The following is a 112,879-nucleotide window of genomic DNA, read 5'->3' on the forward strand; positions in this document are numbered from 1 at the left end:
ATGGGTGATGACGTGTTGCGCGAGGTGTTGGGGGGAATTGGACCGAAGTGAGGCCAGGCTTGGAGCGGTAAAGTGAGTTGGTAGGTAATGTCTTGAATCCGGCTGCATTATTGTTTTGGGTAAATCTTGCGCATCAGACGACGATCATTTTGACTAAGTATCGTATTTTTTTGTACCGACCAATCGCCCGTCGTAAGTTCGTTGGATATGGGGTAGTGCATGATTGAAGTTGGATCGTAGACCGTCGTGCGGGTGAGTTTGTCTTCAAGTAATTTGAATAAGTTGTGATCGACCTCTTCTTTGCTCCACTGATAGGCGGATAAGTAAAAGTCATAGACGGCGGGTTTGTTCCATGGAATATCGGCTTTTGGATGTTGATGTTCATGTTGCATCCCCAGCGCATGGCCAAATTCATGTAGAACAGTGGCTTCGAATCCGGGGTGCTCTGGATCCGTGCCGATGTTCATTGTGTTTTCATCAGGACCGCGCAACATGGCATCAGTGCCAATGGCGGAGTAGTTAAGGGGGGGCTCCATGGTGATACGGATATCGCCCTCTGTGCCGTTGACAAAATCCAGTTTGAGATTGATGGAGGGTTGCCATACTTTGATGGCCTTTATCGCTGCCTCACGGTGTGCGCTGGATGGCGGGTTGAGGAAAGCAATTTTCAGCGTTCTGTGGCTAGCCCAGAACTTGGAATGAATGGCGACGCCGCGTTTGTTTCGACCACCTGGTGATGCGGTGGGGGCATTGCTGGGGTTTTCATTGATGGCCGTCTCGTATGAATCTTGCTCATTTAATGGGCCGATAATTTTGCAGGGCTGTTCATTCAGCATTGACTATCTCCTTGTCGATAACTTCCTAAGGTTAAAAAAACGCTTAGGTTCGGCGTGGAGATTAGTTTTTTGGTTATTCGAAGGTAAAGTTTCTGACTATTAGAGAGTGTTGCGCTAGTTGAAGGTCGCCCGCACTGCATTGCACAGTGCGGGTGGTTTTTGGATTATCGATTACGAGTGACAAAATCACGAATGCGCTCGGCAGCCTCGACACACTCCGCCAACGGCGCAACCAGCGCCATGCGCACGCGTCCGGCCCCCGGGTTGACGCCATCGACATCCCGCGACAGATAAGATCCCGGTACCACCGTCACGTGCTCCTCCTCGAACAGGTCGCGGCAGAACGCTGAGTCGTCACCGGCCACATTCGGCCACAGATAGAAGCTGCCATCCGGTCGCTGTACGTCCATGACCGGGCTGAGGATTTCCAGCACCGCATCGAACTTCTCGCGATACAGCGCCCGGTTGGCACGCACGTGCACTTCGTCATTCCATGCGGCAACGCTGGCCAGTTGGGTTTGAACCGGCATCGCGCAGCCGTGGTAGGTGCGGTAGAGCAGGAATCCCTTGAGGACGTCGGCATCACCGGCCACAAAGCCCGAACGCAGGCCTGGCAGGTTTGAACGCTTGGACAGGCTGTGGAACACCACGCAGCGTTTGAAGTCTTTGCGGCCTAATTCCGCGCAAGCGCTGAGCAGGCCTGGTGGTGGAGTCTGTTCGTCGAAATACAGTTCGCTGTAGCACTCGTCCGCGGCGATTACGAAATCGTGTTCATCGGCCAGGGCGATCAGTTTTTTCAGGGTGTCGACCGGGATCAAGGCGCCGGTCGGGTTGCCTGGCGAGCACAGGAACAGGATCTGGCAGCGCTTCCAGATGTCCGGCGACACGGCGTCGAAATCCGGGTTGAAGCCGTTTTCGTCCAGGCACGGCAGGTAATGCGGCTTGGCCCCGGCGAGGAACGCCGCGCCTTCGTAGATCTGGTAGAAGGGGTTCGGGCTGACTACCAGCGCGTCATCGCCACGGTTGACTACGGTCTGGGTGAAGGCAAACAAGGCCTCGCGGGTACCGTTGACCGGCAGCACGTTGCGCGCCGGGTCGATCCAGCCCTTGGGGACATCGAAGCGCCGCTCGCACCATGCCGCGATGGCTTCACGCAGCTCCGGGATACCGAGTGTGGTCGGGTACACGGCCATTTTTTCCAGATTGCTGGCCAAAGCCTCAGCGACAAAGCTTGGCGAACGGTGTTTCGGCTCGCCGATGGACAGCGCGATCGGACGCTTGTCCGGGTTTGGCGTCACGCTGCCGAGCAGGGCGCGGAGTTTCTCGAACGGGTAGGGCTGGAGCTGGGACAGAGCGTTGTTCATCGGGGGCCTCTTTCAATGTGGGAGCGAGCTTGTGGCGAGGGGGCTCCCACAGGGGAAATGTGTTGATTCAGATGCTGATGCGCGACAGTTTGATATCAGGTTCCTGGTTGACGCTCAGTTGTTCGACGATCGCATCCTGCAGGCGGCTGCACAGCAGCGGGTCGGACAGCGGCTGATTGTTGGCGTCGGTGATGAAGAACACGTCTTCCACGCGCTCGCCGAGGGTGGCGATCTTGGCGTTCTGCAACGACAGGTCGAACTCCAGGAAGATCGTGCCAATGCGCGCCAGCAGGCCCGGGCGGTCGGGCGCCGTGAGTTCCAGCACCGTCACCGGGCGCTGGGCGTCGTTGTGGATCGTCACCTGTGGCGCAAAGGCGAAATGCTTGAGCTGGCGCGGTACCCGGCGCTGGATGATGGTCGGGTAGTTGTCCGGGTTGCGCAGGGCTTCGGTCAGGCCCTCGCGGATCTGTTTGACCCGCGCCGGGTTATCGCCAATCGAGTCGCCGTCGGTGTCGAGCACGATATAGGTGTCGAGGGTGAACTGGCTGCTGGAGGTGATGACCCGGGCGTCGTGGATGTTCAGGTTGAGCTGGTCCATCGCGGCCACGGTCACGGCAAAGAAGTCGTGCTGGTCAGGGGCGTAGATGAAGATCTGCGTGCCACCTTCGAACTCGCGTTGGGTGGTTTCCTTGATCAGCACCAGTGGTCCGCCGTCGGCCGGTTGCTGGAGGATCGCGTCACTGTGCCAGGCGACGTCGCCGGCGGTGTGGCGCAGGAAATAGTCGTCACCCAGCTGCGCCCACAACTGCTCGACGTCGTCCGGGTCGGTGCCGCCGCGCACCAGGATATCCAGGGCGGCGCTCTGGGTCTGGCGGATCTGCTCTTCGCGATCCACCGGGTTCTCCAGGCCGCGACGCAGGGCGCGCTTGGTCTCGGTGTAGAGCTGGCGCAGCAGGCTGGCGCGCCAGGAGTTCCACAGGGTCGGGTTGGTGGCGTTGATGTCGGAGACGGTGAGCACATACAGGTAGTCGAGGCGGGTTTCGTCGCCGACGATCTGGGCGAAATCGTGGATCACCTGCGGGTCGGACAAGTCCTTGCGCTGGGCGGTGGTCGACATCACCAGGTGGTTTTGCACCAGCCACACGATCAGGCGGCTGTCCCACACTGGCAGCTGATGGCGCTGGCAAAACGCCTCGGCATCGACCGCTCCGATGTCCGAGTGGTCGCCATGTCGGCCTTTGCCGATGTCGTGGTACAGGCCGGCCATGTAGATCAGCTCGGGTTTGGGCAGTTTTCCCATGAGCTTGCTGGCCAGCGGGAATTTTTCCGACACCTGGGTGTACTGCAACTTACGCAGGTGCTTGATCAGGTTCAGGGTGTGGGCATCGACCGTATAGATGTGGAACAGGTCGTGTTGCATCTGCCCGACGATGAAACCGAATTCGGGCAGGTAACGCCCCAGGATGCCGTAACGATTCATGCGCCGCAGGTTGCGGTGGATGCCGATCTTGCATTTGAACAATTCGATAAACAGGCTGGTGTTGCGAATATCGTTGCGGAAGTCGTCGTCGATCAGGTGGCGGTGTTCCCGCAGCAGGCGAATGGTGTCGGCGCGCACGCCCTTGATTTCCGGCTGCTGGGCCATCAGCACGAAGATTTCGAGCATGGCGAACGGCGTGCGGCGGAAAACGTTGTCGTTGCGTGCCTCGATGTAGCCGTCATGCAACTGGAAACGCGAGTTGATCGGCTGCGGTGGTGATTCGTCTTCCGGTGCGAGGATGACTTCCTCGAAGTGCTGGATGATCAGGTCGCTGAGCTGGGCGATGCTCATGACCACCCGGTAATACTGCTGCATGAAGTTTTCGATGGCTTGCTTGGCGTCGTCGCCTTTGAAGCCCAGCAGCCCGGCAATGGTGCGCTGGTGATCGAACAGCAGGCGGTCTTCGGAGCGGCCAGCCAACATGTGCAGGGCATAGCGAACCTTCCACAGGAACTCCTGGGAGGAGGCGAGCAGGGCGTTTTCACTCTCCACCAGGAACCCTTCCCCAGCCAGTGCCCGCAGGTTCAGGGTGCCGTACTCGCGACGGGCTACCCACAGAATCGTCTGGATATCCCGCAGGCCGCCGGGTGAGCCTTTGACGTTGGGTTCCAGGTTGTATTCGGTGTCGTTGTACTTGTGGTGGCGAGCCTTTTGTTCGGCACGCTTGGCCAGGAAGAAGTCCTTGCTCGGCCACATGTGCCCGGTACCGGTGACGTCCAGCATGCGCTGGCGCAAATGCTCGGGGCCGGCGATGGTGCGGCTTTCCATCAGGTTGGTGACGACCGTCAGGTCGGCGCGGGCCTCGACGGCGCACTCGTCGACCGAACGAACGCTCTGACCGACTTCCAGGCCGATGTCCCACAACAGCGTCAGAAAACGCTCGATGGAATCGCGGAAAACCTCGTGGTCGGCGCTGTCCAGCAGGATCAGCAAATCGATGTCGGAATAGGGGTGCAATTCGCCACGGCCGTAGCCGCCGACCGCGACCAGTGCGATGTCGGCGTCCTCGCTCCAGCTGAACTGCTCCCAGGCCTTTTGCAGGATGTTGTCGACGAACCAGGCGCGATCCTCGATCAGCCGGCGAATGTCCCGGCCGTTGCGAAAGCGCGTGTCGAGCACTTCGCGGGCCTGGCGGATCGCCTTCTTGAAGGCCGAGATCGGGCTTGCCTTCAGGGCCAGTTCAGCCTGGAACTGGCCGCGGTCGAAGAGTTCGGGATCCACCTGCGGCATCGATTGGCTTTCCTTTCTATAGGCGATGTACGGTAACGGGATCAGGCCGAAACGCGAGGGATGGTGTCATCGCTGCGCAAGGTGAAGATCTCGTAACCGGTTTCGGTCACCAGCAGGGTGTGTTCCCACTGTGCCGAGAGCTTGCGGTCCTTGGTGATTGCGGTCCAGCCATCGCCCAGTACCTTGGTGTCGGCACGGCCCTGGTTGATCATCGGCTCGATGGTGAAAGTCATGCCAGCCTTGAGTTCCATTCCGGTGCCGGCTCGGCCGTAGTGCAGGATCTGCGGCTCTTCGTGGAACACCTTGCCGATACCATGGCCGCAGAATTCACGAACCACCGAGAAGCCGTTCTTTTCCGCGTGCTTCTGGATGATTTCGCCGATGTCGCCCAGGCGGCAGCCGGGCTTGACGATCTCGATCGCCTTGTACATGCATTCCTGGGTCACCTGGGACAGGCGCTCGGCCCAGACCGGCACGGTGCCGACGTGGAACATGCGGCTGGTATCGCCGTGGTAACCGTCCTTGATGACGGTGACGTCGATGTTCAGGGTGTCGCCATCCTTGAGCGGCTTGTCGTTCGGGATGCCATGGCAGACCACATGGTTGATCGACGTGCAGATCGACTTTGGATAGCCCTTGTAGTTGAGCGGGGCAGGGATGGCTTTCTGCTCATTGACGATGTAGTCGTGGCAGATCTGGTTCAGTTGGTCGGTGGTAACGCCCGGCTTGACGTATTCGGCAATCATTTCCAGCACATCGGCGGCCAGTTTGCCGGCGATACGCATTTTGGCGATATCCTCGGGGGTTTTGAGGGTGACGGTCATACAGGCTCTCTCTGCGCCAGGCGGCGCTTTCTAAACGGAAAGGGCATTGCGCGATCGAACTTCGCGGCCCTGAAAAATGCGATTCTACCAGACGAGCAGCGCAAATCTGCGCCTGTGTGCATCGCTTCTCTCTATAGAATGGTGCATTCTTGGCGGATTCCAAGGGATTGAGCAAAACGCTCGCCAGGATTTCAGAATCCGGGTTCCGTTTTGCCCTGCCTTATGGTATAAAATGCGCCGCTTTCCGGGGATGTCCCGTAAAGCCTAAATCCACACACGTGTCGACACGATGACCTGGGTGCCTTCAGCTGATGCTGCTGGTTGGTCATTGGGATACGTGGAGGCCAAACCCGACTTATTAAGGAACTATCATGTCCCAAGTCAACATGCGCGATATGCTGAAGGCCGGTGTGCACTTCGGTCACCAGACCCGTTACTGGAACCCGAAAATGGGCAAGTACATTTTCGGCGCGCGTAACAAGATCCACATCATCAACCTTGAAAAAACCCTGCCAATGTTCAACGAAGCTCTGACTTTCGTAGAGCGTCTGGCCCAGGGCAAAAACAAGATTCTGTTCGTCGGCACCAAGCGTTCCGCTGGCAAGATCGTTGCTGAAGAAGCAGCACGTTGCGGTTCGCCGTACGTCGATCACCGCTGGTTGGGCGGCATGCTGACCAACTTCAAGACCATCCGTGCTTCCATCAAGCGTCTGCGTGACCTTGAAGTTCAAGCCGAAGACGGTACTTTCGCCAAGCTGACCAAGAAAGAAGCGCTGATGCGCACTCGTGACCTGGAAAAGCTGGATCGTTCCCTGGGTGGTATCAAGGACATGGGCGGTCTGCCAGACGCTCTGTTCGTTATCGACGTTGATCACGAGCGCATCGCGATTACCGAAGCCAACAAGCTGGGCATCCCGGTTATCGGCGTAGTCGATACCAACAGCAGCCCGGAAGGCGTTGACTACATCATCCCAGGCAACGATGACGCAATCCGCGCTATCCAACTGTACATGGGTTCGATGGCTGACGCTGTCATCCGCGGTCGCAACAATGTTGCCGGCGGCACCGTTGAGTTCGCAGCTGAAGAAACTCAGGCTGCAGCTGAGTAATTGACGCCCTGGCGTTGACTCAGTAAGCAAAAAGGGGGCTTGGCCCCCTTTTTGCCACCTCGAAAACCATTTGTCGGCGCCCACTGCTCTATCTGTAACGTGCGGCAGCTAACAAGGGTGGTTCGGGAAGAATTGATCGCCCGTTCGATCGGGTGGAATGGTTGAAAACCTATCCAAGAGGATTTTGAAATGGCAGAGATTACTGCAGCGTTGGTCAAAGAACTGCGCGAGCGTACTGGCGAAGGCATGATGGACTGCAAAAAGGCCTTGACCAAGGCTGGCGGCGACATCGAGAAAGCCATTGATGACATGCGCGCTTCGGGCGCCATCAAGGCTGCCAAGAAAGCCGGCAACGTTGCCGCTGAAGGCGCTATCGCTCTGAAGGAAGACGGTAAATCCGCCGTTCTGCTGGAAGTGAACTCGCAGACCGACTTCCTGGCCCTGCAGGACGACTTCAAGGAATTTGTTGCAGCAAGCGTTGAAAAAGCGTTCGCCGACAAGCTGACTGATGTTGCTCCGCTGATCGAAGCTCAAGAAACTGCTCGCCTGGTACTGGTCGGCAAGGTTGGCGAAAACGTCAACATCCGTCGTCTGACACGCGTTGAAGGTGACGTTGTCGGTGGCTACCTGCACGGCAACAAGATCGGTGTTGCAGTTGTCCTGAAAGGCGGCAGTGTTGAGCTGGCCAAGGACATCGCTATGCACGTAGCGGCTACCAATCCTGAATTCCTGCTGCCATCGGAAGTTTCCGCTGAAGCGATCGAGCGCGAGAAAGGCGTGTTCCTGACGCTGAACGCTGACAAGATCGCCGGCAAGCCGGAAAACATCGTTGAAAACATGGTCAAAGGCCGTATCAGCAAGTTCCTGGCCGAAGCCAGCCTGGTTGAGCAGGCTTTCGTCAAGAACCCTGAAATCAAGGTCGGCGAACTGGCCAAGAAAGCCGGCGCTGAAATCGTTTCCTTCACTTACTTCAAAGTAGGCGAAGGCATCGAGAAGCCAGTGGACAACTTCGCAGAAGAAGTTGCTGCCCAGCTGGCTGCCGCCAAGCAATAAGACGGTTTTTTAACTGTCGCCCAGAAGAGGCTGCCCGCTCACGCGCGCAGCCTCTTTTCAGATGGGGTATCAATTTTTATTTGGTTTCCCTTTGGAACTGGCTTACAAAGCCATGTTCCGATGGCGCTGAAGCAGCGCCAAGCTAGATTGAACGCCAGCTGTAAACAGCTCGCAAAGAATTTTTAAAATACGCCGCAGGAGAGATTCGCAATGGCTCAGCAGGGCAGTGGTTATCAGGCTCGCTATAAACGCATTCTACTCAAGCTTAGCGGCGAGGCCCTGATGGGCTCGGAAGAGTTCGGGATCGATCCGAAAGTTCTGGATCGCATGGCATTGGAAGTTGGCCAGTTGGTCGGCATCGGTGTTCAGGTCGGTCTGGTTATCGGTGGTGGCAACCTGTTCCGCGGTGAAGCGCTGAGCAAGGCTGGCATGGACCGTGTCACCGGCGACCACATGGGCATGCTGGCCACTGTGATGAACGCCCTGGCCATGCGCGACGCTCTCGAGCGCGCCAACATCTCGGCCATCGTGATGTCCGCTATTTCCATGGTTGGCGTGACCGATCACTACGATCGTCGCAAGGCCATGCGCCACCTGAACTCCAAGGACGTGGTGATTTTCGCGGCCGGTACCGGCAACCCGTTCTTTACGACGGATTCGGCAGCCTGCCTGCGTGCAATCGAAATCGATGCCGACGTCGTGCTCAAGGCGACCAAGGTCGATGGCGTCTACACCGCTGACCCGTTCAAAGACCCGCATGCCGAGAAGTTCGATCATCTGACTTATGATGAAGTGCTGGATCGCAAGCTGGGTGTGATGGATCTGACGGCCATTTGCTTGTGCCGCGACCACAAGATGCCACTACGCGTATTTAACATGAACAAGCCCGGCGCCCTGCTGAATATCGTACACGGCGGCGCTGAAGGGACCCTGATCGAGGAAGGCGCACAATGATCAACGAAATCAAGAAAGACGCTCAAGAGCGCATGCAGAAATCCGTGGAATCGCTGGCGCACAACTTCGGCCGCATTCGTACCGGCCAGGCGCACCCGAGCATCCTGGAAGGCGTGATGGTGCCGTACTACGGCTCCGACACCCCGATCAAGCAAGTGGCCAACATCACCGTCAAGGACGCCCGTACCCTGCAAGTCGTTGCTTTCGAGCGCAACATGCTGGGTGCCGTCGACAAGGCGATCGGTAGCGCGGGTCTGAACCTGAACCCGACCAACCTCGGCGAACTGCTGCTGATCTCCATGCCTGCCCTGACCGAAGAAACCCGCAAGGGCTTCACCAAGCAGGCTCGTGACGTCGCTGAAGATGCCCGTGTTGCCGTGCGCAACATCCGTCGCGATGCCAACAGCCAGCTCAAGGATCTGGTCAAGGAAAAAGAGATCAGCGAAGACGAGGAGCGTCGTGCGACTGGCGAGATCGATGATCTGACCAAGAAGTTCGTGGCTAAAATCGACGCGGACCTGGCGCAGAAAGAAAAAGACCTGATGGCCGTATAAGGGTCGCGTTTTCATGGAAAAGACCAAGCAGTCTGCACCGTCCGCGGTGCCGCGCCATGTCGCGATCATCATGGATGGTAACAATCGCTGGGCGAAAAAACGCTTTATGCCGGGTGTCGCCGGGCATAAAGCGGGCGTGGATGCGGTGCGTGCCGTCATTGAAGTTTGTGCCGAGGCCAAGGTCGAAGTGCTGACCCTGTTCGCCTTTTCCAGCGAGAACTGGCAGCGTCCGGCCGATGAGGTCAGCGCTTTGATGGATCTGTTCTTCAAGGCGCTGCGTCGAGAGGCCAAGCGCCTCAACGACAACAACATCAGCCTGCGCATCATTGGCGATCGCTCGCGTTTTCATCCAGAGCTGCAGGCTGCCATGCGTGAAGCCGAGGCAATGACGGCCGGCGCCAATCGATTTGTCCTGCAGATAGCCGCCAATTACGGCGGTCAGTGGGATATCGCGCAAGCAGCGCAACGACTGGCGCGAGAGGTCCAGGCCGGACACCTGCGTCCGGAAGACATCACGCCCGATCTGCTGCAGACCTGCCTGGCCACGGGCGACCTGCCGCTGCCGGACCTGTGTATCCGTACCGGCGGCGAGCACCGCATCAGCAACTTCCTGCTCTGGCAGCTGGCCTATGCCGAGCTGTATTTCTCCGACCTGTTCTGGCCGGACTTCAAACACGATGCCATGCGCAATGCGCTGGCCGATTACGCTTCCCGCCAGCGCCGCTTCGGTAAAACGAGCGAGCAGGTCGAGGCTGGAGCCCGGGTTTAATGCTTAAACAACGAATCATCACCGCGCTGATCCTGCTACCGATTGCCCTGTGCGGGTTTTTCCTGCTTGAAGGTTCCGGTTTTGCACTGTTCATCGGGCTGGTCGTGACCCTTGGTGCCTGGGAATGGGCGCGTCTGGCGGGTTTTGCCGCTCAAGCGTTCCGCGTCGGCTATGCCGCTGTGGTCGCTTTGGCGCTGTTCCTCATGTACATCCTGCCCGGTCTTGCGCCTTGGGTATTGGGCGCTTCGGTGCTGTGGTGGGCAGTGGCGACGTATCTGGTGCTGACCTATCCGCGTTCGAGCGAGCATTGGTCCAATGCGGCGACCAAGTTGGTGATCGGCCTGCTGATTCTCCTGCCGGCCTGGCAAGGCCTGGTGCAGATCAAGCAATACCCGCTGGGTAACTGGCTGATCATGGCAGTGATGGTGTTGGTTTGGGGGGCCGATATTGGCGCCTACTTCTCCGGTCGTGCTTTCGGCAAGCGCAAGCTCGCACCGCAGGTCAGTCCGGGCAAAAGCTGGGAAGGCGTGTACGGTGGTCTGGCGTTGAGCCTGGTGATTACCACAATCGTTGCTTTGGTGCGCGACTGGACGGTGGCCGAACTGTTCAAGGGGTTGATCGGTGCCGCGCTGATCGTGTTCATTTCGGTGGTGGGTGATCTCACTGAAAGCATGTTCAAGCGTCAATCCGGGATCAAGGACAGCAGCAATCTGCTTCCGGGTCACGGCGGCGTGCTGGATCGTATCGATAGCCTGACGGCAGCGATTCCGCTGTTTGCGGTGCTGCTGTGGATGGCCGCCCCGTGAGCCGCCCGCAACAGATTACCGTTCTGGGCGCGACCGGCTCGATTGGCCTGAGTACGCTCGACGTCATCGCTCGTCACCCGGATCGATATCAGGTCTTTGCCTTGACTGGCTTCACCCGCTTGAGTGAGCTGCTGGCGCTTTGCGTGCGCCATGTCCCGCGATTTGCCGTGGTACCTGAAGTCGCAGCTGCCCGTACCCTGCAGGATGATTTGCGCGCGGCGGGTCTTTCGACCCGTGTCCTGGTGGGCGAGGAGGGTTTGTGCCAGGTCGCTTCCGATCCGGAAGTCGATACGGTCATGGCGGCCATCGTCGGCGCGGCGGGATTGCGTCCGACACTGGCGGCGGTCGAGGCTGGCAAGAAGATCCTCCTGGCTAATAAAGAAGCGCTGGTCATGTCCGGCGCGCTGTTCATGCAGGCCGTGCGCAAGAGCGGTTCGGTGTTGCTGCCGATCGATAGCGAGCACAACGCCATTTTCCAGTGCATGCCGCTGGATTATGCCCGTGGCCTTGAGTCGGTCGGTGTGCGCCGGATTTTGCTGACGGCTTCAGGCGGTCCGTTCCGGCAGACGCCAATGGCTGAGCTGGCGCATGTTTCTCCCGATCAGGCGTGTGCTCATCCGAACTGGTCCATGGGGCGAAAAATCTCCGTGGACTCGGCCAGCATGATGAACAAGGGGCTTGAGTTGATCGAAGCCTGCTGGCTGTTCGATGCCAGGCCATCCCAGGTCGAGGTGGTGATTCACCCACAAAGTGTGATCCATTCGCTGGTCGACTACGTCGATGGTTCCGTTCTGGCACAGCTGGGTAATCCGGACATGCGCACGCCCATCGCCAATGCCCTGGCCTGGCCGGAGCGGATCGATTCGGGTGTGGCGCCGCTGGATCTGTTTGCCATTGCGCGGCTGGACTTCCAGGCGCCCGATGAAGAGCGTTTCCCTTGCCTGCGTCTGGCCCGTCAGGCGGCCGAAGCGGGTAACAGCGCGCCGGCCATGCTCAATGCGGCGAACGAAGTGGCGGTGGCGGCATTTCTCGACGAACGGGTTCGTTACCCGGAAATCGCGAGTATCATCGAGGAAGTACTGAATCTGGAGCCCGTAGTGGCTGTGGATGATCTCGATGCAGTGTTCACGGCAGACGCGAAGGCGCGATTGCTGGCCGGACAATGGTTGAGCCGTCACGGGCGGTAAATGCTGTGGATAGTTGGCCCACGCAGCAGCGGATAGGAATGCGGAGAAAGTAGATGAGCGCGCTCTATATGATTGTCGGCACCCTGGTCGCTCTGGGTGTGCTGGTTACCTTCCACGAGTTCGGCCATTTTTGGGTCGCGCGTCGCTGTGGGGTCAAGGTGCTGCGCTTCTCCGTAGGTTTCGGCATGCCTTTGCTGCGCTGGCATGACAAGCAGGGCACCGAATTTGTCGTCGCCGCCATCCCGTTGGGTGGCTACGTCAAGATGCTCGACGAGCGCGAGGGTGAAGTGCCGCTCGACCAGATCGACCAGTCCTTCAATCGCAAATCCGTTCGTCAGCGCATAGCCATCGTAGCGGCGGGGCCGATAGCCAACTTCCTGTTGGCATTGGTGTTCTTCTGGGCGTTGGCGATGCTCGGCAGCGAGCAGGTGCGTCCGGTCATCGGCGCTGTCGAGTCCGGCAGTATTGCAGCCAAGGCGGGTTTGAGCCCCGGCCAGGAAATCGTGGCCATTGATGGCGAGGCGACTTCCGGCTGGGCGGCGGTGAATCTGCAACTGGTGCGTCGCCTGGGCGAGAGCGGTTCATTGCAGGTATTGGTGCGCGAACAAGGCTCCACGACCGATTCTCCTCGTGAACTTGCGCTGGACAAATGGCTCAAAGGGGCTGATGAGCCCGATCCTATCCATTCATTGGGGATTCGTCCGTGGCGTCCGGCATTGCCGCCTGTCCTGGCCGAATTCGATCCAAAGGGGCCGGCTCAGGCTGCCGGCCTGAAGACCGGTGATCGGTTGCTGGCGCTTGATGGCCGTGCTCTGGATGACTGGCAGCAGGTTGTCGATACCGTCCGTAAGCATCCCGATACCAAAATCATGCTGCGGGTTGAGCGCGACGGTGCTCAAATCGACGTCCCTGTGACGCTTGCCGCTCGCGGCGAGAGCAAATCGCCCAGCGGTTATTTGGGGGCAGGGGTGAAAGCGATCGACTGGCCGCCGGAGATGATCCGCGAGGTCAGCTACGGGCCATTGGCAGCAATTGGCGAAGGGGCACGACGCACCTGGACCATGAGCGTGCTGACCCTCGATTCACTGAAGAAAATGTTGTTCGGTGAGCTCTCGGTAAAAAACTTGAGTGGACCGATAACCATTGCTAAAGTGGCGGGCGCTTCGGCCCAGTCGGGTGTTGCTGATTTCCTGAATTTCCTTGCTTATCTGAGTATTAGCTTGGGCGTTCTGAATTTGTTGCCCATTCCGGTACTGGATGGGGGGCATTTGTTGTTTTATCTGATCGAGTGGGTGCGTGGTCGTCCCTTGTCAGATCGGGTGCAAGGTTGGGGGATACAGATCGGCATCAGTTTGGTGATTGGGGTGATGTTGCTTGCTCTTGTCAATGATCTGGGTCGACTGTAACGCTTCGCTGAATTGCGAATCTGCCGCATTTTGCGGCAGTTTGTTTATTGCCAGTTGGAATAAGAAAGGACTTCATGAAACGTCTGCTGCTAACTGCGGTTCTCACCGTATTGATGATCGCCGAAGTTCACGCCGAGTCCTTCACTATCTCTGATATTCGCGTCAATGGCCTCCAGCGGGTCTCCGCGGGTAGCGTCTTTGGTGCTTTGCCGTTGAACGTCGGTGAACAGGCGGATGATCGTCGCCTGGTGGAATCCACTCGTGCGTTGTTCAAAACCGGTTTCTTTCAAGATATCCAGCTGGGCCGCGATGGCAACGTCCTGGTCATCACGGTAGTCGAGCGTCCGTCAGTCGCCAGTATCGAGATCGAAGGTAACAAGGCGATCTCTACCGAAGACTTGATGAAAGGCCTCAAACAATCCGGTCTGGCCGAAGGCGAGATCTTCCAGCGTGCCACCCTTGAAGGTGTGCGTAACGAACTGCAACGCCAGTACGTCGCCCAGGGTCGCTACTCGGCTACCGTCGACACCGAAGTGGTGCCACAGCCGCGTAACCGCGTCGGCCTGAAGGTCAACATCAACGAAGGCACCGTTGCGGCTATCCAGCACATCAACGTTGTGGGCAACACGGTTTTCCCTGATGAAGACCTGATCGACCTGTTCGAACTCAAGACCACCAACTGGTTGTCGTTCTTCAAGAACGACGACAAGTACGCCCGTGAGAAACTGTCCGGTGACCTGGAGCGCCTGCGTTCCTACTACCTGGACCGTGGCTATATCAACATGGATATCGCTTCGACCCAGGTCTCCATTACGCCGGACAAGAAGCACGTCTACATCACCGTCAACGTCAACGAAGGCGACAAGTACACCGTTCGTGACGTCAAGCTCAGCGGTGACCTGAAAGTCCCTGAAGACCAGGTCAAGTCCCTGCTGCTGGTGCAAAAAGGCCAGGTGTTCTCGCGCAAGCTGATGACCACCACCTCCGAACTGATCACCCGTCGCCTGGGGAACGAGGGTTACACCTTCGCCAACGTCAACGGCGTGCCTCAACCGCACGAAGAAGATCACACCGTAGACATCCTGTTCGCGGTCGATCCGGGCAAGCGTGCCTACGTGAACCGCATCAACTTCCGTGGCAACACCAAGTCCGAAGACGAAGTGCTGCGTCGTGAAATGCGCCAGATGGAAGGCGGCTGGGCTTCGACCTACCTGATCGATCAGTCCAAGACCCGTCTGGAACGTCTGGGCTTCTTCAAGGAAGTCAACGTTGAGACTCCGGCCGTGCCGGGTGTCGATGACCAGGTGGACGTCAACTACAGCGTTGAAGAACAAGCCTCCGGTTCGATTACCGCCAGCGTCGGTTTCGCCCAGAGCGCCGGTTTGATCCTCGGTGGTTCGATCACCCAGAACAACTTCCTGGGTACCGGTAACAAGGTCAGCGTCGGCTTGACCAAAAGCGAATACCAGACCCGCTATAACTTCGGTTTTGTCGACCCCTACTGGACCGCCGACGGCGTGAGCCTGGGTTACAACGCGTTCTACCGCACCACTGACTATGACGAACTCGATACCGACGTCGCCAGCTACGCCGTGGACAGCCTGGGTGCCGGTGTGAGTGTCGGTTATCCAATCAGCGAGACTTCGCGTCTGACCTTCGGCCTGAATGCGCAACAGGACACGATCAAGACTGGCGTTTACACCGTCGACGAGATCTTCGACTTCGTTAACCAGGAAGGCGACAAGTACCTGAACTTCAAGGCTTCGGCCGGTTGGTCCGAGTCCACCCTGAACAAAGGCGTTTTGGCGACTCGTGGTCACTCCCAAAGCTTGACGGCGGAAGTCACTGTGCCGGGTAGTGACTTGTCGTTCTTCAAACTCGACTACCGTGGTCAGTTGTTCCAGCCGCTGAGTGAAAACTACACCATGCGCCTGCACACCGAATTGGGTTATGGCGACGGCTACGGTTCGACCGAAGGCTTGCCATTCTATGAAAACTACTATGCTGGTGGTTTCAACTCGGTTCGTGGCTTCAAGGACAGTACACTGGGGCCGCGTAGTACTCCGAGCCGCGGCGCACTCGAAACGGGCAACCCGGGTACTCTTGCTGACCCGGACCAGGATCCACTGCCGTTCGGTGGTAACGTCCTGATCCAGGGTGGTGCAGAGATTCTGTTCCCGCTGCCGTTCGTCAAGGATCAACGATCCCTGCGTACCTCGGTATTCTGGGATGTGGGTAACGTATTCGACTCCAAATGCGAGCAGACGACCAACACCAACCCTGCGTCGAAGTCCAATACGCAGTGTAACGATGTCAGTCTGAGCAACATGGCCAGTTCTGTCGGTGTGGGAGTGACCTGGGTCACCGCACTGGGGCCTCTGAGTTTCGCCCTGGCCATGCCAGTCAAGAAACCGGATGACGCTGAAACTCAAGTGTTCCAATTCTCTCTCGGCCAGACGTTCTAAGCGTCTGACCCAAGATAACGACAATGAATTTTGTAGGAGTGCATCGTGCGTAAGTTGACTCAATTGGTTCTCCTGGCCAGCGTACTGGTCGCTGGTCCGGCGTTCGCCGACATGAAAATTGCTGTTCTGAACTATCAGATGGCTCTGCTGGAGTCCGACGCGGCCAAGAAATACGCCGTGGATGCCGAGAAGAAGTTCGGTCCTCAACTGACCAAGCTCAAGTCGCTGGAAACCAGCGCCAAGGGCATTCAGGATCGTCTGATGGCCGGTGGCGACAAAATGCAGCAGGGCGAGCGTGAGCGTCTGGAGCTTGAATTCAAGCAAAAGGCCCGTGACTTCCAGTTCCAGTCCAAGGAGCTGAACGAAGCCAAAGCCGTTGCCGACCGTGAAATGCTGAAGCAGCTCAAGCCGAAACTGGACAGCGCTGTGGAAGAAGTCATCAAGAAAGGTGCTTTTGACCTGGTCTTCGAGCGTGGCGCAGTGATTGATGTCAAACCTCAGTACGACATCACTCGCCAGGTTATCGAGCGCATGAATCAGCTGAAGTAACCCATGACCGTGACCATTAAGCTCGGCCAACTGGCCGAGTTCCTCGGCGCCACGCTACGTGGCGACCCCGAGAAAGCAATTACTGGGCTAGCCACCTTGCAGGAGGCTGGCCCAGCTCAGTTGAGCTTTCTTGCAAACCCCCAATACCGCAAGTACCTGGCAGGCAGTCAGGCAGCAGCCCTGTTGCTCAAGGCCGCTGACGCCGAAGGTCATGGCGGGGATGTGCTGGTGGTGCCGGATCCGTATGCAGCCTACGCGCGTGTTTCTCACCTGTTCGATCCCAAGCCCAAGGCGGCGGCCGGGATTCATCCGACGGCGGTGATCGCGGCGGATGCGGTTGTCGACCCGGCGGCGAGTATCGGCGCTTTTGTGGTGATCGAAAGCGGTGCGCAGGTGGCAGCCGGTACGACTGTCGGCGCGCATTGCTTCATTGGCGCTCGCAGCGTGGTGGGCGAGGGTGGCTGGCTCGCGCCGCGAGTGACCTTGTATCACGACGTGCGCGTCGGCAAGCGTGTCGTCATTCAGTCCGGTGCGGTGCTCGGCGGCGAAGGCTTCGGTTTTGCCAATGAAAAAGGTATCTGGCAGAAAATCGCCCAGATCGGTGGTGTGCTGATCGGCGATGATGTTGAAATCGGCGTGAACACGGCTATAGATCGCGGTGCGTTGGCCGATACCGTCATCGGTAACGGCGTGAAGCTCGATAACCAGATTCAGATTGCCCACAACGTTCAGGTGGGCGATCACACCGCCATGGCGGCGTGCGTCGGGATCTCCGGCAGCACCAGAATCGGCAAGCATTGCATGCTCGCCGGTGGCGTAGGCCTGGTGGGACACATCGACATTTGCGACAACGTTTTCATTACCGGGATGACCATGGTGACCCACTCGATTACCGAGCCAGGCGCCTATTCTTCCGGTACGGCCATGCAGCCGGCAGCCGAGTGGCGCAAAAGCGCGGCACGTATCCGTCAGCTCGATGACATCGCGCGACGTCTGCGACAGCTGGAAAAGCAGGCAGGGGAAGTGACCCCTGACGGTAATGCTTCATCAGATGGCTGATACCATTTCCATATCAAGTGCGCGCAGCCGCTAGACTGCGTCCCTGATTTGCTAGTGGAGCGTGCGCCCGTCGCGCGCCCCCAATCTTTACATAGGCTTCCCCCCGAAATGATGGACATCAACGAGATTCGCGAATACCTGCCTCACCGTTACCCGTTCCTGCTGGTGGACCGGGTAGTGGAGCTGGATGTTGAAGGCAAGCGCATTCGTGCCTACAAGAATGTCAGCATCAACGAACCGTTCTTCAATGGTCACTTCCCTGCGCATCCAATCATGCCGGGCGTATTGATCATCGAGGCAATGGCTCAGGCTGCCGGAATCCTTGGTTTCAAAATGCTTGACGTGAAACCGGCCGACGGCACGCTCTATTACTTCGTCGGTTCCGACAAGCTGCGCTTCCGCCAGCCGGTATTGCCAGGTGATCAGCTGATCCTTGAAGCCAAGTTCATCAGCTGCAAGCGTCAGATCTGGAAGTTCGAATGCCAGGCTTCGGTCGATGGCAAGCCTGTCTGCTCGGCTGAGATCATCTGTGCGGAACGCAAGCTATGAGTTTGATTGACCCTCGTGCAATCATCGATCCGACAGCCGTTCTGGCTGACGGCGTCGAGGTCGGCCCGTGGTCGATCGTCGGCGCAGGTGTGGAAATCGGCGAGGGGACAGTCATCGGGCCGCACGTGATTCTCAAGGGCCCGACCCGAATCGGTAAGCACAATCGCATCTACCAGTTTTCCTCGGTGGGCGAAGATACACCTGACCTTAAGTACAAGGGCGAGGAAACCCGCCTGGTGATCGGTGATCACAACGTCATCCGTGAAGGCGTGACGATTCACCGTGGCACCATCCAGGACCGCTCGGAAACGACCCTGGGCGATCACAACCTGATCATGGCCTATGCCCACATCGGCCACGACAGCGTTATCGGCAACCACTGCATCCTGGTCAACAACACCGCACTGGCGGGCCATGTGCATGTGGAAGACTGGGCGATCCTCTCCGGTTTTACCCTGGTTCACCAGTATTGCCACATCGGCGCCCACAGCTTTTCAGGCATGGGTACGGCGATCGGCAAGGATGTTCCTGCCTATGTCACGGTGTTCGGCAACCCGGCTGAAGCCCGGAGCATGAACTTCGAGGGCATGCGCCGTCGGGGCTTCAGCGAAGATGCGATCCACGCGCTGCGTCGTGCCTACAAGATTGTCTACCGCCAGGGCCTGACCGTGGAGCAGGCGCTTGCCGAACTCGCCGAGCCTTCTGCGCAATTCCCGGAAGTAGCGGTGTTCCGCGACTCCATCCAGTCTTCGACTCGCGGCATCACTCGCTAACCATGGCCAATCTGCGTATTGCGCTGGTAGCGGGTGAAGCTTCCGGTGACATTCTGGGTGCGGGCCTCATGCGTGCGCTCAAGGCTCGTCACACTGCCGTCGAATTCATTGGTGTTGGCGGTCCGTTGATGCAGGCAGAAGGCCTGACCTCGTATTTTCCGATGGAACGTCTGTCCGTCATGGGCCTGGTGGAAGTGCTGGGCCGGTTGCGCGAGCTGCTTGCAAGGCGCAAGAAGCTGGTCGCCGACCTGATCGACGCGAAACCCGATGTGTTCATCGGTATCGACGCGCCCGACTTCAACCTCAATATCGAACTCAAGTTGCGCCAGGCCGGGATCAAGACCGTGCATTACGTCAGCCCGTCGGTCTGGGCCTGGCGGCAGAAACGCGTGCTGAAGATTCGCGAAGGCTGCGACCTGATGCTCACGCTGTTCCCGTTTGAAGCCAGATTCTACGAAGAGAAAGGCGTGCCGGTGCGGTTCGTCGGCCATACCCTGGCCGACGCCATTCCACTCCAGGCCGATCGCGCTGCTGCGCGATCCGAACTTGGCTTGCCCGACGGGCCGCTGGTGGCGTTGATGCCCGGCAGCCGCGGCGGTGAAGTTGGCCGGCTCGGTGCGTTGTTTCTCGATACGGCCCAGCGCTTGCGTGCGCTGCGCCCGGGGGTGCGGTTTGTCATGCCTTGCGCCAGTGCGCAACGTCGCGCACAGCTGGAAGAACTGTTGGCCGGTCGCGATCTGCCGCTGACCCTGCTCGATGGCCAGTCTCATCTGGCCCTGGCAGCGTGCGATGCGGTGTTGATTGCCTCCGGCACTGCAACGCTTGAAGCGCTGCTGTACAAGCGGCCGATGGTGGTCGCCTATCGCCTGGCGCCGCTGACGTTCTGGATTCTCAAGCGCATGGTGAAAAGCCCCTATATTTCGTTGCCGAACCTGTTGGCCCAGCGTCTGCTGGTGCCCGAGTTGTTGCAGGACGATGCCACGGTCGAAGCGCTGGCCCAGACCTTGTCGCCGCTGATCGAGGGTGGCGAAGAGCAGACCCGCGGTTTTGACGAGATACACCGGACCCTGCGTCTGGATGCCTCCAACCAGGCTGCGGACGCAGTGCTGAACCTGATCGGCCAAGTAAAATGAGTAAACCGAATATGCAGATGGGGCTGGATTTCACCTTGGTCGCTGAAATCGAAGAGTTGGTTGCCGGTGTCGATGAAGTGGGTCGCGGCCCGCTCTGTGGCGCGGTGGTGACGGCGGCAGTGATCCTTGATCCGAATCGCCCGATCCTTGGCCTGAACGACTCGAAGAAACTCACCGAAGCCCGTCGCGAAAAGCTCTACGACGAAATCTGCGAAAAAGCCCTGAGCTGGTGCATCGCTCGCGCCGAGGTCGAAGAAATCGATGAGCTGAATATCCTGCACGCCACCATGCTGGCCATGCAGCGCGCGGTCGCCGGGCTGCACGTTCAGCCGAAGCTGGCGATGATCGACGGCAACCGTTGCCCGAAACTGCCGATGCGTTCCGAAGCCGTGGTCAAGGGCGATAGCAAGGTCCCCGCTATCGCCGCCGCATCGATCCTGGCGAAGGTCAGCCGTGATCGTGAAATGGCCGCATTCGAATTGATCTACCCGGGCTACGGCATTGGTGGGCACAAAGGCTACCCGACCCCCGTTCATCTGGAAGCGCTGGCACGGCTCGGGCCGACCCCGATTCATCGGCGTTCGTTTGCCCCGGTGCGTCTGGCGTATGAGGCGCTAGAGAGCGTCGTAGAGAGTTAGTCGCAAGGCTGATTTTTTTTACCAAGGCCCGGTACAATCCGGGCCTTGTTGTCTTCATGTTTACAGACAGGATCACTATGCCGGCTTCATTCGTTCACCTACGCCTGCACACTGAATACTCCCTGGTCGACGGTCTGGTGCGGATCAAACCGCTGGTCAAGACCCTGGTTGGCATGAACATGCCTGCCGTAGCGGTCACCGACCAGAACAACATGTGTTCCCTGGTCAAATTCTATAAAAACGCCATGGGTGCCGGGATCAAGCCGATCTGCGGCGCTGACCTGTGGCTGTCGAACAAGGATCCGGACAACCCGCTGAGCCGGATCAGCCTGCTGGTGATGAACGCCGAAGGCTATCGCAACCTTACCGAGCTGATTTCCCGCGGTTTCATCGATGGTCAGCGCAATGGCGCGGTCATCATCGAGCGCGAATGGGTTGCTGAAGCCAACTCGGGCTTGATCATGCTGTCGGCGGCCAAAGAAGGCGAGATCGGCCAGGCCATGCTCAGCGGCAACCCCGCCGAGGCCGAAACCCTGGCGCGGGAATGGATGGAAGTGTTTCCGGATCGTTTCTATCTGGAAATCCAGCGCACCAATCGCCCCAACGATGAAGAGCAGCTGCACGGCGCCGTGGCCCTGGCCGAGAAGCTCGGTGCGCCGCTGGTGGCGACCAACGATGTGCGCTTCATCAAGCAGGAAGACTTCGCCGCCCACGAAACCCGTGTGTGCATCGGTGAGGGCCGTGCCCTGGACGACCCGCGGCGTTCGAAGAACTACAGCGATCAGCAGTACCTCAAAAGCGCCGAGGAAATGGCCGAGCTGTTCAGCGACATTCCCGAGGCGCTGGAAAACACCGTCGAGATCGCCAAGCGCTGCAACATCGAAGTGAAGCTGGGGACGCACTTCCTGCCCAACTTCCCGATCCCCGATGGCATGACCATCGACGAGTACTTCCGCAAGGTGTCCTTCGACGGCCTGGAAGAGCGCCTTAGTGTTCTGCTGCCCAAAGACACCACCGAAGACTACGAAGCCAAGCGTCAGGTCTATGTCGACCGACTGAATTTCGAACTGGATATCATCATCCAGATGGGGTTCCCCGGTTACTTCCTGATCGTGATGGACTTTATCCAGTGGGCCAAGAACAACGGCGTACCGGTAGGTCCTGGCCGGGGGTCGGGTGCCGGATCGCTGGTGGCCTACGTACAGAAGATCACCGACCTCGATCCGCTGGAATACGACCTGCTGTTCGAACGCTTCCTCAACCCGGAACGGGTATCGATGCCCGACTTCGACGTCGACTTCTGCATGGACGGTCGTGACCGGGTAATCGACTACGTAGCCGAGAAGTACGGCCGCAATGCCGTAAGCCAGATCATCACCTTCGGTTCCATGGCGGCGAAGGCTGTGGTCCGCGACGTGGCACGGGTGCAAGGCAAGTCCTATGGCCTGGCGGATCGTCTGTCGAAGATGATTCCGTTCGAAGTCGGCATGACCCTGGAAAAAGCCTATGAGCAGGAAGAGATCCTGCGCGACTTCATCAAGGTCGATGAAGAGGCCGCGGAAATCTGGGAGATGGCCCGCAAGCTCGAAGGCGTTGTGCGTAACGTCGGCAAGCACGCCGGTGGTGTGGTTATCGCGCCGACCAAGCTGACCGACTTCTCGCCGATCTATTGCGACGAAGCCGGTGACGGCCTGGTAACCCAGTTCGACAAGGATGACGTCGAGGCGGCTGGCCTGGTGAAGTTCGACTTCCTCGGCCTGCGAACGCTGACGATCATCGACTGGGCGCTGAAAACCATCAACCGCGACCGCGCCAAGGTCAACGAGCCGCCGCTCGACATCGCGTTCATCCCGCTGGACGACAAGCCGACTTACACACTGCTGCAAAAAGCCGAAACCACGGCGGTGTTCCAGCTTGAATCCCGGGGCATGAAGGAGCTGATCAAAAAGCTCAAGCCCGATTGCCTGGAAGACTTGATCGCACTGGTGGCGCTGTTCCGTCCGGGCCCGCTGCAATCGGGCATGGTGGACGACTTCATCAACCGTAAGCACGGTCGCGCCGAGTTGGCGTATCCGCACTCGGACTACCAGTACGAAGGCCTCAAGCCGGTACTGGCACCGACTTACGGCATCATCCTGTATCAAGAACAGGTGATGCAGATTGCCCAGGTCATGGCCGGTTACACCCTCGGTGGTGCGGACATGCTGCGTCGAGCCATGGGTAAGAAAAAACCCGAGGAAATGGCCAAGCAGCGCGGTGGCTTCATTGAAGGTTGCGCCACCAACAATATCGACGCGGACCTCGCCGGTAACATCTTCGACCTGGTGGAAAAGTTCGCCGGTTACGGCTTCAACAAATCCCACTCCGCCGCCTATGGCCTGGTGTCGTACCAGACCGCATGGCTGAAGGCGCACTACCCGGCGCCGTTCATGGCCGCGGTACTCTCGGCGGATATGCACAACACCGACAAGGTCGTGACCTTGATCGAAGAAGTGCGGACCATGAAGCTGCGTCTCGACGCGCCGGACGTGAACACGTCCGAATTCAAGTTCACGGTGAACGACGAAGGCCGGATCATTTACGGCCTGGGCGCCATCAAGGGCGTGGGTGAAGGCCCGGTCGAGGCGATCACCGAAGCGCGTCTGGCCGGTCCGTTCAAGGATCTGTTCGATTTCTGCGCACGGGTCGACCTCAAGCGTATCAACAAGCGCACCCTCGACGGTTTGATCCGCAGCGGTGCACTGGATCGCCTCGGGCCGTATTTCCACGACGAGCAGAAAGCCTACCAGGCCAACATCGACCGCAATCGGGCGGTGCTGCTGACCGCCATGGAAGAGGCGATCAAGGCGGCCGAACAGACCGCGCGTACGCAGGACAGCGGTCACTCCGACCTGTTTGGCGGTCTGTTTGTCGAAGAAGACGCCGACGTCTACGCGAACCACCGCAAGGCCAAGGAACTGACCCTCAAGGAGCGCCTGAAAGGGGAGAAAGATACCCTCGGCCTGTACCTGACCGGTCACCCGATCGACGAATACGAAGGTGAAATCCGTCGCTTCGCCCGCCAGCGCATCATCGACCTGAAACCGGCGCGTGATACCCAGACTGTTGCCGGGATGATCATCGCCTTGCGGGTGATGAAGAACAAAAAGGGCGACAAGATGGGGTTCATCACCCTCGACGACCGCTCCGGAAGGATCGAGGCCTCGCTGTTTTCCGAAGCGTTCCATTCCGCGCAGTCGCTGTTGCAGACCGACGCGATGGTGGTGGTCGAAGGCGAAGTCAGCAACGATGACTTCTCCGGTGGCCTGAAGTTGCGGGTCAAGCGGGTGATGAGCATGGAGGATGCGCGTACCAATCTGGCCGAAAGCTTGCGCCTGAAGTTGCATGCCAAGGACCTCAAGGGCGATCAGCTACGCTGGCTGGGTGAACTGTTGAAGCGTCACCGCGGCGCGTGCCCGGTCACCATGGACTACACCAGCCCCGATGCGAAGGCCATGTTGCAGTTCGGCGAAGGCTGGCGAATCGATCCGGCGGATGCGTTGATTCAAGCCCTGCGTGACCAGTTCGGGCGAGACAACGTCTTCCTCCAATACCGTTGACGGTCAGTGCTATCAGATTGCCCTGACCTCGACCTGAATTTTTAATCTCGACCTCAACGCGCCTGTCCCTTAAGGTAGGGCGCGAATAGACAACCGGCCGGCCCAAGAACCCTTGGGACTCGACCCAAGACGGACGCCTATGAACCCGAATTTTCTAGATTTCGAACAGCCGATCGCCGACCTGCAAGCCAAGATCGAAGAGTTGCGCTTGGTCGGTAATGACAATTCGCTGAATATCGGCGATGAGATCTCCCGCCTGCAGGACAAGAGCAAAACGCTGACCGAAGACATCTTCGGCAAGCTGACCAGCTGGCAGATCGCACGTCTGGCGCGTCACCCGAAACGTCCGTATACCCTGGACTACATCGAACACATCTTCACCGAGTTCGACGAACTGCACGGTGACCGTCACTTCTCGGACGACGCTGCCATCGTTGGCGGCATTGCCCGTCTGGACGACAAGCCGGTGATGATCATCGGCCACCAGAAAGGCCGTGAAGTGCGCGAGAAAGTTCGCCGCAACTTCGGCATGCCGCGTCCGGAAGGCTACCGCAAGGCGTGCCGCCTGATGGAAATGGCCGAACGTTTCAAAATGCCGATCCTGACCTTCATCGACACCCCGGGCGCTTACCCTGGCATCGACGCTGAAGAGCGCAACCAGAGCGAAGCGATTGCCTGGAACCTGCGTGTCATGGCTCGCCTGAAAACCCCAATCATCGCCACCGTGATCGGTGAGGGTGGTTCCGGTGGTGCACTGGCGATCGGTGTCTGCGACCAGCTGAACATGCTGCAATACTCGACCTACGCGGTGATCTCGCCGGAAGGTTGCGCTTCGATTCTGTGGAAAACCGCCGAGAAAGCGCCGGATGCCGCAGAAGCGATGGGCATTACCGCCGAGCGCCTCAAGGGCCTGGGCATCGTGGACAAGGTGATTGGCGAGCCATTGGGCGGCGCGCACCGTGACCCGGCTGCCGCAGCCGCATCGATCCGCGCCGAACTGAGCTCGCAACTGGCGATGCTCAAGAAGTTCGATAACAATGCGCTGTTGAAGCGTCGTTATGATCGACTGATGAGCTACGGTCTCTAAGCCGAACACGCAGTGCCCATGTGTGGGAGCGGGCTTGCTCGCGAAAGCGGTATGACAGTCAACGGGTACGTTGAATGTTGATCCGCCTTCGCGAGCAAGCCCGCTCCCACATTTGATTTGTGCAAGGTGATGGATATGAGTCGGTCCAATATTGATCTGCCTGCCAGACTCTTGTTGAATCTTGCCTCGTGGCGCAATGCTGCGACCTGGCGCATCGCCTTCTCCGGCGGCCTTGACTCCACTGTCCTGCTGCACCTTCTGGCAACTCTCTCCAAAACCGAATCCCTGCCGGCGCTGAGCGCCATCCATGTCCATCATGGCCTTCAAGCCGTGGCCGGTGCGTGGCCGGAACATTGTCGTGCCGTGTGCGCTGCGCTGGGTGTGCCGCTGCAAGTGGTTCGCGTGCAGGTGCAACCGGGTGCCAGCCTTGAACGTGCAGCCCGGGATGCGCGTTATCAGGCCTTCACTGAAACCGTTCAGGACAACGAAGTGCTACTGACGGCCCAGCACCGCGACGATCAGGCGGAAACCCTGCTGTTTCGCTTGTTGCGCGGAGCCGGGGTGCGCGGATTGTCCGGGATGCCGCGTCAGCGCCCGTTGGGCAAGGGGCATCTGCTGCGGCCATTGCTGGAAGTCACGCGGGCTGAACTGGAGGCTTATGCCAATGTGCATGGCTTGAGCTGGATCGAAGATCCCTCGAACCAGGATCGGCAGTACTCGCGCAATTACCTTAGGCATCAAGTCTTGCCCGTGCTGATCCAGCGCTGGCCGCAAGCGGTGGCGACCATGGCCCGCAGCGCGGCGCATTTGACTGAAGCGCAGGGGCTGCTCGAAGAACTGGCGGACTTGGATCTGCATAAGGCCAGTTCTGCCAGTGAGTTCGCTTGGCTGGGATTGCGATCCCTTGAACTGGCGCCCCTTGCGCAATTGTCTGATGCCCGGCAGCGCAACGCCTTGAGTCATTGGCTCGGACCGTTGAGCCGCTTGCCGGATACTGACCATTGGTCGGGTTGGGGGGATTTGCGCGATGCCACCGGCGATGCCTGCCCGGTGTGGCGGCTGGCCGATGGCGAACTGCATCGGTCGGGCGGGCGGATCTGGTGGCTGTCCGGCCACTGGCTGCGGCCTCTGCCCGTCGCCGGGGCGTGGCTGGATCCGGCGTCACCGCTGGCTATCCCGGGCAATGGATTGCTTTGGCTCACCGGCCAAATCCCCGATGGCCCGCTGCATATCCGCTATCGTGAAGGGGGAGAGATCATGGCATTGCCAGGCCGCGGCCATCGGGACTTGAAACGTTTGCTCAATGAAAGCGCTGTACCGTCCTTCGTACGCGGCAGATTGCCGCTGCTCTACAAAGACGGGCAACTGCTGGCGGTAGCGAACCTCAAGGGGCTCGATGGTGGTGCACTCGGCGACTGGCATTTGCATTGGCGGCCACTGAACGAAGATCAAGGTTTGAGCTGAAAGGGGCTTTCCGGTAGACTACGCTCCCTTCTTGATACAACTTCTGTGGATTCGCCTGAATTGCAGGAGTTGCCGATTACCAAGCAGTCTTTGCTGGGCGATTCCAAAAAATGTGTAGCGAGCAACGAACCGGTGTTTCATTTTCCGGTCTGTCCCAACGCGGCGGTTTTTTTGAAAGGTGCACTGTGATTAATGCAGGTGATCGGGGGCTTCGGCCTTCCTTCGCTTTCCCCGGCGGCTCGGACCGCTTTAACGCAGACTTCTAGGGTTTTTCATGACGCGCTACATATTCGTCACGGGCGGTGTTGTTTCTTCATTGGGGAAAGGCATTGCATCGGCATCATTGGCGGCCATCCTGGAGGCGCGGGGACTTAAGGTCACCATGCTGAAGCTGGACCCGTACATCAACGTCGACCCGGGCACCATGAGCCCGTTCCAGCACGGTGAAGTGTTCGTCACCCACGACGGCGCCGAGACCGACCTGGACCTGGGCCACTACGAGCGGTTCATCCGCACGACCATGACCCAGAACAACAACTTCACCACCGGCCGTGTCTACGAACACGTCCTGCGCAAGGAGCGCCGTGGTGACTACCTGGGCGCAACCATCCAGGTGATCCCGCACATCACCGACGAAATCAAGCGCCGCATCATCAAGGGCGCGGGCGATGCTGACGTGGCAATGGTCGAGATCGGTGGCACCGTGGGTGACATCGAGTCGCAACCGTTCCTCGAAGCCATCCGCCAGCTGCGTTTCGAAGTCGGCGCCAAGCGCGCGATGCTGATGCACCTGACTCTGGTGCCGTACATCGCCACTGCCGGCGAAACCAAGACCAAGCCTACCCAGCACTCGGTGAAGGAACTGCGTTCCATCGGTCTGCAGCCAGATGTGCTGGTGTGCCGCTCCGATCACCCGATCGATATTTCCTCGCGTCGCAAGATTGCGCAGTTCACCAACGTTGAAGAACGTGCGGTGATCGCGCTGGAAGACGCCGACACCATCTACAAGATCCCGGGCATCCTGCACTCCCAGGGCCTGGATGATTTCGTCGTCGAGCGTTTCGGCCTGCAATGCGGCGGTGCCGATCTGTCCGAGTGGGAAGCCGTGGTCGACGCCAAGCTCAACCCTGAGCACGAAGTCACCATCGCCATGGTCGGCAAGTACATGGAACTGCTGGACGCCTACAAGTCGCTGATCGAAGCGATGAGTCATGCCGGCATCAGCAACCGCACCAAGGTCAACCTGCGCTACATCGATTCCGAAGACATCGAAAACCAGGGCACCGCGCTGCTCGAAGGCGTCGACGCCATCCTGGTGCCGGGCGGCTTCGGTCTGCGTGGCGTTGAAGGCAAGATCACTGCCGTTCAATACGCTCGCGAAAACAAGGTTCCGTACCTGGGTATCTGCCTGGGCATGCAAGTGGCCGTTATCGAGTTCGCACGTAACGTGATGGGCTGGAAAGACGCCAACTCCACCGAGTTCGATCGTGCAAGCGGTCACCCGGTCGTGGGCCTGATCACCGAGTGGGAAGATGCCACCGGCGCTGTCGAAACCCGCACCGAAACCTCCGATCTGGGCGGCACCATGCGTCTGGGCGCGCAGGATTGCCTGCTGGAGCCGGGTTCCCTGGTCCACGGTTGCTACGGCAAGGACGTGATTGTCGAGCGTCATCGTCATCGCTATGAAGTGAACAACAACCTGCTGCCGCAAATCATGGAGGCTGGCTTGAAAATCTCCGGTCGTTCCGGTGATGGCGCACTGGTCGAAGTGGTTGAAGCACCGGATCATCCATGGTTCGTGGCTTGCCAGTTCCACCCTGAGTTCACCTCGACGCCACGCGACGGTCACCCGCTGTTCAGCGGTTTCGTCAAGGCAGCGTTGGCTCAACACCAGAAGAAGGCGTAACCCCGATGGCACAGAAGATCATCCGCGTCGGCGACATCGAGATTGCCAACGACAAGCCCATGGTGCTGTTCGGCGGCATGAACGTGCTGGAAAGCCGTGACATGGCCATGCAGGTTTGCGAAGAGTATGTGAAGGTCACCGAAAAGCTCGGTATCCCTTACGTGTTCAAGGCCAGTTTCGACAAGGCCAACCGGTCTTCTGTGACCTCCTATCGTGGTCCTGGCCTGGAAGAAGGCATGCGCATCTTCCAGGACATCAAGCAAGCCTTCGGCGTGCCGATCATCACCGACGTCCACGAACCGGACCAGGCCGCGGTCGTCGCTGAAGTCTGCGACATCATCCAGTTGCCGGCCTTCCTGTCGCGCCAGACCGACCTCGTGGTCGCGATGGCCAAGACCGGCGCTGTGATCAACATCAAGAAAGCCCAGTTCCTCGCGCCTCAGGAAATGAAACACATCCTGAACAAATGCGTGGAAGCGGGTAACGATCAGTTGATCCTCTGCGAGCGTGGTTCGAGCTTCGGCTACAACAACCTGGTCGTCGACATGCTTGGCTTTGGCATCATGAAGCAGTTCGAATACCCGGTGTTCTTCGACGTGACCCACGCGCTGCAAATGCCTGGTGGTCGCTCCGATTCGGCCGGCGGTCGTCGCGCCCAGGTCCTCGACCTGGCAAAAGCCGGTATGAGCCAGTCCCTGGCTGGCTTGTTCCTGGAAGCCCACCCGGATCCGGACAACGCCAAATGCGACGGTCCTTGCGCCTTGCGCCTGGACAAACTGGAGCCATTCCTGGCCCAGCTCAAGGCTTTGGACGAACTGGTGAAGAGTTTTCCGACGGTAGAAACCGCGTAATCTTCAATTCTCCGGTAAAGTACCGCACGATTTAATGCCCAGGCCCTCGGGCCTGAGCCTTGTCGTCTGCAAGACTGCCCGCTGCACCTCACTTGCCGACGATCAAAGATTTCCTACAGCTGCGTCGTTTTCGTCAACTTTGGAGTGTTTACAACAATGGCTAAAATCGTCGACATCAAAGGTCGTGAAGTTCTCGACTCCCGTGGCAATCCCACCGTGGAAGCGGACGTGCTTCTCGACAACGGCATCATCGGCAGTGCCTGCGCGCCGTCCGGTGCTTCCACTGGCTCGCGTGAAGCGCTCGAGCTGCGTGATGGCGACAAGAGCCGTTACCTGGGCAAGGGCGTTCTGAAGGCCGTAGCCAACATCAATGGTCCGATCCGCGACCTGTTGAAAGGCATGGATCCAAGCGACCAGAAAGCGCTCGATCTGGCAATGATCAAGCTCGACGGTACTGAAAACAAAGGTTCCCTGGGCGCCAACGCGATCCTCGCCGTTTCCCTGGCCGCGGCCAAGGCAGCAGCACAGGACCAGGACCTGCCGCTGTACGCTCACATCGCCAACCTGAACGGCACCCCGGGTGTCTACTCGATGCCGGTTCCGATGATGAACATCATCAACGGTGGCGAGCACGCCGATAACAACGTCGACATCCAGGAGTTCATGGTTCAGCCGGTTGGCGCCAAGTCTTTCTCGGAAGGCCTGCGCATGGGCACCGAGATTTTCCACCACCTCAAGGCTGTACTGAAGGCCCGTGGCCTGAGCACTGCCGTGGGTGACGAAGGTGGTTTCGCACCGAACCTGGCTTCCAACGAAGACGCTTTGAAAGTGATCTCCGAAGCCGTGGCCAACGCCGGTTACAAACTGGGCACCGACGTGACCCTGGCTCTGGACTGCGCAGCCAGCGAATTCTACGAAGACGGCAAGTACAACCTGTCCGGCGAAGGCCAGGTGTTCACCGCCGAAGGTTTCGCTGATTACCTGAAAGGTCTGACCGAGCGTTACCCGATCATCTCCATCGAAGATGGCCTGGACGAGTCCGACTGGGCTGGCTGGAAGATCCTCACCGACAAGATCGGCGAGAAGACCCAACTGGTAGGCGACGACCTGTTCGTCACCAACACCAAGATCCTGAAAGAAGGCATCGACAAAAAGATCGCCAACTCGATCCTGATCAAGTTCAACCAGATCGGTACCCTGACCGAAACCCTGGAAGCCATCCAGATGGCCAAGGCTGCCGGTTACACTGCCGTGATCTCGCACCGCTCCGGCGAAACCGAAGATTCGACCATTGCCGACCTGGCCGTGGGCACCTCGGCTGGCCAGATCAAGACCGGCTCCCTGTGCCGTTCCGACCGCGTTTCCAAGTACAACCAACTGCTGCGTATCGAAGAGCAGTTGAACGGCAAAGCCAAGTACAACGGTCGCAGCGAGTTCCGCGGCTGATTGTTAAATGGTAAATAGTCAGCGGATTGTGTCGAAAAAATCGCAACGGCGACGTTTTTTGCCACTAATCTGATGCCTTATATGCACAAGCCTGGTTCTTCCAGGCTTCGTGCTATCAGAAGCTTCACGTTTTGGCATGGCTGTCTTTTTTCACTGGATACCTGATATTCGATGCGCAGTCCCAATTGGTTGTTCCTCGTCTTGCTCCTGCTGCTGGCTGGCCTGCAGTACCGTCTGTGGGTGGGTAATGGCAGCCTGGCGCAAGTGGCCGAGTTGACTCAGCAGATTGCCGATCAGCAAGCTGAGAACCAGGCGTTGCTGGAGCGCAACCGGGTGATGGACGCCGAAGTCAGTGAGTTGAAAAAGGGCATGGAGACCGTCGAAGAGCGGGCTCGCCATGAGTTGGGCATGGTCAAGGATGGTGAAACCCTTTACCAGCTGGCCCAATGATTAATTCGTTACCGACCTTCTGGGCCGTGATTCCTGCCGCGGGCATCGGTGCCCGTATGGCCGCGGACCGTCCCAAGCAATACCTGCAACTGGGCGGGCGCACTATTCTCGAACACAGCCTTGGCTGTTTCCTTGATCACCCATGCCTGAAAGGTCTGGTGGTCAGTGTTGCTGTTGACGATCCTTATTGGCCGAACCTGGCGTGTGCGAATGATCCGCGTATTGCTCGGGTCGAGGGCGGCGCCGAACGTTCCGGCTCGGTGCTCAATGCCTTGCTGCATTTGCATGCGCAGGGTGCCGACGATGAGGATTGGGTACTGGTTCACGATGCCGCGCGGCCGAACCTCAGTCGTGACGATCTGGACAAATTGCTGGCTGAACTGGCTGATGATCCTGTGGGCGGGCTATTGGCGGTTCCGGCGCGGGATACGCTCAAGCGGGTCGACAAACACGGTCGTGTGGTCGAAACCGTGGACCGCAGCGTGATCTGGCAGGCGTACACGCCGCAGATGTTTCGCCTTGGGGCGTTGCATCGCGCACTGGCTGACAGTCTGGTGGCCGATGCCGTTATTACCGACGAAGCCTCGGCGATGGAGTGGGCAGGTTTGGCACCACGGCTGATCGAAGGGCGGTCCGATAACCTCAAGGTTACGCGTCCTGAGGATCTTGAATGGTTGAGACAGCGTTGGGCTAATCGTCGCTAGTAGATCGCAGCCTGCGGCAGTTCCTACAAAGATCGATTACGTATCACCTGAAGTCCTGTAGGAGCTGCCGCAGGCTGCGATCTTTTGATCTTAAATCCTGTACTCCGGCCTTTGAGCCAACCCCTCCTTCAAAAAGTCCACCAACTTGCGCACTTTCGGCGACAAATGCCGCTGCTGCGGATACAGCGCCCAAACCGCCGTATTCGGTGGTTGATGTGCTTCCAGCAATGAAATCAACGCGCCGCTATTCAAATGCTCCAGCACGTAATAGTCCGGCAACTGACAAAGCCCTACGCCTTGCAGTGCGGCATCCAGTACCGCTTGCCCACTGTTGCAACGCCAGTTTCCCTGGACCCTTTGCGAAAATTCCCGTCCGTTCTGTTCCAGTTGCCAAAGGTCCGAACTGCCGATTAGGCAGTTGTGGCGGCTCAGTTCCGACAGGCTGTGCGGGCGACCGTAGCGCTCAAGGTAGGAGGGCGATGCACAGAGAAACATGCGGCGCGGTGCGAGGCGGGTGGCGACCAGCCGTGAATCCTGTAAGCGCCCGAGGCGAATCGCCAGGTCGAGGCCTTCGTGTACCAGCTCAAGCTGGCGATTGGTCAATTCGATGTCGATACGCAGTTGCGGATACAGTCCCATGAAGCGGGTCACCAGCGGCACGATGAAACGCTCGCCGTAAGCCACGGCGCAGGTCATGCGCAGCATGCCCTTGGGTTCGCTGGTCAGGTCACCGACCGCGCGCAACGCCTCTTCGCGGCCGTCCTGTAAACGCTGGCAATGTTGCAGGAAGGTTTGCCCGGCTTCGGTCAGCGTGACCCGACGGGTACTGCGGTAGAGCAGACGGGTTTGCAGGCGTTCTTCAAGGCGTACGATTTGTCGACTGACATGGGAGGAGGAAACCCCCAGGCGCTGCGCCGCAGCGGTGAACTGGCTGCATTCGGCAACGGCGACAAACTCGTCGATCCCTTCCCAGCGATTTTCGGACATCGATGATTATCCCTGTACGGCAATAATATTTTGCATTTGCATCGATTATTCATCGTTGAGCCATGTATTACACTCCCTGTCTCGTTTTTATTCACTGGAGAGTCATCATGATCAAGTCGCGCGCCGCCGTTGCCTTCGAGGCCAAGAAGCCCCTTGAAATCGTTGAAGTCGATGTCGCCATGCCCAAGGCCGGCGAAGTCTTGCTGCGCGTGGTGGCCTCCGGTGTTTGCCATACCGATGCCTACACATTGTCAGGCGCAGATCCGGAAGGCATTTTTCCGTCAATTCTCGGCCACGAAGGTGGTGCGATCGTGGAAGCGATTGGCGAGGGCGTGACCTCCGTTGCGGTCGGCGATCATGTGATCCCGCTGTACACCCCGGAATGCCGCCAGTGCAAATTCTGCCTGTCGGGTAAAACCAACCTCTGCCAGGCGATTCGCGCGACCCAGGGCAAAGGCCTGATGCCGGACGGCACTTCGCGTTTTTCCTACAAGGGCCAGCCGATTTTCCATTACATGGGCACTTCCACTTTTTCGGAGTACACCGTGCTGCCGGAAATTTCCGTGGCGAAAATTGCCAAGCAAGCACCGCTGGAAAAAGTCTGCCTGCTGGGCTGCGGCGTTACCACCGGCATTGGTGCAGTGCTCAACACCGCCAAGGTGAAACCGGGTGATACCGTGGCCATTTTCGGCCTCGGCGGCATCGGTCTGTCCGCTGTCATCGGCGCCGTAAAAGCCAAGGCTGCCCGCATCATCGCCATCGACATAAACCCGGCCAAATTCGAGATCGCCAAACAGCTGGGCGCAACCGACTGCGTGAACCCGAAAGACTTCGATCGTCCGATCCAGGAAGTCATCGTCGACATGACTGATGGCGGGGTCGATTTTTCCTTCGAGTGCATCGGCAATGTGCAGCTGATGCGCGCGGCACTGGAGTGCTGCCACAAGGGCTGGGGCGAGTCGGTCATCATCGGCGTTGCCGGTGCCGGCCAGGAAATCTCGACCCGTCCGTTCCAGTTGGTCACCGGTCGCGTCTGGCGGGGTTCGGCGTTCGGCGGTGTGCGCGGCCGTACCGAGTTGCCAAGCTATGTAGAGATGGCCGAGACCGGTGAGATTCCGCTGGATACCTTCATCACCCACACCATGGGCCTGGAAGATATCAACAAGGCGTTTGACCTGATGCACGAAGGAAAAAGCATCCGCTCCGTCATCCATTTCTGAGGTCCGCCATGAGCCTGGAAAACATCTCCTGCCAGAAAAGCTTCGGCGGCTGGCACAAACGCTATCGCCATCGCTCGGAAGTGCTCGGCTGCGACATGGTGTTTGCCGTGTACCTGCCGCCGCAGGCGGAGCAGGGCGGCAAGCTGCCGGTGCTGTACTGGTTGTCCGGCCTGACCTGTACCGATGAGAACTTCATGCAAAAGGCCGGCGCCATGCGCATGGCCGCCGAGCTGGGGCTGATCATCGTCGCACCGGATACCAGCCCTCGCGGTCCTGAAGTGCCGGGCGATCCGGATGGCGCCTGGGACTTTGGCCTCGGCGCCGGTTTTTACCTGAATGCCACCCAGGAACCGTGGTCGCGGCATTATCGGATGCATGACTATGTCGTGCAGGAATTGCCGACATTGGTCGAAGCCCATTTCCCTGCGTCGGACAAGCGCGGTATCAGCGGACATTCCATGGGCGGCCACGGTGCGCTGGTCTGTGCCATGCGCAATCCGGGGCGTTATCAGTCGGTGTCGGCGTTCTCGCCGATCAACAATCCGATGGATTGCCCGTGGGGGCAGAAGGCCTTCTCCCGCTTTCTGGGAGAGGACCGTTCGAAATGGCGCGAATGGGATGCCTGCGCGTTGATTGCCGAGGTCGATGAAAAGCTGCCGCTGTTGGTCGACCAGGGTGATCGCGACGATTTCCTCGCCAACCAGCTCAAGCCGGAAGCCTTGCAGCAGGCGGCCAAACAGGCGGGTCACCCATTGACGTTGCGTCTGCAACCGGGCTACGACCACAGCTATTTCTTCATTGCCAGTTTCATCGATGAGCACTTGCGGCATCACGCGCATGCTCTGGTTGGCTAATGCAGGTAGAATCACGCCCTGACAAAAATCGGGGCGTTTTTTTATGCGTATTGGCCACGGCTATGATGTGCACCGTTTCGCTGAAGGCGATTTCATCACTCTGGGCGGCGTGCGCATTGCACACAGCTTCGGACTGCTCGCTCACTCTGACGGTGACGTCCTCCTGCACGCCTTGAGCGATGCCTTGCTTGGCGCCGCGGCACTGGGCGACATCGGCAAGCATTTCCCGGATACCGACCCGAAATTCAAGGGTGCCGACAGCCGTGCGCTGTTGCGTCACGTCGTCGCACTGGTTCATGCCAAAGGCTGGAAAGTCGGTAACGTCGATAACACCATCGTCGCCCAGGCGCCGAAAATGGCCCCGCATATCGAATCGATGCGCGCGCTGATTGCCGCGGATCTTCAAGTAGAGTTGGATCAAGTGAACGTGAAAGCTACCACCACCGAAAAGCTCGGCTTTGTCGGTCGCGAAGAAGGCATTGCCGTGCACTCCGTTGCCTTGTTGCTGCGCGCATGAACGAACTGCAATTGCTCGGCCCGCGGGCTTACGGTGAGGCCCTCGGCACGGCGGTCCTGAAAGCGATCGCGGAAGATTTCCAGGTCGACGAAGTCCTCGACATTCCCCTCAGCGGCGAAGGCGAACACCTGTGGATCTGGGTGGAAAAGCGCGGCCTCAATACTGAAGAAGCGGCGCGACGGATTGCCAAGGCTGCCGGCGTGCCATTGCGCACCGTCAGTTATGCCGGGCTCAAGGACCGTCAGGCGTTGACTCGCCAGTGGTTCAGCGTGCAACTGCCAGGCAAGGCCGACCCTGATCTGTCAGCGGCAGAAAACGATACGCTGAAGATCCTCAAGACCGCCCGCCACAAGCGCAAACTGCAACGCGGTGCCCACTCGGCCAATGGTTTTACGTTGCGCCTGACGCAATTTTCCGGCGACAAGGTCGCGCTTGAAGAGCGTCTGCAATTGATCGCCAAACAAGGCATCCCCAATTATTTCGGCGCCCAGCGTTTCGGTCATGACGGCGGCAACGTCATCGATGCTCGCGCCTGGGCCGCGCGCAAGGCCTTGCCGGAGCAGCGCAACGTGCGCTCGCGTCTGCTCTCCACGGCGCGCAGTTTTCTGTTCAATCAGGTGCTGGCCGCACGAGTGGCCGATGGCACCTGGCAGCGTGCCCAGGTGGGCGATCTGCTGGCGTTCACCGACAGCCGCAGCTTTTTCCCGGCAGGCGAAGCCGAGTGCAGCGACCCGCGCCTGGCGATTCTCGATCTGCATCCGACCGGTCCGCAGTGGGGCGAAGGTGACTCGCCGGCCACGGGCGTTGTCCATGAACTGGAGCAGGCCATCGCCGCACGCGAAGCGGATTTGCGTGACTGGTTGATCAACGCCGGAATGAGCCACGAACGTCGCATCCTGCGGCTGCCCATTGGCGGGTTGACGTGGCATTATCCCTCGCTGGACATTCTGCAACTGGAATTCGTCCTGCCGGCCGGATGCTTCGCCACCGTATTGGTGCGCGAGCTTGTTGATCTGGTGCCGGTGGGGCAGACGGACAGCCCATGCGTATTCTGATTTCTAACGACGATGGGGTAACAGCACCCGGTCTCGCCGCGCTTTATGCTGCGCTGGCGGATTACACCGAGTGCGTGGTTATCGCCCCGGACCAGGACAAGAGCGGCGCCAGCAGTTCGCTGACGCTCGACCGTCCGTTGCACCCGCAAATCCTGGCCAACGGCTTTATCAGCCTCAATGGCACGCCAACCGATTGTGTGCACCTGGGCCTCAACGGCCTGCTGGAGCGCGAAGCGGACATGGTGGTTTCCGGTATCAACCTGGGCGCGAACCTGGGGGACGATGTCCTGTATTCCGGTACAGTGGCGGCGGCCCTTGAGGGGCGTTTCCTGAAACACCCTTCCTTTGCCTTTTCGCTGGTCTCACGCCAGGTAGATAACCTTCCCACGGCTGCCCATTTCGCGCGCAAACTGGTTGAAGCCCATGCTGATCTGGATCTGCCACCGCGTACGGTACTGAACGTGAACATTCCCAATTTGCCGCTGGACCGTATCCGCGGTATCCAGCTGACTCGCCTGGGCCATCGCGCCCGAGCCGCGGCACCGATGAAAGTGGTGGATCCGCGGGGCAAGTCCGGTTATTGGATCGCCGCGGCCGGGGATGCCGAAGATGGCGGCCCGGGTACCGATTTCCATGCAGTGATGCAGGGTTATGTTTCGATCACGCCGCTGCAACTGGATCGCACCTTCAATGATGCCTTCAGAAGTCTGGACGGCTGGCTGGAGGGGTTGCGCTGATGGGTCGCGAACAAGACGATATGCTGCGCCGCGGCATCGGCATGACCTCCCAGCGAACCCGGGAGCGGCTGATCCAGCGCCTGTACGAAGAAGGCATCTCCAACGCCAGGGTGCTGGAGGTCATTCGCCGGACCCCGCGCCATCTGTTCGTCGACGAAGCGCTGGCGCACCGTGCCTATGAAGACACCGCGCTGCCGATTGGCAACAACCAGACCATCTCCCAGCCTTATATGGTGGCGCGCATGAGCGAGCTGCTGCTGGAGGCCGGTCCCCTCGACAAGGTGCTGGAGATCGGTACCGGGTCGGGTTATCAGACGGCGGTGCTGTCGCAACTGGTCGAGCGTGTGTTCTCGGTCGAGCGTATCAAGGTTCTGCAGGATCGGGCAAAGGAACGTCTGGTCGAACTGAACCTGCGCAACGTGGTGTTCCGCTGGGGCGATGGCTGGGAGGGCTGGCCGGCACTGGCACCGTACAACGGGATTATCGTCACCGCAGTGGCGACCGATGTGCCCCAGGCACTGCTTGACCAGTTGGCACCGGGAGGCCGGATGGTGATCCCGGTCGGGGCCGGCGAAGTCCAGCAATTGATGCTGATCATCCGCGAGGAACAAGGTTTTTCCAGGCATGTCCTGGGGGCTGTGCGCTTCGTGCCATTGCTCAATGGGCCACTGGCCTGAGCATTTGTTTCGGCACGCTGAATTCTCTTCGATTGCCTTTGTCTTACAGCGGCATCGTTGTGTTAAACGGGATTCATCGTCAGGCAGCAAACGTGTGCGCGACACCGATTCGCCACATTAAAGGTAAAGCGGGCACGGCCCGTTATACTTGCGACAGTTCATTACCGGACTCCGGTATTTCACATTTTCAGCCACCACAGAGGGAGCGGCGGGTGAGTCTCACAGTCATTGCGCAGCGTATGAGTAAAACGAGCTTTCAGCGCCTGGTGACTGGCCTTGTCTTGAGCACGTTGCTGGTCGGTTGTTCCAGCAACAAGTCCAGCGATGTTCGTGTCGTCGACCGCAACAACGCCGCAACCCAGCGTCCGGCCGTGACCACCGGACAATACGTGGTTCGGCCCAAGGACACCCTGTTTTCCATTGCCTTCCGTTACGGCTGGGACTACAAGGCCCTGGCGGCACGCAACAACATTCCCGCGCCTTACACCATCCGCCCGGGTCAGACGATTCGCTTTGATGGTCGTACCGATTCAACGTCGACGGCGGTGGTCAGTTCGTCCAGCTCAACACCTTCGTCGTCGAGTAAAACCACGGTCATCCGTCGTTCGGCAAACGGTACGACCACCAGCACCACGACGGTTGTACCGTCCGTCGCGAGCAAGCCTGCACCCGCTCCGTTGCCCCCTCCCGGGCCAGCCCCGACCGGCTGGGGATGGCCATCTAATGGCATTCTGATTGGAAAATTCTCTTCAAACGGTAGTTTGAATAAAGGAATTGATATCGCCGGAGATTTGGGACAGCCTGTTTTAGCTGCGTCTGATGGGACGGTGGTATACGCCGGGAGTGGCTTAAGGGGCTACGGCGAATTAGTAATCATCAAACACAGTGAAACCTACGTCAGTGCCTACGGACATAACCGCAGGTTGTTGGTTCGGGAGGGGCAGCAGGTCAAGGTCGGACAGACAATTGCCGAAATGGGGTCAACGGGTACAGACCGGGTGAAACTGCATTTTGAGATTCGCCGCCAAGGTAAACCTGTAGATCCGCTGCAATTCCTGCCACGTCGTTGATCGCTTACCAGCCTGTTCCGTCGCGTAGAGGGGACAGGCTCCAGCGTTGCCAGGGATAAAGGCGCCGCTTGAGCTTGAGGTCGAACTCACCAAAGGACTATAACAATGGCTCTCAGTAAAGAAGTGCCGGAGTTTGACATCGACGATGAGGTTCTCCTGATGGAGAGCAGCATCGATACGGATTCGATGTCGAATGATGAAGGGGCGGCTCCACCTTCCGTTCGTGCCAAATCCAAACACTCCGCATCCTTGAAACAACACAAGTACATTGACTACACGCGGGCACTTGATGCCACGCAGCTGTATCTCAATGAAATTGGTTTCTCTCCCCTGCTATCACCCGAAGAAGAAGTTCATTTTGCGCGCCTGTCGCAAAGTGGCGATCCGGCCGGGCGCAAACGCATGATTGAAAGTAACCTGCGGCTGGTGGTGAAAATCGCCCGGCGTTACGTCAATCGTGGGCTGTCGCTGCTGGACCTGATCGAAGAGGGCAACCTCGGCTTGATCCGGGCGGTGGAGAAGTTCGATCCGGAACGCGGTTTCCGCTTCTCGACCTATGCGACCTGGTGGATTCGCCAGACCATCGAGCGCGCAATCATGAATCAGACCCGGACCATCCGGCTGCCGATTCATGTGGTCAAGGAGCTGAATGTGTACCTGCGGGCCGCGCGGGAGCTGACGCAAAAACTCGACCATGAACCCTCACCCGAAGAAATCGCCAACCTGCTGGAAAAACCGGTGGGAGAGGTCAAGCGCATGCTTGGCCTTAACGAACGGGTTTCTTCGGTCGACGTCTCGCTGGGTCCGGATTCGGATAAAACACTGCTCGATACCCTGACTGACGACCGTCCAACCGATCCATGCGAACTGTTGCAGGACGATGACCTGTCCCAGAGCATCGATCAATGGCTCTCGGAACTGACCGACAAGCAACGCGAAGTGGTCATACGCCGCTTTGGCCTGCGCGGTCATGAAAGCAGCACCCTTGAAGACGTAGGCCTGGAAATCGGCCTGACCCGCGAGCGGGTCAGACAGATTCAGGTGGAAGGCTTGAAGCGGCTACGCGAGATCCTGGAAAAAAATGGTCTGTCGAGCGAGTCGCTGTTCCAATAAGGCACTCACTGCTCAGGCAATGAAACCCCCGACTGGTTCGGGGGTTTTTATTGCCTGAGCAGAAGACCGAATCCTCTCGGGATTTTGGTTTCGTGCTGTAAGCCCAGGCTTACACTTGCGTAAGTGTTCGTTATTTTTACACCCTGGCAATCGTCCATGTTGAACGTTTTGTGTGTTCATCTTTTTGATTTATATAACTATTTTTTATTATTAATGACGTGTGACAGTTGGAATTCGCGCCAAGGGGCCATTGATCCCGCAGGGGAACACTCTAGTATTGAGGTTGTGTCGACGGACAGACACGTCCTTCAAGGATGAGGGATATGGATATCGCAGGACGCGATTCATCAGGACGATGAAAAGGAACACAGGGAATAGGGAAAAAATGTGGGCGGGTCAAACCGCCCCTTTTTTTTGCCTGCAGAAAAGCAAAAAGGCCCTTGTGGGGCCTTTTCAGAGAACGCGGGGGGTAATCAGCGCTCGAGGTCTTTGAGCTTGCTGCCTACAGATTTGTTGATGACGCGATCAAACTCTTCTGCATCAGGCATCGAATCTTTCTTCTCGGTGATGTTTGGCCAGATATCGGCCAACTCAGCGTTCAGCTCGATGAAGTTTTCCATGCCGGCCGGAACCTCATCTTCGGAGAAGATAGCCACGGCAGGGCATTCAGGTTCGCACAGCGCGCAATCGATGCACTCATCCGGGTGAATCACCAGGAAATTCGGGCCTTCGTAAAAGCAGTCCACCGGACAGACTTCTACGCAGTCGGTGTACTTGCACTTGATGCAGTTGTCGGTGACGACGAAGGTCATTTCTAATTTTCTCCTCAGGCGCGGCTTGCTGCGCCCCTTCTCGTAGGGGTCGCCAGGTTCGGGAGCGATAGTCTGCTGGCCAGGCTATTAGCCAGCAGCATCCCAAACCGCGCGAGATTCTAACAGCTTGCAAGCCGCTGCGTTAGATCCGTGTCTTTAGTGTATAGAGCATTTCGAGAGCACGACGTGGCGTCATGTTGTCCAGGTCGAGCTTGGCCAGGTCATCCAGCACCGGGTGCGGCAGGCTGGCAAACAGATCGCTTTGCTGCGGAGCCGCTGGTTTGCCCTTGGCCGGTGCCGGTGTTTCATGGGGCAGGGCGGTGTCTTCCAGGCGGCTCAAATGCTCGCGAGCACGGGTGATGACCTCGCTCGGTACGCCTGCCAGTTGCGCAACGGCCAGGCCATAACTCTGGCTGGCCGGCCCGGGCAGCACGTGGTGCAGGAACACGATGCGTTCGTTGTGCTCGGTGGCATTGAGGTGCACGTTAGCCACCAGCGGCTGGGCTTCCGGCAGGACGGTCAGTTCAAAGTAGTGGGTGGCGAACAGCGTGTAGGCACGCAGGTGCGCCAGGCGCTCGGCCGCCGCCCATGCCAGGGACAGACCGTCGAAGGTGCTGGTGCCGCGCCCGACTTCGTCCATCAGCACCAGGCTGCGCTCGGTGGCGTTGTGCAGGATGTTCGCGGTTTCGCTCATTTCCACCATGAAGGTCGAACGCCCGCCGGCCAGGTCATCGCTGGAACCGATCCGGGTGAAGATGCGGTCGACCAGCGACAATTCGCAACTGGCTGCCGGCACGAAGCTGCCGATGTGCGCCAGGAGCACGATCAAGGCGGTCTGGCGCATGTAGGTGGATTTACCGCCCATGTTCGGACCGGTGATCACCAGCATGCGGGTGTTGTCGTCCAGGCTCAGATCGTTGGCCACGAATGGCGTGGTCAGCACTTGTTCGACCACCGGGTGACGACCCTGGGTGATGCGCATGCACGGCTCGCTGACGAAGCGCGGGCAGTTCAGGTCGAGGTTCAGTGCTCGTTCGGCCAGGTTGCTCAAGACATCCAGCTCGGCCAGGGCGCCGGCGGTGTCCTGCAACGGTGGCAGCTGGCTGATCAGGTCTTCGAGCAACGCTTCGTAGAGCATCTTCTCGCGGGCCAGGGCGCGGCTCTTGGCTGATAGTGCCTTGTCTTCGAACGCCTTGAGTTCCGGCGTAATGAAACGCTCGGCGCCTTTGAGCGTCTGGCGGCGAATGTAGTCGGCCGGTGCCGATTCCGCCTGCTTGCTTGGCAGCTCGATGAAGTAACCGTGGATGCGGTTATAGCCGACCTTCAGGTGCGACAGGCCGGTGCGAGCCTTTTCCCGTGCCTCGAGGTCGATCAGGAATTGCCCGGCGTTTTCGCTCAGCGACTGCAAATCGTCGAGTTCGCTGTCGTAGCCGGTTTTCAACACGCCGCCATCACGAATGACGGCGGGCGGGTTGTCGATGATGGCTTTTTCCAGCAGTGCCGCCAGTTCCGGGTAGGTGCTGGTGATGGTGGCGAGTTGCTGGAGGTGCGGGGCTTCGAGCTCCGTCATTGCCACTTGCAGTTCTGGCAGGGCGCCGAGGGCGTCACGCAAGCGGGCGAGGTCGCGGGGGCGGGCATTGCGCAGGCCGATCCGCGCAAGAATCCGCTCGATGTCGCCGATTTCCTTGAGCTGCGGTTGCAGCCTTTCGAAGCGGTAACTGTCGAGCAGGCAAGTGATCGAGCTCTGACGCGCCAACAGCACCGTCAAGTCGCGCAACGGGCGATTCAGCCAGCGGGTCAGCAGGCGACTGCCCATGGCGGTCTGGCAGCGGTCCACCACCGATTGCAGGGTGTTGTCGCGGCCGCCGGCCAGGTTGGTGTCGAGCTCCAGGTTGCGACGGCTGGCGCCATCGAGCACCACGGTGTCGTCCAGGCGCTCATGACGCAGGCTGCGCAAATGGGGCAGGGCGGTGCGTTGGGTTTCCTTGGCGTAGGCCAGCAGGCAACCGGCGGCGCCGATGGCCAGGGTCAGGTTTTCGCAGCCGAAGCCCTTGAGATCCTGAGTCGAGAATTGCTGGCACAGGCTTTTGAGCGCCGAGTCGCGTTCGAAATCCCACGGCGCGCGGCGACGCACACCGCGACGTTTTTCCGCCGGCAAGTCCTTGGGCCAGTCATCCGGGATCAGCAGCTCCACCGGGTTGACCCGCTCCAGTTCCGCCAGCAGGTTTTCCCAGCCCTTGATTTCCAGCACGCTGAAGTTACCGCTGGTGATGTCCAGCACCGCCAGGCCGAACAGGCGCTCATCGCCCAGGACTGCAGCGATCAGGTTGTCCCGACGCTCGTCGAGCAGCGCCTCGTCACTCACCGTCCCCGGTGTGATGATGCGCACGACCTGCCGCTCCACCGGCCCTTTGCTGGTGGCCGGGTCGCCGACCTGCTCGCAGATCACCACCGATTCGCCAAGCTTCACCAGTTTTGCCAGGTAACCCTCGGCGGCGTGGTAAGGAATCCCGCACATCGGAATCGCCTGGCCAGCCGACTGTCCACGGGCGGTCAGGGTGATGTCCAGCAACTTGGCGGCCTTCTTCGCGTCTTCATAGAAGATCTCGTAGAAGTCGCCCATGCGGTAGAACATCAGCTGGTCCGGGTGCTGGTTTTTCAGGCGCCAGTACTGCTGCATCATGGGGGTGTGGGAGGACAGGTCGGAGACGGCTTTATTCATCGGATTGTCAGGAAGCTCGTTGAAAGAGGTGGGGCAAAAGCGGGGCAATGGCCGGGCTTTTCCGCGATGGGCGCAAGGTTACCATGGGCGGTCTGCCCGACGCAGGCGCCACGGCCGGGTGACATCTTTTACGATGCAAAAAACGTGATATGTATCGATTATGCAAATCGGCATTGTCTTCATCGAGAAGAGCAAGCACTATGCGAGATATGCAAAAACGCAACGTGTCTACCGTATTAAGAGCATTGCTCGATCAGCACGGGATCTCCCCCACGGAGCTTCACCGTCGCACCGGCGTGCCTCAATCCACGCTCTCGCGCATTCTCAGCGGGAAGATCGTCGATCCTTCGGATAAACATATTTCGAAGATCGCCGAGTATTTCTCCTTGAGCACCGACCAGTTGCGTGGCCGCGCGGACGTCTCGTTTGCCGCTAATGCCGGGCGCGCTCCAGTGCATTCGGAACTCAAGGATATAAGTCTGTGGGATGACGATACCCCTGTCGATGACGACGAGGTGTCGGTCCCCTTTCTTCGCGAGGTTGAATTGGCCGCGGGATCAGGAAGATTCGTCATCGAAGAAAGCGAGCGCTCTAGCCTGCGCTTTGGCAAGCGAAGCCTGCGCCATAACGGTGTGCAGTTCGACCAGGCCAAATGCGTGACAGTGCGGGGCAACAGCATGTTGCCGGTACTGCGCGACGGCGCCACGGTCGGGGTCAATGCCGGCAAGTGCGGCATTGGCGATATCGTTGACGGCGACCTTTATGCAATCAATCACAACGGCCAATTGCGGGTGAAGCAGCTGTATCGCCTGCCGACCGGTATTCGCTTGCGCAGCTTCAATCGTGACGAGCATCCGGACGAGGACTACACCTTTCAAGAAGTCCAGGAGGAGCCGATTGTTATCCTCGGCCATGTCTTCTGGTGGGGCATGTACGCTCGCTAACGCCCTTGCGCTCAGATAAAAACCGCTTCCCGAGCGGTTTTTTTTCGCGTGCTGAAAACATCGGATCATTTTTCAATGCGTTAATGCATTGACTGATTATGCATCAATGCATAATCTGCTTGCCTGTCTATTCAAGAACGCGGAGTGACCGTTCACTCAAGGAGGCATGAAATGACCGTTGAGCAATATGCATTGCTGGACATGCCTCTGTGGCTGCTCATCAGTCTGCCAATACTTGGTGGCGTTACCGGTGAAATGTGGCGTGCCGATAAAGAGGGCGTTCGTGGCTGGCCCCTTGTCCGACGCCTGGGCCTGCGGTCTGGCTCCAGCATGATCTGCGGCGCCTCGGTCATCATGCTGCTGCATGCCGCCAATGTTTCCATCTGGGCTGCCTGTGCGGGTGGTTGTTTAGCGGCGATGGCCGGTACAGACGTGGTTCTAGGGTTGTATGAGCGCTGGATGGCCAAGCGTATGGGGATCGGACATCTTCCGTCCGGTGACGTCGAAGATTGATTCCCCGACAGGCCTTTTCCAGAGCCTCTGGTTCTTTACATTTTGATCGGTCCTGTCGCTTGCAAGTGCGGTCTGCTCGTGTACGGTTAACCTCATCCCGCCCGATCAGGAGATGACCGTGAACGAAATCACCCAGCTCGCCGCCGAACTCGGCAGACGCCTGCAGGTTCTCAATGCCCACGTCACCACGGCGGAGTCCTGCACCGGCGGCGGCATCGCCGAGGCAATCACCCGTATCCCCGGGAGTTCGGCCTGGTTCGAGGCCGGTTATGTCACCTACTCCAACCGGCAGAAAACCCTGCAACTGGATGTCCCGGTAGAGTTGTTCACCACCGTGGGCGCGGTCAGTCGCGAGGTGGTCGAGGCCATGGTCCGGGGGGCGCAGAAAAAAAACAGCGCGTATTTCTCCGTGGCGGTCAGTGGCATCGCCGGTCCCGATGGTGGAACGGCGAACAAGCCGGTTGGCACGGTGTGGCTGGCCTGGGGCGTCGGAGACCAGGTGTTCTGTGAACGGCAGCACTTCCCGGGTAATCGTGACGACGTCCGCCGACAAACGGTGAAGGCCGCGCTAGAGGGGCTGCTGCGGTATGCCGCGGCAGAAATCTCAAATCAGGGGTAGGCGATCCGGAATCGCTGTGGAATAATACTGGCTACTTATACAGGTGTTGGCCGTCAGGCCTTATTGATTACGTGAGGACTTTAATGGACGACAACAAGAAGAAAGCCTTGGCTGCGGCCCTGGGTCAGATCGAACGTCAATTCGGCAAGGGTGCCGTAATGCGTATGGGCGATCAGGACCGTCAGGCGATCCCGGCCATCTCCACTGGCTCTCTGGGTCTGGACATCGCTCTCGGCATCGGCGGCCTGCCAAAAGGCCGCATTGTTGAAATCTACGGTCCTGAATCTTCCGGTAAAACCACGCTGACCTTGTCCGTGATCGCCCAGGCTCAAAAAGCCGGCGCGACCTGCGCATTCGTCGACGCCGAACACGCCCTCGACCCTGAGTACGCCGGCAAGCTGGGCGTCAACGTCGACGACCTGCTGGTTTCCCAGCCGGACACCGGCGAGCAGGCCCTGGAAATCACCGACATGCTGGTGCGTTCCAACGCGGTTGACGTGATCATCGTCGACTCCGTGGCTGCCCTGGTGCCAAAGGCTGAAATCGAAGGCGAAATGGGTGACATGCACGTGGGCCTGCAAGCCCGTCTGATGTCCCAGGCGCTGCGTAAAATCACCGGTAACATCAAGAACGCCAATTGCCTGGTGATTTTCATCAACCAGATCCGTATGAAAATCGGCGTGATGTTCGGTAGCCCGGAAACCACCACCGGTGGTAACGCACTGAAGTTCTACGCATCGGTTCGTCTGGACATCCGTCGTACCGGCGCGGTGAAGGAAGGTGATGAGGTCGTCGGTAGCGAAACCCGCGTCAAGGTTGTGAAGAACAAAGTGGCTTCGCCGTTCCGTCAGGCCGAGTTCCAGATTCTTTACGGCAAGGGCATCTACCTCAACGGCGAGATGATCGACCTGGGTGTTCTGCACGGTTTCGTCGAGAAGTCCGGTGCCTGGTATGCCTATGAAGGCACCAAGATCGGTCAGGGCAAGGCCAACTCGGCCAAGTTCCTGGCGGATAACCCGGAAGTCGCGGCAAAGCTGGAGAAGCAACTACGTGACAAGCTGCTGTCCCCTTCGTCGGTAGCAGACGCCAAAGCTTCTGCGGTCAAAGAGACCGAAGACGACCTGGCTGACGCTGATATCTGATCGAAGCGATGACCGCCGTACTCGATACACTCGTCGCGGTGCGGCGAACCGCAATGGACCTGCTCGCACGGCGCGAGCACGGTCGTGTCGAGCTGACGCGTAAGCTGCGTCAGCGCGGCGCCCTCCCTGAGATGATCGAAACAGCACTCGACCGGTTGACGGAAGAGGGGTTGTTGTCCGAAACCCGTTACCTCGAAAGTTTCGTTTCCTACCGCGCCCGTTCCGGTTATGGCCCTTTACGCATTCGTGAAGAGTTGGGCCAACGTGGCCTGCAGCGCACCGATATTGAACTCGCCCTGCGTGAGAGCGGTATCGACTGGCAGGAGCAATTGATCGATACCTGGCGACGCAAGTTCTCAGGGCAATTGCCGGCAGACGCCCGGGAGCGAGCCAAGCAAGGCAGGTTCCTGGCGTACCGTGGATACTCCATGGAAATGATCAATCGCCTGTTCAGCGGTCGAGGGATGGACGATTGAACTGAAACGGCCCGCTATCTCGATAGCGGGCCGTTTTTTTTTATGCCTCACGAAACCTTTGACGGCTCCCGGGTGCGTTGTTGTACCTGGGGTTTTGATTGTGCCCAGTTTTCCGGCAGGTTGATGTAGTCCACAAGCTCGCGCAGGCGGCCATGATTGCGGGCGTTGAAGTTGAAGGCCAGCCGCACCAGATGGCTGAACTCGGCTTCGTCATGTTCCTCACTACTGTAAACGTGTTGATGGAAATGATCGCTCAGGCACAGGTCGGCGAAAGCCTGCTGCATGTGTTCGAGCGCGTGGTCGCTGAGTGTGTGATTCATGCGAATCAGGAACTGATGCTTTAGCCAGCGACTGGAGTGGAAGTTGCTGTAGAACTGGTTGATGTGCTCTACCGCTTCATCGACGTTGTAGACCAGTTTCACCAGCTTCATGTCAGTGGGCAGGATGTAGTGGTTTGCCTCCAGTTGCTGGTGGATGAAGTCCAGTGCGCCTTGCCAGAATTTGCCGCCCGGCGCGTCGAGCAGTACCACGGGCACCAATGGACTCTTGCCGGTCTGGATCAACGTCAGCACTTCCAGCGCCTCATCCAGCGTACCGAAGCCACCAGGGCACAGCACCAGGGCGTCGGCTTCCTTGACGAAGAACAGCTTGCGGGTGAAAAAGAAGTGGAAAGGCAGCAGGTTGGTCGTGCCGTCGACAGTGGGGTTGGCATGCTGCTCGAAGGGCAGGGTGATGTTGAAGCCCAGGCTGTGTGTCAGGCCGGCGCCCTCATGGGCGGCGGCCATGATGCCGCCACCGGCACCGGTAATGACCATCATGTCCGAGCGCACCAGCGCAGCACCGAGCTCTCGGGCCATGCTATAGAGCGGATGTTCCATGGGCGTGCGGGCCGAGCCGAAAACAGTGACCTTGCGTCGCCCCTTGAATTGTTCGAGCACGCGGAAAGCCTGTTCCAGTTCGCGCAGGGCTTGCAGGGTGATTTTGGCATTCCAGCGGTTGTGGTCTTCCTGGGCCATGCGCAGCACGGTCAGGATCATGTCGCGGTAGATCGGGATGTTCGGGCTGTTGGGTGAAATCAGCTTGAGTTGTTCTTCGACCTTGCTGATGAGGTCGTGGCCGCTTTCTTCAAAATGACGGCTCAGGAGGTCATTCGGTTGGTAAGGCATTCAACTTCTCCTTCTGCACAGAACCCTCGGCCCGACAATGTAAGTCGGTGCCACGACACTTCATGTGTCGCTGTCTGCCCAGGCCCATGCCTGGGCGATCTACTTGACCCGAAAGGCATCGGATCATCCAAACAGGCTCTGTTTTCCCTTGAATGAAAAAAACGTTCGCACTACACGACAAGCAACGGCCAGCCCCTTTCCAGCCTTGAAGAAGTATAGGTGGATACCCTGAAATCCAGGTCTTCACAGTGATTTGCGCTGCCTTGATCATTGCGCCACAAAGTCTTTCCTGGCAACCGCTTATTGACGATTTGCAAGGTGCTTTCACCGCTCGTCTGAACGCACGTCGCATGTGCTGCACTCTGATTTACTAAGTTACAGGTGCAACACGACAACTTTGCGTCAACGGCAAGGCGCACGGTACAAGCGATTCAAGGATTTATCACTCAAACATGAGTGAGGTGCAGGGAGGCGGGAAACCATGGCCAGAGTCGTTCTGGAGATCGATACGCAACTGTATCGATTGCTGAAGTCATCAGCCGAGACCCATCATTTGAGTCTCGAGGATGAGTGCTGCCGTCGTTTGCGCGGTGGCGAACGCCGTTCGCATTACTTGCAGGCGCTGCTGGCGGAACTGCGCGCCGAAGATGAACAGCGGCGCGCCAAATCCAGGTGATTACTTTTTCTTCTTCGCCGGTTGCAGGCAATCCGATTCCTGGAAGCTTGCGGAGCCGACCGGGCGGTTGGTCTTCACCTCGGTGAAGTCGTAACGCATGATCGCGCCCTTGGCCATCAGCTTGCGAAACCCTTCGTTTCGGCAGACAGAAGCTCCCAACTGGAAGTACACGGCTTTCGGGTCTGCACGCATCTTGTCGGCGTGGCTGCTCTGCACGCTCAGGTGGTTGATCAGCTGTTTGCCGTCAACGGTATAGCCTTGATCGAGAATGTCTTCGTTGATCGCTCGAGGAGTGCCGACGCTGCTCTGGGCGGCGACGTTTTGCAGCATTTTGTTCAGTTCCGTGTCTTTCAAGGACGCAGCCTGGGCGTTGAAGGATGACGCCAGCAAAATGGCCGCGGTAGGAACGATAAGGCGCAGCATGAAACTCTCCTGGTTCAGTGATGCGGGTTGGACCCGTCACGTGACTGTGCGTTCAGTGGCGGCGAATTATAGGGGAGGCGGGCTGGACGGTACAGGCTTGCGCCGGGCGCTCTGGTAAACTGCTGGCACTTTTTACCCTGTCGAGTGTTTTTCGTGTCGATTTCCCTTCTGTGTGGGCGTTGCCCGCCATGAGTCATACCCCCGCGCGCTTTGCCTTGAATGCCGTAGCCCGCTTGCGCGATCAGCGTGAGGAGGAGGGCATCAAGCCGATTCAGGCCCGCGGCTGGCGCGCGACGCGCTGCCGTGACTGCCGGGTGATCGAGAGCCACTGCCTGTGCGCATGGCGCCCGCAGGTCGCTACCCGTTCCGGCGTGTGCCTGATCATGACCAATAAGGAAGTGTTCAAACCGAGCAACACCGGTTGGCTGATCGCCGACGTGGTGCCTGACAACCATGCCTTCATCTGGTCCCGTACCGAGACCGATCCGAAGTTGCTGGCGCTGTTGTCCGACCCGCAATGGCAGCCTTACCTGGTGTTTCCGGGGGAGTACGTCGAACCTGAACGCGTGACAAACACTGTGGACGTCGATGGCACGAAGCGCCCGTTGTTCATTCTGTTGGATGCGACCTGGACCGAAGCGCGGAAGATCTTTCGCAAGAGCCCCTATTTCGATCGATTGCCGATCCTCAGCCTTCTGCCGGAGAAACTCTCCCGCTACCGGTTGCGCCGCTCGACCCGCAGCGAACATCTGTGCACGGCGGAAGTGGCGGCGCTGTGCCTCGACCTCGCAGGCGATATCGCCGCGGCATCGGCGCTGGACGCCTACTTCGATGTGTTCAGCCAGCATTACCTCGACGCCAAACACCAGTTGGACATGAACGTTTCGACCCCGGCGCACGCCGAGTTGATGCCCTATGTCCGGTCGGTCACTCCATTGATGGACTGATTGTCGCGCATACTGCAATAAAGTGTACCGGCCATGCTGCTTGACCACCCAGGCTTCGCTGGGCATGCTTGGCGCCGATTAGGGTGCTGCCGGAATTTTCGACGCCGTTTTTTGCGTTGAGCGTGCCTTGTCAGTGCAGCTGCGTGGCTGTGTCTTGACTTGCTTTGGCGAGGTCCGAATGCATCGGGCGTCCCATGAAAAACAGGATCATTTGAAAAATGGCCACATACGAAATCCTGATTGCCGATGACCACCCACTTTTTCGTAGTGCCTTGCATCAAGCGTTGACCCTGGGCCTCGGCCCGGACGTGCGTCTGGTGGAAGTGGCGAGCATCGCCGAACTGGAAGTGCGCCTGACGGAAAAGTCCGACTGGGATCTGGTACTGCTGGACCTGAACATGCCGGGGGCCTACGGTTTTTCCGGGCTGGTCCTGCTGCGCGGGCAGTACCCGCAGATTCCGGTGGTCATGGTCTCGGCCCAGGAAGAGCCAACCATCATGGTCAAGTCTCGCGAGTTCGGCGCCAGTGGCTTCATTCCCAAATCCAGTGACTTGAGTGTGATCCAGAAAGCCGTGCGCGCCGTTCTCGATGGCGACGTGTTCTGGCCGCCGCAGGCATTTGAAGCGGTCAGCGTCTCGGATGAGGCCAAGGCGGCCAGCGAAGGTCTTGCCAGCCTCACCCCGCAACAATTTCGCGTGTTGACCATGGTCTGCGAAGGCCTGCTGAACAAGCAGATCGCCTACGAGCTGAGCGTTTCCGAGGCGACTATCAAGGCGCACGTGACCGCGATTTTCCGTAAACTGAATGTACGGACCCGGACTCAGGCCGCGCTGCTCTTGCAACAACTTGAGTCAATTTCCAGCCATTAAAGGCTGGCAAATTCACGCTTTTTTGACTTTGGTTGAACTAGCTTTCCCACTTCTTTTTTGCCAGTTGCCCACTCTATGTCACCTTTCAAAGGCCAGACCGGCCTGAAACGTATTCTCAATGCTTCCGGTTATTCTCTGGACGGCCTGCGCGCAGCCTTCACCGGTGAAGCCGCCTTTCGGCAATTGGTGTTGCTCAACGTCATCCTGATCCCTTTGTCGTTCTTCCTGAATATCAGCCGGGTCGAACAGGCGTTGTTGATCGCGGTATGCCTGTTGGCGTTGATCGTCGAGTTGCTCAACTCGGCGGTGGAAGCGGCCATCGACCGCATTTCCCTTGAACGGCACCCGCTGTCCAAGAATGCCAAGGACATGGGCAGTGCCGCCCAGTTCGTGGCATTGAGCATGATTGCCCTGGTGTGGGCGGTGATTCTGCTTTAAGCGATCGTCGGCAGCACGATCTCGTCGCTGCGCTGGACCCCGGCGGTGAAGGCGCGGCACAGTTCGAGGAACTCGCGCATCGCCGAGGTCTGATACTTCTGTTTATGCCAGATGAAATAAAACTGTCGCGCCAGATCCAGATCCGGCGTCTCGACAGGCACCAGGCTGCCGCGGCGGAATGCGTCGCGCAAAGCCAGCCTGGAAATGCAGCCAATCCCCAAACCTGATTCCACTGCGCGCTTGATCGCTTCGGTGTGCTCAAGCTCGAGGCGAATGTTTAACGAAGTGCGGTGATGGCGCATTGCTTGATCGAAGGTCAACCGCGTGCCCGAGCCCTGTTCGCGCAAGATCCAGGCTTCGTGGCTCAACTCGTCCATGGTGGCCGTGCCACGCTTGGCCAACGGATGCTGGGGGGCGCAGAACACCACCAGTTCGTCCTCGACCCAGCTTTGTACTTCGATGTCCGGGTGACTGCAGTCGCCTTCGATTAGACCCAGATCAATTTCATAGTGGGCCACTTGTTGCACGATATTGGCAGTGTTCTGCACATGCAGTTTCACCTGGCTTTCCGGGTGGCGTTGCATGAAGCTGCCGATCAACAATGTGGCCAGGTAATTGCCGATGGTCAGGGTCGCGCCCACCGCCAGAGAGCCGAAACCGGACTTGCCATTGAGCAGGTCTTCGATTTCCTTGGCCTGGTCCAGCAGCGCCACCGCTTGCGGCAACAGTTGTTTTCCGAGGGCGTTGAGGCTCAACCGTTTGCCGGCGCGGTCGAACAACTGGCAGCTGCACTGGCGCTCCAGTTCGGTGATCGAGGTGCTCGCCGCCGATTGCGAGAGGTTGAGCAGGCCCGCGGCACGGGACACACTTTCCTGCTGGGCGACGGCGACGAATACTTGAAGTTGACGGAGAGTAAATCGCATATCGATATAACCGATAACCCTTATCTTAATAATCCATTTAACAGATATTGTCTCTGCCTTTAGAATGCGATGCAATTGCGCATATCACTGGCGCAGGCAAAATCTCCAGGAGTCCCACGTACATGAGCAACATGAACCACGAGCGTGTCCTCAGTGTTCACCACTGGAACGACACTCTGTTCAGCTTCAAGTGCACCCGTGATCCGGGCCTGCGCTTCGAGAACGGTCAGTTCGTGATGATCGGCCTGCAACAGCCCAACGGCCGCCCGCTTATGCGCGCTTACTCGATTGCCAGCCCGAACTGGGAAGAGCATCTCGAGTTCTTCAGCATCAAGGTGCCTGATGGTCCGCTGACTTCGCAGTTGCAGCATCTGAAGGAAGGCGACGAGATCATCATCAGCAAGAAGCCTACCGGCACGCTGGTACTGGATGACTTGAAGCCTGGCAAACATTTGTACCTGCTCAGCACCGGTACCGGCCTGGCGCCGTTCATGAGCGTCATCCAGGACCCGGAAACCTACGAGCGTTTCGAAAAAGTGATCCTGTGCCACGGCGTGCGTTACGTCAACGAAGTCGCATACCGCGAGTTCATCACCGAGCACCTGCCGCAGAACGAATTCTTCGGCGATGCGCTGCGTGACAAGTTGATCTACTACCCGACCGTGACCCGCGAGCCGTTCGAGAACGAAGGTCGCCTGACCGACCTGATGCGCAGCGGCAAGCTGTTCAGCGACATCGGTCTGCCACCGATCAACCCGCAGGACGACCGCGCCATGCTGTGCGGCAGCCCGAGCATGCTCGACGAGACCAGCGAAGTGCTCAACAGCTTCGGCCTGAAGGTTTCGCCGCGGATGCGCGAGCCGGGTGATTACCTGATCGAGCGTGCATTCGTCGAGAAGTAAGCACCAGTAACAACTTTGTTTTACCTGTGGGAGCGAGCCTGCTCGCGATAGCGGTGTGTCAGTCGACGTCAATGTCGACTGTTACCCCTTCGCGAACAGGCTCGCTCCCACAGTTGTTTCTGTTGTTCAGCTTATTGCAGGAATGACTTCCAGGACGCGGATCAGCTCCGGTGTCGGGTAGTGCCAACGCACATCGACATCCCAGAACTGCGCGCCGTATTCCCGCTCGGGTGCAGGCGTCTGATAGGCCGGGCGTGGATCTTGCGCCAGGCATTGCTCGATCAACTCGACCAAGGGCTCTGCAAGGCGCTGGGCATGCCCGTGAGCCTGTTGCAGCGCTGTGTCCGTCCACTGCACGGGAATCAGTTGCGGCGCAGCGCTGGCGATGCTGTTGGCGGCGGTATCGATGATGTCGGCGTAGGGCACGTAGGGTTTGATGTCGAGAATCGGCGTGCCGTCCAGCAGATCGATGCCCGAGATCCACAGCCGACCGGCTTCGACCTTGTCCAGTTTCACCACCGACTGCCCGATGCCATTGGGGCGGTGGGTGGCACGGGTGGCGAACACGCCCATGGACTTGTTGCCGCCGAGGCGAGGAGGGCGAACCTTCAGGCGAGGCTTTTCCTCCAGGGCCTGGTGGAACAGGAACAGCAGCCACACGTGGCTGACCTGCTCCAGGCCCTGCACCGCGTCCCCTTGATCGAACGGCGCCACCAGTTCAAGCACCCCACGGGCGGCCGGGGCCAGTTGCGGCTGGCGCGGAATGGCGAACTTCTCCTTGAAGCAGGAGCGCACGAAGCCGATGGGTAAACGCTGTAGGTCATGGTTTGGGATCGAGGCGGAATCAGGTAGGGCATGATGCCGTAAAGATCAAAAGATCGCAGCCTTCGGCAGCTCCTACAGAGGAATTCGTACGGCGTAGGAGCTGCCGCAGGCTGCGATCTTTTAAAGGCTGAACCCGCCATCCAGCGGAATGATATTTCCGGTCATGTAGGCCCCGGCGGTGCTCGCCAGACTGATCGCCAGCGCCGCCATCTCTTCCTCGCGCCCCCAGCGCTTCATTGGAATCAGGGCCGTATCCTGCGCCAGCGCCTGTTCATCATTGCCAATGTGCCGGGTCATCTTGCTCGGAAAGCGCCCCGGGGCGATCACGTTGACGTTGATGTGCTGGCTCACCAGTTCGCGCGCCAGAATCCTCGACAGTTGGTGCAACGCGGCCTTGCTCGGCCCGTAGGCATACGCCTGCTCGCCGAAGGAGGAAATCCCGGCCACCGACCCGATGTTAATGATCCGCGCCGGATTCGCTTCGGAACCGGCCTTGCGCAGCAGGGGCAGGAACTGCTGGATGCAGTTGAACACCGAGGTCACGTTGAGCTGCATGACCTTCTCCCAGCCCTTGATCGGGTAGCTCTCCAGTGGTGCGCCCCAGGTGGTGCCGGCATTGTTCACCAGAATGTCCAGATGGGTGATCTGCTCGCCCAGGCGCGAGGCCAGTTGCAGGACGCCCTCTTCGGTGGCGAGGTTGGCCGCGATGGCGCGGCAGCGGCCAAGTGCACCGAGTTCGTCAGCGGTTTGCTGGCAGGCTTCGACGTCGCGGGCGCAGACGTACACGGTGGCGCCGGCCTCGACGTAGGCCTTGGCGATCATCTTGCCGATACCACGGGTGCCGCCGGTCACCAGGGCGGTGCGGCCTTGCAGGGAAAAGTAGGGATGCATGGCGAATCCTGAGAACTGAGGTCTTAATACCCTAGTCGTCAGCCGCCAGAAGCGGAGCCACTATTTTTACGCGGAATGAGGGGCCATATGGCCCGGCCTTGAACTGCATGCGTGCAGTTCAAGGCCGGCGGGCGTTTACTGCGGGCGAACGCGCAGGGTCAGGCCCTTGAGGAAATTGCGCAGCAGCTGGTCGCCACACGGGCGATAGTTGGTGTGGCCGAACTTGCGGAACAGTGCGCTCAACTCTGGCTTGGACACCGGGAATTCGGCGGCCTTGAGGATTGCGTGCATGTCGTCTTCTTTGAGTTCGAACGCCACCCGCAGCTTTTTCAGGATGATGTTGTTGGTCACCGGCACTTCGATCGGCTGAGGCGGACGGCTTTCGTCCTTGCCACGCTTGAAGATCACCAGGCCATCGAGGAAATGCGCCATGACTTCGTCCGGGCAACGTACGAAGCCTTCCTCGTCTTCCTCTTTTTTGTCGAGGTAGGTCAGCAGGTCTGGCAGGGTCACGTCCATGCCGCCGAGCTTGATGATCTCGATGACTTTCTTGTCGCTGATGTCGAGCATGTAGCGCACGCTGCGCAGTACGTCGTTATGAATCATGTGTGCAGTCCTGATATTCGGCTGTGGGCGTCGCGGCCAGGCGCGGCGCCGAAATGTGTGGCGGCGAGAAAAGCCTTAGAACTTCTCTTTGCCGGACAGGTAGCGCCATTGCCCCACAGGCACTTTGCCGATGGACACGCCGCCGATGCGAATGCGACGGATGGCGACGACCTTGAGGCCGACTGCCTGGCAAAGCAGGGCGATGATGCCCGGCTGCGGGTTCTTCATGGCAAAGCGCAGGCGGTTCTCGTTCTGCCAGCTGGCCTTGACCGCCGGCAACTCCTTGCCCTTGTAGGTCAGGCCGTGGTTCAGGCGGTTCAGGCCGTGGGCCACCATCTCGCCTTCGACCTCGACCACATACTCTTGCTCGATCTTGCTGGAGTCAGCGGTGAGTTTGCGCAGGATTTTCCAGTCTTGGGTGAACACCAGCAGGCCGCTGGCGTTGGCCTGCAGGTCGGTGCTGGCGGTCAGGCGCAGGAAGTGCCCGCGCAACGGGCGCTTGCCGTAGCGGTGCTCTTCGCTCAGGGTCTCGGCGCCGAGGGTGGCCATGGCAGTGTCTGTGTCCATGCCGGCGGGCACGTTGAGCAGCAGGGTCACCGGTTCCGGCGCGGTGGCCTTGGCTTCTGGATCAAGCTCGACTTTCTGGGTGTCGACCTTGAATTGCGGCTCGTCGATGACCACACCGTCGACGGTGACCCAGCCGCCCTCGATGAACAGCTCAGCCTCCCGACGGGAACAGCCGACGAGTTCGATGAGGCGTTTGGAGAGACGAATCGGGTCAGTCATGTCATGGCCGTAACAAAAAGGGGGTGGGCATTGTACCTGCCTGGCGCCGGTTAATCCCGGTTCCATTTGTAGGAGCTGCCGAAGGCTGCGATCTTTTGATCTTAAAAGCAAAGATCGCAGCCTTCGGCAGCTCCTACACGGGTATCGGTGTTGTGTCAGCCATGGTGTGAATTTTGTTGATCCTGACGCATACGCATGTGCAACAACGGATACGGCTGCCCCATGCCATCGACCTCCGAGCGACCGATGACCTCGAAGCCCTGCTTGAAGTAGAAGCCGAGGGCCTGGGGGTTCTGCTCGTTGACGTCCAGTTCGTCGGCGTTCAGGTGTTCCAGGGCATAGCGCAACAGTTTCTTGCCCAGGCCCTGGCCGCGATGGTCAGGGTCGATGAAGAGCATTTCGATCTTGCCGGCCGCGACGCCGGCGAACCCGGTGATGCGCTGGTTCGAATCCTTGGTGCAGATCAGCATCACCGAGTCGAGGTAGCGGGTCAGCACCAGGTTCTTCAGCAGTTCGATGTAGCTGTCCGGCAGAAAGTCGTGGGTGGCGCGTACCGAGGCCTCCCAGACCCGGGTCAATTCTTCGTAGTCGCCGAGTTTTGGCGTGTGGATGACTGAATGCTGACGCATGCCCGTCTGCCTCTTGTGCAGTGGTTGATAGGAATCCTTTCAACCTCAAACAATAGCCGTAAAAAAGCCCCGCATCTCGTCAAGAGAGCGGGGCTTTGCGTATTTTTTGCGTTTAGATCTGTTCAGCCCACAGATCGTATTCGTCGGCGTCGGTCACTTTGCACCAGACCTTGTCGCCCGGCTTGAGGTTGCTGCCGTTGTCGATGAATACGTTGCCGTCGATTTCCGGGGCATCGAAGAAGCAGCGGCCCACCGCGCCTTGCTCGTCGACTTCATCGACCAGCACTTCGATCTCGCGGCCGATGCGCATTTGCAGGCGCGCCGAGCTGATGGCCTGCTGGTGCGCCATGAAGCGCTCCCAACGGTCCTGCTTGATGTCGTCCGGCACGACTTCCAGGTCCAGGTCATTGGCCGGTGCGCCTTCTACCGGCGAGTACTGGAAGCAGCCGACGCGGTCGAGCTGGGCTTCGGTCAGCCAGTTCAGCAGGTACTGGAAGTCTTCTTCGGTTTCGCCCGGGAAGCCGACGATGAAGGTCGAACGGATGATCAGGTCCGGGCAGATTTCGCGCCAGTTCTTGATCCGCGCCAGGGTCTTGTCTTCGAAGGCCGGGCGTTTCATCGACTTCAGCACTTTCGGGCTGGCGTGCTGGAACGGGATGTCCAGGTACGGCAGGATCTTGCCGGCGGCCATCAGCGGGATCAGCTCGTCAACGTGCGGGTACGGGTAAACGTAGTGCAGGCGAACCCAGACGCCGAGGGTGCTCAGGGCTTCGCAGAGTTCGGTCATGCGGGTTTTCACCGGAGCGCCGTTCCAGAAACCGGTGCGGTATTTCACGTCGACGCCGTAGGCGCTGGTGTCCTGGGAAATCACCAACAGCTCTTTGACGCCGGACTTGACCAGGCGCTGGGCCTCGTCGAGTACGTCGCCCACCGGACGGCTGACCAGTTTGCCGCGCATCGAAGGGATGATGCAGAAGCTGCAGCTGTGGTTGCAGCCTTCGGAAATCTTCAGGTAGGCGTAGTGGCGCGGGGTCAGCTTGATGCCTTGTGGTGGCACCAGGTCGATCAGCGGGTTGTGGTCCTGGCGTGGCGGCACGACATCGTGCACGGCGTTGACCACTTGCTCGTACTGCTGCGGACCGGTCACGGCCAGCACGCTCGGGTGTACGTTGCGAATGTTGCCTTCTTCGACGCCCATGCAGCCGGTCACGATGACCTTGCCGTTTTCCTTGATGGCTTCGCCGATCACTTCCAGGGACTCGGCCTTGGCCGAATCGATGAAGCCGCAAGTGTTGACGACCACGACGTCGGCGTCCTGGTAGGTGGACACCACGTCATAGCCTTCCATGCGCAGCTGGGTCAGGATGCGCTCGGAGTCGACCAGTGCTTTTGGGCAACCCAGGGATACGAAGCCAACCTTTGGATTGGCCGGCGCAGGAGTGGTGGACATGTCTAACCTCGGTATTTTGTGACGTCGTTTGCCGCATAGGGCAAAACCGACGGACGGGCGCTTGAACTGCGCCTCTGATCAAAAAGTGCGCAATTCTAGCGATGAGTCGCTCACTTGACCAGCTTTATGCAGGGAAATACGACGAGTGCTGCGCTATGCTTCGCGCCGTTACGCTTTACTGATTTTTTACTGTCAACAAAACGTCTGTAACGTGAAGTAAAACAGCGCATGCTGCACGACAAAGCATAGTGCTTCTTTCAAAGAGGCCAGGGTCTGAGAAGTAGGAGTGGTGGATGGGTCAGGCAAGTAGTCAGGCTGCGGGTGCCGAGCATTCGGCGGTCAAGCCGATCGGCATGCTGGTCGCGGCAGTCGGGGTGGTTTATGGCGATATCGGCACCAGTCCGTTGTACACCCTCAAGGAAGTGTTTTCCGGAGGCTACGGCGTACCGGTCAACCATGACGGGGTGCTGGGGATTCTGGCACTGATCTTCTGGTCGCTGATCTGGGTCGTGTCGATCAAGTACATGATGTTCGTGCTGCGCGCCGACAACCAGGGCGAAGGCGGCATCATGGCCTTGACCGCACTGGCCCGGCGGGCGGCGGCGGGGCACGCCAAATTGCGTACGTTGCTGGTGGTCTGCGGGCTGATCGGCGCGGCCTTGTTCTATGGCGACAGCATGATCACCCCGGCGATCTCCGTACTGTCGGCGATTGAAGGCCTGGGGTTGGCGTTCGACGGGATCGACCATTGGGTGGTGCCTATCTCACTGGTGGTGCTGGTGGCGCTGTTCCTGATCCAGAGCCATGGTACGGCGCGCATCGGCATTCTGTTCGGGCCGATCATGGTGACCTGGTTCCTCGTACTGGGCGCACTGGGCGTCTATGGCATCAGCCAGCATCCGGAAGTCCTCCAGGCGATGAACCCGGTGTGGGGCGTACGTTTCTTCATGGTCCATCCGGGCATGGGGGTGTCGATTCTCGGTGCCGTGGTGCTGGCATTGACCGGTGCCGAAGCGCTGTACGCGGACATGGGCCACTTCGGCCGCAAGCCAATCGCTCGTGCCTGGTTCATCCTCGTGCTGCCGGCGCTGGTGTTGAACTATTTTGGTCAAGGGGCCTTGCTGCTGGGCGACCCGGAAGCTGCCCGTAACCCCTTCTACCTGCTGGCACCGAGCTGGGCATTGATCCCGCTGGTCGGGCTGTCGACCATGGCCACGGTGATTGCCTCGCAAGCAGTGATTTCCGGTGCGTTCTCCCTGACCCGCCAGGCGATCCAGCTTGGTTACATCCCGCGCATGCACATCCAGCACACCTCCAGCGCCGAACAGGGCCAGATCTACATCGGTGCGGTGAACTGGGCGTTGATGGTCGGCGTGGTGTTGTTGGTGCTGGGTTTCGAATCCTCCGGCGCCCTGGCCTCGGCCTACGGCGTGGCGGTGACCGGGACCATGCTGATGACCAGCATTCTGGTATCCGCGGTGATCCTGCTACTGTGGAAGTGGCCTCCGGTGCTGGTGGTGCCGGTCCTGCTGGGTTTCCTGTTGGTAGACGGTGTGTACTTCGCCGCCAACGTGCCGAAAATCGTTCAGGGCGGTGCATTCCCGGTCATCGCCGGTTTCGCGCTGTTTGTGCTGATGACCACCTGGAAACGCGGCAAGCAGTTGCTGGTCGAGCGTATCGATGAGGGTGGCTTGCCGTTGCCGATCTTCATCAGCAGCATTGCCGTACAGCCTCCCCATCGTGTTCAGGGCACCGCCGTGTTCCTGACGGCACGCCCGGATGCCGTGCCCCACGCGCTGTTGCACAACCTGCTGCATAACCAGGTGCTACACGAGCAAGTGGTGCTGCTGACGGTGGTGTACGAAGACATCCCGCGGGTGCCGCCAACACGACGGTTCGAGGTCGATGCCTATGGCGAAGGTTTCTTCCGGGTGATCCTGCACTTCGGCTTTACCGACGAACCGGACGTACCGAAAGCGCTGAAACTGTGCCACCTCGATGAGCTGGACTTCAGCCCGATGCGCACCACCTACTTCCTCAGCCGCGAAACGGTCATCGCCTCCAAGCTCGAAGGCATGTCGCGCTGGCGTGAGGCGCTGTTCGCCTTTATGTTGCAGAACGCCAACGGCAATTTGCGTTTCTTCAATCTGCCGCTGAACCGGGTGATTGAGTTGGGGACGCAGGTGGAGATGTAAACCTCATCAACAAGCCCCCGTTGCCGTTGCGGCAGCGGGGGCTTTTGTGTTCTAGGGCAAGAGTAAGTTCAAAAGATCGCAGCCTTCGGCAGCTCCTACATTGGAATGTGTACACCCTGTAGGAGCTGCCGAAGGCTGCGATCTTTTTGGGAGGCTCTATCAGATCACTCCTGAGCGGTCGTTTCGGCTTCCTTCACCTGCCGCTTCTCAATCACATCCACCAGGCGCTTGGCCAGCGCCGGATAGTTCTCGTCGAAGTGATGACCGCCAGGCAGTTTGATGGCTTCGCCCACCGCCGTCTTGTCGGTGCAGCCACTCTCGTCGGTTTCTTCCTCACCGTAGATGCACACTACTTTGGCGGCTGGCAGCTTGGCCATTTCCGGGCCGGTGGCGGCTTCCTTGCCGGCGTTGCCGAGCCAGCCTTCGACTTCAATTTCGAAGCTGCCGGTACGGGCGAAGGCCAGCAGGATGATCGCGTCGACGCGTTGCTGTTCCGATTCGGCCAGGCGGTTGTAGATCGCCGGCAGTACGTCGGCACCGAACGAGTAACCGGTCAGGATGAAGCGTTTGGTGCCCCATTTCTGCCGGTAGTGTTGCATCAGTTCAGCCAGGTCCAGCGCGCTTTGCTCCGGGCTCTTGTGCTGCCAGTAGTAGCGCAGGGTGTCGATGCCGACCACCGGGTAGCCGATCTTGGCCATCTCGCCCGCCACGTCGCGGTCGAGGTCGCGCCAGCCACCGTCACCGGACAGGAACAGGGTCACGGTGTCCCTGGCCTGGCCTGCTGGCACTTCGACCACCGGGATCTGCAGGCCGCCAGCGGCTTTGTCGCCGCCGACGAGGATCTTGCGCAGTTCGTTGTTCAGCACCTGCGGCAGGTTGATGTCGTAGTCGCTGATGCTGGTTTCGGCGTTCGGTTGATCACGCACAAAGCCGGCGCTGGTGTCGTCCGGGTTGTCGTTCCACGCCGCCAGCCAGTGGCCGTGGGCGGCGCTTTTGGGCAACAGGTGCGTGCAGCCACCCTTTTCCAGGGCCAGGTCGACCGAGACGGCTTGGGCCTTGTCGTCCTTTTGCTCGGACAACCAGCGCCAGGCCAGCACGGCGCCAGGGCCGATGCCGCTGACCAGGGTCGCCGGGCCTTTGAGTTCCCGCAGCCCCGATTGCAGGGCACGGCTTTGCAGCAGGCAGTCCTTGGGCAGGATCACCTGGACAATTTGCGCCGAACCGCTACGGCTCAGGGTCATCAATTGCTTGTCGCTGAGTTTCTGCTCTTCGTTGACTGCCACCAGCACCTGGGCGCGTGGCGTGGTGCCGGGGATGACACGGGTCATCACCGCACCATCGGCCGGGGTCAGCAATTGGAGGGTCGGTTCCGGTGCCGGGCGTTTCAGGTACCAGAAACTGCCTCCGAGAATCAGGGTCACTATCACCAGCGTGCCCAATACATACCGCAAGGAGCGTTGAATCATCAGCGTTTCACCAATCCGGTCAAGCCGCCCGCGATCAGGGCGGCAGTGTCGGCCAGCGCAACCAGCGGATCGAGTCCGGCGGGCACGGCCATATAACGGGGTTCCCAATCAGGCTGGAACTTGTCTTTGAAGCGGCGCAAGCCCTGGAAGTTGTACAGCTGCTCACCACGGCGGAATACCATCGAGCCCAGGCGCTGGGTCAATGGCGCGCCGCGACGGGGTTGCAACCCCGACAACGGCACCATGCCCAGGCTGAAACGCGCGTATCCATGGTTTTTATAATGTTGAATCAGGCCGACCATCATGAACTCCATGGTCAGCTTCGGGGCATCCGGATGCGCACGCATCAGGTCGAGGCTGGCCAGGTCATGGCCGTAGGTCTCGAGCAGGTTGGCGAACGCCACCGGGCGCCCTTCGAAACGAATCACCGCGATGCGGAAATGCTTGAGGTAGTCATCGCTGAAGCGGCCCAGCGAAAAACCTTTCTCGCGGACGTTCTTGCCGGTCAGCCAGGCATCGGAAATCACCTTGAGTTCTTCCATCGGCGCCAGGCCCGGCTCATGGATTTCCAGGGACAGGCCGTCACGGGTGCCACGGTTCCAGGTGTAGCGCAGGTCCTTCATCTCCTTGCCCTTGGCTTCGAGATCAAAACGCTTGAGGTCGACCCGGGCTTCTTCGCCGAGCTTGATCGCGGTCAGGCCGATGTCCATGTAGTACGGCAGGTTCTCTGCACGCACTTGATAGAACACGGGACGGGCGTGGTGGATGTCGCACAGGTCGCGGAACTGCCAGATCATTTCCGCCCGTTGCTGGCCCGGGCCGATCGGGTCATACAGCGCCACCAGGCTGCGGCCGCGACGGGCGTACATCAGGAAGGCTTCGTCATTGGGGTGAAACAGCAGCGCCTTGTCACCGGTCAGGGCCAGGCCGCCATCCGGTTGGGCCGATGCCATGAGGATCTTGCTGGCGCGCTCCAGTTCGTCGGGCGTGGGCAGGTGAATAACCGGGCGCGCGGTGCGCAGCAGCCAGGTCAGGGACACCACCACCAGCAGCACAGCGGCGCCGAGCAGCGAACGCAGGCCGCGAGGGGCGTCGGCGTCCAGGGTGAACTGCCACCAGAGTTGGTGGCTGTAGGGAACGTCCTGGTAAGCGAACAGCAGCAGCCACATCGACGCACCGAGTACGCAGAGGCTGGCCACCAGATACAAGGGCGAGAAGGGCAGTTCGGTCAGGCGGCTCGGGCGATAGAACGAGCGGCGGAATACCCCGAGCAGGCTCGCCGTCAGCACCATCAGGCTGGCTTCTTCCCAGTCGAAGCCTTTGAGCAGCGAGAGCAGGGCACCCACCAGCAACAGAATGGTGGTCAGCATCCACGCGGCCGACAGCCGGCGACGCAGCCCCTGGGCCAGCAACAGGCAAAGTACGCCGACCAGGCTGGCACCGAAGTGCGAGGCATCGACCAGTCGATGGGGGATCAGAAAACCGATGTGTTCCAGGCGGGTATCGATTTCCGGGGTGGCGCCGGAGAACAGCAGGACAACACCGGACAGGAACACCAGCACCGCCAGTATCGGAGCCGCCAGGCCCGAGGCCGCGCGCAACGTCTGGCGTGTCTGGAACAGGCGCTGGCCTTCGTTGATCAGCAACAACAGGCAGGCCACCAGCAAGGGCAAGACCACATAGATCAAACGATAGAGCAGCAGGGCAGCCGCCAGTGGCGCAGCGCCCAGGGTGTCGGAAAAGGCCGCCAGCAAAATGGCCTCGAACACCCCGACGCCGCCCGGCACATGGCTGAGCACGCCCGCGGCCAGGGCCAGCAGGTAAACCAGAAGGAAAGCACCGAAGGGCGGTGTTTCCGGCAGCAGCAGATAGAGCACCGTGGCAGCGGCGGCGACGTCCAGGGCGGTGATGATCAATTGCAGGAATGTCAGGCGACGCCCGGGCAGGCGCAAGGTGCGGCGTCCGACCCTGACCAGCAGGTTGTCCGGGTAAGGCTGTTCCGGCAGCCGACGACGGTAGATACCGATGGCCAGCACCGAAAACAGCACGAGCACGGCGCTCGCCACCACACCCAGCAACGTCTCGGAGAGACCCAGGGCGGTGGACGCGGCTGGCAGGTCACTGAGCGTTGCCAGGGCGGCCAGGGGTGGCAGGGCACAACCCAGTGAGAGGCTGGCGAACAACGTCATGCGCGCGACTTCAGCCGCCCCCAGGCCATGACGGGCATAGAGGCGATAGCGAACCGAACCGCCAGACAACATTGAAAGACCAATGGCGTTGCCGATGGCAAAGGCCGTGAAACCACCCAGCGCCAATTCACGCGGTGCCAGGCTCACTCCGGCATAGCGGCTGGCCGACCATTCGTAGCCGAGCAGAATGATGAAGCCCGCCACGGTAGCGCCCAGTGCGCCCATCAAGGCAGGTTTTGGAACATCGAGGATCGAATCGTGCAGCGCGTAAAGGTCGAGTTCGCTCAACAGGTGGCGACAGGCAATCAGCGCGATCGCGAACAGCAGCAGGGTGACCGCCAGGCCAATGGGTTGACGGTACTTGCTCAATCGATCAAGCAGGCGCAGGCGCTCGGCATTGATCGGTTGTTCCGCTGTGACAGTGTCTTGTGAATCAGACGAGTTGGCGCGCATCAATCACCTCTTGGATTGTGCGCGACAGGATGGAGGTATCCAGCCAAGTTACCAATCCCTGTAGAAAAAAATAATCACAAATATTAACGCCTATCACCGGAAGCGGGGGACGGCGCGTCATCAGTCGTGAAGGCTTCAGCCTGCGATAGAGCATAGTTCGAACCCGGCGCATTGGGGCTTCCAAAACGGCTTGCTACACAGTGACAGGTCATTGTTGCGAAAGGACTTTTTCAACAGATACAAAAAAGGCCACTCTTTCGAGTAGCCTTTTTTGATGTTTGGTTGCGGGAGCCGGATTTGAACCGACGACCTTCGGGTTATGAGCCCGACGAGCTACCAGACTGCTCCATCCCGCGTCTGTGTGGCGGCATTCTATAGAGATACGCCGGGGTGTCAACCGTTAATCCTGAAGCAGGTCAAATAAACGTTGAATCGCGGCAAACGGTCGCAGGGATGGCCTAAGTTTCGGAATCAGAACGATTTCCGGTTTCGGTCCCGTTGAGCCCCAGGCCTTGTTCCGGCATTGGGCGCTACAAAACAAGCGCGCACAAAAAAGGCCACTCTTTCGAGTAGCCTTTCTTGATGTTTGGTTGCGGGAGCCGGATTTGAACCGACGACCTTCGGGTTATGAGCCCGACGAGCTACCAGACTGCTCCATCCCGCGTCTGTGTGGCTCATTCTATAGAGATGCGCTCGGGTGTCAACCTCCAATTCCGATAAAACCTCTTCCTGTTCAATCGGTTAGCATTCAAAAGGGGCGATCGACAGGTCTGTGAGGCAGGCAGGACAAGGCCTGCGCGTCTATTGAAAGTAATTTTTCGATTGAAAAAATAAATTCACAATCGACTCTTCCTACGAATGGAAAAGAACATTCAGACTACTGGTGCTATATACAGGTGTCGGTGAGATACTGTTTATCCGGCACGCCATGACGCCTTTTCTTTGCCATGAACACGGCTTTGCTATGACTCAACGCAAGATCATCCACGTCGATTGTGACTGCTTCTATGCAGCCATCGAAATGCGCGACGACCCACGCCTCGCCGGTAAACCACTGGCGGTGGGCGGGTCGGCGGACCGGCGCGGGGTGATCGCCACCTGCAATTATGAGGCGCGAGCGTACGGGGTGCGTTCGGCGATGTCCTCCGGGCATGCCTTGAAGCTGTGCCCGGACCTGACCATCGTCAAGCCACGCATGGATGCCTATAGAGAAGCGTCCAGGGAAATCCACACGATTTTTCGCGATTACACCGAGATCATCGAGCCGCTCTCGCTTGATGAGGCGTACCTCGATGTGTCGGACAGCGCGCATTTCGCAGGCAGTGCGACGCGAATCGCCCAGGACATCCGGCGCCGGGTTTCCAACCAGTTGCATATCACCGTGTCGGCGGGTGTGGCGCCGAACAAGTTTCTGGCCAAGATCGCCAGTGATTGGAAAAAGCCCAACGGCCTGTTTGTCATCACCCCGGATCAGGTCGAGGACTTTGTCAGTGGTTTACCCGTGAACAAGTTGCACGGTGTCGGCAAAGTCACCGCCGACAAGCTCGGCAAGCTGGGGATCATCGATTGCCTGCAATTGCGCGAGTGGGACAAGTTGGCGCTGGTGCGTGAATTCGGCAGCTTTGGCGAGCGACTCTGGAGCCTGGCCCGTGGGATCGATGACCGTGTGGTACACAACGATAGTCGTCGTCAGTCGATCAGTGTTGAAAATACCTACGACGTTGACCTGCCGGACCTGAAGAGTTGCCTGGACAAGTTGCCCGAACTGCTGGAGACCCTGGCGGGTCGCATGGCGCGAATCGACAGCAGCTATCGTCCGGGCAAGCCATTCGTCAAAGTGAAGTTTCACGACTTCACCCAGACGACATTGGAGCAGGCCGGGGCAGGGCGGGATCTGGGCAGTTATCAGTTAATGCTGACCCAGGCCTTCAATCGCGGTGGTAAACCGGTGCGGTTGTTGGGTGTCGGCGTGCGGCTGGAGGACTTGCGGGGCGGGTTCGAGCAGATGGAGTTGTTTGAGCGGTAAATTCTGAAACACAAAAGATCGCAGACTGCGGCAGCTCCTACAGAAGAACGCGATCTGTTGTAGGAGCTGCCGCAGGCTGCGATCTTTTTTGGCGTTTAGTTCAGCCCCGGATTCGCCACCAGTCGCTCGCCATTGCGGGCCAGTGACTTGAGGAATTCGGCCTGCAATTCTGGATCATTGCGCGTCAGTTCGATCAGGCTCTGTTCCAGTTCGCTGGCTTCTTCTTCAAGACCCAGTTCCGACAGGCGCTTGACCCGGTGGACCCACTGATTGACTTCGTCGCCTTCGAGATCGTCATAAATCAGTCCGTGGGCCTCATAGAGCTTGCTGCGCAAGGTGCTGCTGACGGCTAGCGAGGAGTCAGTGTGTACGTCGTCCTGGGCATCCTCGACACGGATCAGCAACCGGCTCAGATGATTGATGTCATGTTCGGCGAACGGGTTGTCCAACAGGTTCAGGCGCAACACGCCGTTTTTGTCGGTGGTCAGTTCGAACGTTTCCTTGCCGGCCTTGACCTCTACCGGGCGCTCGCTCCAGGGCAGGCTTGAATACTCCGTGCGTTTGTCGCGCTGGACTTCATCAATACCGGCCAGGTTCTGCTGCGCGCGACCGTGGGACTGTACGTTCATGAACGGGTTGAGCCCGGCAAAACCGTAGCTCAGCCAGTCCTTGGTCACGCTGTCCGGCAGATTGCCGAGGGCGAATACGTTGACCACGTTGGCACCGACACCCGCCACCACGGCCACCGCGCCCAGCGGGATTTCGTAAATCTCCCGCCAGGGTTGGTACGGCGTGTAGCGGTCGTAGTGACGCGTGACTTCGTACTCGGTGACTTCGAAAGTCTTCTGCTCGTGGATTTTCACCCGCCGTTGCGGAAGCTCAAGCACCTTGGGCTCACCGACATCGATCTGCAGGCTGTGATCGAGCAATTTGCGCTCGACCCGTTCCTCGTGCTCGCTGCGTTGTGACATGTGATTGGCACAGCCGCTGACCAGCAGGGCGCCGCACAAGGCGGCGCCACCGAGGCCTAAGGTGTTTCGCTTGAACATGACGTCTCTATATCTGCTATCAGCGGCGGATGCGGGCCTGAAGGAAGGACAGCACGTCGGCGACCGGCAGCGCTTGTGCCTCGGCCTCGGTACGGCTCTTGTATTCCAGGTTGCCTTCGGCCAGGCCGCGGTCGCTGACCACGATCCGGTGTGGAATGCCGATCAGTTCCATGTCTGCGAACTTGATGCCCGGGCTGGTTTTCTTGTCGCGGTCATCCAGCAGCACTTCGAAGCCGGCAGCGGTCAGTTCCGCATACAGCTTGTCGGTGGCTTCGCGAACCTGCTCGGTCTCGTAGCGCAGCGGCACCAGGGCAATCTGGAATGGTGCGAGGGTGTCGCTCCAGATGATCCCTTTTTCGTCGTTGTTCTGCTCGATGGCAGCCGCCACCACGCGGGACACGCCGATACCGTAGCAGCCCATTTCCAGGGTGACCGGCTTGCCGTTCTCGCCCAGCACTTCGCATTTCATCGCTTTGCTGTACTTGTTGCCCAGCTGGAAGATGTGCCCGACTTCGATGCCGCGCTTGATCTCCAGGGTGCCCTTGCCGTCCGGGCTCGGGTCGCCGGCCACGACGTTGCGCAGGTCGGCAACGGTCGGAACAGGCAGGTCGCGCTCCCAGTTCACGCCGAAGTAGTGTTTGTCATCGATGTTGGCACCGATGCCGAAGTCGCTCATCAGCTCGACCGAACGGTCGATGATGATCGGCAGCGGCAGGTTCAACGGGCCGAGGGAACCGGCACCGGCGCCAATGGCGTCGCGCAGTTCGCTTTCCGAAGCCATGACCAGCGGGCTGGCAACGCCTGGCTGGTTGCCGGCCTTGATTTCGTTCAGCTCATGGTCGCCACGGATGATCAGGGCAATCAGCTTGCCTTTCTCTTCTGCGTGCACCACGAGGGTCTTGATGGTTTTCTCGATCGGCAGGTTGAAGCCTTCGACCAGTTGCGCAATGGTCTTGGCGTTCGGAGTGTCGACCAGGCGCAGTTCTTCGCTCGGTGCGGCGCGGGAAGTTTCGCGAGGCACGGCTTCGGCTTTCTCGATGTTCGCCGCGTAGTCAGAACCGTTGCTGAACACGATGTCGTCTTCACCGGACTCGGCCAGTACGTGGAATTCGTGGGAGCCGGCACCGCCAATGGAGCCGTTGTCGGCTTCTACAGGGCGGAACTTCAGGCCCAAACGGGTGAACACGTTGCAGTAGGCCTGGTGCATGCGGTCATAGGTGACCTGCAGCGAAGGCTGGTCGGCGTGGAACGAGTAGGCGTCCTTCATGATGAATTCGCGACCGCGCATCAAGCCGAAGCGTGGGCGGATTTCGTCACGGAATTTGGTCTGGATCTGGTACAGGTTGATCGGCAGCTGCTTGTAGCTGCTCAATTCGTTACGCATCAGATCGGTGATGACTTCTTCGTGGGTGGGACCTGCGCAGAAGTCGCGACCATGGCGATCCTTGAAGCGCAGCAATTCAGGGCCGTACTCTTCCCAGCGCCCGGATTCCTGCCACAGCTCAGCCGGTTGAGTGCTCGGCATCAACACTTCGAGAGAGCCGGCGGCGTTCATTTCTTCACGAACGACGGCTTCGACCTTGCGCATTACCCGCAAGCCCATCGGCAGCCAGGTGTACAGGCCCGAGGCAAGTTTGCGGATCATGCCGGCGCGCAGCATCAGCTGGTGGCTGATCACGACCGCATCGGAAGGCGTTTCTTTCTGTGTGGCGAGCAAAAATTGACTGGTGCGCATGGTTGGCCGTTATCGATTGCTGATGACGAGAAATGACGGAGCATTGTACGGGCGAGATCCGCTGGCGTACAGGCGTGCGGTCGGCGGTGTGGCAGGAGGGCGCGATTCACTCGGCCCTCCGCGATTTTTCCTGCGTAAGGGGCTACGACTCTTCGGCGACCGGGGTCTGCATCGGTTCCGGCGTCGGTGTCGGGCCTTCACGGCGGTTCTCCTGGAACCAGTGCAAGGCGATCAACAGCAGGGTCGGGACGCCTAGCAGGGCGGTGATCAGGAAGAAGTTGTGGTAACCGAATTTTTCCACCATGACCCCGGAGTAGCCGCCGATCAGGCGTGGCAGCAACAGCATGATCGAGCTGAGCAGGGCGTATTGGGTGGCGGAGAACTTGAGGTTGGTCAGGCTCGACAGGTAGGCGACGAACGCCGAGGTCGCCAGGCCCGAGCTGAAGTTGTCCAGGGAGATGGTCAGCACCAGCATGTTCAGGTTGGGGCCCATGTCGGCGAGCATCAGGAACAGGATGTTGGTCGCCGCGGATGCGACACCGCCGATGAACAGGATCGGCAGGATGCCGAAGCGCACGATCAACAGGCCGCCCATGCCGGCGCCGACCAGGGTCATGATCAAGCCGAAGATTTTACTGACGCTGGCGATCTGGTCCTTGGTGAAGCCCTGGTCGATGTAGAACACGTTGGCCATCACGCCCATGACCGTATCGGACATCCGATAGGTGGCGATCAAGCCGAGCAGCAGCAGCGCTTGCCAGCGGTATCGCAGGATGAAGTCGTTGACCGGTGTCAACACAGGCGCCAGGCCACGACGGCCCATGGCCGAGAGGCACAGGGCGGTGAGGGTGGTGTAGAGGATTGCGCGCAGGAAGGCGCGGTCCTCCAGCAACAGGTCGAGCAGGCTCACGCCCTGGAACAACACGCTGGCGAAGTCGGTGTTGTAAAGCTGGGTGAACATGGCCGGCACCGAAACCAGCAGCACGATCAGCACAAAGACCGATGCCAATTGATGCGCGAAGCTGTAACGACCGGCCTGCAGTTGTGTGCGCAATGGCACCGGCGGTTCGCGCATGAACAGGCTGGTCAGCAGTGCCGGAACCATCAGGGCACCGAACAGGATGTAAGTGCCGGCCCAGGCCGAATGCTTGTAGTTGAAGCCGGTGGAGCCAAAGCCTTCGGCGAAGTAGAGCGCGCCTGCGGTAGCCAGCAGCGCAGCGACCCGGTAACCGGACATGTAGCTGGCGGCGAGTGCGGCCTGGCGGTTGTCTTCGGCGATTTCCAGGCGGTAGGCGTCGACCGCGATGTCCTGGGTCGCTGATGCGAAAGCGACGACGACGGCAATGGCGATCAGCCACGACAAATGCTTTTGCGGGTCGCAGAAACCCATCCCGATCAGGCCGAGGATGACCAGTGCCTGAGACAGCACGAGCCAGGATCGTCGTCGACCGAGTTTGCCGAGCAATGGCAGTCGCCATTGGTCGAGCAGGGGTGACCAGACCCATTTGAAGGCATACGCCAGGCCGATCAGGCTTGCATAGCCAATGGTTTCACGCGCCACGCCAGCTTCACGCAGCCAGACTGAAAGTGTCGAAAACACCAGCATGTAGGGCAAGCCGGCGGCGAAACCAAGCAGTAACAGCACGAGTGTCGAGGGGCTGGCATAAGCGGCGAGCGCGGCGCGCCAGGTTTTACGGGGCATGGGCTGGAGTCTGCCTCAAGAAATACGGAAACAAAGCGCGCACTCTAACCGCTGTGCTCTACCGGACGCCAGCCATGGCGCTGAATATCAACACGATTGTTCTGGATACTGATGCCCTCCATGCGTAATCGTGCGCGCTGCTCATCACCCGAAGGACTGCCCGCCGGCAGGCTGATACGCCCGTTTGCACCGAGAACACGGTGCCAGGGCAGCTTGCTGTCGCCGGGCAGTTGACTGAGGGTGCGACCGACCCAGCGGGCGGCGCGACCCAGTCCTGCAAGCTCGGCCAGTTGGCCATAGCTGACGACTTTGCCCTTGGGTACTTGGGCCAGTGTCAGATACAGCGCCGTGCGTCGGATTTGCGCTGCACTCTCGGGGTCTTCGGTTGGATCGGTCACGTCCGTCAGTCCTCGGGGAGATTGCTTTACCCTCTGTAGAGTAATTCCTGCGCAGGAAGTTGAGAAATGAACTCAACAGAAATAGTCGGGTCAGTCCTTGTCATGGCCTTGTTCCTACGGATAATGCCGACTTTTCTCGCAAGCCTGAGCCTGTATTTTGTTTATGTTGTCCAGATCCCTGCTGTGTCTCGCCGTCCTTGGCGCATCCTCTCCCTTGCTCGCCGATACCGTGTGGTTGAAGAACGGTGACAAGCTGAGCGGCAAGATCACGCTGTTCGATGGCGGCAAGCTGCTGATCCAGACCGAGTACGCCGGTGCGGTGACGATCGACTGGAAACAGGTCAAGACCCTGGACAGCGATCAGGAGTTGCTGGTCAAGCAGGATGCCTACACTGGCGAGAAGGCCAAGTCGCTGATAGCGGCGGACGCCGGCAAGGTCACGCTGGCCAACGGCGATACACCTAAGACGGTCGAACTGGCAAGCATTCAGCAGATTCTCAAGCCAAAACCGGTGGTCGAGGATCTGGTGTGGAAAGGCAACGTCGATGTCGCGCTGGATTATCAACGGGCGGAAAACGACACCGATGACTACGACATCGATTTCAAGACCAGTGCGCGACACGGTCGCTGGCGGCACACCGCTGAAGGTGAATACAACCGTGAGTTCCAGGACGACGTGGTGACCACGGACAACTGGCGGGCCGAGTACTCCATCGACCGATTCCTGACCGAGCAATGGTTCTGGCAGGGACGTCTGGTCTATAAGCGCGACAAGGTCGAGGATCTTTCCCGGCAGCGCACGGTCGGTACCGGTCCCGGCTATCAGTTCTGGGATAACGAACTCGGAGCATTCTCCCTGGGCTCGCTGGTCAACCGCACGGATTATGAATTTTCCGATGGCAGCAATGAAAATTTCTACGCCCTGGCCATGACGTGGGACTACAACCGCTATCTGGTTGGCAAGCGTGTCGAGTTCTTTACCAATGGCGAGGTTGGCAAACCGCTGTCGGATGTAGCCGACTACGCACTCGATGCCGAGATGGGGTTGCGCTACAAGGTGACTGACTGGGCTTCGCTGAACCTGAAGGCGGAGCGCGACATCATCAGCGGCACCGACGATTCGGATCTGGACAAGACACGCTACACCGCAGGGTTTGGCGTGACTTGGTAGGACGCTAAAAGATCGCAGCCTGCGGCAGCTCCTACAGGGGAGTTATGTTCACCCTGTAGGAGCTGCCGCAGGCTGCGATGTTTTTTACCTATGAAAAACACATAGGCACAAAAAAGCCCCGCTGTTGAGGGCGGGGCTTTTTACTAAAGCAAGTACAAGTTAGATAACTTGAACTTCTTCAGCTTGCATGCCTTTCTGACCGCGGGTAGCGATGAAAGAAACCTGTTGGCCTTCTTTCAGGCTTTTGAAGCCGTCGGATTGGATAGCTTTGAAGTGAACGAACAGGTCGTCACCGGATTGTGGAGTGATGAAGCCGAAGCCTTTTTCATCGTTGAACCACTTAACGGTACCGGTTTGGCGATTAGACATGGTGTAACTCCTTGAACAAAGATAACTGCGACTCAGGAAGAACCCTGGCCGAGACTGAGTGCAAAGAGCAGGAAAAATTCTTGTAGATGGTTGGATCGAAATTCAACATATCGTGTAGAGATTCTCAGTGACACAAGCAGCACAGTGACGCCACCTTAACCCTTTTTCCGGGACGTGCCAATGCTTCTTGCACAGGTTTCTCTGTTTTAAGGATCGGCGGTGTGACGGTTCGTCGCCAGAGCCCGTAATTCCTGCCTGTTCGGCGAGAATTGCACCGCGGACTTTGAACCCGGCGGCGCGCCCGGTAAGATGCCGGACAGAATTTTTCGACCTCGCTATTCAGGACACCCGCCATGAGCATCAAATCGGACAAGTGGATTCGCCGCATGGCGCAGGAACACGGCATGATCGAGCCTTTCGTCGAGCGCCAGATGCGCGGCAGCGACGATAGCCGTGTGATCTCCTACGGCGTGTCGAGCTACGGCTACGATGTGCGTTGCACCAATCATTTCAAGGTGTTCACCAACATCAATTCGGCCATCGTCGACCCGAAGAACTTCGACGCCGGCAGCTTCGTCGATATCCATAGCGACGTGTGCATCATTCCGCCGAACTCGTTCGCCCTGGCCAGCACCGTCGAATATTTCCGCATTCCGCGCAACGTTTTGACCATTTGCCTGGGTAAAAGCACCTACGCGCGCTGCGGCATCATCGTCAACGTCACGCCGCTCGAGCCTGAGTGGGAAGGCCATGTGACCCTGGAGTTCTCCAATACCACCAATCTGCCGGCGAAAATCTACGCGAACGAAGGCGTGGCGCAGATGCTGTTCCTTGAGTCTGACGAAGAGTGTGAAGTGTCCTACAAGGACCGTGGCGGCAAGTATCAGGGCCAGCGTGGCGTGACCCTGCCACGCACCTGAGTCAACCGTCTGACAAATGTCGGGAATTCCTGAGCGGGCGTACACTCTATGGGGTGTACTGTTCCGATCCGCGCAAGGCGGGTCGGGCCATCGCTCAGGAGTGCCGAATGAAGATCGATCCGCGAATCAGTGCCGAACTGGCAAGGCTTGAACCCAATCAGGTTGGCGTTCTGGCCTGGTCCTTGTTGGCGCACCCGCCCGTCAGCATGGCAGGGGGTATTCCCGGCCAGCCTGATCCTGATACCCCGAATGAGCAGCCTAACGAACCGGGTGAGCCTACGCTGCCGGATGAGCCGCCGCCTGCGCCTGTCGCCTGATTTTCGGTTTCCGCTATTTATGGCTGTTGAACTGTGCCTGTTGTCTTCAGCAAGCAGGCCTGTGCCTGTTGTTGCTATAGACGAACGTAGCGTCTGAATCGGCCTGTACATATTCGGAAGTAACTGTGTCTGTCGGGGAAACCAATCGACAGGCATGGCCGTGGTTCTATCCGGGAGCTGCGTGCCCTGGGGCCTTTAACTGGGGCATCAGACAGTTAACTTCGAATATGAAAAGGAATATTCAGATGAGTGTGAGCGCAAATCGATCGGGACATTTGAGCGCCGATGTAATCACGACAGACGGCTCCACGCAGTTTCGCGTAACGGATGGGCTCGATTTCCATCAGCGGTCAGGCATTTATTGCATTGAGGCGGATAACGGTCAGGGGACTGCGTTCTACGTGTACTTGCCGGTGAGTATCCAGACTGGCAGCTTCAGCCTGGGGCTCAACGAGGGATCTCCCATGGTCATCCATGTGATCGGCACCTCGGAGGCAGAGCTTTACCCAGGAACGCTCGAGTTGACGGTGGGGGGTGACGCGCAGTTTGCCGGGCGCTTCAGTGGGACGGACGCTAATGGTCTGCAAGTGGAAAATGGCAGTTTCAGGTTGGAAGACGAGGCGGCGGCATAACGGTTGACTGATGTTGGAAGCCGGCAAACCGGCTTCCACTTCTCCTCCCGGCGGTTATTTCAGGTTGCCACTCAGGAACTGCTTCAACCGCTCGCTTTTCGGATTGCCCAGCACGTCTTCCGGCGCGCCTTCTTCCTCCACCAGGCCCTGGTGCAGAAACAACACCTGGCTCGACACTTTGCGGGCGAAGCTCATTTCGTGGGTCACCATGATCATGGTCCGGCCTTCTTCGGCCAGGCCCTGGATCACCTTGAGCACTTCACCTACCAGTTCCGGGTCCAGCGCCGAAGTCGGCTCGTCGAACAACATGACCTCGGGCTCCATGGCCAGTGCGCGGGCAATCGCTACCCGTTGTTGCTGACCGCCGGACAGGAAGGCCGGGTATTGGTCAGCCACACGGGAAGCCAGCCCCACCTTGTCGAGGTAGCGCCGGGCGCGATCCTCGGCTTCTTTCCTGTCGCAGCCCAGCACCCGGCGCGGCGCCATGGTGATGTTTTCCAGCACCGTCATGTGGCTCCACAGGTTGAAATGCTGGAACACCATGGCCAGGCGGGTGCGAATCCGCTGCAGCTCATCGGCGTCGGCCACGTGCATGCCGTGGCGATCCTTGATCATGCGGATGTTCTGCCCGTCGAGGCTCATGGCGCCGTCATTGGGTTGTTCCAGGAAGTTGATGCAGCGCAGAAAGGTACTTTTACCCGAGCCGCTGGCGCCGATCAGGCTGATGACGTCGCCGGTCTTGGCCTTGAGCGAAACACCTTTGAGGACTTCATGGTCGCCGTAGCTTTTATGCAGGCCTTCGATGGTCAGTTTGTACATGGGGCGTGCATCCTCAAGGCGAAAGTAGATAGCCGCTGCGATAGGCTTCGGTGCCCGCGACATGGGCGATCACCATGCCGGCAGTGGCCATGCGGCGCAGCGAACGGGCATACATCAGCCCGGCTGTGGCGCAATGAACGGGAGTGACCAGATCGTTGACCGGATCAATGATCTCGGCGATCAGTTGCCCGGCTTCCAGGTACTGGCCCGGTAGCGCGCTGAACACCAGCAGGCCGCCCACCGGTGTGGCCACCGGTTCTACGCCGGCCAGCGGTGTCGCCGGGTAGGGCAGGTCGGGCAGGGGCGCGGTTTCGCCGGCGATCGCGCCGAAATGGATCAGGTAGTCGATCAGTGCCTGGCAATCGCGGCTGGCCAACGGGTGATTGACGTCGCCCTGGCCGCGCAGTTCGACAGTCACTGAAAAGCTGCCCGGCGGAATGTCGAAGTGCTCGCCGAAGCGTTCCTTCAACTGCCACCAGAGCAGGGTGAAGCATTCGTCGAACGACTGACCACCGGAATCGGTTGCCAGCAGGCTGGCTTGGGCGCCGATGTAGCGGGCCAGCGGCTCGACCCGCGGCCAGGCATCCGGCGTGGTGTAGAGGTGAGCGACCGCTTCGAAATCGCAATGCAGGTCGAGCACCATGTCGGCGTCGCAGGCCAGTCGTTGCAGGGTCAGGCGCTGGGATTGCAATTGGGTGCCGGCGGTCTGCCGGGCCAGCGCATCGCGCAGGTTGCTGCGGATCAGTTGCAGGTTGTGCTGCGGATCGTCACTGAGCTTGCCTTCGATCGCGTTGCCGACTTCCTCACTGAGGTCGACGAACCAGCGGTTGAAGTTCTGGCCGCTTTCCAGTTCGTAGCGACCCAGCGGCACATCCATCAGTACCTGTTCCAGGCCCACCGGGTTGGCGATGGGCACCAGCACGATTTCGCTGCGCAGGCGACCGGCGGCTTCCAGTTCCGCCAGGCGTTGCTTGAGGTGCCAGGCCACCAGCATGCCGGGCATTTCGTCGGCGTGCAGGGAGGCCTGGATGTAGATCTTGCCGTTGGCCGGTTGGGGGCCGAAGTGAAAACTGTGGATTTGTCGTGCGGTCCCGGGCAGCGGGGCCAGCAGGTCATGTTTCTGGTGGCGCATCTGTTTTTCCTGAAACTGGTTGAGTCCTAGTGGGTCGGCCCGAGGAAGGCCAGCCATCGGCGTTCGGCAAGGCGGAACAGGCCGACCAGCGCAAAAGTGACGGTCAGGTAGATCAGCGCGGCGATGCCGAACGACTGGAAGGTCAGGAAAGTCGCCGAGTTGGCGTCCCGCGCGACTTTCAGGATGTCCGGGATGGTCGCGGTGAAGGCCACGGTGGTCGAGTGCAGCATCAGGATCACTTCGTTGCTGTAGTACGGCAACGAGCGACGCAAGGCCGACGGCATGATCACGTAGGCATACAGCTTCCAGCCGGTCAGGCCGTAAGCCTTGGCCGCTTCGACTTCGCCGTGGTTCATGCTGCGAATGGCCCCGGCGAAAATCTCCGTGGTGTAGGCGCAGGTGTTCAGGGCGAAGGCCAGGATCGTGCAGTTCATCGCATCGCGAAAGAATGCGTCCAGTACGGGCTGGGCCCGAATGGCGGCCAGGCTGTAGATCCCCGTGTAGCAGATCAGCAACTGGATATAGAGCGGCGTGCCGCGGAACAGGTAGGTATAGAACTGCACCGGCCAACGGATGTAGATGCGCGGCGATACACGGGCGATGGACAGCGGGATCGACACGATAAAACCGAAGAAGATCGAAGCGCTGAGCAGCCACATCGTCATGGCCAGGCCGGTGATGTTGTTGCCGTCGCTATAGAGGAAGGGTTTCCAGTATTCCTGCAGAAGTTCGATCATCGTACGGCCTCCCGGGTACCGGCGGAGTAACGACGTTCGAGCCAGCGCAGAATGAAGTTGGATGCGCTGGTGATCAGCAGGTAGATCAGCGCGGCAAGCACCAGGAAGTAAAACAGCTGATAGGTGCTTTTACCGGCGTCCTGGGCAGCCTTGACCAGATCGGCGAGGCCGATGATCGACACCAGGGCCGTGGCCTTGAGCATCACCATCCAGTTATTGCCGATACCCGGCAGGGCATAACGCATCATCTGCGGGAACACCACGATCCAGAAACGCTGGCCGCGCTTGAGGCCATAGGCGGTGGCCGCTTCGACCTGACCCCGTGGGACGGCGAGAATCGCGCCACGGAAGGTTTCAGTGAAATACGCACCATAGATGAAGCCCAGGGTGATGACCCCGGCACTGAACGGGTTGATCTCGATGTATTCCCATTCCATGTAATCGGTAAAAGAGGTCAGCCAGGTTTGCAGGCTGTAGAAGATCAACAGCATCAGGACCAGGTCCGGAACGCCGCGAATGAGTGTGGTGTAGAGTTGGGCAGGCACGCGCATCAGTTTGACTTTTGACAGCTTGGCACTGGCGCCGATCAGCCCGAGCAACACGGCTACCAACAGTGACAACGCCGACAACTTGATCGTCATCCAGGTGCCTTGCATCAGCAGCGGACCGAAGCCCTTGAGGCTGAAGGCAGAGAGCCCCAGATTTTCTAATAGGTTTTCGAACATAAATCAGCAACCTGATCGGATGAAAAAAGCGCCCATCGAAAGATGGGCGCCGGGCATTATTTGCCGCTGTACAGATTCAGATCGCCAAAGTGTTTCTTCTGAATGGTGGCGTAGGTGCCATCATCGTGTAACGCTTTGATACCTTTATCCAAAAGTGCTTTCAGCTCGGTGTTACCTTTCTTAATGCCGATGGCCGTTTTGGCTGGCAGCAAAGTGTTGTCGACCGGCTTGCTGACGTCGTAGTCGGCACCCTGTGGCGACTTCAGGAAGCCCAGTTCGGCTTGCAACATGTCCTGAATCCCTGCGTCGAGACGACCGGAAGTCAAGTCGGCGTAGACCTGGTCCTGATTGGCGTAGGCCTGGGTTTTCACGCCGGCCTTGTCCAGAACGGCTTTGGCATAGGCTTCCTGAATGGTGCCTTGTTCGTAGCCGACGGTCTTGCCCTTGAGCGAGGCGACGTCTTCGGTCACGCCCGAACCTTTCTTGGACACGTAGGCGGTTGGGCCGGAGAACAGTTCGCTGGAGAAGTCGATGACTTTTTCACGGGCTTCGGTAACGGTCATCGACGAGATCACACCGTCGAATTTATTGGCTTTCAGGCCCGGGATCATACCGTCGAAGTCACTTTCGACCCATTTGCACTTGACCTTCAGCTCGGCGCAGATCGCGTTGCCCAGATCAATGTCAAAGCCTACCAGGCTGCCATCGGCCGCTTTCGATTCGAACGGTGCGTAGGAAGGGTCAACGCCGAAACGCAGTTCTTTGTACTCCTTCGCCATGGCGGAGCCGGCAGCCATGCACAACGCCAGTGCAGAAAGGGTCAGCAATGCTTTTTTCATTATTCAATCCCTAAAAACCAATATGAGCGCTTGTGGCGCAGAATTATTGTTACTGGAAAGCGTAAGACCTGTTGAAAGTAGCAATTTCCGAACCAGAGTGCCGAACAAGCGTTTTAAAAGGTGCTTGGAAATGGCCGGAGACAGATTTATGCACGAAAACGGGCGCAGGGAAATGGGTGCACCAAATCATCTCGCCACAAAAAACGGTTTGACTGAGCAGGGGCACCAGGCTCTCCACCGGGTGACACGACTCATCCTCGCGTCAGCGCAACGGCGATAGCGGTCTGACATTCAACCTCAATGTGAATGTCAGACCGCTATCGCGAGCAAGCTCGCACAACTAAAGGGCGCGGTTACTTTCCTGGGGTCAGCGTCAACCGCGCCTTGCCGTAGGCGTTGTCGAAGTTCTGCGGCTGCATCGGCAGGCTCATGTACTGGCCCTTGAGCCACGGCTCGATGCTGTTGAGGTAGTTCGGGCTGGCCGGGTTGCCGGACTGACCGGTGCCGTTCTGCGCCATCAGCGGTTCGGACTGGCCGAAGTCGACGATAAAGCGCATGGCTGGCGCCAGCGTGGTGTTGAAGTCCTGCCCCCAGGCGAAGGCGGCGGTGTTGAGCGTGGTGTGATCGCCACCGGCCGGCAGCGGTCCGCGTACGGTCTGGCCGCTGCTGTTTTTCCATTCATAGCGATGCAGTTTGCCCCACTGCCAGGCTCTGTGATCGCCGCCCAACTGGCTGTCGCCTGTGCTGATCGCGGCGGCGAGGCTGCGAGCGAGGATCGCCGGCTTGTCTTCTTTCTGCGCGGTGCGCACGTCATCCCAGAACGGGCTGTCCTCACGCCCGAGCAAGTGATCGGCCTGGGCCGCGAAGGACAACTTGCCGTCGGCGACAAAGGCTTTCCACGCCGAGCTGGTTTCCGGGCCCAGTTCGTCGAGGAAGATCTGCCGCGTGCTTTCCTGCAGGAACAATTCGTAGATCGCCGCATCGGTGGAGCTCGGGCTGAGCTTGCCATCGAACGCCATCAAGCGGCTGTAGGCTTCATGTGCCTTGGTGCGATCGGCCGGCGGCAAGGCGTCCATGGCTTGTTTGAGTGGCTGGGCCATGCCCGGCGCTTCGAACACTTTCTTCAGCTTGGCAGCGAAGGTAGTGGTCTGGTCGTATTGCATGGCGATCAGGCTGCGGCTGTCGTGCTTGCCGGCGCCGGCCAGTTCGGCCAGGCGCTCGCCGCGCTCCGGAGCGGCCCAGGAATTGGACAACTGCATGCCGTAGCCATGGGGAATGACTCGCTGATTGGCGGTGCCGAGCCAGCCCTGGGCCGGGTCCTGGTCGTACGGGTGCAGCATCGGGTCGGCATAACCGTCCCAATCGTATCGTCCTTCCCAGCCCGGCGAAGGCAGCAGGCCTTCGCCTTCGCGGCGGTTCGGGTAACGGCCAGTGACTTGCCAGCCGATGTGACTGGCGTCGGCGAACACCAGGTTCAGCGCAATGGCGCGGATTTCGCGGCTGGCATCCGAGGCTTTCTCGACACTCTGGGCGCGGGACAGGTCGAAGAACGCGTCCAGGGTTCTGTCGTCGGTGAAGTTCGGCGTCTGCAAGGCCAGGCCGAAACCATTGGCCAGCGTGGTGCCCTGGGCGCTGTTGAGCAGCGGGCCATGGCGGGTTTCGTACACCGCTTCGCGAATCGACCGCTGGCCTTTGACGAAATAGGTTTCGTTGCGCACGATCGCCGGCTGCCATTTCCCGGCGTTTTCGTAGGTAAGCCCGTTGCCCTGGCGCTTGATTTTCTCCAGGAACAGGTCCTGGTTGTCGCCCATCACGGACGTCATGCTCCACGCCACTTTGCCGTTGAAACCGCCAAGCACCATCGGCAGCCCCGCGATGGTCACGCCGGACGCCTGATACTTCGGCGCGCGAATCTGCACGTAACTGAACAGCGAAGGCACGCCCAGCGGGCCGTGAGTGTCACTGGCCAGCAGGCTCTTGCCGCTGCGACTGCGTTGCGCGGCGATGGCCCAGTTGTTCGACGAGGTGGCGCCTAGCAGGTTGAGGTCCGATAGTTGTCCGGTGGCTTTGCTGAGTTCAGCCAGCCCCGGTACTTGCCCGTTGAGCTTGAGGCCTTGCAGTTTTTCGCTTTCGGCGACCGGCAGTTTTTCGTCGGGAGCCGACGGCGTCAGCCACGCCAGTTTGTCGGTGGTGACGGTCTGGGCCAGTACCAGCGAGGAAACTTCTTCCGGCAGGTTGGTCGACTGGCTGAAGTTCAGCAGGCAGAAAATCAGCGCCGAATCCTCCGGCTGCCAGTATTCAGGCTTGTAGCCGGTGGCCGCCAGATCCGCCGGCAGTTTGTCGCGGTAGCGGAACAGGTAGGCGTTGACCCCGCGCGCATAGACTTCGAAGAAACGTTTGAGGCGTGGCGAAGAAGCCTTGTACAGCTCGCCAGCACTTTTCTTCAGGTTGACCGCCCGCATGTAGCGGTCGGCATCCAGCAGGTCGGCGCCGTGCATCTCGGCCAAACGGCCCTGGGCCAGCAGGCGCAGGGTGACCATCTGGGTGATGCGGTCGCTGGCATGCACGTAACCGAGAGTGAACAGCGCGTCGTGGAAGCTGTTGCTTTCGATCAGCGGCATGCCCATGGCATTGCGACGCACCGAAACGCTCTGCGCCAGGCCTTTGAGTGGTTGTACGCCGGAGGTTGGCGGGAGGGTGTCCTGGGCGTTGAAGTTCTGACAACCGGTCAGGCTCAACACACCGGCCACTGCAGCGGCAACGCCGAACCGGGGTAGAAAATGAGTAAGGGCTGGCGAGGCCATGGCAAAGCTCCTGCGGGGGTGGTGGCGCAATAAAGGCGCTACGTTAGTGAGCAGGCGATGGCCGCGCAAGCGGGGTAAGAGGTTATTTCAGGATTTGTCAAAGATCGCAGCCTCAACAGTGGCTTGCCAGCCGTAACTGGTGATATTGAAGTGCGACACGCTCAACAATCCAGGAAGACAGTCGGCATGGAGCTCAAGGCAAACGCGGCACTGATCATCATCGATCAACAAAAAGGCATCCTGCATCCAAGGCTCGGTCGCAGGAATAATCCGGAGGCCGAAGCGCGCATGCTGGAAATGCTCGGCCATTGGCGGCGTACCGCCCGGCCGGTGATCCATGTGCAACACCTGTCCCGCTCGGAGGACTCGGTATTCTGGCCACTGCAGTCGGGGGTGGAGTTTCAGCAACGGTTTGAGCCAATGGCCGGTGAACGCTTGATCCAGAAGCAGGTGCCGGATGCGTTCTGTTCGACCGGGCTGGAGGCGCAGTTGCGCGAGGCGGGGATCGGGCAGTTGATCATCGTCGGTGTCGCAACCCACAACTCGGTGGAGTCCACGGCGCGTACCGCGGGCAACCTGGGGTTTGATACTTGGGTGGCCGAGGATGCGTGCTTTACCTTCGACAAGGCTGATTTCTTCGGCCATGCCCATAGCGCCGAAGAGGTGCATGGGATGTCGCTGGGGAATTTGCACGGTGAGTATGCGACGGTGGTCAGCAGTGCACAGATTCTGTCAGCCGACTAAGCACCTGTAGGAGCAAGCTCGCTCCCACAGGAGAGGATGGCGATTCAACAGGCGAAGCAAGTCTTCGCCAGAAGCATCAAGCGCCGTGGCACTTCTTGAATTTCTTGCCGTTGCCGCATGGGCACGGATCGTTGCGGCCGACGTCTTTCAATGCGTTGCGCACCGGTTCCTGGTGAGCGTGGCCGCAGTTCGGACCGTGGACATGGCCGTGGTCGTGATCATGGTGGTGATGGTCATGATCATGATCGTGGTTGCAGTCAGGGCCGTGGACATGGGGTTGCTGGGTCATCGGTGTTGCTCCGGAATTAAATCGGCGGCGATTATCACGCCATTGCGCGCCAGGTGCACGTAGTGGGCGATGAATATACCGGTTTCCAGTTCACCTTCCAGACGATAGGGAATGGGCTGATCGGATTTTTTCAGCAGTTTGGCCATTTCACGGACCTTGGACCACAGGTTGGTGCGGATCGGCACCTTGAAGTAAGCGCTGTGCCTGGGGCTGATGGTGAACCAGTGTTCGTACTCGCCATCGGCCAGCAGTATGTCACCCAGATGAACGCGGTACTCCAGGCTGCGCACCGTCAGATCGCTGTCGTTGGGGTTGTCGATGCGAAAATGCAGGAGGAATTTCTGTTCCAGCAATTTGGCGCTGACCACCTCGATCTTCACCAGATGGACCTCGGGGTCCGGCAAGTCGTCGGCGAACCACGATGCACAGCCGCCGAGTCCCAGTGTCAGGAACAGCGTAAGCAGACAGCGTGCGCCGCGGCGGATGATCATCGTGGTGTTTCTCCCTTGAGCCCAGTCTAGACCCAAAAGATCGCAGCCTTCGGCCGCTCTTGCGCGGTGGACAGTCATTGCTTGTCCTAGCTGCTGAAATACCCCGCACAACACTTCTTGAACTTCTGCCCACTCGTGCACGGGCAGGGGTCATTGCGCCCGAGTTTGAGTTGCACGGTGGGGTCGATGAAATACCAGCGCCCGGTGTTCTGTACGAACGATGAGCGCTCTCGATGACTGTGCTCGCCATTACTGTCGTGCCAGCGCGCGGTGAAGGTCACGAACGCGTGTTCAGGTTGGCCGCCCAGCACTTCGGAGCTTTCGACCTCAAGGCCCAGCCATGTGCTTTGCGCACTCCAGTCGCTGATCGATTGACGGTCCAGGCCGGCCTGTTGGGCGGGCAGGGTGGTGGCTACCAGATAGTCGACCAACCCCAGCACATAGGCGCTGTAGCGCGAGCGCATCAATGCTTCTGCGCACGGTGCCGGGTGTCCGGCATGATAGTGACCGCAGCAGGCGTCGAGCAGGGTGCCGCTGCCGCATGGGCAAATGGATGTACTCATTGCATTACCACCAGTATTTCCCGAAGTTTTCCGGATTGGCCCAGAAGCGCGAGTTGAGCCAGTCGGGGACTTGTTTGTATTCAAGCAGATCGTAGGTGAACAGGGTCAGCACCTGTTCGTCCCGTTGGAAGCGTTCGCTGGCTTGCAGGGCCAGGGAGAAAAAGTCCGTTTCCTGCCAGCCACAGGCCGGCAGGTCCACCAGTACTGCGATGCGGCTGGCGTTGAGGTTGCGGATGCCGCCCAGCAGGTTCAGGCCGTCGCGCTTGGGCAAATGCTCCAGGCAATCGACTACCAGGGCCAGGTCGAAACGGCGGGCCGCCAACTCGGCCGGCAGTGGCCCGGGGGCCGCGGAAGCGACACAGCTGTCCGGGTGAGCGAGTTTGAAAGCCTCCAGTGCCGGGAATTCGCTGGCGCCGATCAACAACAGGCGTGCGGGGGCATATCGGTCAAGTAACGCGGCCAGTGCCTGTTGTGGCGTGCGTGAAGAAATACCTGCAGTCATCGAAGATCCTCAATCAGATCTGCCAAGACTAGCCTGCCCTAACGTTCGGGCCTAGAGCACCCTGGCGACAAAAGCGCCAACCTGCCGTTAATACGCGAATAAACAGCATGGCCTATTGCTGGCGGAGTTTAAAACTCGGGTCTTTACTACCTGAATCGGTTCTAAGCCGATCCCTCAGGAGAAAACTAGATGAGCATAGTTCGGACAGCATTACCCTTGGTTCTGCTAACCAGTGTCTTGACTGGTTGCGCAGGTTTGCAGAAAACCGACTGGCCGACCTGTGCGGCAGTTGGTGGTGTCGTGGGGGCGGGCATCGGTGCGACCGAAAGCTCGGCATGGGCAGGGTATGGTGCTCTGCTCGTCGGCGGTACGGCAGCGGCTTATTGCTGGGTGCACGGTGATGGCGATGAAGACGGCGATGGCGTACCGGATAGTCGCGACAAGTGCCCAGGCACGCCAAAAGGCGTTCAGGTCGATGCCAACGGTTGCCCACCACCAGCGCCTGTGGTCGAAGAAGCGGTTGTGGTTCAGGAAGAAACCATCGTCATCCGCGATGTTCACTTCCAGTTTGACAAAGCCACGCTTACCTCGTCCGACAAACAGGTACTCGACAAGATTGCCACTCGCCTGAAAGCCGAAGCCCCTACCGCTCAACTGACCGTGACCGGCCATACCGACAGCGTGGGCAGTGACACCTACAACCAGAAACTGTCGGAAAAACGCGCCCACTCGGTGGTTGAATACCTTATCGAGCAAGGCGTACCTCGCAGCAACTTCGTGTCGGTTGTCGGTGCCGGTGAAAGCCAGCCGGTTGCTGACAACAAAACCGCTGACGGTCGTGCACAGAACCGTCGTACCGAAATCAAAATCCAGCGTTAAGTCCCCCTCGCATCCGCGCCTTGTGCAGTCGCGGATGCGGGTCTTTACTCCTGTGTAACCGGTATTGGCCGGACACAGGAGCTTTCAATATGATCGTTCTCACAAGGACCGTCTTGCCGGTTCTGCTACTTGGCAGCCTCTTGACCGGCTGCGCGACCCACAGCGATGGCACTGCCCCCCTCAATCAACGCACCTGGCCAATTTGCAGCCTCATCGGCGGCCTGGTCGGTGGTGGTCTGGGCGCAATCGAGAGCGGTGCCTGGGCCGCGGGCGGGGCAGCGCTGGGTATCTTGTCCGGCGGCTTGATCTGCTATGCCCAGGATGGCGACGAAGATGGAGACGGCGTTTTCGACCGACGCGACCGTTGCGCTGATACCCCTGCCAATACCCCGGTCGACCATCGGGGCTGCCCGGTGCCGCAATACCCGGACAGCGTCCAGGTCGAGCCTGCGCAATCCGAAGTCATTACTCTGAGCGATGTACTGTTTGTCTTCAATCAATCCGAGCTGACCCCGACAGCGAAGAGTCAACTGGATGCGTTGATGAGCAAGTTCGAGGATGCCGATGTGGTCAGCATCAAGGTGGTCGGCCATACCGACAGCGTCGGTTCGGATGCCTATAACCAGGCCTTGTCGGAGCGGCGTGCCAGCAGCGTGGCGGAATACCTGTTGAGCCAGGGCGTGGCGCCGAACAAAGTCACCAGCGAAGGCCGGGGTGAGAGCCAACCGATTGCCAGCAACGAAACCGAAGAAGGTCGTGCGAAAAACCGTCGCGTGGAACTGCATATAAACCGCTGAGCCAAGAGATAGAGCCGTCGGGCGACGGGTATGATCGCTACGACGGCCGTTTGGCGGCCTTCATGAAGATTTTTCCGTTGCCCTCTGGCTTATCCCGCGTGGAAGCCGTTACTGTGCGCGCAAACAATAATTCTCATCGGGGGCGCGTATGAACGTCATATGGGGACTGGGGCGGTTACTGACCTTGCTGTTCTGGGCGGTAGTGCTGGTCAATCTGCTCACACCGTTTGTCTTTCCGCTGCACCCGTTGGTCAACCTGGCCGGCGGCCTGTTGGGGTTCATCCATCTTCTGGAAGCGTTGCTGTGCTATCGCAGCCTTCGAGGTCGCGCCCATCCCTGGCTTGACCGCCTGAAGATCGTCATTTTCGGCGTATTCCACCTGCAAACCATTCCAGCTCCCAGCGCTTCGAAGGCTTCCCATGCGTAAACTCTGTCTGCTCGTCGCACTCATCAGCCCATTGGCCAGCGCACAGGTGGTGAGTGTCGAAACCAACTCGCTGATGCGCTTGCCCAACACCGCCAGCACCCTGCAACTGGAACGCCTGGTGGTGGCCGATTACGGCACCTTGCTGATTCCTTCGAACGTCACGGAAGTCACCGTGGGTGAATTGCATCTGGGGCGTGAAGCGCGCATTGCCATCGTGCCGGGGGAACAGGCGCTGGCGCTGAAGGTTCGTCGCGCTGATTTGTCCGAAGGCAGCCAGATCACCTCCCGTGGCTCACCCGGGACTTACCAGAAGGCCGCTCGATCCGGACGCAGCCTTGATTTGCAGATCAAGACACTGAACGCAGCGCAATTGAACGTTGATGCTCGCGGTGGTGCGGGCGCACCGGGGTTCATTGGCCTTGACGGGGCCAACGGCCAGGAACCGGGCTGCACCTGGGGGCAGGCGGGGCGCGGTGCCGATGGCAGTGATGGTAGCAATGGCCAGCCGGGAGCACCGGGGGCGCTGGTCAAGCTGGCAGTGCCGCACGACTTCCCGGCGGACCGGATCAAGGTCCAGGTGGCGGGCGGTGCCGGTGGCCTGGCCGGCCCTGGCGGCAAACCGGGCGCGGGTGGCAAGGCCAAGGGTTGCCTGATCTACAAGGCCGATGGCGGCAAGAGCGGTAAACCCGGGGCTGACGGGCAGCCCGGGCCGGAAGGGGCTGCGGGTTCGGTGACGGTTCAGCGCTTGTAAAACTTACCAGGCCCTCTGTGGCGAGAGGGCAATCCCCCCCCTGCCACAACCGCCCGGCAGATTCAGAACATCGGCCGAGCCGCAGCAATCGCTACCAAGGCCAATCCCACCAACAGATTGATCCCCACCAACTTGCGGATCCGCCCCAGCACCGCTGCACCAACGGGCCAATCCTGCTCGGCCACGGCAGTGCGCAGCTCCGGCAGCATCAGCGCCTGAATCCGGATAAACAGCGCGGTCATCACCACATACAAGCCCATCATCACCTGCACATAACGTGGCGCAGTTTCAAAGCCACCGAAGTGCATGTGCAGCATGCCCACGCCGCTGACCGGCAACAGCACCACCGCCACCCAGACCCAGCGGAAAAATCCTTGAAACACTTCTACCCACAGCTTCAGCCGGGCAGGGCCTTCCAGTGCCGTCACCGCGGCGGGGCGCAGGACCATCCAGGCGAAAAACATGCCGCCGACCCAGACCAGGGCGGCCAGTACATGCAGGCTATAAATGAGGCTAAAAGGTGTCATTGGGTTACTCCGTTCTGCGCGGGATTCATTAGCGGGGTATGATAGCGACCAAACCGAACCACTGAAAATTTATCCAGCGTTTTTGCGCCCGACAATCCATGATCAGCACTGAACTCAAAACCACGATCCAGGGCGCCTACTCGCGTTTTCTCGAAGCCAAGAGCCTCAAGCCGCGTTATGGCCAACGCCTGATGATCGCCGAAGTCGCCAAGGTCCTGGGTGATATCGACACCGACGACGAAGGCCGGCGCAGTGGCGACCCCGCGATTGTCGCGGTGGAAGCTGGCACCGGTACCGGCAAGACCGTGGCCTACAGCCTGGCGGCGATTCCCACGGCGAAGGCCGCCGGCAAGCGCCTGGTGATCGCCACGGCCACCGTGGCCCTGCAGGAGCAGATCGTCTACAAGGACTTGCCTGACCTGATGCGCAACAGCGGGCTGAACTTCAGCTTCGCCCTGGCCAAGGGGCGCGGGCGCTACATGTGCCTGTCCAAGCTCGACATGTTGCTCCAGGAAGGCCACGCGCAGACCGCCACTGCTCAGTTGTTCGAAGAAGAAGGCTTCAAGATCGAGGTCGACGAGGCCAGCCAGAAGCTGTTCACCAGCATGATCGAGAAACTCGCCGGCAATAAGTGGGACGGCGACCGCGACAGTTGGTCCACCGCCCTGGAAGACGCCGACTGGGCGCGCCTGACCACCGACCACAGCCAGTGCACCAACCGTCATTGCCCGAACTTCGGCCAGTGCGCCTTCTACAAGGCCCGCGAAGGCATGGGCAAGGTCGACGTGATCGTCACCAACCACGACATGGTGCTGGCCGACCTCGCCCTGGGCGGCGGTGCCGTGCTGCCGGACCCGCGCGACACCATCTACGTGTTCGACGAAGGCCATCACCTGCCGGACAAGGCCATCGGCCACTTCGCCCATTACACGCGCCTGCGCTCCACCGCCGACTGGCTGGAGACCACCGCCAAAAACCTCACCAAGCTTCTGGCCCAGCACCCGCTGCCGGGGGACCTGGGCAAGTTGATCGAGCAGGTGCCGGAGCTGGCGCGGGAGATCAAGACCCAGCAGCAGTTCATGTTCACCGCCTGCGAGCAGATCGCCGATTTCAAGCCCGGCGAAGACGTCGAAGGCCGCGAGCGCCCGCGTCACCGATTCGTCGGCGGGGTGATCCCCGAGCACATGCGTGAAATGGGCATCGAACTGAAGAAGGGTTTCGCGCGGCTGACCGATCTGTTCACCCGCCTGACCGAGTTGCTCAAAGAAGGCATGGATGGCGAGGTCAACATTGGCATCGCCAGCAACCAGGCCGAGGAGTGGTATCCGCTATTCGGTAGTCTGTTGTCGCGTTCTTCCGGCAACTGGGAATTGTGGACTGCCTTCACCGTCGAGGACCCGGAAGACAACCCGCCGATGGCCCGCTGGCTGACCCTGGCCGAAAGCGGTTCGCTGTTCGACATCGAGGTCAACGCAAGCCCCATCCTCGCGGCGGAAATGCTTCGCCGCAACCTGTGGAACGTGGCGTATGGCTGCCTGGTGACGTCGGCGACCCTGACGGCCCTCGGCACCTTCGACCGCTTCCGCATGCGCGCCGGCCTGCCGAAAAAAGCCGTGACGGTCGTGGTGCCAAGCCCCTTCCATCACGCTGACGCCGGTGTGCTACGGGTGCCGAACCTGAACGCCGATCCCCGTGATGCAGCGGCGCATACCGCCGCGATCATTCGTGACCTGCCTGAATTGGTCGAAGGCTCGCGGGGCACGCTGGTGCTGTTTTCCTCGCGTAAACAGATGCAGGACGTGTTCGACGGCCTCGACCGCGACTGGCGCAAGCAAGTGTTCATCCAGGGCAACCTGTCGAAACAGGAAACCCTCAACAAGCACAAGGCGCGGGTCGATGGTGGGGATTCCAGCGTGTTGTTCGGCCTGGCGAGCTTCGCCGAAGGGGTCGACTTGCCCGGTGCCTATTGCGAGCACGTGGTCATTGCCAAGATTCCATTCTCGGTACCCGATGATCCGGTCGAAGCAGCGCTGGCCGAGTGGATCGAAGCCCGGGGCGGCAATCCGTTCATGGAAATCTCCGTGCCGGATGCCTCGCTGAAGCTGGTCCAGGCCTGCGGTCGCTTGCTGCGCACCGAAGAAGACCGCGGCACTATCACCTTGCTCGACCGGCGCCTGGTGACCCAGCGCTATGGCAAAGCCATCCTCAATGCGTTGCCGCCGTTCCGTCGAGAAATTTCCTGAAGCACCGGTGGGCAGTTTTGCCCGCCGCGTTGTCTATCTCTCTGCCATCGCTTTTCCACTGGCCCATTGAAGGTCGTTAGGGAGAATTTCGTTCTCATGATTTGCCGTTCGTTGCCTGCTGTTTTTGCCCTGATGTTCGCAACACCGCTGTTGGCCGCCCCCGCCGGCCAGCAGACGCTGTTCAACTTCGTGCGCCCCGCCGACGTGGTCCAGGTGGCGACTCAGGACGCCAGCCTGCCGCAATCCAACGCCGAGCAAACCCCCGAAGGCGAAGTGCTGCGCCGGGTGACGTTCAACCCGGTCGCCCGGCCGACGTTGCGCCTGACCCCGCAAACCGGCGCCTGGGACTGGTCGCAGTCGGGCGTCATGAGCCTGCGGATCCAGAGCGCGATGGACTGGGCCTTGACCCTGTACGTGACCATCCAGAGCAACGACGGCAAGACACTGGTCAGTCGCGTCGATCTGCCGGCGGGGCCTGCGCAAACCCTGTTGGTGCCTTTGCAAGCGACATCACCGCTGAGCCTGGGCATGAAGGCTGGCCCGCCGATGCCGATGACCGTTGAGGGGCAGCGAGTGTTGCTGGCCAGCAGCGCCGGTGAGCTGGATCGCAGCCAGGTGGTGTCGGTGAGCCTGTCGATGGACCAGCCCAAAGCCGCGCAAAGCATCCTGCTGGAACGCTTTGGTGTGCAGGACGGCGAGTCGGTCACCCAGGCCGTTTATGGCGGTTTGGTGGATGCTTACGGCCAGTCGACCCGGGCCAGATGGCCGGAAAAAGTCAGCAGCGACGAACAGCTGAAAAGCGCCGCCAGCAAGGAGCAGCAGCAACTGAAAACCTGGCTGGCCGAGCGTCAGAAGTCTTCTCTGGATAAGTTCGGTGGGTTAGCCAAAGGCCCGTCGTTCAAGGCCAGCGGTTTTTTCCGAACCGAAAAACGTGACGGTCGCTGGTATCTGGTGACGCCCGAGGGGCACCCGTTTTATTCCCTGGGGGTCAATACCGTGGCTCCGGATGTCAACCAGACCTACGTTGCCGGTCGCGAATGGATGTTCGAATCCCTGCCCAAAGCAGATGACGCACTCGCCAGCCACTATGGCGAAGGCGACAACCGTGGCGGCAACGGTGCCGATCAGGGTCGTGGGTACAGTGCAGGTCGCTGGTACGATTTCTACGGCGCCAACTTGCAGCGCCTTCATGGCAACCCTTGTGACTCGAGCAGCGACAGTAAGGCCGGCGTAGCGGCCGCCGCCAAGGCCGATGCGGTTGAAGCAACGGCGGAAAAAGCTGCCGAGCAACCGGTCGTGCCTGCGGCTGCCGAATCCGGTGTCGCCGAAGCGGCCAAAACTGAGGCAGAAGCAGCAACGCCAACACCTGTAGAACCCTGCAAAGCCGCGTTCGACGAGCAGCGCTGGGCCAGTCACACCCTTGATCGCTTGCAGGCCTGGGGCTTCAACACCATCGGCAACTGGAGCGCACCCGCACTGGGCGACGCTGATCGTGTGCCCTACACCATGCCGCTGTCGATCGTTGGCGACTACGCCAGCATCAGCACCGGCACCGACTGGTGGGGGGGCATGCCCGATCCGTTCGACCCGCGTTTCGCCATGGCCACCGAGCGTGCAGTGGCGATTGCTGCCCGCGACCATCGTGACGATCCTTGGCTGATCGGTTACTACGCCGACAACGAACTGGCCTGGGCCGGTCCCGGCGATGACCCGAAAGCCCGTTATGCCTTGGCCTACGGCACCTTGAAAATGACCACCGACGTGCCGGCCAAGCGCGCATTCCTCAAGCAACTGCGTGACAAGTACCGCAATCAGGCGGGCCTGTCGAAGGCCTGGGGCATTGAGCTGCCAGCCTGGGAACTGATGGAGGATCCGGGGTTCGTACCGCCGCTCCCGAGCGCCGAGCACCCGGAAATCGAAGCCGACTTCAAATACTTCCAGAAGGTCTTTGCCGACACTTACTTCAAGACCATCTCCGACTCACTCAAGTGGCACGCGCCGAACCAGTTGCTGCTCGGCGGCCGCTTCGCGATCAGCACGCCGCAAGCCCTGGAGTCCTGCGCCCAGTACTGCGACGTGTTGAGTTTCAACATGTACACCCTGCAACCCCAGGATGGTTACGACTTCGCCAAGCTGCGCAGTCTCGACAAACCGGTGCTGATCACCGAGTTCAATTTCGGTTCGGCCGATCGTGGCCCGTTCTGGGGCGGCGTTACGCCGTTGGCGAAGGAGGAAGACCGCGGTCCGGCGTACGCCAACTTCCTCAAGCAGGCATTGAGCGAGCCGTCGATTGTCGGCGTGCATTGGTTCCAGTACCTCGATCAACCTGTAACCGGACGCCTGCTTGACGGTGAAAACGGTCACTTCGGGTTGGTGGGCATCACTGATCTACCGTTCCAGGGTTTTGTCGACAGTGTTCGCAAGAGCAACCTGGCGACAGTCGAGCAACTGGGCAAAGAGGCCGAGAAGGCTGCAACCGCCGCCGACAAAGCCAGCCACGACGCCGAGGGCGGCCGCAAGGCCGAGGCCGGCAAGGGGCCGGGGAAAGGCGCGGGTGGGCACTCCGGCAAAGGCCATTAATCGCTGAAACCGTGTCATCGTTCTTCGCGAGCAGGCTCGCTCTCACTTTGGAATGCATTCTCCTGTGGGAGCGAGCCTGCTCGCGAAGGCGTCATTGGCATCACCACTGCATTTCAAGTTGATGGCAGAGCGACCGCCCGGCCCAACCCTGTTCCCAAAACCCTCAAGGGCTGGAACAATGCCGACCACTTTGTAGAGCGTTAATCCGGGGAGTTGCGGGTGCAGATTCAGGGTCATTACGAGCTTAAGTTCGAAGCGGTGCGAGAGGCGTTCGCGGCGCTGTTCGACGATCCCCAGGAGCGTGGCGCCGCGTTGTGCATCCAGGTCGGTGGCGAAACCGTTGTCGATCTGTGGGCCGGCACTGCCGACAAGGACGGGGCCGAGGCCTGGCATAGCGACACCATCGCCAACCTGTTCTCCTGCACCAAGACCTTTACCGCCGTCACCGCGCTGCAGCTGGTGGCCGAAGGCAAGCTGCAACTGGATGCCCCGGTTGCGCGCTACTGGCCTGAATTTGCCGCTGCCGGCAAAGCGTCCGTCACCCTGCGTCAACTGCTCTGCCATCAGGCCGGTCTACCGGCATTGCGCGAGTTGTTGGCCCCCGAAGCCCTTTACGACTGGCAAACCATGGTCGACGCCCTGGCCGCCGAAACGCCGTGGTGGACGCCGGGCGAAGGCCACGGTTACGCGGCGATCACCTATGGCTGGCTGATCGGCGAATTGCTGCGCCGTGCCGACGGTCGCGGGCCGGGTGAATCCATCGTCGCGCGGGTCGCCAAACCGTTGGGCCTGGACTTCCATGTGGGCCTGGCCGACGAAGAGTTCCATCGCGTGGCCCACATTGCGCGGGGCAAGGGCAATGTCGGCGATGCCGCGGCCCAGCGCCTGCTGCAAGTGACCATGCGTGAGCCAACGGCCATGACGACCCGGGCATTCACTAACCCGCCGTCGATCATGACCAGCACCAACAAACCCGAGTGGCGACGCATGCAACAGCCGGCCGCCAATGGTCATGGCAATGCCCGCAGCCTGGCCGGATTCTACGCCGGCCTGCTGGACGGCAGCCTGCTGGAAAGCGAAATGCTCGATGAATTGACTCGCGAGCACAGCCTCGGCGAGGACAAGACTTTACTGACCCGGACCCGTTTCGGCCTGGGTTGCATGCTTGATCAACCGGATGTTGCCAATGCCACCTTCGGCCTTGGCCCGCGGGCGTTTGGTCATCCGGGTGCCGGCGGCTCCATCGGTTTTGCCGATCCGGAGCACGATGTGGCTTTCGGATTTGTGACAAATACCCTGGGGCCGTACGTCTTGATGGACCCGCGCGCGCAAAAGCTGGTGCGGGTTCTGGCCACTTGTCTGTAAAAGCGGCTATCGGGTTCCAGGGCTGGAACCCGATAACCTTTTCAGTTTCAAACCGTCTGCTTCTACCGGCCAATGTGGCCTGATTTTTTTGACTTCATTTTTGTGGATATCCAATGTCATCCAATAAAACCCTCGCTTTGGCCCTGTGCTTCGCTATTACCGGTTGCGCACAGACTCCACAGAAAGACGTGACGGCATCTGTCGCCAAGACTGAAAGCGGCAGCCACTGGTACTGGCCGTTCGGTTCCGACGACAGCGCCGGCAAGCCCGTGGCCAAGCCGGAGGTGAAGCCCGCAGTCAAACCCGTTGCGGCGGCCAAGGCTGAAACCGATAGCGGTAGCAAGTGGTGGTGGCCATTCGGCGGTAGCGAGCAGAGTACAGCCAAAGTTATGCCGATGCCTGACCCGAAAGTCACCCAGGCCTGGCTTGACGACTACGAACCGCGACTGCGCGAGGCGGTCAAGGGCAGCAACATGCAACTCGAGCGCCGCGAAAACGTGCTGGTAGTGACTGCACCGGTCGAAGGCTCGTTCAACCCGGATCGTCCGGCCATGCTGCTGCCGGTCACACTCGGTCCGTTCACCCGCGTTGCCAAGATCCTTGAAGCCGATCCAAAGACCGCTGTGTTGATCCTCGGCCACAGCGATACGTCCGGCGCGGCGCCGGCCAACGTCAAGCTGAGCCAGGAGCGTGCCCAGTCCGTTGCGGCGATTTTCCGTCTCAGTGGTTTGCAGCGTGATCGCCTGATGCTGCGTGGCCTGGGCGGTGACGCGCCGCGTGCCGCCAATGACAGCGTGCAAGGGCGTGCGTTGAACCGTCGCGTGGAACTGCTGGTGACCCCGCAAAACACCATGGTCGCGCTGCTGAGCAAGTACAACATGCCGGCTCCGGCACCTGTGACCATGGTCGCTGCCGCGGACGCCAAGCCGGTCGTCAAGCCTGTGACACCGGCCCCTGCGACTAAAAAGGCTGCTGTTCCAGCGACGAAAAAAGCGCCCGCGAAAAAAGCGTCGGCCAAGAAAGCACCTGCGAAAACCGCAACGCCGGCAAAAAAGACCACACCAGCCAAAGCCTCCACGGCTGACAAGAAAGTCGTCGCCACTGATACTGCAAAGCAGTGATTCGTTAACCAAAAGGAATGCGCCATGACCCAGGGCCTGGCTGATATGCGTCGTGACTACACCCGTGATGGCCTGACCGAGGCACAAGCCCCGGCCGAGCCGTTCGCACTGTTTCACCAGTGGTTCGCCGACGCGGTGAAAACCGAGCAGGCACCGGTGGAAGCCAACGCCATGACCCTGGCCACCGTTGACCAGGACGGTCGACCGCACTGTCGCATTCTGTTGCTCAAGGGCCTGGACGAGCAGGGCTTCACCTTTTTCACCAACTACGAAAGCGCCAAGGGCCAGCATCTGGCCGCGAATCCGTTCGCGGCCATGACGTTTTTCTGGCCGGCGCTCGAGCGCCAGGTGCGTATCGAAGGACGGGTGGTGAAGGTGACGCCTGAGGAGTCCGACGCCTATTATCAGGTCCGTCCGCTGGGCAGTCGCCTGGGGGCCTGGGCGTCACCGCAGAGCCGGGTGATCGCCGGTCGTGGCGAACTCGAAGCGCTGCTCAAGAATACCGAGCAACGTTTCAGCGACACCCAGCCCCATTGCCCGGAACACTGGGGCGGTTATCGCCTGCTGCCGGAACGCATCGAATTCTGGCAGGGCCGCCCAAGCCGCCTGCACGACCGCCTCAATTACCGCCAGCAGGGCGCCGACTGGATTCTTGAACGTCTGGCACCCTGAGCAGTCTACCGATCGGGATAGCCTGCCGCAGCGGCCTCCAGCCACTTCGGCAGGTCTCGACGCTTGATCTTCTGCGCCCGGGCACTCGCCAATCGTTCGAGCATGAAGGCTTTTTTCTGCTCGTCCTTGCCCGCCAGCGCTAGCGCCAGGTCGCGGTCCATCCAGCGTTTGATCCGCACGTACAGCCACCAATGGAAGTACAAACCGGCAACAGTCGTGACGACGATGATAAAGTAGTCCATTGAAATCCTTGGCCAGTGGGGCAGTTTTGCGAATTTGCCGCTACTGTGTGAGTTCGTGGAGGCGCCTTAACGGAGCCTGAATCAAACCAATTTTACCCGGGCGATGCCGTGACAGGCGTCAAGCCGCGGAGTTTAATGAACAACTGTTTCTTTGGAGTTGATGCTATGCGTAAGTCTGTCCTGCTGGTTGCTTCCTTTTCCACGATGGCGATGTTGCTCACTGGTTGCCAATCGAGCCTGACCGGTGACTCCTACTCCCGTGACGAGGCGCGTCGGGTGCAGACCGTTCGCATGGGCACTATCGAAGCATTGCGCCCGGTGAAAATCGAAGGCACCAAGACCCCGATCGGCGGCGCTGCAGGCGCAGTGGTCGGTGGCGTTGGCGGCAGCTCCATCGGTGGCGGCAAGGGCAGTATTGTTGCTGCGGTCATTGGCGCAGTCGCCGGCGGCCTTATCGGTTCGGCCGCGGAAGAAGGCCTGACCCGCACCCAGGGTGTGGAAATCACCGTACGCGAAGACGATGGCAGCATGCGCGCCTACGTACAGGAAGTTCAGCCGAACGAAGTGTTCCGTGTTGGCGAGCGTGTGCGCATCGCAAGTGTGAATGGCACCAGCCGCGTTTCGCACTAAACGCAAACACTGGATAAACAAAAAACCCGATCAGGTGACTGATCGGGTTTTTTGTTTTGCGGCTCAGGCGAGTCTTGATTGGCGCCAGGGTTTATTGCGGTTTATCAGGAGGTCAGCGCACTGTTCTTGCGGCTTGCCATCGCCGTCACCACATAACCGATCAGCGCCGCCAGAATCGAACCGGTCAAGATCCCCATGCGGTCCATCCCGGCGAAATCACTCACGCCCGGCTCGAAGGCCAGCGAGCCGACAAACAGGCTCATCGTGAAACCAATGCCACAGAGAATCGCCACGCCCAGTATCTGACCCCAATTGGCGCCTTGGGGCAGGGTGGCGATACCGGTTTTCACCGCCAGCCAGGTCAGGCCGAAGACGCCGACGGTCTTGCCCAACAGCAACCCGATGGCGATGCCCATGGGGACGTGGTGAGTGAAGCTTTCAACGGTGACACCGCTCAGGGACAGGCCGGCATTGGCAAAGGCGAACAGTGGCAGGATGCCGTAGGCCACCCACGGATGCAGGGCGTGCTCCAGGGTCAGCAATGGCGAAGGCTCGGCATTTTTCGTGCGCAGCGGAATGCAGAAGGCCAGGGTCACGCCGGCCAGCGTGGCGTGGACACCGCTCTTGAGCACGCAGACCCAGAGGATCAAGCCAATGATCATGTACGGCCCGAGCTTGACCACGCCAAGCCGGTTCATCCCGATCAGCGCCGCAATACAGGTCGCGGCCAGCGCCAGGGACAGGGTCGACAGCGCGCCGGAGTAGAAAATCGCAATGATGATGATCGCGCCGAGGTCGTCGATGATCGCCAGGGTCATCAGGAACAGTTTCAGCGATACCGGAACCCGTTTGCCCAGCAGCGCCAGCACGCCAAGGGCGAAGGCGATGTCGGTGGCGGTCGGGATTGCCCAGCCGTTGAGGGCCGCTGGCGTGTCGCGATTGAGGTACCAGTAGATCAGCGCCGGCACCACCATGCCACCAATGGCGGCGGCACCGGGCAGGACGATTTGCGACGGTTTGGACAACTGGCCGTCGAGGACTTCGCGCTTCACTTCCAGGCCGATCAGCAGGAAGAACAGCGCCATCAGGCCGTCGTTGATCCAGAGCAACGCCGGTTTGGCGATTTTCAGCGCGCCGATCTGGGCCACCACGGGAGTGTCCAGCAGGCCGTTGTACAGCCACGACAGCGGCGAGTTGTTGATAATCAGAGCCAGAACGGCAGCGGCGATCAGTAACAGACCGCTGGCAGCTTCCAACTGAAAGAAACGCGTGAAAGTGCTACGCAGAGGCAAGGTCGCTCTCCATCTGTGAATTCAAAAGGTGTTACACCCTAACAAGTACTGTTAGTTGTTAAAACAAAAGTTATATTCTTTTTTGTTATATGTCGTTACAGACTGATCCCTCAGCATTGACCTGAGCCTAGCAGTTGCCGGGCGTATTGGATTTCAGCTGTACCTGTGCCGGACGCGGGTTTTTTCCTAAGCTTGTTGGATGAGCCTTTTCAAAAGGCAGACTCCTGCCCGATACAACGAGAAAACCATCATGAGCGACAACCGACAGTGGTCCCGCGAAGCGATCCGGATCATCGAAGCCGATTTCCAGCGCAGCGCCGACACCCACTTGATCCCCTTGCCGCTGCCGGGTTTTCCAGGCATCGAGTTGTACTTCAAGGATGAGTCCAGCCACCCCACGGGCAGCCTCAAGCATCGCCTGGCCCGTTCGCTGTTCCTGTATGCGCTGTGTAACGGCTGGCTCAAGCCCGGTGCGCCGGTCATTGAAGCTTCCAGCGGTTCCACGGCGATTTCCGAAGCGTACTTCGCGCGCATGCTGGGCTTGCCGTTCATTGCGGTGATGCCGGCGACCACGTCCAAGGAAAAGATCGCGCAGATCGCCTTCTACGGTGGCCAAAGCCACCTGGTGGACGATCCGACCCGGATCTATGCGGAGTCCGAGCGTCTGGCTCGAGAACATGATGGACACTTCATCGACCAGTTCACTTACGCCGAGCGCGCCACCGACTGGCGGGCGAACAACAACATTGCCGAGTCGATCTTTCAGCAGATGCGTTTCGAGCAGCATCCCGAGCCGAGCTGGTTGATTTCCAGCCCCGGAACCGGCGGCACCACGGCCACCCTGGGCCGATATGTGCGTTATCGCCAATATGGCACCCGCGTACTGTGTGCCGATGCCGAGCGTTCGGTGTTCTTCGATTACTACCAGACCGGCGATGCCAGCCTGCGACTGGACCACGGCTCGCGTATCGAAGGCATCGGCCGGCCACGCGTGGAAGCGTCGTTTCTGCCCAAGGTGATCGACGCGATGGTCAAGGTGCCGGATGCCTTGTCGCTGGCGGCCATGCACTACCTGGCGGAGCGTCTGGGACGGCATGTGGGTGGGTCGAGCGGGACCAACCTGATCGGCGCACTGATGGCCGCCCAGCACATGAACGCAGCGGGGGAGACGGGCTCGATGGTGGCGATTCTGTGTGACAGCGGCGAGCGCTACGCCACGACCTATTACGATCAGGACTGGCTCAAGGCTCAGGGGTATGAGTTGAGCGGTTTGGTGGCTGTTGTGGCGGCGACGGTGGAGCGGGGGGAGCCGTTGCCGGCGAGCGTGCTGCGCGCCAATATCTGACACAAATGAAAAGATCGCAGCCTTCGGCAGCTCCTACAGGAGATGGTGTAAATCCTGTAGGAGCTGCCGAAGGCTGCGATCTTTTACTTTAAACCTTAAGCCTCCAGGCCAAGGATATCCCGAGCCACAGCCTCGGCAATGCGAATCCCGTCAACACCCGCCGACAGAATCCCGCCCGCATAACCGGCGCCTTCACCGGCCGGGAACAAGCCCTTCACGTTCAGGCTCTGCAACGACTCGTTACGGGTAATGCGCAGCGGCGAGGAAGTGCGGGTCTCGATGCCGGTCAGCACTGCGTCGTGCAGCGAGTAACCACGAATCTGCTTCTCGAACGCCGGCAAGGCTTCGCGAATCGCTTCGATGGCGAATGCCGGCAGCGCCAGCGCCAGATCACCCAGGGCGACGCCCGGCTTGTAGGACGGCTCGACGCTGCCCAGTTCGGTGGACGGTTTGCCCGCGATAAAATCGCCGACCAGTTGCGCCGGGGCTTCGTAGTTGCTGCCGCCGAGCACGAATGCGTGGGATTCCAGGCGTTCCTGCAACTCGATACCGGCCAGCGGGCCGCCCGGATAATCGACTTCCGGGGTGATGCCGACGACGATACCGGAGTTGGCATTGCGCTCGTTACGCGAGTACTGGCTCATGCCGTTGGTGACCACGCGGTTCGGCTCGGACGTCGCCGCCACCACGGTGCCGCCCGGGCACATGCAGAAGCTGTAGACCGAACGGCCGTTCTTGGCGTGGTGCACCAGTTTGTAGTCGGCGGCGCCCAGTTTCGGGTGGCCGGCGTACTTGCCCAGGCGCGCACGGTCGATCAACGACTGTGGGTGCTCGATGCGGAAACCCACCGAGAACGGCTTGGCTTCCATGAACACGCCACGGCCGTGGAGCATGCGGAAGGTGTCGCGAGCGCTGTGGCCGAGGGCGAGGATCACGTGTCTGGAGTGGATCTGCTCACCGCCATTGAGTTCGACGCCGACCAGTTGGCCGTCTTCGATCAACACATCGGTGACACGCTGCTGGAAGCGCACTTCGCCGCCCAGGGCGCGAATCTGCTCACGCATGTTTTCCACAACGCCAGTCAGGCGGAACGTACCGATGTGCGGCTTGCTGACGTAGAGGATTTCTTCCGGGGCACCGGCCTTGACGAATTCGTGCAGGACTTTACGGCCGAGGAATTTCGGGTCCTTGATCTGGCTGTAGAGCTTGCCGTCGGAGAACGTCCCCGCGCCGCCTTCACCGAACTGCACGTTGGATTCCGGGTTGAGCACGCTTTTGCGCCACAGGCCCCAGGTGTCCTTGGTGCGCTGGCGTACTTCGGTACCGCGCTCGAGGATGATCGGCTTGAAGCCCATTTGTGCGAGCAACAACCCGGCGAAAATCCCGCACGGGCCGAAGCCGACAACGATCGGCCGCGCGCTCAGGTCGGCTGGTGCCTGGCCGACTTCTTTGTAGCTGACATCCGGCGCCACGCTGACGTTACGGTCATCGGCAAACTTGTGCAGTACCGCCGCCTCATCGCGAACTTCAAGGTCGATGGTGTAGATGAAGCACAGTTCGGAGGACTTTTTGCGCGCATCGTAGCTGCGCTTGAACAAGGTGAAATCGAGCAGGTCATCGCTGGCAAGCCCTAAGCGCTGCACGATGGCAGGGCGCAGGTCTTCTTCGGGATGGTCGATCGGCAACTTGAGTTCGGTGATTCGTAACATGGCGGGATCCGGTTCGCGGGGCGCACAACTGCGCCAGGGCGTTTGAAGCCCGCGATTATAAGCCTCAAAGGCGCAGGCCCGTGAGGCTTAAACGATCAGTCGTCGCGCGATCCGCCGAAATACCCGCAGCCGCGCTGCACCTGACCGTCGATGCGCAGTTCGGCGCTCATGTGCTGGATGCTGCCGGTGCTGCTGTCGACGCAACGTTGCGGTGCAACCCACAGTTCGATGTTCTGGTTGTTGGCTTCGGTACTGAGGTTGAAACGGCCATCGCCCAGTTGCTCCTCGACGTAAGGCACGGCCAGCGGCGGCTGGCCGGCCCGGTCGAGGACCATGCCTTTGCCGCTGACTTTCACGCTCCACTGCGGGGTGTGGCCGGCGGCGCGCAGGATCAGCAGCTTGAAATTCGGATCGTCGCACGCGTTGCCCGAGCGCTCGACGCGGTACAACTGCTCCAGATCGAGCTGGCCGTCACCACCGCTGCCGGCCACAACCCGCCCGCGCACGTCGGCAAACAGCTTGCCCTGCTTGTCCGCCAGGTTTGCGGCCTGCTGCAGGACGCTGGTACCGCCCGTGTCGTTGACCACGTAGCGGTTTGTCTGGTTGCACGGCTGGAACAGCAGTTTGCCGTCCGCCGCGGTCAACTGGCCTTGCATGCGTGTCTGGCCGACATGGGAGGCGTTCTGCCGCTCACCCTCGAACAACTGGCAAGCGGCGAACAGCGGAAGCAGGGCAACGAGGACTAAGGAACGGGCAACACGCATCTTGGGGTCTCCTGACAAGTGCCGCCACGTTACTCAGCCTGACCGTTCATCACAACCCGTTATCGTCTCCACTTTGTATTGGCGCGGAAAGATCGCAGCCTTCGGCAGCTCCTACGGAATACGCGCACGCCTCTGTAGGCGCTGGCGATCTTTTGCTTTTCAGATGTGAAAGGTCTGACCTGTTTGCAGGCCTTCCACGCTTTTGGCGTAGGCCAAAGCCACATCCGCCGCAGGAACCGGCTTGAAGCCACGAAAATACGGCGCGTATTTGCCCATGGCTTCGACCAGGACATTCGGGCTGATCGAATTCACACGCAGGCCGCGGGGCAGTTCGATGGCGGCGGCGCGGACGAAGCTGTCCAGCGCACCGTTGACCAGTGCTGCCGAGGCACCGCTGTAGATCGGATCGTGGCTGAGCACGCCGGTGGTGAAGGTGAATGAAGCTCCGTCATTGGCGAACTCACGACCGATCAGCAGCAAATTGACCTGGCCCATGAGCTTGTCTTTCAGGCCCAGAGCAAAGCTCTCTTCGGTCATCTCGTTGAGCGGTGCGAAGGTCACGTTGCCGGCGGCACACACCAGTGCATCGAATTTGCCGGTCTGCTCGAACAGTTTGCGAATCGAGGCGCTGTCACTGATGTCCACTTGAAAGTCGCCGCTGGTGCGACCGATGCGGATGATTTCGTGACGTTGCGACAGTTCCCTGTCGACGGCCGAACCGATGGTGCCATTTGCGCCGATCAAAAGAATTTTCATGGGGGGGATCCTCGTGTGGGTTGAACGAGGTTTCAGTTTAGGGTGGTTTTTTCTCCGGATAAGCGCACTAATAGGCAACCTTTGGTTTTCAAATGGAAACAATCCATGAGCGAGATGGATGACTTGGCGGCGTTCGCGGTATTGATCGAAGCGGGGAGTTTTACCCTGGCGGCGCAGCAGCTCGGTTGCAGCAAAGGCCAGCTGTCCAAGCGCATCAGCCAGTTGGAAGCGCAGTTTTCCGTGGTGTTGTTGCAACGCACCACCCGCCGCTTGAGCCTGACCGCCGCCGGTGCTGCGTTGTTGCCCCAGGCCCAGGCGCTGGTGGTGCAAGTCGAGCGGGCCCGCCAGGCCCTGGCGCGTCTGAAGGACGACATGGCCGGCCCGGTGCGGATGACGGTACCGGTGTCGCTCGGGGAAACCTTCTTCGATGGCCTGTTGCTGGAGTTCTCCACCAAGTATCCCCAGGTACAGATCGAGTTGGAGCTCAACAACAGTTACCGAGAACTGTCCCGCGACGGCTTCGATCTGGCGATTCGTTCCGACGTGGCCATTGACCAGCGACTGGTGGCGCGTCCACTGCTGGCGTGGCAAGAACTGACCTGTGCCAGCCCGGCCTATCTGGAACAATACGGTGAACCGCAAACCCCCCAGGCGCTGGCCGAACATCGCTGCCTGCTCAACAGCCATTACAGCGGTCGCGAAGAATGGCTGTATCACCAGCAGCACGAGTTATTGCGGGTGCGGGTGTCGGGGCCGTTCGCCAGCAACCACTACAACCTGTTGAAGAAAGCCGCGCTGGTCGGCGCCGGTATTGCGCGCTTGCCGTCCTACTGTTTGCCAACGGAACTGGCCGACGGGCGTTTGCGATGGCTCCTGCGCGATTATCAGACCCGCAGCATGCCGATGTACCTGGTGCATCCGTATCAGGGCGGATTGCCCAAGCGCACGCAGGTACTGGCGGATTATCTGATCGGGTGGTTCAAGCGCAGTGGGGAGGTGCTGGATCGGCTTTGAACCATCACACGGACCCTGTAGGAGCCGCCGAAGGCTGCGATCTTTTGACTTTGGTTTTTTAAGATCAAAAGATCGCAACCTTCGGCAGCTCCTACACCGATCTCATTCGCAGGCATAAAAAACGGCCCGCAAAGGCCGTTTTTTTGTTTACCGCAATGGCTCAACCACCGAGGTAGGCTTCGCGCACTTTCGGGTCGGTCAGCAGGGCTTCACCTGTGCCTTGCATCACCACCCGGCCGTTCTCCAGAACGTAGGCACGGTCAGCGATTTTCAGCGCCTGGTTGGCGTTCTGCTCGACCAGGAACACCGTCACACCGTCCTTGCGCAGCTGTTCGATGATGTCGAAGATCTGCTGGATGATGATCGGTGCCAGGCCCAGGGAAGGCTCGTCGAGCAGCAACAGCTTGGGCTTGCTCATCAGCGCACGGCCGATGGCGAGCATTTGCTGTTCGCCGCCAGACATGGTGCCGCCGCGCTGGTTGAAGCGCTCTTTCAGGCGTGGGAAAAGTCCGAGAACCTTGTCCATCTGTTCCTGATAGTCGCCCTTGGCGGTGAAGAAACCGCCCATGGACAGGTTTTCTTCCACGGTCAGGCGGGAAAACACCCGGCGACCTTCCGGCACAACCGCGATGCTCTTGCGCATGATCTGCGAGGAGTCCTGGCCGACCAGTTCCTCACCCATGTAGCGGATGCTGCCGCTGTGGGCGCGCGGCGAACCGCAAAGCGTCATCAGCAGCGTGGACTTGCCGGCACCGTTGGCGCCGATCAGGGTCACGATCTCGCCCTGGCGGACTTCGACGTTGACGCTGTGCAGGGCCTGGATCTTGCCGTAGAAGGTGGAAACGTTTTCGAACTGCAGCATTTACGCTTCCCCCAGGTAGGCTTTGATCACTTCAGGATTGTCGCGGATCTGTTCCGGCGTGCCGTTGGCCAGGGGCGTGCCCTGGTTGATCACGACGATGTGGTCGGAAATGCTCATGACCAGCTTCATGTCGTGTTCGATCAGCAGCACGGTGACGTTGTGCTCTTCACGCAGCATGCTGATCAGCGCCTTGAGGTCCTCGGTTTCCTTCGGGTTCAGGCCGGCGGCCGGTTCGTCGAGCATGAGGATGCGCGGGCGGGTCATCATGCAGCGGGCGATTTCCAGGCGACGTTGCTGACCGTAGGCCAGGGTGCCGGCCGGACGGTTGGCGAACTCGCGCAGGTTGACCTTGTCCAGCCAGTACTCGGCGTATTCCATGGCCTCGCGCTCGCTCTTGCGGAACGACGGGGTCTTGAACAGTCCGGACAGGAAGTTGGTGTTCAAGTGACGATGCTGGGCGATCAGCAGGTTCTCGACCGCCGTCATGTCCTTGAACAACCGCACGTTCTGGAAGGTGCGCACCACGCCCTTGAGGGCGATCTTGTGGCCGGGCAGGCCTTCGATCGCCTCGCCGTCGAGCAGGATGCTGCCGCCGCTCGGCTTGTAGAAGCCGGTCAGGCAGTTGAACACGGTGGTCTTGCCGGCGCCGTTGGGGCCGATCAGCGCAACCACTTGTTTCTCTTTCACGCTCAAGGCAACGCCGTTGACCGCCAGCAAGCCGCCGAAGCGCATGCTCAGGTTTTCTACTTTGAGGATCTCGCGGCTCATTTGCGCAGCTCCATGTGAGGACGTTGCATGGGCAGCAGACCCTGAGGGCGCCAGATCATCATCAGTACCATCAAGGCACCGAACATCAACATGCGGTACTCACTGAACTCACGCATCATTTCCGGCAGCAGGATCATCACCACGGCAGCGAGGATCACGCCCAGCTGCGAGCCCATGCCACCCAGCACCACGATGGCGAGGATGATCGCCGACTCGATGAAGGTAAAGGACTCCGGCGTCACCAGGCCTTGACGGGCAGCGAAGAAGCTACCGGCAAAACCGGCGAAACTCGCACCCAGGGTGAAGGCCGACAGTTTGATGATGGTCGGGTTCAGGCCCAATGCACGGCAGGCAATTTCGTCTTCACGCAACGCTTCCCAGGCACGGCCCAGGGGCATGCGCAGCAAGCGGTTGATGACGAACAGCGCACCCAGGGCAAGCAACAGCGCAACCAGGTAGAGGAAGATCACCTTGTTGATCGAGTTGTATTCCAGGCCGAAATACTCATGGAAGGTCTGCATGCCTTCCGCAGCCTTGCGTTCGAAGGTCAGGCCGAAGAACGTCGGTTTCTCGATGTTGCTGATGCCGTTCGGACCGCCAGTGAGGCCGGTCAGGTTACGCAGGAACAGACGGATGATTTCACCGAAGCCCAGGGTCACGATCGCCAGGTAGTCGCCACGCAAGCGCAGCACCGGGAAACCGAGCAGGAAGCCGAAGGTGGCTGACATCAGGCCGGCGATCGGCAGGCAGATCCAGAAGCTCAGGCCGTAGTAGTGCGACAGCAGCGCGTAGCTATAGGCGCCGACGGCATAGAACCCGACGTAACCGAGGTCGAGCAGACCGGCCAGGCCGACCACGATGTTCAGGCCGAGGCCGAGCATCACGTAAATCAGCACCAGCGTGGCGATGTCCACCGCACCGCGAGAGCCGAAGAACGGCCAGACCAGGGCACCGGCGATCAGCGCAATGATGACCCAACGCTGAGTGGTCGGCAGGGTCAGGAAGTTGCTGGCCTTGGCCGGGATCAGCGGCATGCTCGGCGAAGAGCGCCAGGCCGAGCTGATCTGCTGGTCGAACAGCACACGCAGGAACATCAGTACCGAGCACACCGCGATGGTGATCAGGGTGGCGTCGCTGGTGCCATGAACTTCGAGGTTGATGCCGACGATGGTCAGCTTCAGACCGAGTACCGGGTAGGCCACGGCCCACACCAGCAAGGCACTGAACAGTGCCTGTTTAAGATTCCTAGTCATACCTTCTCAACCTCCGGACGGCCCAGCAGGCCGGTTGGCCGGAACAACAACACCAGGACCAGCAGGCCGAACGCCACGACGTCCTTGTACTGGTCGCCGAAGATATCGGCACCAAAGGCTTCCGCCACGCCAAGTACCAGCCCGCCGAGCATGGCGCCCGGAATACTGCCGATACCGCCCAGCACGGCTGCGGTGAAGGCCTTGAGGCCAACCAGGAAACCGGCGTTCGGGTTGATCACGCCGTATTGCATGCTCAGGAGCACGGCGGCAATGGCTGCCAGTGCCGCACCGATGACGAAGGTCAGGGCAATGATGTTGTTGGTGTTGATACCCAGCAGGTTGGCCATCTTGATGTCCTCGGCGCAGGCGCGGCAGGCGCGACCCAGGCGAGAGCGGGAGATGAACAGGGTCAGGCCGAGCATGGCGACCAGGGTCACCACGAACACCACGATTTGCATGTAGGAAATCAGCACTTCATGTGCGCCACCTGGCCCAAAGGCAAAGTTGCCCGGAATCAGGTTGGGGATGGATTTGTCCTTGGAGTCTTGCGCCAGCAGAACGGTGTTCTGCAGGAAGATCGACATGCCGATGGCGGAGATCAGCGGGATCAGACGGTTGCTGCCGCGCAAGGGGCGGTAGGCGATCCGTTCGATGCTGTAGCCGTAGGCACTGGTTACAACGATGGTGGCGAGAAAAGCTGCGGTCATCAACAGCGGCACGCTGTCGAGTCCCAGCATGGCCAGCCCGGCGATGGCGATGAACGCCACGTATGAACCGATCATGTACACCTCGCCGTGGGCGAAGTTGATCATTCCAATGATGCCGTAGACCATCGTATAGCCGATGGCGATCAGGGCATACGTGCTGCCAATGGTCAGGCCATTAACCAGCTGTTGGAAGAAGTGATAGATGTCAGGCATTACAGCGCTCCTAAAAACCTGATACGCATTTCACTGGTGGAGTCATTTTCCCGCCCGGGCCCCGTGGATCTGCATCCACTTCGAATCCGGGGTTTGCCAGCGAACCGCTGATGACGGTTTTGAGATTTTCAGGTGGGGAGACTGGCGGATCACGCCAGCGCGGCCCAGATACGTTCGTAAAACAAAGCCCACGGCACGCCGTGGGCTTTGTTGGCAGTCAGTCAGGCAATGCCTTACTGAGGCTTGGCTTCAGTTTTTGGTTTGCCGAAGTGCCACTCGTAAACCACGAATTTGAAGTCTTTCAGGTCGCCTTTTTCGTCGAAGCTCAGGTCGCCGGTAGGCGTCTTGAAGGTGCCGGCGTGGATGGCTTCAGCCACTTTGGCGGAGTCTTCGGACTTGGCAGCCTTGATGCCGTCGGCGATCACGGTCACAGCCGAGTAGGCCGGGAACACGAACGGACCGCTCGGATCTTCTTTCTTGGCTTTGAACGCATCAGCCAGGGCAACGTTGGCCGGATCCTGGTCGAAGGATTTCGGCAGGGTCACCAGCAGGCCTTCGGAAGCATCCTTGGCGATCTGCGAAATGGAGTCGTTACCCACGCCTTCCGGACCCATGAACCTGGCTTTCAGGCCTTTTTCCTGGGATTGACGCAGGATCAGGCCCAGCTCCGGGTGGTAGCCGCCGTAGTAGACGAAGTCGACGTTGGCTTGCTTGAGCTTGGAGATCATCGACGAGAAGTCTTTGTCGCCGGCGTTGACGCCTTCGAACACGGCGACTTTCACGCCTTTGCCTTCCAGGGTTTTCTTCACGGCGGTGGCGATGCCTTCACCGTATTGCTGTTTGTCGTGCAGAACAGCAACGATCTTCGGTTTTACGAAGTCGGCAATGTAGTTACCGGCGGCAGGGCCCTGGGCGCTGTCCAGACCGATGGTGCGGAACACCATTTTGTAACCACGGGCGGTGATGTCCGGGCTGGTGGCAGCCGGGGTGATCATGATCACGCCTTCGTCTTCGTAGATGTCCGAAGCCGGTTGAGTGGAGCTGGAGCACAGGTGACCGACTACGAACTTGACGCCGTCGTTGACGACCTTGTTCGCGACTGCCACAGCTTGTTTCGGATCACAGGCGTCATCGTATTCAACGGCTTCGAGTTTCTTGCCGTCCACGCCGCCCTTGGCGTTGATTTGCTCGATGGCCATTTTGGCGCCACTGAACTGCATGTCGCCGTATTGGGCTACAGGGCCGGTCTTGGGGCCGGCGATGCCGATCTTGATGGTGTCAGCTGCGAACGAATGGCTGGCAACCCCGGCCAGAACCATAGCGGCAAACAGTTTGGAAATCTGCTTAGTAGCCTTAGTCATAGTGCTCCACTCTTACTGTTGTAGTTTTTATAGTCCTGGCGCCGAAAGCAGCAGAACCGGGTCAGATATCTGCGACATTCCCCGGAAAAGTCCCTCGGCAACTGTACCGGTACAGTGTAGAGCGCCGATTGTCAGCCTGGGAAGGCAGCGCCGGGGGACAAAACCTGCAAGTGTCGCTTTATTGAAAGTAAAAGACAGAATTGCGGCGGGGTGTTGAGGGGCTTATAGCCATATTCAGTGCATTCCCTGGCTTTCCTGCGCTTTTCATTTCGGTCACTCAATTGCATCCGGGTTTTTCTGCCAGACCACCGACGTTATCATCTACGTCGATTTCTTTTCCGGACAGTCCCATGAATCAAGAACCTAGCACCCTCTATGCCAAGCTGCTTGGTGAAACCGCATCTATTACCTGGAAAGAGCTGGAGCCGTTCTTCGCCAAGGGTGCCCTATTGTGGGTCGATCCTGGCCTGGATCTGATCGCCGCCGCCGAGGCCGTGGCCCAGGATGAAGGGGAGAAAGTGGCTGCCTGGCTGGCCGCTGACAAGGTCGCCAAGCTGTCTGAAACGCGGGCGCTGGATCTTTTTGAGCGTGATCCGCAGTTGTGGGCCGTGGTTGTTTCGCCGTGGATTCTGATCCAGGAAAGAGCGCAGGTATAAAAGGCTGCACCTGATTGGTGCGCTTCTTTCAGAGGGAAAAGTGTGTAGCCGAGTAGCGTGATGGCATGTTGCCGTAGAGAAAGGCCACAGCCTCACGGTGACGTAAACGTAACGGGAACAGTTGGGAGGGCAGCTGAACGTCTGCTCAATTGTTTCTGAATGTTGGATAAAAGATCAAAAGATCAGATCAAAAGATCGCAGCCTTCGGCAGCTCCTACAAAGGCGCGCTGCGGTGTCATGTGAACCGCAGCCCGTAGGAGCTGCCGAAGGCTGCGATCTTTTCAGGCATACCTCATCAAGCCGTCTTGCCCGTATGGTTATTCAACGAAATAACCTTGGTCTTGCCGATGCGGTGACGGTAGATCTCGCGCAGGTACTTGATCGATTTCTTCACGCAATCCCGGGACAGGCGGATGTCATTGATCGAGACAAATTTTTCCTTGTCGTTGATCAGTTCGCGGTACTTCTTCTCGTACATCGGCTTGATCGCGTACCAGTTGGTATCGAGGATCTTCGCCGGGTTCTCGAATTCGTTGAGCAATTCGTCGATGCGGTCTTCATCGAATTGTTCGTTGATGATGAAGTCCAGGATCGAGTTGTCCAGGGTCTCGTCGAATCGGTACGGGTTTTTCGCGAAGCAGCGCTTGATGAACGCCACGATCAGCGTCAGGAAGTCGTCCGACAGGCACGGGCTCTTGGCGATCAGGGTGGTCAGCGACAGGTTGGCCGAAGCACCGATCACCAACGCGTAGCGCTTGAGTGTGGTGTTGGGGAACAGGCTGTTGAGGTGGGTCTTCAACCGGTTCAAATCCATGTAGGACAGCTTGTAGTCCTTCGGCAACGAAACGATAGACACCACCGACGAGCAATTCTTGAAGAAGTGCAGGTCATGCAGGGCCGCCGCGTCGTAACCCGAGTTCTTGTACTGTTCCAGCGACGCGCGATAGCGCTTGGACTCGATCGGCAACAGGCTGATGCCTTCGATGGCCTGGGTGACCTTGTTGAAGTGCGGCAGATCGATCGAACGGAAGAACAGGTCGTCGATGTTCAGGCGCTGCGGCTCTTTCTCGAACACTTTGAATTTGTCGCTGCTCGGTGCCGGGGTTTCCGGCACCACGGACTCGGCGTAGGCAATCGCCACCGGGCCGGCCAGGCTCATGAACAGGTCATTGGCGTCCAGGCGGATGGTTTCGCCGATATCGATGCCGGCGCGACGGAAATAGTTCTGGTCGTAGTCAGTCGTAACTGCCTGCGCCGTCAGAATGTTGAAGATCTGCTGCGAGATGTACTGGTTGGCGTGCTTTTCCATGGCATTGACATCAATGTTCTGGATGTTGCCGTCATCGTTCTCTTCGGCGTAACGCATGATGTCGTTGGAGATCAGCATCATCGCGTTCCACGGGCGGATGCGGCCCATGACGCTGGCTTCGCTGCTGTCTTCGTTGGCGAAGTTGTAGGAGAAGTCCCACTCTTCCGACAGGTATTTGCACAGCAGTCGACCGGCGTTGATGTGCAACGCCTCGGACATTTCACTGCGGTGATCGGAAATGTTCGGCAGTACACAGATGCCACTGGTGAAGATCGGTTCGAAGACGAAGGAGTGGCCGCTCTTGCTGTCGTGCTCGTCCATCGGCTTGGTGTCGAACGTCTTGTTCATATACGAATGCTGCTGGGCCAGGCCGAATTCCGAGGCCATGCCCGAGCCGGTACCGCCGCCGGCACTGAAGATCGAGAAATACAGGCGCGACTGGTTGGCCTTGATGCCACAGCTGTCGATCAGGTACGAGTGAATCATCTTCCAGTCGGGGCTGGAGAAACGCTGGGTGTCCTTGTTCAGGATGATCTTGGCCAGGTACTGGCCGAGGATCGGCGCGTTACCGGCGCCACCGGCATGGACTTCCGACAGGTCCATGATTTTCATTTTGCTGTAGTCGCGCAGGAAGCCGCTTTTTTCGCCCTTGCGCGAGAAACGGATGCGTCCGGCGATGTCTTTGTCCAGGTCCCCGAGCATCACCAGCGGCTCGACCAGAAACACTGGCTTGGTGTTTTTGTTCTGGCCCAGGCGCAGGTTGTTACGGATCCACTGGGCCGGGCTGTAGCCCTTTTCGGTAAAACGCTTGTCCGGCGACAGGCGATCTTCGTTGTTGAATTCATTGAGGTAGAACTTGCGGGCGTTATACACAAGCTCCGCCACGTCCAGCGCAATGTTCGAGCCGCAGCGGCCCAGGCCGATCAGGCACACCGACGGGAATTCCTGATCGCTGTGCTGTTCGCTGTCGCCTTCCAGGTGCGGTGCGCGCGGGAACACCATGTCGCGCAGGCCGTCGAGGTTGTCGAGGATGCGGTCGGTGTTGGTTTCGGTGAAGTAGAGGTATTGCTGGGTC

The 112,879-nt window shown here is 59.6% G+C and carries 105 protein-coding genes, 2 tRNA genes and 1 pseudogene (1 of these 108 running past the window's edge); 61 read left to right on the forward strand and 47 right to left on the reverse strand.

Going from position 1 to position 112,879, the window contains the following annotated elements; genetic code table 11:
- Window positions 1-107: 107 nt before the first annotated feature.
- The 4 genes from ACM6IT_RS19480 to map all read right to left on the reverse strand — a co-directional run bounded on the left by ACM6IT_RS19480 (window position 108) and on the right by map (window position 5,794).
- Window positions 108-836: a M12 family metallopeptidase gene (locus ACM6IT_RS19480; protein ID WP_414918534.1), complete on the reverse strand. Its 729-nt coding sequence runs from the start codon at window positions 834-836 to the stop codon at window positions 108-110.
- 164 nt (window positions 837-1,000) lie between these two features.
- Complete coding sequence (dapC, locus tag ACM6IT_RS19485) at window positions 1,001-2,200, reverse strand: succinyldiaminopimelate transaminase (protein ID WP_414913870.1); 1,200 nt, start codon at window positions 2,198-2,200, stop codon at window positions 1,001-1,003.
- Between the two features lie 67 nt (window positions 2,201-2,267).
- Entirely contained in the window at window positions 2,268-4,970 is a 2,703-nt protein-coding gene (locus ACM6IT_RS19490; protein WP_056720984.1) for a [protein-PII] uridylyltransferase, read from the reverse strand.
- A 41-nt stretch (window positions 4,971-5,011) separates the two neighbouring features.
- Window positions 5,012-5,794, reverse strand: a complete 783-nt coding sequence (gene map, locus ACM6IT_RS19495; RefSeq protein ID WP_008057306.1) for a type I methionyl aminopeptidase — start codon at window positions 5,792-5,794, stop codon at window positions 5,012-5,014.
- Between the two features lie 371 nt (window positions 5,795-6,165).
- Between map and rpsB the strand changes: the two genes are divergently transcribed.
- From rpsB to ispD, 23 genes are all read left to right on the forward strand, one after another.
- Window positions 6,166-6,903 carry a 30S ribosomal protein S2 gene (rpsB, locus tag ACM6IT_RS19500; RefSeq protein ID WP_008052780.1) on the forward strand — a complete coding sequence of 246 codons (738 nt, stop codon included), beginning with the start codon at window positions 6,166-6,168 and terminating at the stop codon, window positions 6,901-6,903.
- A gap of 189 nt (window positions 6,904-7,092) precedes the next feature.
- A complete protein-coding gene (tsf, locus tag ACM6IT_RS19505) occupies window positions 7,093-7,956 on the forward strand; it encodes a translation elongation factor Ts (RefSeq protein WP_414913869.1) in 864 nt (287 codons plus the stop codon).
- 210 nt (window positions 7,957-8,166) lie between these two features.
- Window positions 8,167-8,910, forward strand: a complete 744-nt coding sequence (gene pyrH / locus ACM6IT_RS19510; RefSeq protein WP_056720982.1) for a UMP kinase — start codon at window positions 8,167-8,169, stop codon at window positions 8,908-8,910.
- A complete protein-coding gene (gene frr / locus ACM6IT_RS19515; RefSeq protein WP_008000041.1) occupies window positions 8,907-9,464 on the forward strand; it encodes a ribosome recycling factor in 558 nt (185 codons plus the stop codon). Before pyrH ends, frr begins: the two co-directional genes overlap by 4 nt.
- Window positions 9,465-9,477: 13 nt before the next feature.
- Complete coding sequence (gene uppS / locus ACM6IT_RS19520; protein ID WP_046041127.1) at window positions 9,478-10,233, forward strand: polyprenyl diphosphate synthase; 756 nt, start codon at window positions 9,478-9,480, stop codon at window positions 10,231-10,233.
- The gene (locus tag ACM6IT_RS19525; protein ID WP_056720980.1) at window positions 10,233-11,039 is read left to right on the forward strand and encodes a phosphatidate cytidylyltransferase; all 807 of its coding nucleotides are present in this window, start codon (window positions 10,233-10,235) and stop codon (window positions 11,037-11,039) included. The genes uppS and ACM6IT_RS19525 overlap by 1 nt, the downstream gene beginning before the upstream one ends.
- Entirely contained in the window at window positions 11,036-12,226 is a 1,191-nt protein-coding gene (gene ispC / locus ACM6IT_RS19530; RefSeq protein WP_056720978.1) for a 1-deoxy-D-xylulose-5-phosphate reductoisomerase, read from the forward strand. Before ACM6IT_RS19525 ends, ispC begins: the two co-directional genes overlap by 4 nt.
- A 53-nt stretch (window positions 12,227-12,279) precedes the next feature.
- A complete protein-coding gene (gene rseP / locus ACM6IT_RS19535) occupies window positions 12,280-13,632 on the forward strand; it encodes a sigma E protease regulator RseP (protein WP_414913868.1) in 1,353 nt (450 codons plus the stop codon).
- Between the two features lie 74 nt (window positions 13,633-13,706).
- Window positions 13,707-16,097, forward strand: a complete 2,391-nt coding sequence (gene bamA, locus ACM6IT_RS19540) for an outer membrane protein assembly factor BamA (RefSeq protein WP_056720974.1) — start codon at window positions 13,707-13,709, stop codon at window positions 16,095-16,097.
- Between the two features lie 45 nt (window positions 16,098-16,142).
- On the forward strand, window positions 16,143-16,646 hold the full coding sequence (locus ACM6IT_RS19545; RefSeq protein ID WP_056720972.1) for an OmpH family outer membrane protein: 504 nt from the start codon (window positions 16,143-16,145) through the stop codon (window positions 16,644-16,646).
- A gap of 3 nt (window positions 16,647-16,649) precedes the next feature.
- Window positions 16,650-17,705 carry a UDP-3-O-(3-hydroxymyristoyl)glucosamine N-acyltransferase gene (lpxD, locus tag ACM6IT_RS19550; protein ID WP_056720970.1) on the forward strand — a complete coding sequence of 352 codons (1,056 nt, stop codon included), beginning with the start codon at window positions 16,650-16,652 and terminating at the stop codon, window positions 17,703-17,705.
- Window positions 17,706-17,813: 108 nt separating this feature from the next.
- Window positions 17,814-18,254, forward strand: coding sequence for a 3-hydroxyacyl-ACP dehydratase FabZ (gene fabZ / locus ACM6IT_RS19555; protein ID WP_007978374.1), 441 nt, complete (start codon window positions 17,814-17,816; stop codon window positions 18,252-18,254).
- Window positions 18,251-19,027, forward strand: a complete 777-nt coding sequence (gene lpxA, locus ACM6IT_RS19560; protein WP_056720968.1) for an acyl-ACP--UDP-N-acetylglucosamine O-acyltransferase — start codon at window positions 18,251-18,253, stop codon at window positions 19,025-19,027. Before fabZ ends, lpxA begins: the two co-directional genes overlap by 4 nt.
- Before the next feature lie 2 nt (window positions 19,028-19,029).
- Window positions 19,030-20,160 carry a lipid-A-disaccharide synthase gene (gene lpxB, locus ACM6IT_RS19565; protein ID WP_414913866.1) on the forward strand — a complete coding sequence of 377 codons (1,131 nt, stop codon included), beginning with the start codon at window positions 19,030-19,032 and terminating at the stop codon, window positions 20,158-20,160.
- A gap of 11 nt (window positions 20,161-20,171) precedes the next feature.
- On the forward strand, window positions 20,172-20,798 hold the full coding sequence (gene rnhB / locus ACM6IT_RS19570) for a ribonuclease HII (RefSeq protein WP_056720962.1): 627 nt from the start codon (window positions 20,172-20,174) through the stop codon (window positions 20,796-20,798).
- Between the two features lie 77 nt (window positions 20,799-20,875).
- Complete coding sequence (gene dnaE, locus ACM6IT_RS19575) at window positions 20,876-24,397, forward strand: DNA polymerase III subunit alpha (protein WP_414913865.1); 3,522 nt, start codon at window positions 20,876-20,878, stop codon at window positions 24,395-24,397.
- A gap of 139 nt (window positions 24,398-24,536) precedes the next feature.
- Window positions 24,537-25,484 carry an acetyl-CoA carboxylase carboxyltransferase subunit alpha gene (locus ACM6IT_RS19580; protein WP_008052761.1) on the forward strand — a complete coding sequence of 316 codons (948 nt, stop codon included), beginning with the start codon at window positions 24,537-24,539 and terminating at the stop codon, window positions 25,482-25,484.
- A 135-nt stretch (window positions 25,485-25,619) separates the two neighbouring features.
- On the forward strand, window positions 25,620-26,948 hold the full coding sequence (tilS, locus tag ACM6IT_RS19585) for a tRNA lysidine(34) synthetase TilS (protein WP_414918535.1): 1,329 nt from the start codon (window positions 25,620-25,622) through the stop codon (window positions 26,946-26,948).
- A 274-nt stretch (window positions 26,949-27,222) separates the two neighbouring features.
- A complete protein-coding gene (locus ACM6IT_RS19590) occupies window positions 27,223-28,854 on the forward strand; it encodes a CTP synthase (protein WP_056720956.1) in 1,632 nt (543 codons plus the stop codon).
- Between the two features lie 5 nt (window positions 28,855-28,859).
- Window positions 28,860-29,705 carry a 3-deoxy-8-phosphooctulonate synthase gene (gene kdsA, locus ACM6IT_RS19595; RefSeq protein WP_056720954.1) on the forward strand — a complete coding sequence of 282 codons (846 nt, stop codon included), beginning with the start codon at window positions 28,860-28,862 and terminating at the stop codon, window positions 29,703-29,705.
- Between the two features lie 156 nt (window positions 29,706-29,861).
- Window positions 29,862-31,151: a phosphopyruvate hydratase gene (gene eno, locus ACM6IT_RS19600; RefSeq protein WP_056720952.1), complete on the forward strand. Its 1,290-nt coding sequence runs from the start codon at window positions 29,862-29,864 to the stop codon at window positions 31,149-31,151.
- Between the two features lie 171 nt (window positions 31,152-31,322).
- Complete coding sequence (gene ftsB / locus ACM6IT_RS19605; RefSeq protein ID WP_007996937.1) at window positions 31,323-31,601, forward strand: cell division protein FtsB; 279 nt, start codon at window positions 31,323-31,325, stop codon at window positions 31,599-31,601.
- Window positions 31,598-32,305: a 2-C-methyl-D-erythritol 4-phosphate cytidylyltransferase gene (gene ispD / locus ACM6IT_RS19610; RefSeq protein ID WP_414918536.1), complete on the forward strand. Its 708-nt coding sequence runs from the start codon at window positions 31,598-31,600 to the stop codon at window positions 32,303-32,305. Before ftsB ends, ispD begins: the two co-directional genes overlap by 4 nt.
- Before the next feature lie 90 nt (window positions 32,306-32,395).
- Here ispD and ACM6IT_RS19615 read toward each other — a convergent pair whose 3' ends face one another.
- Window positions 32,396-33,292: a LysR substrate-binding domain-containing protein gene (locus ACM6IT_RS19615; RefSeq protein ID WP_056720947.1), complete on the reverse strand. Its 897-nt coding sequence runs from the start codon at window positions 33,290-33,292 to the stop codon at window positions 32,396-32,398.
- A gap of 107 nt (window positions 33,293-33,399) precedes the next feature.
- On the opposite strand from ACM6IT_RS19615, the gene ACM6IT_RS19620 reads away from it, so the two are divergent.
- The 8 genes from ACM6IT_RS19620 to rpoS all read left to right on the forward strand — a co-directional run bounded on the left by ACM6IT_RS19620 (window position 33,400) and on the right by rpoS (window position 40,535).
- Window positions 33,400-34,512 (forward strand): S-(hydroxymethyl)glutathione dehydrogenase/class III alcohol dehydrogenase, encoded by a 1,113-nt coding sequence (locus tag ACM6IT_RS19620; RefSeq protein ID WP_056720945.1) that lies wholly within the window; start codon window positions 33,400-33,402, stop codon window positions 34,510-34,512.
- 8 nt (window positions 34,513-34,520) lie between these two features.
- Window positions 34,521-35,366: an S-formylglutathione hydrolase gene (fghA, locus tag ACM6IT_RS19625; RefSeq protein ID WP_414918537.1), complete on the forward strand. Its 846-nt coding sequence runs from the start codon at window positions 34,521-34,523 to the stop codon at window positions 35,364-35,366.
- A gap of 43 nt (window positions 35,367-35,409) precedes the next feature.
- Entirely contained in the window at window positions 35,410-35,883 is a 474-nt protein-coding gene (gene ispF, locus ACM6IT_RS19630) for a 2-C-methyl-D-erythritol 2,4-cyclodiphosphate synthase (RefSeq protein WP_056720941.1), read from the forward strand.
- Window positions 35,880-36,938 (forward strand): tRNA pseudouridine(13) synthase TruD, encoded by a 1,059-nt coding sequence (gene truD, locus ACM6IT_RS19635; RefSeq protein ID WP_056720940.1) that lies wholly within the window; start codon window positions 35,880-35,882, stop codon window positions 36,936-36,938. Before ispF ends, truD begins: the two co-directional genes overlap by 4 nt.
- Window positions 36,926-37,675 (forward strand): 5'/3'-nucleotidase SurE, encoded by a 750-nt coding sequence (surE, locus tag ACM6IT_RS19640; RefSeq protein ID WP_056720938.1) that lies wholly within the window; start codon window positions 36,926-36,928, stop codon window positions 37,673-37,675. The genes truD and surE overlap by 13 nt, the downstream gene beginning before the upstream one ends.
- A 41-nt stretch (window positions 37,676-37,716) precedes the next feature.
- Entirely contained in the window at window positions 37,717-38,352 is a 636-nt protein-coding gene (locus ACM6IT_RS19645) for a protein-L-isoaspartate(D-aspartate) O-methyltransferase (protein ID WP_172435346.1), read from the forward strand.
- Window positions 38,353-38,564: 212 nt separating this feature from the next.
- On the forward strand, window positions 38,565-39,422 hold the full coding sequence (locus ACM6IT_RS19650) for a peptidoglycan DD-metalloendopeptidase family protein (RefSeq protein ID WP_082562880.1): 858 nt from the start codon (window positions 38,565-38,567) through the stop codon (window positions 39,420-39,422).
- A gap of 105 nt (window positions 39,423-39,527) precedes the next feature.
- The gene (gene rpoS, locus ACM6IT_RS19655; protein ID WP_056720931.1) at window positions 39,528-40,535 is read left to right on the forward strand and encodes an RNA polymerase sigma factor RpoS; all 1,008 of its coding nucleotides are present in this window, start codon (window positions 39,528-39,530) and stop codon (window positions 40,533-40,535) included.
- A 473-nt stretch (window positions 40,536-41,008) separates the two neighbouring features.
- Here rpoS and fdxA read toward each other — a convergent pair whose 3' ends face one another.
- Together fdxA and mutS are read right to left on the reverse strand one after the other, a co-directional pair.
- Complete coding sequence (fdxA, locus tag ACM6IT_RS19660) at window positions 41,009-41,347, reverse strand: ferredoxin FdxA (protein ID WP_056720928.1); 339 nt, start codon at window positions 41,345-41,347, stop codon at window positions 41,009-41,011.
- A 142-nt stretch (window positions 41,348-41,489) separates the two neighbouring features.
- Window positions 41,490-44,069, reverse strand: coding sequence for a DNA mismatch repair protein MutS (gene mutS / locus ACM6IT_RS19665; RefSeq protein WP_056720925.1), 2,580 nt, complete (start codon window positions 44,067-44,069; stop codon window positions 41,490-41,492).
- 209 nt (window positions 44,070-44,278) lie between these two features.
- Between mutS and ACM6IT_RS19670 the strand changes: the two genes are divergently transcribed.
- The 5 genes from ACM6IT_RS19670 (at window position 44,279) to recX (ending at window position 47,763) form a co-directional block, all read left to right on the forward strand.
- Window positions 44,279-45,013: a LexA family transcriptional regulator gene (locus ACM6IT_RS19670; protein ID WP_414914030.1), complete on the forward strand. Its 735-nt coding sequence runs from the start codon at window positions 44,279-44,281 to the stop codon at window positions 45,011-45,013.
- 171 nt (window positions 45,014-45,184) lie between these two features.
- A complete protein-coding gene (locus ACM6IT_RS19675) occupies window positions 45,185-45,526 on the forward strand; it encodes a phage holin family protein (RefSeq protein WP_056720923.1) in 342 nt (113 codons plus the stop codon).
- A 118-nt stretch (window positions 45,527-45,644) separates the two neighbouring features.
- A complete protein-coding gene (locus ACM6IT_RS19680) occupies window positions 45,645-46,145 on the forward strand; it encodes a CinA family protein (protein ID WP_056722269.1) in 501 nt (166 codons plus the stop codon).
- A gap of 83 nt (window positions 46,146-46,228) precedes the next feature.
- Window positions 46,229-47,287, forward strand: a complete 1,059-nt coding sequence (gene recA / locus ACM6IT_RS19685; RefSeq protein WP_046041172.1) for a recombinase RecA — start codon at window positions 46,229-46,231, stop codon at window positions 47,285-47,287.
- A gap of 8 nt (window positions 47,288-47,295) precedes the next feature.
- Window positions 47,296-47,763: a recombination regulator RecX gene (gene recX / locus ACM6IT_RS19690; protein WP_056720921.1), complete on the forward strand. Its 468-nt coding sequence runs from the start codon at window positions 47,296-47,298 to the stop codon at window positions 47,761-47,763.
- A 47-nt stretch (window positions 47,764-47,810) separates the two neighbouring features.
- Here recX and ACM6IT_RS19695 read toward each other — a convergent pair whose 3' ends face one another.
- Entirely contained in the window at window positions 47,811-48,929 is a 1,119-nt protein-coding gene (locus tag ACM6IT_RS19695; RefSeq protein ID WP_414918538.1) for a TIGR00730 family Rossman fold protein, read from the reverse strand.
- A 481-nt stretch (window positions 48,930-49,410) separates the two neighbouring features.
- Here ACM6IT_RS19695 and ACM6IT_RS19700 point away from each other — a divergent pair, with 481 nt between their 5' ends.
- A complete protein-coding gene (locus tag ACM6IT_RS19700; RefSeq protein ID WP_056720917.1) occupies window positions 49,411-49,605 on the forward strand; it encodes a hypothetical protein in 195 nt (64 codons plus the stop codon).
- Here the strand turns inward: ACM6IT_RS19700 and ACM6IT_RS19705 are convergent, their stop codons facing one another.
- The gene (locus tag ACM6IT_RS19705) at window positions 49,606-50,028 is read right to left on the reverse strand and encodes a PA3611 family quorum-sensing-regulated virulence factor (protein WP_056720915.1); all 423 of its coding nucleotides are present in this window, start codon (window positions 50,026-50,028) and stop codon (window positions 49,606-49,608) included. It lies immediately after the preceding gene.
- 188 nt (window positions 50,029-50,216) lie between these two features.
- Here ACM6IT_RS19705 and ACM6IT_RS19710 point away from each other — a divergent pair, with 188 nt between their 5' ends.
- The 3 genes from ACM6IT_RS19710 (at window position 50,217) to ACM6IT_RS19720 (ending at window position 52,282) form a co-directional block, all read left to right on the forward strand.
- Window positions 50,217-50,975: a tRNA-uridine aminocarboxypropyltransferase gene (locus tag ACM6IT_RS19710; protein ID WP_056720913.1), complete on the forward strand. Its 759-nt coding sequence runs from the start codon at window positions 50,217-50,219 to the stop codon at window positions 50,973-50,975.
- A 218-nt stretch (window positions 50,976-51,193) separates the two neighbouring features.
- Complete coding sequence (gene erdR, locus ACM6IT_RS19715) at window positions 51,194-51,844, forward strand: response regulator transcription factor ErdR (protein ID WP_008054094.1); 651 nt, start codon at window positions 51,194-51,196, stop codon at window positions 51,842-51,844.
- A gap of 75 nt (window positions 51,845-51,919) precedes the next feature.
- Window positions 51,920-52,282, forward strand: coding sequence for a diacylglycerol kinase (locus ACM6IT_RS19720; RefSeq protein ID WP_414918539.1), 363 nt, complete (start codon window positions 51,920-51,922; stop codon window positions 52,280-52,282).
- On the opposite strand, the gene ACM6IT_RS19725 is transcribed toward ACM6IT_RS19720, so the two are convergent.
- The gene (locus ACM6IT_RS19725; RefSeq protein ID WP_056720912.1) at window positions 52,279-53,205 is read right to left on the reverse strand and encodes a LysR family transcriptional regulator; all 927 of its coding nucleotides are present in this window, start codon (window positions 53,203-53,205) and stop codon (window positions 52,279-52,281) included. The genes ACM6IT_RS19720 and ACM6IT_RS19725 overlap by 4 nt on opposite strands.
- A gap of 122 nt (window positions 53,206-53,327) precedes the next feature.
- Between ACM6IT_RS19725 and fpr the strand changes: the two genes are divergently transcribed.
- Window positions 53,328-54,107, forward strand: coding sequence for a ferredoxin-NADP reductase (gene fpr / locus ACM6IT_RS19730; RefSeq protein WP_008054100.1), 780 nt, complete (start codon window positions 53,328-53,330; stop codon window positions 54,105-54,107).
- Window positions 54,108-54,233: 126 nt separating this feature from the next.
- Here the strand turns inward: fpr and tsaA are convergent.
- From tsaA to rimO, 6 genes and pseudogenes are all read right to left on the reverse strand, one after another.
- A pseudogene (gene tsaA / locus ACM6IT_RS19735) lies at window positions 54,234-54,931 on the reverse strand (tRNA (N6-threonylcarbamoyladenosine(37)-N6)-methyltransferase TrmO).
- A gap of 121 nt (window positions 54,932-55,052) precedes the next feature.
- Window positions 55,053-55,823, reverse strand: a complete 771-nt coding sequence (locus ACM6IT_RS19740; RefSeq protein ID WP_414913859.1) for an SDR family oxidoreductase — start codon at window positions 55,821-55,823, stop codon at window positions 55,053-55,055.
- A 135-nt stretch (window positions 55,824-55,958) separates the two neighbouring features.
- Window positions 55,959-56,429: a DUF1456 family protein gene (locus ACM6IT_RS19745; protein WP_046816549.1), complete on the reverse strand. Its 471-nt coding sequence runs from the start codon at window positions 56,427-56,429 to the stop codon at window positions 55,959-55,961.
- A 75-nt stretch (window positions 56,430-56,504) separates the two neighbouring features.
- Complete coding sequence (locus tag ACM6IT_RS19750; RefSeq protein ID WP_056720907.1) at window positions 56,505-57,215, reverse strand: rRNA pseudouridine synthase; 711 nt, start codon at window positions 57,213-57,215, stop codon at window positions 56,505-56,507.
- Between the two features lie 155 nt (window positions 57,216-57,370).
- A complete protein-coding gene (locus ACM6IT_RS19755) occupies window positions 57,371-57,844 on the reverse strand; it encodes a GNAT family N-acetyltransferase (RefSeq protein ID WP_409078234.1) in 474 nt (157 codons plus the stop codon).
- 112 nt (window positions 57,845-57,956) lie between these two features.
- The gene (gene rimO / locus ACM6IT_RS19760; RefSeq protein WP_056720903.1) at window positions 57,957-59,294 is read right to left on the reverse strand and encodes a 30S ribosomal protein S12 methylthiotransferase RimO; all 1,338 of its coding nucleotides are present in this window, start codon (window positions 59,292-59,294) and stop codon (window positions 57,957-57,959) included.
- A 293-nt stretch (window positions 59,295-59,587) separates the two neighbouring features.
- Between rimO and ACM6IT_RS19765 the strand changes: the two genes are divergently transcribed.
- Window positions 59,588-61,489: a potassium transporter Kup gene (locus ACM6IT_RS19765; RefSeq protein WP_056720900.1), complete on the forward strand. Its 1,902-nt coding sequence runs from the start codon at window positions 59,588-59,590 to the stop codon at window positions 61,487-61,489.
- Window positions 61,490-61,653: 164 nt separating this feature from the next.
- On the opposite strand, the gene ACM6IT_RS19770 is transcribed toward ACM6IT_RS19765, so the two are convergent.
- The 4 genes from ACM6IT_RS19770 to ACM6IT_RS19785 all read right to left on the reverse strand — a co-directional run bounded on the left by ACM6IT_RS19770 (window position 61,654) and on the right by ACM6IT_RS19785 (window position 66,261).
- Window positions 61,654-62,955, reverse strand: a complete 1,302-nt coding sequence (locus tag ACM6IT_RS19770; RefSeq protein ID WP_414918540.1) for a virulence factor family protein — start codon at window positions 62,953-62,955, stop codon at window positions 61,654-61,656.
- On the reverse strand, window positions 62,955-65,597 hold the full coding sequence (gene mprF, locus ACM6IT_RS19775; RefSeq protein WP_056720896.1) for a bifunctional lysylphosphatidylglycerol flippase/synthetase MprF: 2,643 nt from the start codon (window positions 65,595-65,597) through the stop codon (window positions 62,955-62,957). The genes ACM6IT_RS19770 and mprF overlap by 1 nt, the downstream gene beginning before the upstream one ends.
- A gap of 279 nt (window positions 65,598-65,876) precedes the next feature.
- Window positions 65,877-65,953, reverse strand: a tRNA-Met gene (locus tag ACM6IT_RS19780).
- A 231-nt stretch (window positions 65,954-66,184) separates the two neighbouring features.
- Window positions 66,185-66,261 (reverse strand) — tRNA-Met (locus tag ACM6IT_RS19785).
- A 300-nt stretch (window positions 66,262-66,561) separates the two neighbouring features.
- Between ACM6IT_RS19785 and dinB the strand changes: the two genes are divergently transcribed.
- Window positions 66,562-67,623, forward strand: a complete 1,062-nt coding sequence (dinB, locus tag ACM6IT_RS19790; RefSeq protein WP_056720894.1) for a DNA polymerase IV — start codon at window positions 66,562-66,564, stop codon at window positions 67,621-67,623.
- Between the two features lie 95 nt (window positions 67,624-67,718).
- On the opposite strand, the gene ACM6IT_RS19795 is transcribed toward dinB, so the two are convergent.
- From ACM6IT_RS19795 to ACM6IT_RS19810, 4 genes are all read right to left on the reverse strand, one after another.
- On the reverse strand, window positions 67,719-68,672 hold the full coding sequence (locus ACM6IT_RS19795; RefSeq protein ID WP_056720892.1) for a hypothetical protein: 954 nt from the start codon (window positions 68,670-68,672) through the stop codon (window positions 67,719-67,721).
- A 19-nt stretch (window positions 68,673-68,691) separates the two neighbouring features.
- A complete protein-coding gene (locus tag ACM6IT_RS19800; RefSeq protein ID WP_056720889.1) occupies window positions 68,692-70,407 on the reverse strand; it encodes a proline--tRNA ligase in 1,716 nt (571 codons plus the stop codon).
- Window positions 70,408-70,549: 142 nt separating this feature from the next.
- Entirely contained in the window at window positions 70,550-72,109 is a 1,560-nt protein-coding gene (locus ACM6IT_RS19805; RefSeq protein ID WP_056720887.1) for an AmpG family muropeptide MFS transporter, read from the reverse strand.
- Window positions 72,110-72,153: 44 nt separating this feature from the next.
- Window positions 72,154-72,507: an MGMT family protein gene (locus ACM6IT_RS19810; protein WP_056720885.1), complete on the reverse strand. Its 354-nt coding sequence runs from the start codon at window positions 72,505-72,507 to the stop codon at window positions 72,154-72,156.
- A 163-nt stretch (window positions 72,508-72,670) separates the two neighbouring features.
- Here ACM6IT_RS19810 and ACM6IT_RS19815 point away from each other — a divergent pair, with 163 nt between their 5' ends.
- The gene (locus ACM6IT_RS19815; protein WP_414913856.1) at window positions 72,671-73,678 is read left to right on the forward strand and encodes a DUF481 domain-containing protein; all 1,008 of its coding nucleotides are present in this window, start codon (window positions 72,671-72,673) and stop codon (window positions 73,676-73,678) included.
- 159 nt (window positions 73,679-73,837) lie between these two features.
- Here ACM6IT_RS19815 and ACM6IT_RS19820 read toward each other — a convergent pair whose 3' ends face one another.
- On the reverse strand, window positions 73,838-74,047 hold the full coding sequence (locus ACM6IT_RS19820) for a cold-shock protein (RefSeq protein ID WP_002554837.1): 210 nt from the start codon (window positions 74,045-74,047) through the stop codon (window positions 73,838-73,840).
- 353 nt (window positions 74,048-74,400) lie between these two features.
- Here ACM6IT_RS19820 and dcd point away from each other — a divergent pair, with 353 nt between their 5' ends.
- The 3 genes from dcd (at window position 74,401) to ACM6IT_RS19835 (ending at window position 75,916) form a co-directional block, all read left to right on the forward strand.
- Window positions 74,401-74,967: a dCTP deaminase gene (gene dcd, locus ACM6IT_RS19825; protein WP_007940589.1), complete on the forward strand. Its 567-nt coding sequence runs from the start codon at window positions 74,401-74,403 to the stop codon at window positions 74,965-74,967.
- A 107-nt stretch (window positions 74,968-75,074) separates the two neighbouring features.
- A complete protein-coding gene (locus ACM6IT_RS19830; protein WP_033047523.1) occupies window positions 75,075-75,284 on the forward strand; it encodes a hypothetical protein in 210 nt (69 codons plus the stop codon).
- A 245-nt stretch (window positions 75,285-75,529) separates the two neighbouring features.
- Complete coding sequence (locus ACM6IT_RS19835; protein WP_414918541.1) at window positions 75,530-75,916, forward strand: hypothetical protein; 387 nt, start codon at window positions 75,530-75,532, stop codon at window positions 75,914-75,916.
- Window positions 75,917-75,970: 54 nt separating this feature from the next.
- Here the strand turns inward: ACM6IT_RS19835 and ACM6IT_RS19840 are convergent, their stop codons facing one another.
- From ACM6IT_RS19840 to ACM6IT_RS19865, 6 genes are all read right to left on the reverse strand, one after another.
- The gene (locus tag ACM6IT_RS19840; protein WP_095965070.1) at window positions 75,971-76,735 is read right to left on the reverse strand and encodes an ABC transporter ATP-binding protein; all 765 of its coding nucleotides are present in this window, start codon (window positions 76,733-76,735) and stop codon (window positions 75,971-75,973) included.
- Window positions 76,736-76,748: 13 nt separating this feature from the next.
- Complete coding sequence (locus ACM6IT_RS19845; RefSeq protein WP_056720879.1) at window positions 76,749-77,867, reverse strand: succinylglutamate desuccinylase/aspartoacylase family protein; 1,119 nt, start codon at window positions 77,865-77,867, stop codon at window positions 76,749-76,751.
- 26 nt (window positions 77,868-77,893) lie between these two features.
- Complete coding sequence (locus tag ACM6IT_RS19850; RefSeq protein ID WP_056720877.1) at window positions 77,894-78,604, reverse strand: ABC transporter permease; 711 nt, start codon at window positions 78,602-78,604, stop codon at window positions 77,894-77,896.
- Entirely contained in the window at window positions 78,601-79,329 is a 729-nt protein-coding gene (locus ACM6IT_RS19855; protein ID WP_056720874.1) for an ABC transporter permease, read from the reverse strand. The genes ACM6IT_RS19850 and ACM6IT_RS19855 overlap by 4 nt, the downstream gene beginning before the upstream one ends.
- 56 nt (window positions 79,330-79,385) lie before the next feature.
- Window positions 79,386-80,168, reverse strand: a complete 783-nt coding sequence (locus tag ACM6IT_RS19860; RefSeq protein ID WP_414918542.1) for a transporter substrate-binding domain-containing protein — start codon at window positions 80,166-80,168, stop codon at window positions 79,386-79,388.
- A 353-nt stretch (window positions 80,169-80,521) separates the two neighbouring features.
- Window positions 80,522-82,972, reverse strand: a complete 2,451-nt coding sequence (locus tag ACM6IT_RS19865; protein ID WP_414918543.1) for a penicillin acylase family protein — start codon at window positions 82,970-82,972, stop codon at window positions 80,522-80,524.
- A 186-nt stretch (window positions 82,973-83,158) separates the two neighbouring features.
- On the opposite strand from ACM6IT_RS19865, the gene ACM6IT_RS19870 reads away from it, so the two are divergent.
- Window positions 83,159-83,716 (forward strand): cysteine hydrolase family protein, encoded by a 558-nt coding sequence (locus ACM6IT_RS19870; RefSeq protein WP_056720869.1) that lies wholly within the window; start codon window positions 83,159-83,161, stop codon window positions 83,714-83,716.
- 76 nt (window positions 83,717-83,792) lie between these two features.
- Here the strand turns inward: ACM6IT_RS19870 and ACM6IT_RS19875 are convergent, their stop codons facing one another.
- The 4 genes from ACM6IT_RS19875 to ACM6IT_RS19890 all read right to left on the reverse strand — a co-directional run bounded on the left by ACM6IT_RS19875 (window position 83,793) and on the right by ACM6IT_RS19890 (window position 85,561).
- Window positions 83,793-84,005 (reverse strand): SEC-C metal-binding domain-containing protein, encoded by a 213-nt coding sequence (locus ACM6IT_RS19875; RefSeq protein ID WP_015093814.1) that lies wholly within the window; start codon window positions 84,003-84,005, stop codon window positions 83,793-83,795.
- Window positions 84,002-84,496, reverse strand: a complete 495-nt coding sequence (locus ACM6IT_RS19880) for an LEA type 2 family protein (RefSeq protein WP_414918544.1) — start codon at window positions 84,494-84,496, stop codon at window positions 84,002-84,004. Before ACM6IT_RS19880 ends, ACM6IT_RS19875 begins: the two co-directional genes overlap by 4 nt.
- Window positions 84,497-84,582: 86 nt before the next feature.
- Window positions 84,583-85,059: a YchJ family protein gene (locus ACM6IT_RS19885; RefSeq protein WP_056720863.1), complete on the reverse strand. Its 477-nt coding sequence runs from the start codon at window positions 85,057-85,059 to the stop codon at window positions 84,583-84,585.
- 4 nt (window positions 85,060-85,063) lie between these two features.
- A complete protein-coding gene (locus tag ACM6IT_RS19890; RefSeq protein WP_056720861.1) occupies window positions 85,064-85,561 on the reverse strand; it encodes a DUF6231 family protein in 498 nt (165 codons plus the stop codon).
- A 189-nt stretch (window positions 85,562-85,750) separates the two neighbouring features.
- Here ACM6IT_RS19890 and ACM6IT_RS19895 point away from each other — a divergent pair, with 189 nt between their 5' ends.
- The 4 genes from ACM6IT_RS19895 to ACM6IT_RS19910 all read left to right on the forward strand — a co-directional run bounded on the left by ACM6IT_RS19895 (window position 85,751) and on the right by ACM6IT_RS19910 (window position 88,415).
- On the forward strand, window positions 85,751-86,440 hold the full coding sequence (locus ACM6IT_RS19895) for an OmpA family protein (protein WP_056720858.1): 690 nt from the start codon (window positions 85,751-85,753) through the stop codon (window positions 86,438-86,440).
- 89 nt (window positions 86,441-86,529) lie between these two features.
- A complete protein-coding gene (locus ACM6IT_RS19900) occupies window positions 86,530-87,237 on the forward strand; it encodes an OmpA family protein (protein WP_056720855.1) in 708 nt (235 codons plus the stop codon).
- A gap of 148 nt (window positions 87,238-87,385) precedes the next feature.
- Window positions 87,386-87,664, forward strand: coding sequence for a DUF1145 domain-containing protein (locus ACM6IT_RS19905; protein ID WP_056720853.1), 279 nt, complete (start codon window positions 87,386-87,388; stop codon window positions 87,662-87,664).
- Complete coding sequence (locus ACM6IT_RS19910; RefSeq protein ID WP_056720851.1) at window positions 87,657-88,415, forward strand: collagen-like protein; 759 nt, start codon at window positions 87,657-87,659, stop codon at window positions 88,413-88,415. Before ACM6IT_RS19905 ends, ACM6IT_RS19910 begins: the two co-directional genes overlap by 8 nt.
- 62 nt (window positions 88,416-88,477) lie before the next feature.
- Here ACM6IT_RS19910 and ACM6IT_RS19915 read toward each other — a convergent pair whose 3' ends face one another.
- Window positions 88,478-88,942: a CopD family protein gene (locus tag ACM6IT_RS19915; protein WP_056720849.1), complete on the reverse strand. Its 465-nt coding sequence runs from the start codon at window positions 88,940-88,942 to the stop codon at window positions 88,478-88,480.
- 98 nt (window positions 88,943-89,040) lie between these two features.
- Here ACM6IT_RS19915 and dinG point away from each other — a divergent pair, with 98 nt between their 5' ends.
- From dinG to pdxH, 5 genes are all read left to right on the forward strand, one after another.
- Window positions 89,041-91,185, forward strand: a complete 2,145-nt coding sequence (gene dinG, locus ACM6IT_RS19920) for an ATP-dependent DNA helicase DinG (RefSeq protein WP_414918545.1) — start codon at window positions 89,041-89,043, stop codon at window positions 91,183-91,185.
- A gap of 96 nt (window positions 91,186-91,281) precedes the next feature.
- Window positions 91,282-93,765 carry a beta-galactosidase gene (locus ACM6IT_RS19925; protein ID WP_414918546.1) on the forward strand — a complete coding sequence of 828 codons (2,484 nt, stop codon included), beginning with the start codon at window positions 91,282-91,284 and terminating at the stop codon, window positions 93,763-93,765.
- A 219-nt stretch (window positions 93,766-93,984) separates the two neighbouring features.
- Window positions 93,985-95,130: a serine hydrolase domain-containing protein gene (locus ACM6IT_RS19930; protein WP_414913850.1), complete on the forward strand. Its 1,146-nt coding sequence runs from the start codon at window positions 93,985-93,987 to the stop codon at window positions 95,128-95,130.
- A 113-nt stretch (window positions 95,131-95,243) separates the two neighbouring features.
- Complete coding sequence (locus tag ACM6IT_RS19935) at window positions 95,244-96,251, forward strand: OmpA family protein (RefSeq protein ID WP_414918547.1); 1,008 nt, start codon at window positions 95,244-95,246, stop codon at window positions 96,249-96,251.
- Between the two features lie 24 nt (window positions 96,252-96,275).
- On the forward strand, window positions 96,276-96,923 hold the full coding sequence (gene pdxH, locus ACM6IT_RS19940) for a pyridoxamine 5'-phosphate oxidase (RefSeq protein ID WP_056720842.1): 648 nt from the start codon (window positions 96,276-96,278) through the stop codon (window positions 96,921-96,923).
- A gap of 5 nt (window positions 96,924-96,928) precedes the next feature.
- Here pdxH and ACM6IT_RS19945 read toward each other — a convergent pair whose 3' ends face one another.
- Entirely contained in the window at window positions 96,929-97,165 is a 237-nt protein-coding gene (locus ACM6IT_RS19945) for a hypothetical protein (RefSeq protein WP_056720840.1), read from the reverse strand.
- A gap of 165 nt (window positions 97,166-97,330) precedes the next feature.
- Between ACM6IT_RS19945 and ACM6IT_RS19950 the strand changes: the two genes are divergently transcribed.
- Window positions 97,331-97,795, forward strand: a complete 465-nt coding sequence (locus ACM6IT_RS19950; RefSeq protein ID WP_056720838.1) for a glycine zipper 2TM domain-containing protein — start codon at window positions 97,331-97,333, stop codon at window positions 97,793-97,795.
- Between the two features lie 104 nt (window positions 97,796-97,899).
- On the opposite strand, the gene nhaA is transcribed toward ACM6IT_RS19950, so the two are convergent.
- On the reverse strand, window positions 97,900-99,087 hold the full coding sequence (gene nhaA, locus ACM6IT_RS19955) for a Na+/H+ antiporter NhaA (RefSeq protein ID WP_414918548.1): 1,188 nt from the start codon (window positions 99,085-99,087) through the stop codon (window positions 97,900-97,902).
- 247 nt (window positions 99,088-99,334) lie between these two features.
- Here nhaA and ACM6IT_RS19960 point away from each other — a divergent pair, with 247 nt between their 5' ends.
- Window positions 99,335-100,432 carry a PLP-dependent cysteine synthase family protein gene (locus ACM6IT_RS19960; protein WP_177336453.1) on the forward strand — a complete coding sequence of 366 codons (1,098 nt, stop codon included), beginning with the start codon at window positions 99,335-99,337 and terminating at the stop codon, window positions 100,430-100,432.
- 95 nt (window positions 100,433-100,527) lie between these two features.
- On the opposite strand, the gene ACM6IT_RS19965 is transcribed toward ACM6IT_RS19960, so the two are convergent.
- The 3 genes from ACM6IT_RS19965 to ACM6IT_RS19975 form a co-directional block, all read right to left on the reverse strand.
- On the reverse strand, window positions 100,528-102,141 hold the full coding sequence (locus ACM6IT_RS19965; RefSeq protein ID WP_056720832.1) for an NAD(P)/FAD-dependent oxidoreductase: 1,614 nt from the start codon (window positions 102,139-102,141) through the stop codon (window positions 100,528-100,530).
- A 95-nt stretch (window positions 102,142-102,236) separates the two neighbouring features.
- Window positions 102,237-102,905 (reverse strand): COG3650 family protein, encoded by a 669-nt coding sequence (locus ACM6IT_RS19970; RefSeq protein ID WP_414918549.1) that lies wholly within the window; start codon window positions 102,903-102,905, stop codon window positions 102,237-102,239.
- Window positions 102,906-103,064: 159 nt separating this feature from the next.
- Window positions 103,065-103,661, reverse strand: a complete 597-nt coding sequence (locus ACM6IT_RS19975) for a short chain dehydrogenase (protein ID WP_056720829.1) — start codon at window positions 103,659-103,661, stop codon at window positions 103,065-103,067.
- Window positions 103,662-103,766: 105 nt separating this feature from the next.
- Between ACM6IT_RS19975 and ACM6IT_RS19980 the strand changes: the two genes are divergently transcribed.
- On the forward strand, window positions 103,767-104,675 hold the full coding sequence (locus ACM6IT_RS19980; protein WP_414913847.1) for a LysR family transcriptional regulator: 909 nt from the start codon (window positions 103,767-103,769) through the stop codon (window positions 104,673-104,675).
- Window positions 104,676-104,835: 160 nt separating this feature from the next.
- Here ACM6IT_RS19980 and ACM6IT_RS19985 read toward each other — a convergent pair whose 3' ends face one another.
- The 5 genes from ACM6IT_RS19985 to ACM6IT_RS20005 form a co-directional block, all read right to left on the reverse strand.
- Entirely contained in the window at window positions 104,836-105,537 is a 702-nt protein-coding gene (locus tag ACM6IT_RS19985) for an ABC transporter ATP-binding protein (protein WP_015093834.1), read from the reverse strand.
- The gene (livG, locus tag ACM6IT_RS19990) at window positions 105,538-106,305 is read right to left on the reverse strand and encodes a high-affinity branched-chain amino acid ABC transporter ATP-binding protein LivG (RefSeq protein WP_056720826.1); all 768 of its coding nucleotides are present in this window, start codon (window positions 106,303-106,305) and stop codon (window positions 105,538-105,540) included.
- Window positions 106,302-107,558, reverse strand: coding sequence for a high-affinity branched-chain amino acid ABC transporter permease LivM (locus ACM6IT_RS19995; RefSeq protein WP_414913846.1), 1,257 nt, complete (start codon window positions 107,556-107,558; stop codon window positions 106,302-106,304). Before ACM6IT_RS19995 ends, livG begins: the two co-directional genes overlap by 4 nt.
- Window positions 107,555-108,478 (reverse strand): high-affinity branched-chain amino acid ABC transporter permease LivH, encoded by a 924-nt coding sequence (gene livH / locus ACM6IT_RS20000; protein WP_007947264.1) that lies wholly within the window; start codon window positions 108,476-108,478, stop codon window positions 107,555-107,557. Before livH ends, ACM6IT_RS19995 begins: the two co-directional genes overlap by 4 nt.
- Window positions 108,479-108,711: 233 nt before the next feature.
- On the reverse strand, window positions 108,712-109,839 hold the full coding sequence (locus tag ACM6IT_RS20005; RefSeq protein ID WP_056720823.1) for a branched-chain amino acid ABC transporter substrate-binding protein: 1,128 nt from the start codon (window positions 109,837-109,839) through the stop codon (window positions 108,712-108,714).
- A 350-nt stretch (window positions 109,840-110,189) separates the two neighbouring features.
- Between ACM6IT_RS20005 and ACM6IT_RS20010 the strand changes: the two genes are divergently transcribed.
- Window positions 110,190-110,495 (forward strand): DUF2288 domain-containing protein, encoded by a 306-nt coding sequence (locus ACM6IT_RS20010; RefSeq protein WP_056720820.1) that lies wholly within the window; start codon window positions 110,190-110,192, stop codon window positions 110,493-110,495.
- A 295-nt stretch (window positions 110,496-110,790) separates the two neighbouring features.
- Here the strand turns inward: ACM6IT_RS20010 and ACM6IT_RS20015 are convergent, their stop codons facing one another.
- Window positions 110,791-112,879, reverse strand: the 3' portion of a protein-coding gene (locus tag ACM6IT_RS20015; protein ID WP_056720819.1) for a hypothetical protein. Its footprint extends 107 nt past the window's final position; the window shows 2,089 of its 2,196 coding nt (coding positions 108-2,196); the start codon falls outside the window, past its right edge; it ends in the stop codon at window positions 110,791-110,793.

Origin of the sequence: Pseudomonas sp. IT-P4 (assembly GCF_949767755.1) — a bacterium.
Taxonomy (GTDB): Bacteria; Pseudomonadota; Gammaproteobacteria; order Pseudomonadales; family Pseudomonadaceae; genus Aquipseudomonas; species Aquipseudomonas monachiensis.

Bases quoted from the DNA above. Each gene is read 5' to 3' on its own strand.
- ACM6IT_RS19975 (WP_056720829.1), bottom strand. From the start codon at position 103,661: ATGAAAATTCTTTTGATCGGCGCAAATGGCACCATCGGTTCGGCCGTC.
- lpxB (WP_414913866.1), top strand. From the start codon at position 19,030: ATGGCCAATCTGCGTATTGCGCTGGTAGCGGGTGAAGCTTCCGGTGAC.
- ftsB (WP_007996937.1), top strand. From the start codon at position 31,323: ATGCGCAGTCCCAATTGGTTGTTCCTCGTCTTGCTCCTGCTGCTGGCT.
- rpoS (WP_056720931.1), top strand. From the start codon at position 39,528: ATGGCTCTCAGTAAAGAAGTGCCGGAGTTTGACATCGACGATGAGGTT.
- recA (WP_046041172.1), top strand. From the start codon at position 46,229: ATGGACGACAACAAGAAGAAAGCCTTGGCTGCGGCCCTGGGTCAGATC.
- ACM6IT_RS19490 (WP_056720984.1), bottom strand. From the start codon at position 4,970: ATGCCGCAGGTGGATCCCGAACTCTTCGACCGCGGCCAGTTCCAGGCT.
- ACM6IT_RS19725 (WP_056720912.1), bottom strand. From the start codon at position 53,205: ATGCGATTTACTCTCCGTCAACTTCAAGTATTCGTCGCCGTCGCCCAG.
- ACM6IT_RS19590 (WP_056720956.1), top strand. From the start codon at position 27,223: ATGACGCGCTACATATTCGTCACGGGCGGTGTTGTTTCTTCATTGGGG.
- ACM6IT_RS19840 (WP_095965070.1), bottom strand. From the start codon at position 76,735: ATGTACAAACTGACCATCGAAGGCCTGCATAAAAGCTACGGCGACCAT.
- ACM6IT_RS19945 (WP_056720840.1), bottom strand. From the start codon at position 97,165: ATGGACTACTTTATCATCGTCGTCACGACTGTTGCCGGTTTGTACTTC.
- ACM6IT_RS19980 (WP_414913847.1), top strand. From the start codon at position 103,767: ATGAGCGAGATGGATGACTTGGCGGCGTTCGCGGTATTGATCGAAGCG.
- truD (WP_056720940.1), top strand. From the start codon at position 35,880: ATGAACGAACTGCAATTGCTCGGCCCGCGGGCTTACGGTGAGGCCCTC.
- ACM6IT_RS19670 (WP_414914030.1), top strand. From the start codon at position 44,279: ATGCAAAAACGCAACGTGTCTACCGTATTAAGAGCATTGCTCGATCAG.
- recX (WP_056720921.1), top strand. From the start codon at position 47,296: ATGACCGCCGTACTCGATACACTCGTCGCGGTGCGGCGAACCGCAATG.
- dinG (WP_414918545.1), top strand. From the start codon at position 89,041: ATGATCAGCACTGAACTCAAAACCACGATCCAGGGCGCCTACTCGCGT.
- ACM6IT_RS19900 (WP_056720855.1), top strand. From the start codon at position 86,530: ATGATCGTTCTCACAAGGACCGTCTTGCCGGTTCTGCTACTTGGCAGC.
- ispD (WP_414918536.1), top strand. From the start codon at position 31,598: ATGATTAATTCGTTACCGACCTTCTGGGCCGTGATTCCTGCCGCGGGC.
- ACM6IT_RS19855 (WP_056720874.1), bottom strand. From the start codon at position 79,329: ATGTTCGAAAACCTATTAGAAAATCTGGGGCTCTCTGCCTTCAGCCTC.
- ACM6IT_RS19700 (WP_056720917.1), top strand. From the start codon at position 49,411: ATGGCCAGAGTCGTTCTGGAGATCGATACGCAACTGTATCGATTGCTG.
- map (WP_008057306.1), bottom strand. From the start codon at position 5,794: ATGACCGTCACCCTCAAAACCCCCGAGGATATCGCCAAAATGCGTATC.
- ACM6IT_RS19935 (WP_414918547.1), top strand. From the start codon at position 95,244: ATGTCATCCAATAAAACCCTCGCTTTGGCCCTGTGCTTCGCTATTACC.
- ACM6IT_RS20005 (WP_056720823.1), bottom strand. From the start codon at position 109,839: ATGACTAAGGCTACTAAGCAGATTTCCAAACTGTTTGCCGCTATGGTT.
- ACM6IT_RS19925 (WP_414918546.1), top strand. From the start codon at position 91,282: ATGATTTGCCGTTCGTTGCCTGCTGTTTTTGCCCTGATGTTCGCAACA.
- ACM6IT_RS19910 (WP_056720851.1), top strand. From the start codon at position 87,657: ATGCGTAAACTCTGTCTGCTCGTCGCACTCATCAGCCCATTGGCCAGC.
- eno (WP_056720952.1), top strand. From the start codon at position 29,862: ATGGCTAAAATCGTCGACATCAAAGGTCGTGAAGTTCTCGACTCCCGT.
- ACM6IT_RS19850 (WP_056720877.1), bottom strand. From the start codon at position 78,604: ATGATCGAACTTCTGCAGGAATACTGGAAACCCTTCCTCTATAGCGAC.
- ACM6IT_RS20010 (WP_056720820.1), top strand. From the start codon at position 110,190: ATGAATCAAGAACCTAGCACCCTCTATGCCAAGCTGCTTGGTGAAACC.
- ACM6IT_RS19870 (WP_056720869.1), top strand. From the start codon at position 83,159: ATGGAGCTCAAGGCAAACGCGGCACTGATCATCATCGATCAACAAAAA.
- ACM6IT_RS19710 (WP_056720913.1), top strand. From the start codon at position 50,217: ATGAGTCATACCCCCGCGCGCTTTGCCTTGAATGCCGTAGCCCGCTTG.
- dnaE (WP_414913865.1), top strand. From the start codon at position 20,876: ATGCCGGCTTCATTCGTTCACCTACGCCTGCACACTGAATACTCCCTG.
- ACM6IT_RS19890 (WP_056720861.1), bottom strand. From the start codon at position 85,561: ATGACTGCAGGTATTTCTTCACGCACGCCACAACAGGCACTGGCCGCG.
- ACM6IT_RS19875 (WP_015093814.1), bottom strand. From the start codon at position 84,005: ATGACCCAGCAACCCCATGTCCACGGCCCTGACTGCAACCACGATCAT.
- ACM6IT_RS19580 (WP_008052761.1), top strand. From the start codon at position 24,537: ATGAACCCGAATTTTCTAGATTTCGAACAGCCGATCGCCGACCTGCAA.
- livG (WP_056720826.1), bottom strand. From the start codon at position 106,305: ATGAGCCGCGAGATCCTCAAAGTAGAAAACCTGAGCATGCGCTTCGGC.
- fabZ (WP_007978374.1), top strand. From the start codon at position 17,814: ATGATGGACATCAACGAGATTCGCGAATACCTGCCTCACCGTTACCCG.
- ACM6IT_RS19835 (WP_414918541.1), top strand. From the start codon at position 75,530: ATGAGTGTGAGCGCAAATCGATCGGGACATTTGAGCGCCGATGTAATC.
- dapC (WP_414913870.1), bottom strand. From the start codon at position 2,200: ATGAACAACGCTCTGTCCCAGCTCCAGCCCTACCCGTTCGAGAAACTC.
- ACM6IT_RS19745 (WP_046816549.1), bottom strand. From the start codon at position 56,429: ATGATTCATAACGACGTACTGCGCAGCGTGCGCTACATGCTCGACATC.
- mprF (WP_056720896.1), bottom strand. From the start codon at position 65,597: ATGCGCGCCAACTCGTCTGATTCACAAGACACTGTCACAGCGGAACAA.
- dinB (WP_056720894.1), top strand. From the start codon at position 66,562: ATGACTCAACGCAAGATCATCCACGTCGATTGTGACTGCTTCTATGCA.
- ACM6IT_RS19800 (WP_056720889.1), bottom strand. From the start codon at position 70,407: ATGCGCACCAGTCAATTTTTGCTCGCCACACAGAAAGAAACGCCTTCC.
- ACM6IT_RS19755 (WP_409078234.1), bottom strand. From the start codon at position 57,844: ATGCGTCAGCATTCAGTCATCCACACGCCAAAACTCGGCGACTACGAA.
- fghA (WP_414918537.1), top strand. From the start codon at position 34,521: ATGAGCCTGGAAAACATCTCCTGCCAGAAAAGCTTCGGCGGCTGGCAC.
- ACM6IT_RS19885 (WP_056720863.1), bottom strand. From the start codon at position 85,059: ATGAGTACATCCATTTGCCCATGCGGCAGCGGCACCCTGCTCGACGCC.
- ACM6IT_RS19915 (WP_056720849.1), bottom strand. From the start codon at position 88,942: ATGACACCTTTTAGCCTCATTTATAGCCTGCATGTACTGGCCGCCCTG.
- lpxA (WP_056720968.1), top strand. From the start codon at position 18,251: ATGAGTTTGATTGACCCTCGTGCAATCATCGATCCGACAGCCGTTCTG.
- fdxA (WP_056720928.1), bottom strand. From the start codon at position 41,347: ATGACCTTCGTCGTCACCGACAACTGCATCAAGTGCAAGTACACCGAC.
- tilS (WP_414918535.1), top strand. From the start codon at position 25,620: ATGAGTCGGTCCAATATTGATCTGCCTGCCAGACTCTTGTTGAATCTT.
- ACM6IT_RS19525 (WP_056720980.1), top strand. From the start codon at position 10,233: ATGCTTAAACAACGAATCATCACCGCGCTGATCCTGCTACCGATTGCC.
- ACM6IT_RS19830 (WP_033047523.1), top strand. From the start codon at position 75,075: ATGAAGATCGATCCGCGAATCAGTGCCGAACTGGCAAGGCTTGAACCC.
- ACM6IT_RS19820 (WP_002554837.1), bottom strand. From the start codon at position 74,047: ATGTCTAATCGCCAAACCGGTACCGTTAAGTGGTTCAACGATGAAAAA.
- rimO (WP_056720903.1), bottom strand. From the start codon at position 59,294: ATGTCCACCACTCCTGCGCCGGCCAATCCAAAGGTTGGCTTCGTATCC.
- kdsA (WP_056720954.1), top strand. From the start codon at position 28,860: ATGGCACAGAAGATCATCCGCGTCGGCGACATCGAGATTGCCAACGAC.
- ACM6IT_RS19845 (WP_056720879.1), bottom strand. From the start codon at position 77,867: ATGCGCCACCAGAAACATGACCTGCTGGCCCCGCTGCCCGGGACCGCA.
- ACM6IT_RS19675 (WP_056720923.1), top strand. From the start codon at position 45,185: ATGACCGTTGAGCAATATGCATTGCTGGACATGCCTCTGTGGCTGCTC.
- ACM6IT_RS19895 (WP_056720858.1), top strand. From the start codon at position 85,751: ATGAGCATAGTTCGGACAGCATTACCCTTGGTTCTGCTAACCAGTGTC.
- tsf (WP_414913869.1), top strand. From the start codon at position 7,093: ATGGCAGAGATTACTGCAGCGTTGGTCAAAGAACTGCGCGAGCGTACT.
- livH (WP_007947264.1), bottom strand. From the start codon at position 108,478: ATGCCTGACATCTATCACTTCTTCCAACAGCTGGTTAATGGCCTGACC.
- erdR (WP_008054094.1), top strand. From the start codon at position 51,194: ATGGCCACATACGAAATCCTGATTGCCGATGACCACCCACTTTTTCGT.
- ACM6IT_RS19720 (WP_414918539.1), top strand. From the start codon at position 51,920: ATGTCACCTTTCAAAGGCCAGACCGGCCTGAAACGTATTCTCAATGCT.
- ACM6IT_RS19965 (WP_056720832.1), bottom strand. From the start codon at position 102,141: ATGTTACGAATCACCGAACTCAAGTTGCCGATCGACCATCCCGAAGAA.
- ACM6IT_RS19805 (WP_056720887.1), bottom strand. From the start codon at position 72,109: ATGCCCCGTAAAACCTGGCGCGCCGCGCTCGCCGCTTATGCCAGCCCC.
- ACM6IT_RS19995 (WP_414913846.1), bottom strand. From the start codon at position 107,558: ATGACTAGGAATCTTAAACAGGCACTGTTCAGTGCCTTGCTGGTGTGG.
- surE (WP_056720938.1), top strand. From the start codon at position 36,926: ATGCGTATTCTGATTTCTAACGACGATGGGGTAACAGCACCCGGTCTC.
- mutS (WP_056720925.1), bottom strand. From the start codon at position 44,069: ATGAATAAAGCCGTCTCCGACCTGTCCTCCCACACCCCCATGATGCAG.
- ACM6IT_RS19905 (WP_056720853.1), top strand. From the start codon at position 87,386: ATGAACGTCATATGGGGACTGGGGCGGTTACTGACCTTGCTGTTCTGG.
- ACM6IT_RS19705 (WP_056720915.1), bottom strand. From the start codon at position 50,028: ATGCTGCGCCTTATCGTTCCTACCGCGGCCATTTTGCTGGCGTCATCC.
- ACM6IT_RS19880 (WP_414918544.1), bottom strand. From the start codon at position 84,496: ATGATCATCCGCCGCGGCGCACGCTGTCTGCTTACGCTGTTCCTGACA.
- ACM6IT_RS19860 (WP_414918542.1), bottom strand. From the start codon at position 80,168: ATGAAAAAAGCATTGCTGACCCTTTCTGCACTGGCGTTGTGCATGGCT.
- lpxD (WP_056720970.1), top strand. From the start codon at position 16,650: ATGACCGTGACCATTAAGCTCGGCCAACTGGCCGAGTTCCTCGGCGCC.
- ACM6IT_RS19480 (WP_414918534.1), bottom strand. From the start codon at position 836: ATGCTGAATGAACAGCCCTGCAAAATTATCGGCCCATTAAATGAGCAA.
- ACM6IT_RS19765 (WP_056720900.1), top strand. From the start codon at position 59,588: ATGGGTCAGGCAAGTAGTCAGGCTGCGGGTGCCGAGCATTCGGCGGTC.
- fpr (WP_008054100.1), top strand. From the start codon at position 53,328: ATGAGCAACATGAACCACGAGCGTGTCCTCAGTGTTCACCACTGGAAC.
- ACM6IT_RS19645 (WP_172435346.1), top strand. From the start codon at position 37,717: ATGACCTCCCAGCGAACCCGGGAGCGGCTGATCCAGCGCCTGTACGAA.
- ACM6IT_RS19795 (WP_056720892.1), bottom strand. From the start codon at position 68,672: ATGTTCAAGCGAAACACCTTAGGCCTCGGTGGCGCCGCCTTGTGCGGC.
- rpsB (WP_008052780.1), top strand. From the start codon at position 6,166: ATGTCCCAAGTCAACATGCGCGATATGCTGAAGGCCGGTGTGCACTTC.
- rnhB (WP_056720962.1), top strand. From the start codon at position 20,172: ATGCAGATGGGGCTGGATTTCACCTTGGTCGCTGAAATCGAAGAGTTG.
- dcd (WP_007940589.1), top strand. From the start codon at position 74,401: ATGAGCATCAAATCGGACAAGTGGATTCGCCGCATGGCGCAGGAACAC.
- ACM6IT_RS19750 (WP_056720907.1), bottom strand. From the start codon at position 57,215: ATGACTGACCCGATTCGTCTCTCCAAACGCCTCATCGAACTCGTCGGC.
- rseP (WP_414913868.1), top strand. From the start codon at position 12,280: ATGAGCGCGCTCTATATGATTGTCGGCACCCTGGTCGCTCTGGGTGTG.
- ACM6IT_RS19815 (WP_414913856.1), top strand. From the start codon at position 72,671: ATGTTGTCCAGATCCCTGCTGTGTCTCGCCGTCCTTGGCGCATCCTCT.
- ACM6IT_RS19620 (WP_056720945.1), top strand. From the start codon at position 33,400: ATGATCAAGTCGCGCGCCGCCGTTGCCTTCGAGGCCAAGAAGCCCCTT.
- frr (WP_008000041.1), top strand. From the start codon at position 8,907: ATGATCAACGAAATCAAGAAAGACGCTCAAGAGCGCATGCAGAAATCC.
- pdxH (WP_056720842.1), top strand. From the start codon at position 96,276: ATGACCCAGGGCCTGGCTGATATGCGTCGTGACTACACCCGTGATGGC.
- ACM6IT_RS19970 (WP_414918549.1), bottom strand. From the start codon at position 102,905: ATGCGTGTTGCCCGTTCCTTAGTCCTCGTTGCCCTGCTTCCGCTGTTC.
- ACM6IT_RS19695 (WP_414918538.1), bottom strand. From the start codon at position 48,929: ATGCCTTACCAACCGAATGACCTCCTGAGCCGTCATTTTGAAGAAAGC.
- ACM6IT_RS19615 (WP_056720947.1), bottom strand. From the start codon at position 33,292: ATGTCCGAAAATCGCTGGGAAGGGATCGACGAGTTTGTCGCCGTTGCC.
- pyrH (WP_056720982.1), top strand. From the start codon at position 8,167: ATGGCTCAGCAGGGCAGTGGTTATCAGGCTCGCTATAAACGCATTCTA.
- ACM6IT_RS19740 (WP_414913859.1), bottom strand. From the start codon at position 55,823: ATGCATCCCTACTTTTCCCTGCAAGGCCGCACCGCCCTGGTGACCGGC.
- ACM6IT_RS19770 (WP_414918540.1), bottom strand. From the start codon at position 62,955: ATGATTCAACGCTCCTTGCGGTATGTATTGGGCACGCTGGTGATAGTG.
- ispF (WP_056720941.1), top strand. From the start codon at position 35,410: ATGCGTATTGGCCACGGCTATGATGTGCACCGTTTCGCTGAAGGCGAT.
- bamA (WP_056720974.1), top strand. From the start codon at position 13,707: ATGAAACGTCTGCTGCTAACTGCGGTTCTCACCGTATTGATGATCGCC.
- ACM6IT_RS19985 (WP_015093834.1), bottom strand. From the start codon at position 105,537: ATGCTGCAGTTCGAAAACGTTTCCACCTTCTACGGCAAGATCCAGGCC.
- ACM6IT_RS19865 (WP_414918543.1), bottom strand. From the start codon at position 82,972: ATGGCCTCGCCAGCCCTTACTCATTTTCTACCCCGGTTCGGCGTTGCC.
- uppS (WP_046041127.1), top strand. From the start codon at position 9,478: ATGGAAAAGACCAAGCAGTCTGCACCGTCCGCGGTGCCGCGCCATGTC.
- ACM6IT_RS19950 (WP_056720838.1), top strand. From the start codon at position 97,331: ATGCGTAAGTCTGTCCTGCTGGTTGCTTCCTTTTCCACGATGGCGATG.